General features: G+C 70.4%; 112 protein-coding genes and 2 pseudogenes (1 of these 114 cut by a window edge). 26 read left to right on the plus strand and 88 right to left on the minus strand.

From position 1 onward, the window contains the following. Positions 1-47 precede the first annotated feature (47 nt). From KSO97_RS18450 to KSO97_RS08025, 3 genes and pseudogenes are all read left to right on the plus strand, one after another. Positions 48-113 (plus strand): annotated as a pseudogene (locus KSO97_RS18450) (hypothetical protein); the annotation flags it as partial. Between the two features lie 469 nt (positions 114-582). Next, on the plus strand, positions 583-1,485 hold the full coding sequence (locus tag KSO97_RS18455; protein ID WP_374198484.1) for a PTS fructose transporter subunit IIC: 903 nt from the start codon (positions 583-585) through the stop codon (positions 1,483-1,485). A 51-nt stretch (positions 1,486-1,536) separates the two neighbouring features. Further along, positions 1,537-1,797, plus strand: a complete 261-nt coding sequence (locus tag KSO97_RS08025) for an HPr family phosphocarrier protein (protein WP_232677715.1) — start codon at positions 1,537-1,539, stop codon at positions 1,795-1,797. Positions 1,798-1,831: 34 nt separating this feature from the next. Here KSO97_RS08025 and KSO97_RS08030 read toward each other — a convergent pair whose 3' ends face one another. The 9 genes and pseudogenes from KSO97_RS08030 to rimP all read right to left on the minus strand — a co-directional run bounded on the left by KSO97_RS08030 (position 1,832) and on the right by rimP (position 10,135). Next, positions 1,832-2,893: a hypothetical protein gene (locus tag KSO97_RS08030; RefSeq protein WP_232677717.1), complete on the minus strand. Its 1,062-nt coding sequence runs from the start codon at positions 2,891-2,893 to the stop codon at positions 1,832-1,834. Next, entirely contained in the window at positions 2,886-3,821 is a 936-nt protein-coding gene (locus KSO97_RS08035) for a bifunctional riboflavin kinase/FAD synthetase (RefSeq protein WP_232677719.1), read from the minus strand. The genes KSO97_RS08030 and KSO97_RS08035 overlap by 8 nt, the downstream gene beginning before the upstream one ends. Before the next feature lie 84 nt (positions 3,822-3,905). Next, positions 3,906-4,784: a tRNA pseudouridine(55) synthase TruB gene (gene truB, locus KSO97_RS08040; RefSeq protein ID WP_269782192.1), complete on the minus strand. Its 879-nt coding sequence runs from the start codon at positions 4,782-4,784 to the stop codon at positions 3,906-3,908. Beyond that, positions 4,777-5,250, minus strand: a complete 474-nt coding sequence (rbfA, locus tag KSO97_RS08045; RefSeq protein WP_232677721.1) for a 30S ribosome-binding factor RbfA — start codon at positions 5,248-5,250, stop codon at positions 4,777-4,779. The genes truB and rbfA overlap by 8 nt, the downstream gene beginning before the upstream one ends. Positions 5,251-5,386: 136 nt before the next feature. Then, complete coding sequence (gene infB, locus KSO97_RS08050) at positions 5,387-7,204, minus strand: translation initiation factor IF-2 (RefSeq protein ID WP_232677723.1); 1,818 nt, start codon at positions 7,202-7,204, stop codon at positions 5,387-5,389. Between the two features lie 826 nt (positions 7,205-8,030). Next, positions 8,031-8,093, minus strand: a pseudogene (locus KSO97_RS18265) (translation initiation factor IF-2 N-terminal domain-containing protein); the annotation flags it as partial. Positions 8,094-8,221: 128 nt separating this feature from the next. Next, positions 8,222-8,533, minus strand: a complete 312-nt coding sequence (locus KSO97_RS17890) for a YlxR family protein (protein WP_308188269.1) — start codon at positions 8,531-8,533, stop codon at positions 8,222-8,224. Between the two features lie 64 nt (positions 8,534-8,597). Next, positions 8,598-9,563, minus strand: coding sequence for a transcription termination factor NusA (gene nusA / locus KSO97_RS08065; RefSeq protein WP_232677728.1), 966 nt, complete (start codon positions 9,561-9,563; stop codon positions 8,598-8,600). Beyond that, positions 9,563-10,135 (minus strand): ribosome maturation factor RimP, encoded by a 573-nt coding sequence (gene rimP, locus KSO97_RS08070; RefSeq protein ID WP_232677730.1) that lies wholly within the window; start codon positions 10,133-10,135, stop codon positions 9,563-9,565. Before rimP ends, nusA begins: the two co-directional genes overlap by 1 nt. Before the next feature lie 170 nt (positions 10,136-10,305). Between rimP and KSO97_RS08075 the strand changes: the two genes are divergently transcribed. Both KSO97_RS08075 and KSO97_RS08080 read left to right on the plus strand, forming a co-directional pair. Beyond that, the gene (locus KSO97_RS08075) at positions 10,306-10,830 is read left to right on the plus strand and encodes a hypothetical protein (protein WP_232677731.1); all 525 of its coding nucleotides are present in this window, start codon (positions 10,306-10,308) and stop codon (positions 10,828-10,830) included. Then, positions 10,827-11,261 (plus strand): ferritin-like domain-containing protein, encoded by a 435-nt coding sequence (locus KSO97_RS08080; protein WP_232677733.1) that lies wholly within the window; start codon positions 10,827-10,829, stop codon positions 11,259-11,261. The genes KSO97_RS08075 and KSO97_RS08080 overlap by 4 nt, the downstream gene beginning before the upstream one ends. Positions 11,262-11,627: 366 nt before the next feature. Here the strand turns inward: KSO97_RS08080 and KSO97_RS08085 are convergent, their stop codons facing one another. Both KSO97_RS08085 and KSO97_RS08090 read right to left on the minus strand, forming a co-directional pair. Continuing rightward, a complete protein-coding gene (locus KSO97_RS08085) occupies positions 11,628-12,341 on the minus strand; it encodes an HAD family hydrolase (RefSeq protein WP_232677734.1) in 714 nt (237 codons plus the stop codon). A 35-nt stretch (positions 12,342-12,376) separates the two neighbouring features. Beyond that, positions 12,377-14,149, minus strand: coding sequence for a proline--tRNA ligase (locus KSO97_RS08090; protein ID WP_232677735.1), 1,773 nt, complete (start codon positions 14,147-14,149; stop codon positions 12,377-12,379). 282 nt (positions 14,150-14,431) lie between these two features. Between KSO97_RS08090 and KSO97_RS08095 the strand changes: the two genes are divergently transcribed. Further along, complete coding sequence (locus KSO97_RS08095; protein ID WP_232677736.1) at positions 14,432-15,436, plus strand: hypothetical protein; 1,005 nt, start codon at positions 14,432-14,434, stop codon at positions 15,434-15,436. A 60-nt stretch (positions 15,437-15,496) separates the two neighbouring features. On the opposite strand, the gene KSO97_RS08100 is transcribed toward KSO97_RS08095, so the two are convergent. The 11 genes from KSO97_RS08100 to KSO97_RS08150 all read right to left on the minus strand — a co-directional run bounded on the left by KSO97_RS08100 (position 15,497) and on the right by KSO97_RS08150 (position 28,153). Then, on the minus strand, positions 15,497-15,850 hold the full coding sequence (locus KSO97_RS08100; protein WP_232678124.1) for a hypothetical protein: 354 nt from the start codon (positions 15,848-15,850) through the stop codon (positions 15,497-15,499). Positions 15,851-15,893: 43 nt separating this feature from the next. Next, the gene (locus KSO97_RS08105; protein WP_232677741.1) at positions 15,894-16,751 is read right to left on the minus strand and encodes a GNAT family N-acetyltransferase; all 858 of its coding nucleotides are present in this window, start codon (positions 16,749-16,751) and stop codon (positions 15,894-15,896) included. Beyond that, positions 16,748-17,899, minus strand: a complete 1,152-nt coding sequence (gene ispG / locus KSO97_RS08110; protein ID WP_232677743.1) for a flavodoxin-dependent (E)-4-hydroxy-3-methylbut-2-enyl-diphosphate synthase — start codon at positions 17,897-17,899, stop codon at positions 16,748-16,750. The genes KSO97_RS08105 and ispG overlap by 4 nt, the downstream gene beginning before the upstream one ends. A gap of 314 nt (positions 17,900-18,213) precedes the next feature. Beyond that, on the minus strand, positions 18,214-19,575 hold the full coding sequence (locus tag KSO97_RS08115) for a site-2 protease family protein (protein ID WP_308188270.1): 1,362 nt from the start codon (positions 19,573-19,575) through the stop codon (positions 18,214-18,216). After that, entirely contained in the window at positions 19,572-20,747 is a 1,176-nt protein-coding gene (locus tag KSO97_RS08120; protein ID WP_232677746.1) for a 1-deoxy-D-xylulose-5-phosphate reductoisomerase, read from the minus strand. Before KSO97_RS08120 ends, KSO97_RS08115 begins: the two co-directional genes overlap by 4 nt. Positions 20,748-20,872: 125 nt before the next feature. Beyond that, a complete protein-coding gene (locus tag KSO97_RS08125) occupies positions 20,873-22,324 on the minus strand; it encodes a M1 family metallopeptidase (protein WP_232677748.1) in 1,452 nt (483 codons plus the stop codon). Positions 22,325-22,375: 51 nt separating this feature from the next. Further along, the gene (locus KSO97_RS18270; protein WP_232677750.1) at positions 22,376-23,044 is read right to left on the minus strand and encodes a GntR family transcriptional regulator; all 669 of its coding nucleotides are present in this window, start codon (positions 23,042-23,044) and stop codon (positions 22,376-22,378) included. Further along, positions 23,025-23,945 (minus strand): DMT family transporter, encoded by a 921-nt coding sequence (locus tag KSO97_RS08135; RefSeq protein ID WP_232677751.1) that lies wholly within the window; start codon positions 23,943-23,945, stop codon positions 23,025-23,027. The genes KSO97_RS18270 and KSO97_RS08135 overlap by 20 nt, the downstream gene beginning before the upstream one ends. A 55-nt stretch (positions 23,946-24,000) precedes the next feature. Then, on the minus strand, positions 24,001-25,329 hold the full coding sequence (gene gabT, locus KSO97_RS08140) for a 4-aminobutyrate--2-oxoglutarate transaminase (protein ID WP_232677753.1): 1,329 nt from the start codon (positions 25,327-25,329) through the stop codon (positions 24,001-24,003). Next, a complete protein-coding gene (locus tag KSO97_RS08145) occupies positions 25,326-26,558 on the minus strand; it encodes a saccharopine dehydrogenase family protein (RefSeq protein ID WP_232677754.1) in 1,233 nt (410 codons plus the stop codon). Before KSO97_RS08145 ends, gabT begins: the two co-directional genes overlap by 4 nt. 161 nt (positions 26,559-26,719) lie before the next feature. After that, entirely contained in the window at positions 26,720-28,153 is a 1,434-nt protein-coding gene (locus KSO97_RS08150) for a gamma-aminobutyraldehyde dehydrogenase (protein WP_232677755.1), read from the minus strand. Positions 28,154-28,265: 112 nt separating this feature from the next. On the opposite strand from KSO97_RS08150, the gene KSO97_RS08155 reads away from it, so the two are divergent. Continuing rightward, a complete protein-coding gene (locus KSO97_RS08155; RefSeq protein ID WP_232677759.1) occupies positions 28,266-29,636 on the plus strand; it encodes an aspartate aminotransferase family protein in 1,371 nt (456 codons plus the stop codon). A 146-nt stretch (positions 29,637-29,782) separates the two neighbouring features. Next, positions 29,783-30,730, plus strand: coding sequence for a DMT family transporter (locus tag KSO97_RS08160; protein WP_232677760.1), 948 nt, complete (start codon positions 29,783-29,785; stop codon positions 30,728-30,730). A 237-nt stretch (positions 30,731-30,967) separates the two neighbouring features. Here the strand turns inward: KSO97_RS08160 and KSO97_RS08165 are convergent, their stop codons facing one another. The 5 genes from KSO97_RS08165 to KSO97_RS08185 are packed head-to-tail and all read right to left on the minus strand — an operon-like array spanning position 30,968 to position 36,442. Further along, on the minus strand, positions 30,968-32,380 hold the full coding sequence (locus KSO97_RS08165) for an FAD-binding oxidoreductase (protein ID WP_232677762.1): 1,413 nt from the start codon (positions 32,378-32,380) through the stop codon (positions 30,968-30,970). A gap of 7 nt (positions 32,381-32,387) precedes the next feature. Beyond that, positions 32,388-33,230 (minus strand): ABC transporter permease, encoded by an 843-nt coding sequence (locus KSO97_RS08170; protein WP_232677763.1) that lies wholly within the window; start codon positions 33,228-33,230, stop codon positions 32,388-32,390. Beyond that, on the minus strand, positions 33,230-34,081 hold the full coding sequence (locus KSO97_RS08175) for an ABC transporter permease (RefSeq protein ID WP_232677764.1): 852 nt from the start codon (positions 34,079-34,081) through the stop codon (positions 33,230-33,232). The genes KSO97_RS08170 and KSO97_RS08175 overlap by 1 nt, the downstream gene beginning before the upstream one ends. A 14-nt stretch (positions 34,082-34,095) precedes the next feature. Continuing rightward, a complete protein-coding gene (locus KSO97_RS08180) occupies positions 34,096-35,256 on the minus strand; it encodes an ABC transporter ATP-binding protein (protein ID WP_232677765.1) in 1,161 nt (386 codons plus the stop codon). Continuing rightward, a complete protein-coding gene (locus tag KSO97_RS08185; RefSeq protein WP_232677766.1) occupies positions 35,249-36,442 on the minus strand; it encodes a spermidine/putrescine ABC transporter substrate-binding protein in 1,194 nt (397 codons plus the stop codon). The genes KSO97_RS08180 and KSO97_RS08185 overlap by 8 nt, the downstream gene beginning before the upstream one ends. Before the next feature lie 163 nt (positions 36,443-36,605). Between KSO97_RS08185 and KSO97_RS08190 the strand changes: the two genes are divergently transcribed. The 6 genes from KSO97_RS08190 (at position 36,606) to KSO97_RS08215 (ending at position 42,370) form a co-directional block, all read left to right on the plus strand. Next, on the plus strand, positions 36,606-37,079 hold the full coding sequence (locus KSO97_RS08190) for an Lrp/AsnC family transcriptional regulator (RefSeq protein WP_232677770.1): 474 nt from the start codon (positions 36,606-36,608) through the stop codon (positions 37,077-37,079). Between the two features lie 110 nt (positions 37,080-37,189). Further along, positions 37,190-38,461, plus strand: coding sequence for an FAD-binding oxidoreductase (locus tag KSO97_RS08195; protein WP_232677772.1), 1,272 nt, complete (start codon positions 37,190-37,192; stop codon positions 38,459-38,461). Between the two features lie 95 nt (positions 38,462-38,556). Beyond that, positions 38,557-38,964, plus strand: a complete 408-nt coding sequence (locus tag KSO97_RS08200; protein WP_232677774.1) for a hypothetical protein — start codon at positions 38,557-38,559, stop codon at positions 38,962-38,964. A 249-nt stretch (positions 38,965-39,213) separates the two neighbouring features. Further along, positions 39,214-39,933 carry a rhodanese-like domain-containing protein gene (locus KSO97_RS08205; protein WP_232677776.1) on the plus strand — a complete coding sequence of 240 codons (720 nt, stop codon included), beginning with the start codon at positions 39,214-39,216 and terminating at the stop codon, positions 39,931-39,933. Between the two features lie 214 nt (positions 39,934-40,147). Next, the gene (locus KSO97_RS08210; protein ID WP_232677777.1) at positions 40,148-41,038 is read left to right on the plus strand and encodes a serine protein kinase RIO; all 891 of its coding nucleotides are present in this window, start codon (positions 40,148-40,150) and stop codon (positions 41,036-41,038) included. Between the two features lie 177 nt (positions 41,039-41,215). Beyond that, the gene (locus tag KSO97_RS08215) at positions 41,216-42,370 is read left to right on the plus strand and encodes an LOG family protein (protein WP_232677778.1); all 1,155 of its coding nucleotides are present in this window, start codon (positions 41,216-41,218) and stop codon (positions 42,368-42,370) included. Here KSO97_RS08215 and KSO97_RS08220 read toward each other — a convergent pair. Next, positions 42,318-43,508 carry a glycosyltransferase family 1 protein gene (locus KSO97_RS08220; RefSeq protein WP_232677779.1) on the minus strand — a complete coding sequence of 397 codons (1,191 nt, stop codon included), beginning with the start codon at positions 43,506-43,508 and terminating at the stop codon, positions 42,318-42,320. The two genes, KSO97_RS08215 and KSO97_RS08220, sit on opposite strands and share 53 nt — an antisense overlap. 88 nt (positions 43,509-43,596) lie before the next feature. Here KSO97_RS08220 and KSO97_RS08225 point away from each other — a divergent pair, with 88 nt between their 5' ends. Continuing rightward, on the plus strand, positions 43,597-45,306 hold the full coding sequence (locus KSO97_RS08225; RefSeq protein WP_232677785.1) for a TIGR03767 family metallophosphoesterase: 1,710 nt from the start codon (positions 43,597-43,599) through the stop codon (positions 45,304-45,306). Here KSO97_RS08225 and KSO97_RS08230 read toward each other — a convergent pair. Both KSO97_RS08230 and KSO97_RS08235 read right to left on the minus strand, forming a co-directional pair. Further along, on the minus strand, positions 45,281-46,102 hold the full coding sequence (locus KSO97_RS08230) for a GNAT family N-acetyltransferase (RefSeq protein WP_232677786.1): 822 nt from the start codon (positions 46,100-46,102) through the stop codon (positions 45,281-45,283). The genes KSO97_RS08225 and KSO97_RS08230 overlap by 26 nt on opposite strands. Before the next feature lie 94 nt (positions 46,103-46,196). Then, entirely contained in the window at positions 46,197-46,736 is a 540-nt protein-coding gene (locus KSO97_RS08235; RefSeq protein ID WP_232677788.1) for a DinB family protein, read from the minus strand. Positions 46,737-46,862: 126 nt separating this feature from the next. Between KSO97_RS08235 and KSO97_RS08240 the strand changes: the two genes are divergently transcribed. Together KSO97_RS08240 and KSO97_RS08245 are read left to right on the plus strand one after the other, a co-directional pair. Further along, complete coding sequence (locus tag KSO97_RS08240; protein ID WP_232677789.1) at positions 46,863-47,324, plus strand: hypothetical protein; 462 nt, start codon at positions 46,863-46,865, stop codon at positions 47,322-47,324. 13 nt (positions 47,325-47,337) lie between these two features. After that, entirely contained in the window at positions 47,338-47,982 is a 645-nt protein-coding gene (locus tag KSO97_RS08245) for a GyrI-like domain-containing protein (protein WP_232677794.1), read from the plus strand. Here the strand turns inward: KSO97_RS08245 and KSO97_RS08250 are convergent, their stop codons facing one another. Next, positions 47,983-48,540: a TetR/AcrR family transcriptional regulator gene (locus KSO97_RS08250; protein WP_232677795.1), complete on the minus strand. Its 558-nt coding sequence runs from the start codon at positions 48,538-48,540 to the stop codon at positions 47,983-47,985. Between the two features lie 104 nt (positions 48,541-48,644). On the opposite strand from KSO97_RS08250, the gene KSO97_RS08255 reads away from it, so the two are divergent. Beyond that, complete coding sequence (locus KSO97_RS08255; RefSeq protein ID WP_232677797.1) at positions 48,645-49,511, plus strand: SDR family oxidoreductase; 867 nt, start codon at positions 48,645-48,647, stop codon at positions 49,509-49,511. Continuing rightward, positions 49,508-50,758, plus strand: a complete 1,251-nt coding sequence (locus tag KSO97_RS08260) for an NADH:flavin oxidoreductase/NADH oxidase family protein (RefSeq protein ID WP_232677798.1) — start codon at positions 49,508-49,510, stop codon at positions 50,756-50,758. Before KSO97_RS08255 ends, KSO97_RS08260 begins: the two co-directional genes overlap by 4 nt. A 72-nt stretch (positions 50,759-50,830) precedes the next feature. Here the strand turns inward: KSO97_RS08260 and rlmN are convergent, their stop codons facing one another. The 8 genes from rlmN to rpsB all read right to left on the minus strand — a co-directional run bounded on the left by rlmN (position 50,831) and on the right by rpsB (position 58,024). Continuing rightward, positions 50,831-51,955 carry a 23S rRNA (adenine(2503)-C(2))-methyltransferase RlmN gene (rlmN, locus tag KSO97_RS08265; RefSeq protein ID WP_232677801.1) on the minus strand — a complete coding sequence of 375 codons (1,125 nt, stop codon included), beginning with the start codon at positions 51,953-51,955 and terminating at the stop codon, positions 50,831-50,833. A gap of 255 nt (positions 51,956-52,210) precedes the next feature. Next, a complete protein-coding gene (locus KSO97_RS08270; RefSeq protein WP_232677802.1) occupies positions 52,211-52,633 on the minus strand; it encodes a hypothetical protein in 423 nt (140 codons plus the stop codon). 118 nt (positions 52,634-52,751) lie between these two features. Further along, a complete protein-coding gene (locus tag KSO97_RS08275; protein WP_232677803.1) occupies positions 52,752-53,639 on the minus strand; it encodes a phosphatidate cytidylyltransferase in 888 nt (295 codons plus the stop codon). Positions 53,640-53,664: 25 nt separating this feature from the next. Next, complete coding sequence (frr, locus tag KSO97_RS08280; protein ID WP_232678127.1) at positions 53,665-54,219, minus strand: ribosome recycling factor; 555 nt, start codon at positions 54,217-54,219, stop codon at positions 53,665-53,667. Between the two features lie 63 nt (positions 54,220-54,282). Beyond that, the gene (gene pyrH / locus KSO97_RS08285; protein WP_232677805.1) at positions 54,283-54,996 is read right to left on the minus strand and encodes a UMP kinase; all 714 of its coding nucleotides are present in this window, start codon (positions 54,994-54,996) and stop codon (positions 54,283-54,285) included. A gap of 41 nt (positions 54,997-55,037) precedes the next feature. Beyond that, positions 55,038-56,024 (minus strand): phospholipase D-like domain-containing protein, encoded by a 987-nt coding sequence (locus KSO97_RS08290; protein WP_232677807.1) that lies wholly within the window; start codon positions 56,022-56,024, stop codon positions 55,038-55,040. Between the two features lie 194 nt (positions 56,025-56,218). Beyond that, positions 56,219-57,028 carry a translation elongation factor Ts gene (gene tsf, locus KSO97_RS08295; protein ID WP_232677812.1) on the minus strand — a complete coding sequence of 270 codons (810 nt, stop codon included), beginning with the start codon at positions 57,026-57,028 and terminating at the stop codon, positions 56,219-56,221. A 48-nt stretch (positions 57,029-57,076) separates the two neighbouring features. Next, positions 57,077-58,024: a 30S ribosomal protein S2 gene (gene rpsB, locus KSO97_RS08300; RefSeq protein ID WP_232677814.1), complete on the minus strand. Its 948-nt coding sequence runs from the start codon at positions 58,022-58,024 to the stop codon at positions 57,077-57,079. A 397-nt stretch (positions 58,025-58,421) separates the two neighbouring features. On the opposite strand from rpsB, the gene KSO97_RS08305 reads away from it, so the two are divergent. Next, on the plus strand, positions 58,422-59,021 hold the full coding sequence (locus KSO97_RS08305) for a M23 family metallopeptidase (RefSeq protein ID WP_232677818.1): 600 nt from the start codon (positions 58,422-58,424) through the stop codon (positions 59,019-59,021). Between the two features lie 19 nt (positions 59,022-59,040). Here KSO97_RS08305 and KSO97_RS08310 read toward each other — a convergent pair whose 3' ends face one another. The 14 genes from KSO97_RS08310 to rplS form a co-directional block, all read right to left on the minus strand. Further along, a complete protein-coding gene (locus KSO97_RS08310) occupies positions 59,041-59,979 on the minus strand; it encodes a tyrosine recombinase XerC (RefSeq protein ID WP_232677820.1) in 939 nt (312 codons plus the stop codon). Positions 59,980-60,017: 38 nt separating this feature from the next. Then, positions 60,018-61,181 carry a DNA-processing protein DprA gene (gene dprA, locus KSO97_RS08315; protein ID WP_232677821.1) on the minus strand — a complete coding sequence of 388 codons (1,164 nt, stop codon included), beginning with the start codon at positions 61,179-61,181 and terminating at the stop codon, positions 60,018-60,020. Then, a complete protein-coding gene (locus KSO97_RS08320; RefSeq protein ID WP_232677822.1) occupies positions 61,178-62,800 on the minus strand; it encodes a YifB family Mg chelatase-like AAA ATPase in 1,623 nt (540 codons plus the stop codon). The genes dprA and KSO97_RS08320 overlap by 4 nt, the downstream gene beginning before the upstream one ends. Position 62,801: 1 nt before the next feature. Further along, entirely contained in the window at positions 62,802-63,224 is a 423-nt protein-coding gene (locus tag KSO97_RS08325; protein ID WP_232677823.1) for a YraN family protein, read from the minus strand. Between the two features lie 136 nt (positions 63,225-63,360). Continuing rightward, complete coding sequence (locus KSO97_RS08330; RefSeq protein ID WP_232677824.1) at positions 63,361-65,001, minus strand: hypothetical protein; 1,641 nt, start codon at positions 64,999-65,001, stop codon at positions 63,361-63,363. After that, the gene (locus KSO97_RS08335) at positions 65,001-65,489 is read right to left on the minus strand and encodes a TadE/TadG family type IV pilus assembly protein (RefSeq protein WP_232677825.1); all 489 of its coding nucleotides are present in this window, start codon (positions 65,487-65,489) and stop codon (positions 65,001-65,003) included. Before KSO97_RS08335 ends, KSO97_RS08330 begins: the two co-directional genes overlap by 1 nt. A 127-nt stretch (positions 65,490-65,616) precedes the next feature. Beyond that, the gene (locus KSO97_RS08340) at positions 65,617-67,446 is read right to left on the minus strand and encodes a hypothetical protein (RefSeq protein ID WP_232677826.1); all 1,830 of its coding nucleotides are present in this window, start codon (positions 67,444-67,446) and stop codon (positions 65,617-65,619) included. Then, positions 67,443-67,904, minus strand: coding sequence for a TadE/TadG family type IV pilus assembly protein (locus tag KSO97_RS08345; RefSeq protein ID WP_232677827.1), 462 nt, complete (start codon positions 67,902-67,904; stop codon positions 67,443-67,445). The genes KSO97_RS08340 and KSO97_RS08345 overlap by 4 nt, the downstream gene beginning before the upstream one ends. A 132-nt stretch (positions 67,905-68,036) precedes the next feature. Then, the gene (locus KSO97_RS08350; protein ID WP_232677828.1) at positions 68,037-69,890 is read right to left on the minus strand and encodes a pilus assembly protein TadG-related protein; all 1,854 of its coding nucleotides are present in this window, start codon (positions 69,888-69,890) and stop codon (positions 68,037-68,039) included. Between the two features lie 8 nt (positions 69,891-69,898). Then, entirely contained in the window at positions 69,899-70,390 is a 492-nt protein-coding gene (locus tag KSO97_RS08355) for a TadE/TadG family type IV pilus assembly protein (protein ID WP_232677830.1), read from the minus strand. A 201-nt stretch (positions 70,391-70,591) separates the two neighbouring features. Further along, positions 70,592-70,900: a DUF2469 domain-containing protein gene (locus KSO97_RS08360; RefSeq protein WP_232677832.1), complete on the minus strand. Its 309-nt coding sequence runs from the start codon at positions 70,898-70,900 to the stop codon at positions 70,592-70,594. Continuing rightward, the gene (locus KSO97_RS08365) at positions 70,897-71,622 is read right to left on the minus strand and encodes a ribonuclease HII (RefSeq protein ID WP_232677834.1); all 726 of its coding nucleotides are present in this window, start codon (positions 71,620-71,622) and stop codon (positions 70,897-70,899) included. Before KSO97_RS08365 ends, KSO97_RS08360 begins: the two co-directional genes overlap by 4 nt. A gap of 68 nt (positions 71,623-71,690) precedes the next feature. Then, entirely contained in the window at positions 71,691-72,494 is an 804-nt protein-coding gene (lepB, locus tag KSO97_RS08370; RefSeq protein ID WP_232677835.1) for a signal peptidase I, read from the minus strand. A 79-nt stretch (positions 72,495-72,573) separates the two neighbouring features. Then, on the minus strand, positions 72,574-72,924 hold the full coding sequence (rplS, locus tag KSO97_RS08375) for a 50S ribosomal protein L19 (RefSeq protein WP_232677837.1): 351 nt from the start codon (positions 72,922-72,924) through the stop codon (positions 72,574-72,576). Positions 72,925-73,361: 437 nt separating this feature from the next. On the opposite strand from rplS, the gene KSO97_RS08380 reads away from it, so the two are divergent. Then, positions 73,362-74,645 carry a Fic family protein gene (locus KSO97_RS08380; protein ID WP_232677840.1) on the plus strand — a complete coding sequence of 428 codons (1,284 nt, stop codon included), beginning with the start codon at positions 73,362-73,364 and terminating at the stop codon, positions 74,643-74,645. A gap of 118 nt (positions 74,646-74,763) precedes the next feature. Here KSO97_RS08380 and KSO97_RS08385 read toward each other — a convergent pair whose 3' ends face one another. The 25 genes from KSO97_RS08385 to KSO97_RS08505 form a co-directional block, all read right to left on the minus strand. Further along, on the minus strand, positions 74,764-76,020 hold the full coding sequence (locus KSO97_RS08385; protein WP_232677842.1) for an ammonium transporter: 1,257 nt from the start codon (positions 76,018-76,020) through the stop codon (positions 74,764-74,766). Positions 76,021-76,159: 139 nt separating this feature from the next. Next, positions 76,160-76,870 carry a tRNA (guanosine(37)-N1)-methyltransferase TrmD gene (trmD, locus tag KSO97_RS08390; protein ID WP_232677844.1) on the minus strand — a complete coding sequence of 237 codons (711 nt, stop codon included), beginning with the start codon at positions 76,868-76,870 and terminating at the stop codon, positions 76,160-76,162. A gap of 12 nt (positions 76,871-76,882) precedes the next feature. Further along, positions 76,883-77,434 (minus strand): ribosome maturation factor RimM, encoded by a 552-nt coding sequence (gene rimM / locus KSO97_RS08395; protein ID WP_232677848.1) that lies wholly within the window; start codon positions 77,432-77,434, stop codon positions 76,883-76,885. A 91-nt stretch (positions 77,435-77,525) separates the two neighbouring features. Next, positions 77,526-77,777 carry an RNA-binding protein gene (locus KSO97_RS08400; RefSeq protein ID WP_232677850.1) on the minus strand — a complete coding sequence of 84 codons (252 nt, stop codon included), beginning with the start codon at positions 77,775-77,777 and terminating at the stop codon, positions 77,526-77,528. Continuing rightward, the gene (gene rpsP / locus KSO97_RS08405; RefSeq protein WP_232677852.1) at positions 77,777-78,286 is read right to left on the minus strand and encodes a 30S ribosomal protein S16; all 510 of its coding nucleotides are present in this window, start codon (positions 78,284-78,286) and stop codon (positions 77,777-77,779) included. Before rpsP ends, KSO97_RS08400 begins: the two co-directional genes overlap by 1 nt. A 169-nt stretch (positions 78,287-78,455) precedes the next feature. Then, complete coding sequence (locus tag KSO97_RS08410; RefSeq protein WP_232677854.1) at positions 78,456-79,532, minus strand: amidohydrolase family protein; 1,077 nt, start codon at positions 79,530-79,532, stop codon at positions 78,456-78,458. 10 nt (positions 79,533-79,542) lie between these two features. Beyond that, the gene (locus KSO97_RS08415; protein ID WP_232677856.1) at positions 79,543-79,920 is read right to left on the minus strand and encodes a hypothetical protein; all 378 of its coding nucleotides are present in this window, start codon (positions 79,918-79,920) and stop codon (positions 79,543-79,545) included. Positions 79,921-79,945: 25 nt separating this feature from the next. After that, a complete protein-coding gene (gene ffh, locus KSO97_RS08420; RefSeq protein ID WP_232677859.1) occupies positions 79,946-81,517 on the minus strand; it encodes a signal recognition particle protein in 1,572 nt (523 codons plus the stop codon). Between the two features lie 55 nt (positions 81,518-81,572). Further along, positions 81,573-83,816 (minus strand): [protein-PII] uridylyltransferase, encoded by a 2,244-nt coding sequence (locus KSO97_RS08425; protein WP_232677860.1) that lies wholly within the window; start codon positions 83,814-83,816, stop codon positions 81,573-81,575. 96 nt (positions 83,817-83,912) lie between these two features. Further along, a complete protein-coding gene (locus KSO97_RS08430) occupies positions 83,913-84,251 on the minus strand; it encodes a P-II family nitrogen regulator (protein WP_232677861.1) in 339 nt (112 codons plus the stop codon). A 2-nt stretch (positions 84,252-84,253) separates the two neighbouring features. Then, complete coding sequence (locus tag KSO97_RS08435) at positions 84,254-85,531, minus strand: ammonium transporter (protein WP_232677862.1); 1,278 nt, start codon at positions 85,529-85,531, stop codon at positions 84,254-84,256. 170 nt (positions 85,532-85,701) lie between these two features. Further along, positions 85,702-86,853 carry a signal recognition particle-docking protein FtsY gene (gene ftsY, locus KSO97_RS08440; protein WP_232677863.1) on the minus strand — a complete coding sequence of 384 codons (1,152 nt, stop codon included), beginning with the start codon at positions 86,851-86,853 and terminating at the stop codon, positions 85,702-85,704. A gap of 70 nt (positions 86,854-86,923) precedes the next feature. Then, on the minus strand, positions 86,924-87,100 hold the full coding sequence (locus KSO97_RS08445) for a hypothetical protein (RefSeq protein WP_232677864.1): 177 nt from the start codon (positions 87,098-87,100) through the stop codon (positions 86,924-86,926). Between the two features lie 87 nt (positions 87,101-87,187). Further along, a complete protein-coding gene (locus tag KSO97_RS08450; RefSeq protein WP_232677865.1) occupies positions 87,188-87,673 on the minus strand; it encodes a thioesterase family protein in 486 nt (161 codons plus the stop codon). Next, positions 87,670-91,227, minus strand: a complete 3,558-nt coding sequence (gene smc, locus KSO97_RS08455; RefSeq protein WP_232677866.1) for a chromosome segregation protein SMC — start codon at positions 91,225-91,227, stop codon at positions 87,670-87,672. The genes KSO97_RS08450 and smc overlap by 4 nt, the downstream gene beginning before the upstream one ends. A 105-nt stretch (positions 91,228-91,332) precedes the next feature. Further along, positions 91,333-92,655, minus strand: coding sequence for an MFS transporter (locus KSO97_RS08460; RefSeq protein ID WP_232677867.1), 1,323 nt, complete (start codon positions 92,653-92,655; stop codon positions 91,333-91,335). Positions 92,656-92,719: 64 nt separating this feature from the next. Further along, positions 92,720-92,917, minus strand: coding sequence for a hypothetical protein (locus tag KSO97_RS08465; RefSeq protein WP_232677868.1), 198 nt, complete (start codon positions 92,915-92,917; stop codon positions 92,720-92,722). Positions 92,918-93,028: 111 nt separating this feature from the next. Further along, a complete protein-coding gene (gene mutM / locus KSO97_RS08470) occupies positions 93,029-93,871 on the minus strand; it encodes a bifunctional DNA-formamidopyrimidine glycosylase/DNA-(apurinic or apyrimidinic site) lyase (RefSeq protein WP_232677870.1) in 843 nt (280 codons plus the stop codon). Between the two features lie 14 nt (positions 93,872-93,885). Beyond that, entirely contained in the window at positions 93,886-94,548 is a 663-nt protein-coding gene (gene rnc / locus KSO97_RS08475; RefSeq protein ID WP_232677872.1) for a ribonuclease III, read from the minus strand. A gap of 71 nt (positions 94,549-94,619) precedes the next feature. Continuing rightward, positions 94,620-94,805 carry a 50S ribosomal protein L32 gene (gene rpmF / locus KSO97_RS08480; protein ID WP_232677874.1) on the minus strand — a complete coding sequence of 62 codons (186 nt, stop codon included), beginning with the start codon at positions 94,803-94,805 and terminating at the stop codon, positions 94,620-94,622. A gap of 67 nt (positions 94,806-94,872) precedes the next feature. Continuing rightward, on the minus strand, positions 94,873-95,436 hold the full coding sequence (locus KSO97_RS08485) for a DUF177 domain-containing protein (RefSeq protein WP_232678128.1): 564 nt from the start codon (positions 95,434-95,436) through the stop codon (positions 94,873-94,875). 79 nt (positions 95,437-95,515) lie between these two features. After that, positions 95,516-95,995: a pantetheine-phosphate adenylyltransferase gene (gene coaD, locus KSO97_RS08490; protein ID WP_232677876.1), complete on the minus strand. Its 480-nt coding sequence runs from the start codon at positions 95,993-95,995 to the stop codon at positions 95,516-95,518. Positions 95,996-96,025: 30 nt separating this feature from the next. Next, positions 96,026-96,589, minus strand: a complete 564-nt coding sequence (gene rsmD, locus KSO97_RS08495) for a 16S rRNA (guanine(966)-N(2))-methyltransferase RsmD (RefSeq protein ID WP_232677878.1) — start codon at positions 96,587-96,589, stop codon at positions 96,026-96,028. Beyond that, entirely contained in the window at positions 96,586-98,841 is a 2,256-nt protein-coding gene (locus tag KSO97_RS08500; protein WP_232677879.1) for an ATP-dependent DNA helicase RecG, read from the minus strand. Before KSO97_RS08500 ends, rsmD begins: the two co-directional genes overlap by 4 nt. 25 nt (positions 98,842-98,866) lie before the next feature. Then, positions 98,867-100,597, minus strand: a complete 1,731-nt coding sequence (locus KSO97_RS08505; RefSeq protein ID WP_232677882.1) for a DAK2 domain-containing protein — start codon at positions 100,595-100,597, stop codon at positions 98,867-98,869. A 251-nt stretch (positions 100,598-100,848) separates the two neighbouring features. Here KSO97_RS08505 and rpmB point away from each other — a divergent pair, with 251 nt between their 5' ends. Next, a complete protein-coding gene (rpmB, locus tag KSO97_RS08510; RefSeq protein ID WP_232677884.1) occupies positions 100,849-101,034 on the plus strand; it encodes a 50S ribosomal protein L28 in 186 nt (61 codons plus the stop codon). A 110-nt stretch (positions 101,035-101,144) separates the two neighbouring features. Here the strand turns inward: rpmB and KSO97_RS08515 are convergent, their stop codons facing one another. Next, positions 101,145-102,131 carry a thiamine-phosphate kinase gene (locus KSO97_RS08515; RefSeq protein WP_232677886.1) on the minus strand — a complete coding sequence of 329 codons (987 nt, stop codon included), beginning with the start codon at positions 102,129-102,131 and terminating at the stop codon, positions 101,145-101,147. A gap of 153 nt (positions 102,132-102,284) precedes the next feature. Here KSO97_RS08515 and KSO97_RS08520 point away from each other — a divergent pair, with 153 nt between their 5' ends. Then, complete coding sequence (locus KSO97_RS08520; protein WP_232677888.1) at positions 102,285-102,782, plus strand: DUF3515 domain-containing protein; 498 nt, start codon at positions 102,285-102,287, stop codon at positions 102,780-102,782. Positions 102,783-102,812: 30 nt separating this feature from the next. Here the strand turns inward: KSO97_RS08520 and KSO97_RS08525 are convergent, their stop codons facing one another. Then, the gene (locus tag KSO97_RS08525; RefSeq protein ID WP_232678129.1) at positions 102,813-103,925 is read right to left on the minus strand and encodes a D-alanine--D-alanine ligase family protein; all 1,113 of its coding nucleotides are present in this window, start codon (positions 103,923-103,925) and stop codon (positions 102,813-102,815) included. Positions 103,926-104,011: 86 nt separating this feature from the next. Here KSO97_RS08525 and KSO97_RS08530 point away from each other — a divergent pair, with 86 nt between their 5' ends. After that, positions 104,012-105,082 carry a PLP-dependent transferase gene (locus KSO97_RS08530; RefSeq protein ID WP_232677890.1) on the plus strand — a complete coding sequence of 357 codons (1,071 nt, stop codon included), beginning with the start codon at positions 104,012-104,014 and terminating at the stop codon, positions 105,080-105,082. 89 nt (positions 105,083-105,171) lie between these two features. Here KSO97_RS08530 and KSO97_RS08535 read toward each other — a convergent pair whose 3' ends face one another. Together KSO97_RS08535 and KSO97_RS08540 are read right to left on the minus strand one after the other, a co-directional pair. After that, complete coding sequence (locus tag KSO97_RS08535; protein WP_232677891.1) at positions 105,172-106,188, minus strand: NAD(P)H-dependent glycerol-3-phosphate dehydrogenase; 1,017 nt, start codon at positions 106,186-106,188, stop codon at positions 105,172-105,174. A gap of 67 nt (positions 106,189-106,255) precedes the next feature. Next, a complete protein-coding gene (locus KSO97_RS08540) occupies positions 106,256-107,074 on the minus strand; it encodes a 1-acyl-sn-glycerol-3-phosphate acyltransferase (RefSeq protein WP_232677892.1) in 819 nt (272 codons plus the stop codon). A 62-nt stretch (positions 107,075-107,136) separates the two neighbouring features. Between KSO97_RS08540 and cofC the strand changes: the two genes are divergently transcribed. Next, on the plus strand, positions 107,137-107,793 hold the full coding sequence (gene cofC, locus KSO97_RS08545) for a 2-phospho-L-lactate guanylyltransferase (RefSeq protein WP_232677894.1): 657 nt from the start codon (positions 107,137-107,139) through the stop codon (positions 107,791-107,793). A gap of 120 nt (positions 107,794-107,913) precedes the next feature. On the opposite strand, the gene KSO97_RS08550 is transcribed toward cofC, so the two are convergent. The 4 genes from KSO97_RS08550 to leuC all read right to left on the minus strand — a co-directional run bounded on the left by KSO97_RS08550 (position 107,914) and on the right by leuC (position 111,727). Further along, complete coding sequence (locus KSO97_RS08550; RefSeq protein ID WP_232677896.1) at positions 107,914-108,555, minus strand: HU family DNA-binding protein; 642 nt, start codon at positions 108,553-108,555, stop codon at positions 107,914-107,916. 193 nt (positions 108,556-108,748) lie between these two features. After that, positions 108,749-109,567, minus strand: a complete 819-nt coding sequence (locus KSO97_RS08555) for an alpha/beta fold hydrolase (protein WP_232677899.1) — start codon at positions 109,565-109,567, stop codon at positions 108,749-108,751. Between the two features lie 129 nt (positions 109,568-109,696). Further along, on the minus strand, positions 109,697-110,302 hold the full coding sequence (leuD, locus tag KSO97_RS08560; RefSeq protein ID WP_232677901.1) for a 3-isopropylmalate dehydratase small subunit: 606 nt from the start codon (positions 110,300-110,302) through the stop codon (positions 109,697-109,699). 12 nt (positions 110,303-110,314) lie between these two features. Then, a complete protein-coding gene (gene leuC, locus KSO97_RS08565) occupies positions 110,315-111,727 on the minus strand; it encodes a 3-isopropylmalate dehydratase large subunit (RefSeq protein ID WP_232677904.1) in 1,413 nt (470 codons plus the stop codon). A gap of 142 nt (positions 111,728-111,869) precedes the next feature. Here leuC and KSO97_RS08570 point away from each other — a divergent pair, with 142 nt between their 5' ends. Further along, positions 111,870-112,589: an IclR family transcriptional regulator gene (locus tag KSO97_RS08570; protein WP_232677905.1), complete on the plus strand. Its 720-nt coding sequence runs from the start codon at positions 111,870-111,872 to the stop codon at positions 112,587-112,589. 208 nt (positions 112,590-112,797) lie between these two features. Here the strand turns inward: KSO97_RS08570 and KSO97_RS08575 are convergent, their stop codons facing one another. Both KSO97_RS08575 and KSO97_RS08580 read right to left on the minus strand, forming a co-directional pair. Then, the gene (locus KSO97_RS08575; protein ID WP_232677908.1) at positions 112,798-113,277 is read right to left on the minus strand and encodes a methylated-DNA--[protein]-cysteine S-methyltransferase; all 480 of its coding nucleotides are present in this window, start codon (positions 113,275-113,277) and stop codon (positions 112,798-112,800) included. Further along, positions 113,277-114,640 carry the 3' portion of an AlkA N-terminal domain-containing protein gene (locus KSO97_RS08580; RefSeq protein ID WP_232677909.1) on the minus strand. Its footprint extends 181 nt past the window's final position, so only the last 1,364 of its 1,545 coding nucleotides appear in the window; its start codon lies off the right edge, out of view; it ends in the stop codon at positions 113,277-113,279. Before KSO97_RS08580 ends, KSO97_RS08575 begins: the two co-directional genes overlap by 1 nt.

Raw genomic sequence — 114,640 nt, forward strand, 5'->3', positions numbered from 1 at the left:
CCGAGGCGCTCCAGGCGGCTGCCGAGCGTGCCGGCGTCGACCTGGCCGTGGAGACCCAGGGCTCCGCCGGTTCCACTCCCCTCGATCCGGCGGTCATCACCGCCGCCGACGCCGTCATCTTCTCCGTCGACGTCGGAGTGCGCGACCGGGGACGCTTCGCCGGTAAGGCCGTTCGTCTCCTCCGGCGTCAAGCGCCCCATCGACGAGGGCGACGCCCTGATCGCCGAGGCGCTGCGGGCGGCGGACGACCCCGGTGCAGCGCGCGTCGAGGGGTCGTCGGACGGACCCAACAGCACGGGCAACGCCGCCCTCAAGGAGTCATGGGGTGGCCGCACCCGCCGGGTGCTGATGACCGGCGTGTCCTACATGATCCCGTTCGTCGCGGCGGGCGGCCTCCTCATCGCGCTGAGCTTCCTCCTGGGCGGGTACGAGATCGTCGGCCCCTACGGCGACATCGCGGTGAACAACTCGCTGTTCGACCTGCCCAACCCGCAGGCGCTGGGCCTGGACCACGCACTCTTCGACTCCGGTCTCGCCGCCTACATCGGTGCGCTGTTCTTCATCATCGGCAAGACCGCCTTCATGTTCTTCATCCCTGCACTTGCGGGCTTCATCGCTTTCGCGATCGCCGACCGACCGGGAATCGCACCCGGCTTCGTCCTCGGTGGTCTCGCAGCGAACATCTTCGGCGTGGTGGACGCCGGCGGCGTCGCCCTCCCGGCGACGGGCTTCCTCGGCGCCATCATCGGCGGTGTGATCGCGGGTCTCGTCGCGCACTGGATCGGGTCCTGGAAGGTACCCACCTGGGCGCGCGGACTCATGCCCGTTCTCGTCATCCCGCTGCTGACCTCGATCGTCGCGGGGCTTCTGATGATCGTGGTACTCGGCAAGCCGATCAACTGGCTGATGACGCAGCTCACGGACGGCCTCAACGACCTGTCAGGCGGCAGCGCCGTGCTGCTCGGCGTCATCCTCGGCCTGATGATGGCCTTCGACATGGGCGGGCCGCTCAACAAGGTCGCCTACAGCTTCGCTGCCGTCGGCGTCGGTGGTGCGTCGCTCGCATCCGACGCGCCCGAGCTCAAGATCATGGCCGCGGTCATGCTCGCCGGGATGGTGCCACCGATCGCACTCGCGCTGGCGACCGTCGCGCGTCCCTCCCTCTTCACGCCTGCGGAGCGGGAGAACGGCAAGGCAGGCTGGCTGCTCGGCGCGTCGTTCATCACCGAGGGCGCCATCCCGTTCGCGGCGGCCGATCCCCTGCGCGTCATCCCGGCGATCATGCTGGGATCGGCCGTGACAGGTGGCTTGTCGGAGGCGCTCGGTGTCTCGGTCCGCGCACCCCACGGCGGGATCTTCGTCCTCTTCGCGGTCGATGGCGTGCTCGGCTTCGTGATCAGTCTCGCGGCCGGCGTGCTGGTCGGCGCCGTCGCCGTCATCGGCCTCAAGTCGCTGGCGCGCCGCCCCGAGCTCGCGTCCGTCTGAACCCCGCTCGCCCGCTGGAATCACCCATCTGACGCACCTTCTGGAGGAACCATGCACACCGTCACCGTCACCGTCGGCTCCGCCGTCGGCCTGCACGCCCGGCCGGCCGCGATCATCTCCGAGGCCGCCGCCGAGCTCGACTCCGAGGTCTACCTCTCCGTCTCGGGCGAGGAGCCGGTCGACGCCGGTTCATCGCTGCTGATCATGACGCTCGGCGCCGGCAACGGTGCCGAGGTGGTGGTCTCGGGTGAGGACCCCGCCGACGTGGAGGCGATCGCCGCCCTCGTCGCGCGCGATCTCGACGCCGAGTAGCGGCCATCGCCCCGGGCGGGCGGGGACGGTGCGACTACGCCGTCTCCGCCCGTCGCCGTTGCAGTTCCTGGTAGACCACGCGCATACCGACCGCGCGTGCCAGCTCCGCCATGATGTCGGTGAAGAACTCGCGTCGATACACCTCGTCGGTGATCGCGACGACCGTGAAGTGCAGGCCGGAGAAGGCCGCGAGGAACACCGCGACGTGCACCAGCTCGACGCTCACCCCCATCGCGGCGCTGAGCGAGTCCAACCCCCAGAGCGGATGCGGGGCTCCGGACTCGGCGCCGACCCAGCTGGTGATCACCGCGTCGTCGATCGCGACGGCACCGAACACCAGGAAGAACAGGAACACCGCGAGCGAGAGCAGCAGCACCTGGAGCGCCTGGGCGATCACGAGGACGCCGACGAGGTTGACCATCTGCAAGCCGGTGACCTGGGCCCGCTCGGGCAGGTCGATGCCCGCATCCACCACCTCGCGCGCGGCGTCCTCGAGCGGCGTCCCTGCCGCGCCCGCGAGCACGTCGTCGACGTCGACTCCGTCGTCGAAGCGATCGAGCTCCTGCGCCATCCGGGGCACCATGAAACCCAGCGCGGCAGCGGCGAAGAACATCACGGCGGCCCACAGCACACCTCCCTGCAGCGCCGAGGCGACCTGCCAGACCTCGGCGTTGATGAACAGGAACGTGATGAACAGCAGCAGCATCGGCAGGGCCCGGGTCGCCAACGGCAGCAGCAGGTCGAGGCTGGCGAAACCCCGACGCAGCGCCCACGCCGCGATGACCGAGGAGCGCAGAGCACGGAGCGCGTAGAGGCCGACGACGACGCCCGCCACGCTCGCGCCCGCAGGTAGGCCGTAGGACGGCTCGGTCAGCACGGCGAGCCCGACGCCGGCCACCGCGCCGAGGAGCACCGCGGTCGTGAGCACCGCCAGCACACGCGGCCGACTCAGCCGGGCGGCGACGAGCGCGCGCACGTCGTCGACGAAGTACGGCAGACCGTGGTGCACGAACCACGCTTCGGCGGCGCAGACCGCCTCGCGCGAGGAGCCCTCCGACGGAGGGTCACCAGCGACGCCGCCGACGGGCTCAGACACCGAGGAGCGTCCGTGTGCGGTCGACGTCGTCGGCCATCTGGACCAGCAGAGCCTCGACTCCGTCGAAGGCGACCATGCCACGCAACCGCTCGACGAACTCCACCTCGACCTCCACCCCGTAGAGATCCAGATCGACCCGGTCGAGCACATAGCTCTCCACGCGCCGCTCCCGCACCCCGCTGAACGTCGGGTTGGTGCCGACGCTGATCGCGGCCGGGAACACCTCTCCGGTGTCCAGTCGCTTCAGCCGCCCCGCGTACACACCGTCGGCGGGCGTGGCACTCGATCCCGCAGCCGGCACGTTGGCCGTCGGGTAGCCGATCTCGCGACCTCGCTGGTCACCCCGGACGACCACACCGCGCGTCACCACGGGACGCCCGAGCGCCTCGGCGGCACCCGCGACGTCTCCAGCCGCGAGACAGGTCCTCACGTACGTGGACGACCACACCTGGGGGCCACCGTCGAGAGCGACCCCCTCGGCGACGAAGCCCGACCGGGCTCCCGCCTCGGTCAGGAAGGCGACGTCCCCGGCTGCGCGGTTGCCGAACCGGAAGTTCGCACCGACCACCACCGCATCGGCCCTCAACGCCTGCACGAGCACGCGGTCGACGAACTCCTGGGGTGACCACGCGGCGACATCGAGATCGAACGGCAGCGCGAACACCTGGTCGACACCGGCCGCGCCGAGCAGCTCACCCCGGTCCTCGAGCGTGGTGAGCATCGACGGCGCGTGCTCGGGCCTCAGCACGGCCATCGGATGCGGGTCGAACGTGACGGCGACCAGAGGTGCCGCATGCTCGTCAGCCAGTTCGCGAGCGCGCGCGATCACCGCCCGGTGGCCGCGATGGACACCGTCGAAGTTTCCGATGACGACCACGCTGCGGGCCAGGTCGCGCGGGACGTCGTCCCAGGAGCGCCAGATCTGCACGGACGGAACACTATTCACCGAGGTGGCGATACGCGACGCAGGATCCGGGCACCGTGTCCCGCGCCACGGCGAGAACCGGTGGAATCAGGCCGTGACGAAGACCGCGACCGGGCGGGAGCCCGACTCGGCCGGCTCGTAGAGCGCCAGGAACTCCCCCGCGGGCGAGAACACCGCGCTGAGCGCCTCCAGGGGGCGCGTCAGCGCGCGTCCCACGCGGACCGCGGCAGCGTCCCCGTCATCGAGATCGACGGCCGGGAAGCTCACCCGCGCAGCGTCGGCGATCGGGAGGAGCGTGAACTCCTCGCCGAGCTCGTCGAGCGTGTGCGCGCCCGCCAGGTCGAATGCCCCGACGGCTGTGCGCCGCAGCGCCGTGAGGTGACCGCCCACGCCGAGAGCGGCGCCGAGATCGCGGGCGATCGCTCGAATGTAGGTGCCGCTGGAGCAGCGGACGGTGATGTCCACTTCGGGCAGCCTCAGGTCGGTGACCTGCAGGTCGTGCACGGTGACGCGGCGGGACTTCAGCTCCACCTCTTCGCCGTCGCGGACCCGTTGATAGGCCCGCTTGCCGTCGACCTTGATCGCGGACACCGCCGTCGGCACCTGGTCGATCTCGCCGACGAAAGCCGCAAGGGCAGTGTGGATCGCAGCGGCCTCCAGGTGCTCGGTCGTCGCACGGGAGACGACCTCGCCTTCGGCGTCGTCGGTGGTGGTGGACGCACCGAGCAGGATCGTGGCCTCGTACTGCTTCTCGGTCAGCATCAGGTGCCCGAGCAGACGGGTCGCCCGATCGACGCCGAGCACCAGCACGCCGGTGGCCATCGGGTCGAGCGTGCCGGCGTGCCCGACCTTGCGGGTGCCCGCCAGACGGCGAACGCGCGCGACCACGTCGTGCGAGGTCATCCCACCGGCCTTGTCGACGACGACCAGACCGGGGCGCGCCGGCGAGCGAGGTCGGTCAGTCAAGCTCGTCCTCGTCGTCGGCCTCCGCCTCGTCGAAGTCGCCGTCCTCGTCCTCGCGCGGCTTCTTGTAGGGGTCCTCGTCGCCGGCGTAGGTCTTGCCCTCGCGAGCCGCCGCCAGGTCGGCGTCGGCGCGGCGGGCACGTTCCAGGGCGTCGTCCAGGACCCGCGCCTCCTCAGGCAGGGCGTCGCGCACGAAGGTCAACGTCGGCGCGGTACGTGTACCGAGCTGTTTGGCGACCTCCGAACGCATCAATCCCTTGGCCGACTCCAACGCCACGGCGGTGCCCTCGGCCTGCGCCTCGTCGCCCAGCACGGTGTAGAAGAGCGTGGCGTGCTGGCCGTCGCCCGTGATCCGTACGTCGGTGATCGTCACGAAGCCCAGACGAGGATCCTTGATCCTGCGCTCGAGCATCTCCGCCACGATCACCTGGATACGGTCGGCGATCTTGCGCACTCGCGGGTTGGCCATAGTTCGACTTCCTGTCTTCACGGAATCTCGTGCCCCGGGCGGATGCCTCGCAAGTCGGAGGGCCGACGGCGACCTGGAGAGCGGAGCGGTCGTCGAGGCCCGACAACGCCGCGAGGCGCCGCCCGGGGTACGGGATTCAGCCGCGCGGGATCTCGCGCATCTCGAATGCCTCCACGACATCGCCTTCCTTGATGTCGCCGAAGTTGCGGAGCACCAGACCACACTCGAAGCCCTCGCGGACCTCGGAGGCGTCGTCCTTCTCCCGCTTGAGCGAGGCCAGGTCGAGGTTGTCGGCCACCACGGCGCCGTCGCGGATCACGCGGCACTTGGCGTTACGGCGGATGGTGCCGCTGGTGACCATGCAACCGGCGATGTTGCCGATCCGGCTGCTGCGGAAGATCGCGCGGATCTCCGCCTGGCCGAGCACCGACTCCTCGAACTCGGGCTTGAGCATGCCCTTGAGCGCGGCCTCGATCTCCTCGATCGCCTGGTAGATGACCGAGTAGTAGCGGATCTCGACGCCTTCCTTGTCCGCCATCTCGGTCGCCTTGCCCTGCGGGCGCACGTTGAAGCCGATGATGATGGCGTCGGAGGCCGCGGCCAGGTCGACGTTGGTCTCGGTGATCGCACCGACACCGCGGTCGATGACCCGGATGCCGACCTCGTCGCCGACGTCGATCTGCGACAGGGCGTCCTCGAGCGCCTCGACGGAACCGGACACGTCGCCCTTGAGGATGAGGTTGAGCTCCTGGCTCTCGCCCTTCTCCATCGACGCCATGAAGTCCTCGAGAGTGCGGCGCACGCGGCGCTTGGCCTGCATGGCGGCGCGCTCGCGGGACTCGCGCTTCTCGGCGATCTGGCGGGCCATCCGGTCGTCCTCGACGACGAGGAAGTTCTGGCCGGCGCCGGGGACCGAGCTCAGACCGAGCACCATCGCCGGGCGGCCCGGGTCGGCGTACGCGAGCTCGTTGCCGTGCTCGTCGAGCATGGCGCGGACGCGACCGTGCGCGGGACCCGCGACGATCGAGTCGCCCACACGGATGGTTCCGCGCTGCACCAGGATCGTGGCCACCGGACCGCGACCGCGGTCGAGGTGCGCCTCGACCACGAGGCCCTGGGCGTCCTGCGTGGGGTTGGCCCGCAGGTCGAGGGAGGCGTCGGCGGTGAGGACGACGGCCTCGAGCAGCTTGTCGAGGTTCAGCTCGGACTTCGCGGAGACGTCGACGAACATCGCGTCGCCGCCGTACTCCTCCGGGACCAGGCCGTACTCGGTCAGCTGACCGCGCACCTTGGTCGGGTCCGCGTCGGGCTTGTCGATCTTGTTGACCGCGACCACGATCGGGACGCCGGCGGCCTTGGCGTGGTTGAGCGCCTCGACCGTCTGCGGCATCACGCCGTCGTCGGCCGCGACCACCAGGATCGCGATGTCGGTCGCCTGCGCACCACGGGCACGCATGGCGGTGAAGGCCTCGTGACCGGGCGTGTCGATGAAGGTGATGCGACGGTCGTTGCCATCCACATCGGTGTGCACCTGGTAGGCACCGATGTGCTGGGTGATGCCACCGGCCTCCTTGTCGACGACGTTGGCGCCGCGCAGGGCGTCGAGGAGCTTGGTCTTTCCGTGGTCGACGTGACCCATCACGGTCACGACCGGCGGTCGGATGACCAGGTCGTCCTCGTCACCCTCGTCGGAGCCGAACTCGATGTCGAAGGACTCCAGCAGCTCGCGGTCCTCGTCCTCGGGCGAGACGACCTCGACGACGTAGTTGAGCTCCTCACCGAGCAGCTCCAGCGTGGCGTCGTTGACCGACTCGGTCGCCGTCACCATCTCGCCGAGGTGGAACAGCATCTGCACCAACGATGCCGGCTCGACGCCGATCTTCTCCGCGAAGTCGGTCAGCGAGGCGCCGCGCGCCAGGCGAACGGTCTCGCCGTTGCCCTTGCGGACCCTCATGCCGCCGATCGTCGGGGCCTCCATGGCCTCGAATTCCTGACGACGCGCGCGCTTCGACTTGCGGCCACGGCGCGACGGACCACCGGGGCGACCGAAGGCGCCCTGGGTCTGACCACGCTGGCCGGGGCGGCCACGACCACCGGGTCCGCTGAAGCCGCCGCCACCACCGGGACGGCCCGGAGCGCCGGCGCCCGCGCCGGCACCGGCCGGTCCACGGCCCGGGGCACCCGGACGACCGGGCGCGCCAGGTCGGCCGGGAGCACCGGGACGACCAGCCGGACCGCGACCGAACGCGGCCGGGGACTTCGGCATCATCGCCGGGTTCGGGCGAGGCATGCCCGGACGGGGCGCTGCACCGTCGCGGCCGGCCGGCGGACGCGGCGGACGCTCGGCATCGTTGCCGCCGGCAGCCGGCGGGGGCGTGGCGGGACGGCGTCCCATGCCCTGGCTGGGGGCGAACGGGATGCTTCCCCGGGGCCCCCAAGGGCGGGCCCGCGGCCGGCGGCTCGGCGGCCGGCGGCTCTACCGCGGCGGCCGGGGCCTGCGGCTCGGCAGAGACCTCCGCAACGGCCGCCTCGGCAGCAGGCGCCTCGGGCTCGACCGGCTCCGCCGGGGCCTTCGGAGCAGGCTTCGGGCCGGGCTTGGGGGCCGACTTCTTGGCCGCGGGCGCTGCCGTCTCGGCCGGGGCCGCGGCGGGTGCCGCCTCGGCACCTCCGGCGTTGGCCTTCAGAGACTCTCCGTACTCCTTGCGGAAACGCATCTCCGCGGGGAGCTCGACGGTCGAGCTCGCCGACTTGACGAACTCACCCATCTCCTTGAACTTCTCGAGAACGAACTTGCTCTCGACTCCGAACTCCTTGGCGAGTTCGTGGACGCGGGTCTTAGCCACAATTCTCCTTCTGGCTCGACCCGCATCGCAGGCGTGATCGAACCGTTAGTGGTGCCGGTGTTGCTGGCTCATCGGGAAGTACTCATCGAGTGCTCATGAGCTGGTGCTCCAGTCCCTGGGTTGTCAGATCACTTCGTCTCACGGGCCATCACGTAGTCGCCCACCGGTGCGCTGGAGAGTCCCGGCCCGGCTCCGGTCACCCGGAGCGCCCGGCCGAAGGCCCTACGACGCACCGCGAGGTCGTAACACTCGGTCGTGGGGTGCAGATGCGCCCCGCGGCCGGGTGCGGTGCCGTTGGGATCGGGGGCGACGACCGGCTGGCCGTGCGCATCCGAGCCGACGGTCACCCGCAACAACTCGCGTTTGGCAGCCTTCCCCCGGCATCCCACACATGTGCGGACAGGACCGTCCGCAGGTTGAGGGAGACGTGAGAGGACCACCGTCGGCCAGTCTAGCCACTCCGGCTCTGGACGCCGAACCGGCAGGAGAGGGCCGCGGGAACGCTCACTCCTCGTCGGAGCGGATGTCGATGCGCCAGCCCGTGAGCCGCGCTGCCAGACGGGCGTTCTGGCCCTCCTTGCCGATCGCGAGGGAGAGCTGGAAGTCGGGCACGATGACGCGCGCGGACTTCGCGGCCAGGTCGACGATCTCGACGCTCTTGACCTGCGCCGGAGAGAGGGCGTTGCCGACCAGGGACGCGGGATCGTCCGACCAGTCGACGATGTCGATCTTCTCGCCGTGCAGCTCGGCCATCACGTTGCGCACCCGCTGGCCCATCGGGCCGATGCAGGCGCCCTTGGGGTTGATGCCGGACGCACGACCGACGACGGCGATCTTCGTGCGGTGACCGGCCTCACGGGCGATGCCGGCGATCTCGACCTGACCGTTGGCGATCTCGGGGACCTCCAGCGCGAAGAGCTTCTTGACCAGACCCGGGTGCGAGCGGGTCAGCGTGATCTGCGGACCACGCATCCCCTTGCGTACCGAGAGGACCAGGCACTTGATGCGTTCGCCGTGCACGTAGGACTCCCCGGGCACACGCTCGCTCACCGGGAGCAGCGCCTCGACCTTGCCGAGGTCGACCATCACGTCGCCGGGGTTGCGACCCTGCTGGATCACTCCGGAGATCAGGTCGCCCTCCTTGCCCGAGAACTCGCCGAACTTGATCTCGTCCTCGGCGTCTCGGATGCGCTGCAGCATGATCTGCTTCGCCGTCATCGCGGCGATGCGGCCGAAGCCGTCGGGGGTGTCCTCGAACTCACCGATCGCGTTGTCGTCGTTGTCGAACTCGGTGGCCCACACGACGACGTGGCCGGTCTTGCGGTCGACGACGACACGCGCCTGGTCGTAGGCACCCGGGGTCTTGAGATAGGCGTTGAGCAGTGCCTGTTCGATGGCCTCCACCAGGACCTCGAACTTGATCTCCTTCTCGCGCTCCAACATGCGCAGGATGCTCAGGTCGATGTCCATCAGCGGTTCTCCTCGGTCTCGGTCGTCTCGGTGCCGTCGGCGTCCACGCTGTCGTCGTCGGTCTCGTGTTCCTCGTCGTCGAGGTCGCCGGAATCGTCGTCGGGCCCGGCCGCTCGCCGGTTGAACTCGATCTGCACGAGCGCCTTGGCCACGTCGGCGTAGGACACGTCGCTGGCGACGCCGTCGACGTCCAGCTCGACGCTCACCTCATCCGAGCTGCCGATGCGGCCGGTGAGCGCCCCGCCCTCGATCAGGGTCACCTTCACCAGACGCCCGGCGTTGCGCCGCCAGTGGCGCGGCAGGGTGAGCGGGCGGTCGACGCCGCGGGAGGTGACCTCCAGCGTGTAGGGCAGCTGGCCCATCACGTCGCTAGCGTCGAGGACGGCGTTCACGGCACGGGTCGCCTCGGCCACCTCGTCGAGCGTGATGCCGCCGTCGCGATCGACCGCGATACGCAGGACGCGGCGCTTCCCGGCGGGCGTGACCTCGACGGCCTCGATGTCGAAGCCCGCCTCGGCCAGGGGTCCGACCAACTCGCTCTCGATGCGCTGAGCCAGCGTCTCGGATGACATCGGACCTCCTGTGCTGTTGTGTGCCCCGCGGTGCCGTGGTGCGGAGTCCAGCCTAGTGGAGCGATGGCGACCCTCGACCCCGGAGGTCGCTGGGGACGTCGCGCCGGTTTCGGCCGCCTCGCCCCCACCACGTGGTCCAGATCCGCGCGACGCGCCGGTACTGTCGCGCCGTGCCTGCCGCCTCCCCACTCCGTCGCTCCGTGCCGCGCCGCACGGTCATGCGAGGTCTGGCCGCCACGGGGACGCTCGGCTCGGTCGCGGCCCTGGTGGGCTGCACATCGGAGAGCGGCGGGAGCCGGCCGGAGGCGGACTCGGCGACCCCTCCGCCGACGCCGACGTCGGCGCCGACCGCCGACGACACGGCCCTGGTCGAAGAGCTGCGCGGACGCGTCTCGGCCGCCCACGCGCACGTCCGCGCCGTCCGGAGGAGTCAACCTGAGCGGGCCGCCGCCCTCCGCGGTCTCGAGCGCACCCATGCCGAGCACGCCGAGGCACTCGGCGGGCTGATCGCCGTCGGTCCCCCGGGCGGGCAGAACGACGCACGACGAGCGCTCGCACAGCTGGCGCGGACCGAGACCCGTCTGATCGCAGCGCTCGCTCGGGGAGCCCGCAGCGCCGACAGCGGTGCTCTGGCACTGCTGTTGGCCAGCGCATCGGCCGGTCTGAGCCAACGGCTGGCGGCGATCGACGCATGAGCAGATCCGAGGAGTCGCCCGAGGTCAACGCCGTCCAGCAGACACTCGCGGCCGAGCATGCGGCGGTCTTCCTCTTCGGCTACCTGGGCGCCCAGACGTCCCAGTCGAGCGCGCCGGCGCTGTTCGCCGCCGTCTCCGCGGCCTTCGAGATCCATCGCGGTCGGCGCGACGAGCTGGTGGCCGCGGTGTCGGCGCTCGACGTCGTACCGGTGCCCGCCGCGCCGTCCTACGACCTTCCCACGGTGCGCCAGCGTCCCGTGGCGATCGCCACGGCTGCGCTCGCAGCGGAGGACGCCTGCGCGCGGGCCTACGGCGTGCTGGTGAGCATGTCGACCGGTGTGACACGCGCCTGGGCGATCCGAGCGCTGACCGACTCTGCCCTGCGGTCCTTGGACTTCGGCGGCGAGCCGACGGCGTTCCCGGGCTCCTGAGCCCCGCACTCGCCTCGCCGGGCCGAGGATCCGTCACGAGGTCAGTGCGCCTGCGGCAACGGCGAAGCCCGCGTCTTCCTCTCCTCGGGATCTCCCGAGATGGCCCCGAGAGGAGGAAGACGCGGGCTGCCAGCGAAGTCCGTGAGATCGGACTTCAGGTCGGTCGGGGGGACGACGACTCGTGCAGAAGTCTGCAACGACGCGACGGAGGGGTGCCACCCTCCGCCTCCCTCACAAAAGTGCAGTGCAGATACCTGCAACACCAGGCCGACGGCTGCTCCCGGGCGCTCCCGCGCCGCGGTTCCGCCTGGACCCGGACGTTCCTCGGTGCGCCGGAAAGGCGCCCGGGAACGAACGGATCTGGGCTCAGATCCAGTCGTCGACGATGGTGAGGACGTCGAGCAGACGCGTGGCGACGGCATCGGGCGTGCCGTCCGTATGGCCGCGCTGCTCGGCGGGGATCACGCTGTGCGGCACGTGGATCGCGCGCATGCCGGCATTCTGGGCGCCCCACACGTCGTCGAAGAGCCGATCGCCCACGTACACGCAGCGCGCCGGTTCCCGGACCCCGACGGCGTCCCTCGCAGCCGCGAACGCCTCCGGGGACGGCTTGGTGTGGGCGATCTCGCTGGTGTAGACGTCACCGTCGACCAGGTCGTAGACGGCGTCACGCTCGAAGAAGCCGACGTGCCAGGCACGGGGCCACAGGGTGTTGCTCAGCACCCCGACCCGGATGCCGCGGTCGCGCAGGCCTGCCCACAACGGGCGCACCTCGACGTCGGTGGCCGTGTGGGGCTCCCAGAAGTCGTAGTAGGCCCTCAGCAGCCCGGGGTCGTGCTCGAGCCCGGCCTCGGTGAAGAGATCGGCGATGGTGGCGCTGCGCTGGTGGTCGCGCGACCACCCCCACACGGTCGAGCCGGCGCTGTGCAGGCGGGCCGCGTGCGCATGATGGTCGTCATCGGGCGACGGCGTGCGCCGTACGGCCTCGGCGAGCGCCAGCGACTCCGCGTGGAAGTCGATGTCGTGCCACGCCGTCAGCGTGCCGCCCCAGTCGAAGATGACCGCGTCGATGCCCGCCACGTGTCGTCGTCCCTCGAAGGTGCCGGTGCCGGGGCTCAGGCTCGGACGAGCCGCACGAGCCGGTCGACCACGGCGTCCGCGGCGACGTCCTCGCGCTCGCCGGTGCGCCGGTCCTTGATCTCGACGGTGCCGGACTCGGCCAACGACCTGCCGACCACCACGATCGTGGGGACACCGATGAGCTCGGCGTCCTTGAACTTCACGCCGGGACTGATCTTGCCCGCGCGGTCGTCGTAGAGGACCGCGATGCCGGCGGCGTCGAGCTCGTGTGCGATCCGGTCGGCGGCGGCGAACACGGCGTCGTCCTTGCCGGCGGCGACGACGTGGACGTCGGCCGGGGAGACCTCGCGCGGCCAGCACAGGCCGGCGTCGTCCAGGGTTCCCTCGGCGATCGCGGCGACGGCGCGGGACGGGCCGATGCCGTAGGAGCCCATCGTGACGGTGACGAGCTTCCCGTTCTCGTCGAGCACCTTCAGGTCGAGCGCGTCGGCGTACTTGCGACCGAGCTGGAAGATGTGGCCCATCTCGATCCCGCGCGCGCTCTCGAGCACGCCGTCGGCGCAGTTCGGACAGCCGTCGCCGTCACGGACCTCGGCCGCCTCGATGGTGCCGTCGGGAGTGAAATCGCGGCCCGCCACCAAGTCGAGCACGTGGCTGCCGTCGACGTTCGCGCCGGTGACCCACCGGGTGCCCTCGACCACGCGCGGATCGACGAGGTAGCGGATACCGGAAGCCGACTGCTCGCCGAGCGCGGCGGGCCCGATGTAGCCCTTGACAAGGGCGGGGTACTTGCGCAGTTCCGCCTCGTCCATGGCCTCGACCTCGATGGGCTCGAGCTGGCCCTCGAGACGCTTCTGGTCGACCTCGCGGTCGCCGGGGAGACCGATCGCGAGGGGCTCGCGGGTGCCGTCGGGGTGCTTCAGCACCACGAGAACGTTCTTCAGGGTGTCGCCCGCGACCCAGCGCCGATCCTCCCGCGGGAACGCCTCGTTGAGGTGGTCGACGAGGGTCTCGATCGTCGGGGTGGCGGGGGTCGCCTCCGCGTGGGCGGCGGGAGCCTCGGCGAAGGAGACCGCGGCGGGCGGGCGCACCTGCACGGCCTCGACGTTCGCCGCGTAGTCGCAGTGCGTGCAGCGGACGTAGGTGTCCTCCCCGACCTCCGCGCGCGCCAGGAACTCCTCGGACCGCGAACCACCCATCGCACCTGAGGTGGCCTTGACGATCACGTACTCGAAGCCGAGCTTGTCGAAGATCCGGATGTAGGCGTCCCGGTGGGCCTGGTAGCTGGCGTCGAGGCCGGCATCGTCGACGTCGAAGGAGTAGGAGTCCTTCATCACGAACTCACGACCACGCAGGAGGCCGGCACGAGGACGCGCCTCGTCGCGGTACTTGGTCTGGATCTGGTAGATCGAGAGCGGCAGGTCCTTGTAGGAGGAGTAGAGGTCCTTCACCACCAGGGTGAACATCTCCTCGTGGGTGGGCCCGAGCAGATAGTCGGCGCCCTTGCGGTCCTGCAGACGGAAGATCCCGTCGCCGTACTCGGTCCAACGGTTCGTCGCCTCGTAGGGCTCCTTGGGCAGCAGGGCCGGGAAGCTGAGCTCCTGGGCGCCCATCGCGTCCATCTCGTCGCGGATGATCTGCTCGACGCGACGCAACACACGCAGACCCAGCGGCAGCCAGGTGTAGATACCCGGGGCCGCTCGTCGGATGTAGCCCGCGCGCACCAGGAGCTTGTGGCTGGGCACCTCGGCATCGGCCGGATCGTCTCGCAACGTGCGCACGAACAGGGACGACATCCGCAAGATCATGTGCGAACACTAGTGCCGCGATCTCGAAGGTCTTGAACGGTCGGCGCCGCCATGGCACGCACCTCGCCGCGTTGGCATCGCTGGAGATACACCCGGTAGCCCTGTGCGGCGCCGCCGTGCGATGCACGCACCCTGACGACGCGAACCAGCCAACTACCCCGCGCCCGCGACACAGGAGCTGGCGCACCGACTCCATGCGTTTCGGATGCAACCATCAGAGCTCCACCAGCGTCTCTTCGGTGACCAGGTAAGCAGTCGAGGCTCGAGGACTCAGGAGAAGACATGACCCACCGACCCCGTCGCCCGTCGTCCCTGCGCGTTGCGGCTCTCGCAGCGCTCTGCGCCATCACCACCGCGACGGCGATCGTGAACGGCGGCTCCGAAGCACGCGCACGCAGCGCCGCCGCTCCCGCGCAGTCCCTCCAGCCGACGGCGCTCGCACGCGGTGTCGACGTCCGGGTACCTCACCTGGAGGGCACCACGATCGTCGACGGCGACGTGCGGATCCCCCTCCGCGGGCGCGACGCGGTGCTGCTCGGCGAGTCGGGCGACGGCTACGTCGTGATGGTGCGCCAGGCGGGCGTCTGGAGCGCCCGCTACATCGCTGCCGGGAAGCAGGCTCGGGTACTGGCGGCTCGCACCAACGTCGACCGAGTGATGCTCTCCTCCGATGGGGGCCAGGTCGCCGTCATCACGCGCCAGAACCGCCGTGGCACCGCCATCGAGGTCCGCGACGTGGCGACGGGCGAGGTGGTCGGCGGCGAGCGCTTCGCCGGATATCCGCGCGTGCTCGACATGCTGGACGGCGTCGCGATCGTCGGCGGCTGGGAGAACGGCGCGATCCGGTGGGACGTCGCCGCGGACACGACCGAGGCGATCACCGCTCGTCCGTCCTACGCCGCCGACATCGCGGCGAACCGGCTCGCCTTCTTCACCAAGGACCCCTACCAGGGTGGGTGCTCGGTGGTCAGCCGGCTGACCAAGCCGGGCGTTGCACTATGGCGTTCATGCCGGGAGGCGGTGCGGGCCTTCTCCCCGAACGGACGTCGGGTGCTGACAGTGCACAAGCTCGCAGACGGCCTCGGCCCGAATCTGGTCCGGGCCCGCACCATCACCGGCGAGTTGGTCGGCACCTACACGGCGCCGTTCTACTTCGGCACGCTGGCGTGGGAGGACAACCAGCACGCGCTGCTCGAGGTGGCAGGACGCAAGAAGACCGCCACCGTGCGCTGCAGCGCCACAGCCTGCGAGCGGGCCTCGGACCTGCGGCCCACGCCGGCGATCTGAGCCCGGGGAACCGCCGATCTACCGATCGGGATCAGCGGTTCCCGAGGTGCGGTCGGCCCCTCAGCGGGTGGCGCGCCACGCGGCCTTGAGCATGGGCCACTGGAGCGGCAGCCTCCCGACGGCGGCCGCCTTCAGCGCCGTGTTGCCGCCGCCGAGGGCATCCTGCGCCATCTTCACGTTGGCGGGGTAGACGCCGAGCAGGAGCGCGATGCTCCCCCAGCCCGCCAGCCTGCGGGTGGCCGGAGCCACCAGGCCGGCGGCGAGAGCGATCTCGGCGATGCCGCTTCCCACGATGACCTCGCGGTGCGCAGGCACCCACGCGGGCATGATCGGCTCGTAGGCATCGGGCTTGGCCAGATGGATCGCGCCGGAGACGGCGAAGATTCCGGCCAGGATCTTGGTACCGCGGTGCATGCTCACGGCGCTCACGGTAGCGCTCTGGTCCAGCGACGCGGACTCAGAACATCACCGTCGAGAACCGCTCCGTCTCGATGAACCCCACGCGCGCGTAGGCGCGACGGGCCGCGGTGTTCCACTCGTTGACGTAGAGCGAGACCGTCGGAGCGATCTCGGTCCGCACGATCTCGGCGACGGCCGCCATCCCCGCGGTCGCCAGACCGCGCCCGCGGAACTCCGGGTCGACCCAGACGCCCTGGATCTGCGCGGCGTCGGAACTGGCGCACCCGACCTCGGCCTTGAACACGAGACGGTCGCCGTCGAACCTCGCGAAGGACCAGCCACGCGAGACCAGCTGCATCACACGGGCCCGGTACAGGTCCCCGGAGCCGCCTTCCTCAGGAGAGACCCCGACCTCCTCGGTGTACATCGAGACGCAGGCCGGATAGAGCACGTCCATGTCGCCGCGCTGGGTGCGTCGCACCTCGGGGTCCGGGACCACCGCCGGTCGACCGGTGAGCTCCAGGTGTGGTTGCCGCCAGCGCAGCTCACGCGGCGTACCCCACTGGTCGGCGACCTCGTTCCAGAACGCATGGACCGCCTCGTGCGGACCGACGATGGTGCTCGAGGTACGACGGCGCGCCAGCGCGCGCTCGGCGAACGCGCGGGCGTCGTCGGCGGTGCAGTTCACCGGCACCAGGTTCGCGCCGACGTGGCAGGCCGCGACCAGCTCGCCGTCAGAGAAGCGACCCCAGACCTCCCCGCCGAGCCAGCGCGGCTCCAGACTCGTCGTCCGGGCGCGATAGAGGGCGAAGACGTTGACGACCGGGTCCGCCGCGGCGAGCTCGCAGACCGCGTGCAGATCACCGACGCCGAGCGTGCGGACGCCCTGGCGGACGCCCGACCGCGCCTCGGTCACCCGACGGAGACCTCGGCGGAGGACCCGTCGACGGCCTCCATGCCCTCGGCGATGCGCATGGCCTCCTCGATGAGCGTCTCGACGATCTTCGACTCGGGCACGGTCTTGATGACCTCGCCCTTGACGAAGATCTGCCCCTTCCCGTTGCCCGAGGCGACGCCGAGGTCGGCCTCGCGGGCCTCGCCCGGACCGTTGACGACACAACCCATGACGGCGACGCGCAGGGGCACCTCGAGGCCGTCGAGACCAGCCGTGACCTGCTCGGCCAGGGTGTAGACGTCGACCTGGGCCCGACCGCAGCTGGGGCAGCTGACGATCTCCAGACGGCGGGGGCGCAGATTCAGCGACTCCAGGATCTGGAGCCCGACCTTGACCTCCTCGACGGGCGGAGCCGAGAGCGAGACCCGGATGGTGTCGCCGATGCCCTTGCTGAGCAAGGCACCGAAGGCGACGCCGGACTTGATCGTGCCCTGGAAGGCCGGGCCGGCCTCGGTGACACCGAGGTGCAGCGGCCAGTCGCCCTGCTCGGCGAGCAGCTCGTAGGCGCGCACCATCACCACGGGGTCGTTGTGCTTGACCGAGATCTTGAAGTCGTGGAAGTCGTGCTCCTCGAAGAGGCTCGCCTCCCAGACCGCGGACTCCACGAGCGCCTCCGGCGTCGCCTTGCCGTACTTGTCCAGGATCCGCTTGTCGAGGCTGCCCGCGTTCACGCCGATCCGGATGCTCGTACCGCGGTCCTTCGCCGCGCGCGCGATCTCCTTGATCTGGTCGTCGAACTTCTTGATGTTGCCGGGGTTGACCCGCACCGCGGCGCAACCCGCATCGATCGCGGCGAAGACGTACTTGGGCTGGAAGTGGATGTCGGCGATCACCGGGATCTGCGCCTTGCGCGCGATGTCGGGCAGCGCTTCGGCGTCGTCCTGGCTCGGGCACGCGACCCGGACGATGTCGCAGCCCGAGGCGGTCAGCTCGGCGATCTGCTGCAAGGTGCTGTTGACGTCGGCGGTCAGCGTGGTGCACATCGACTGGACCGAGATCGGGTGGTCGCTGCCGACCCCCACCTTGCCGACCTGGATCTGGCGGGTCGGGCGTCGAGGAGCGAGCACCGGCGGCGGCGCAGCCGGCATGCCCAGGCTGATCGAGGTCATGTCCGCAAGGCTACTGCCGCGACCCATCCGCGCCTCGCTCGGCCGACAGCCGGCTGCCCGACGTCTGCTCGACGTCTGCTCGGTCGTCGCGCGGTCGTCTGCCCGGTCGTCTGTTCCGCCGTCGCTCGGTCGGCGAGCACCGATCCGCCGTCGGGCCACTCACGATCCGATGCCGGGCCGACCGCCGGGTGCGACCCGATTCGCCGACGGGGCCGAGGCATGTTGGCGTACGAAACCGGACCTTGGCCGAAGAAGTCTCGCCCTCCAAGGTCCGGTTTTCTCGGCCGGCCGAGAAAACCCCCCGCAGCCTCGGCCTAGCCCTCGAGGCTCAGCGGGACCACGAGATCGCCCACGATCAGGACCACGCCCATCACCAGGAAGGCCGAAGCGACGACGTAGGCGAGCGGAAGCAGTCGGGCGGCATCGACGTAGCCAGGGTCGGGACGGCCGCGCAGACGAGCGAATCCTCGACGCAACGCCTCCCAGAGCGCGCTGGCGATGTGACCGCCGTCGAGCGGGAGGAGCGGCAGGAAGTTGAACATGCCGATGAAGAAGTTGAAGCCCGCGACGAGCATCAGGAGGAAGACGACCTTCTCGGTCACCGGGAACTCCTGGTGGGAGACGGTCTCCCCCGCGAGGCGTCCACCGCCCACGATGCTGACCGGACTGTCGGCCGCGCGCTCCTCGACGCCCACGATCGCCTCGGCGACGCCCCAGACCTTCACGGGCAGCGTGACGAGCGCCCGGAGCGTCTCGACCGTCATGTCGCCCATCTGGTCCAGGGTGTAGATCGGTCCACCGGTCTCGGTGACGACACGACTGGTCGGAGTCACGCCCAGGAACCCGACCTGACGCAGGGTCTCGTCGGTGACCGACGTCGGGCGGGCCTCGACGGTCGTCGAGGTCTCACCCGACATCGCGACACCGTCGCGGTCGTACCCGATCACGGCCCGACCGTCGTCGTTGTCCTGGATCAGCACCTTGAGCTGGGCCCAGTCGGTGACCGGCACGCCGTTGAACGAGGTGATCGTGTCGCCTGGACGCAGGCCGGCCTCGAACGCCGGGGCGGGCGGGTCGGACGGCGCGCAGGCACGGCCCTCCTCGGCGTAGGGCAGCACGCACTGGGAGATGGCCTGCAGCGTCGGAGGGCCGGGCTCGGGTTCGACCGACTTCTGGCCGTAGGTGGCGAAGACGCCCCAGAAGATGAAGAACGCGATCGCGATGTTGACCGACGGACCGCCGGCCATCACCACGACCTTCTTCCACCAGGGCAGCTTGTAGAAGAGCCGCTCGGCGTCGTCGGGGCCGACGAGCTCCCATTCGGCCGCCCGCGCGTCGGAGATCAACTGGGTGAACATGCCCGTGTTCGACTTCCGCACCCGGTGCACGGTGTTGCCGTCGGCGTCGGTCTCGGTGTCGTCGACGAGCTGCTCGGCACCGGGTGGGAGCATGCCGACGATCTTGACGAACCCCCCGAGCGGGATCGCCTTGACGCCGTACTCGGTCTCGCCGACCTGCTTGCTCCACACCGTCGGTCCGAACCCGATGAAGTACTGGGTGACCTTCCCGCCGAACCGCTTCGCCGGGATCATGTGGCCCAGCTCGTGCAGCCCGATCGATACCAGGATGGCGACGACGAAGATCAGCACGCCGAGCGCATAGAACACCGCGGTCACGACACTCCCCCTCCGGACGCTCCAGCCACCCTGGAGCCGCCTGCGATGAGCGCCTCGGTGCGCTCGCGGGCCCAGGCATCGGCGGCGAGCACGTCGTCCACGCCGAGGGTCCCCGACGAGACTACGTCGTGACTCCTGAGCACGTCTCCGACACGGTCGACGATCTCGGGGAAGCGGATGCGGCCGGCGTGGAACGCTGCGACACACACTTCGTTGGCCGCGTTGTAGACAGCCGGAGCCGTGCCTCCCAGGACGCCGGCCTCGCGCGCGAGCGCGATGGCCGGGAAGGCGACGTCGTCCACGGGCTCGAAGCGCCAGTCCGACGCCTGCGTCCAGTCGATGGCGGCCTCCACGTCGGGCACCCTGTCGGGCCACCCCAGACCGAGCGCGATGGGCACCATCATGGTCGGCAGTCCGAGCTGCGCCACGACCGCACCGTCGACGAACTCGACCATCGAGTGGATCAGCTGCTGGGGGTGCACGACGACGTCGATCGCGTCGTACGGGACGTCGAACAGCAGATGCGCCTCGATCACCTCCAGGCCCTTGTTGATCAAGGTGGCCGAGTTCGTGGTGATCACCGAGCCCATCGCGAAGTTGGGGTGGGCCAGAGCCTCGGCAGGCGTGACGTCGTGCAACTGCGCGCGGCTGCGCCCGCGGAAGGGACCGCCGCTGGCGGTGAGCACGAGACGGCGGACCTCGCCGCGGCTGCCCGCTCGCAGGCTCTGCGCGATCGCGCTGTGCTCGCTGTCGACCGGGACGATCTGACCCGGTCGCGCACGCCGTTTGACGACAGGCCCGCCGATGATGAGCGACTCCTTGTTCGCCAGCGCGAGGGTGGCGCCGGAGTCCAGGGCGGCCACGGTAGGACGCAGGCCCACGGCACCGGTGATGCCGTTGATGACGACGTCGCAGGGATGGGAGGCGGCGTCGATGGAGGCCCGCTCCCCCAGGCCGCTGACGGCGGGCGCGAACTCGGCGACCTGTCGCTCGAACAGGTCGCGGTTGCCGCCGCCGGCGGTCAGCCCGACGACGCGGAACCGGTCGGGATGGGCGCGGACGACGTCGAGCGCCTGAGTGCCGATCGATCCGGTCGAGCCCAGGACGACGATGTCGCGGCGGGCCGGCGGGGTGCTCGAACCGGTCGCGTCAGTGGAGGAACCCGTCGTCACGGCCTCAGTCTGTCAGCCCGGATCAGCGGGGAGTCAGGGATCACGCCGGTAGGGGCTGTCGCGGTGGGCGTCGTCCCGGTGCGGGGCCTGGCCGACATCGGCCCCGTCGGCGCGATCTCTCAGGCTCACCGCAGCCCGTTCGCACGCGTGCGTGCGGGCGGGCGCGGCGCGGAGAGCCAGGCCCGGAAGAAGGCGCCGAGCTGCACGCCGCTGATCCGCTCGGCCATCGCGCGGAACTGGGCCGTGCCGGCGTTCCCGCCGCGGTGGGTGGCCACCCAGGTACGCACCAGGCGCCAGAAGGCGCGCTCGCCGATCCGGTGCCGCAACGCCTGCAGCGCCATCGCTCCCCGCTGATAGACCGGTGTCGAGAAGATCTGGTCGCGGCCGGGATCGGCGATGTCGATCCGCCAGAACGCCGGCGCGTGGTTCGCGGCGGCGCCGTACGTGCTCGTGAGCCATTGCTGCGCCGGCGGCCCGCCGTGGGTCTCGCGGTAGTAGACCTCGAAGAACGACGCGAAGCCCTCGTTGAGCCAGATGTCGCGCCAGCGGTGCACGGCGACCGAGTCGCCGAACCACTGGTGCGCCAGTTCGTGGACGACGGTCGCGAGGGCGTCGCTGCCCATCAGCGGGTAGACCGGTCGGGTCTGGTTCTCCAGCGCGAAGCCCACCCCGAGGCTGGTGACCAGCCCGCCGGTCGACTCGAAGGGGTAGGGGCCGACGCGGTCGATGAGCCAGGAGGTGATCGCGGGCGTGCGGCGCATCAGCCGCATCGACGACTCCCGCGCGGCCGTCGGCAGCTCGCGCGAGACGGCGACGTACCACGGCAGGCCTCTGCGGATCCCTCGCGCGATCTCGTAGCGGCCGAGAGCGAAGAAGGCCAGGTAGGTCGCCATCGGGGACGTCGTGCGCCACTGCGTCGTGGCGCGCTCGCCGTCCACCGTGCGCGAGACGAGCAGCCCGTTGGAGACGGCCTGCACGTCGGCAGGACCCTCGATCTCGATGTCGAACGTCGCCTTGTCGGTGGGGTGATCGCTGCTGGCGAACCACCACGGAGCCATGTGGGGCTGGTTGATCGCCACGACCTCGCGACCATCGGCCAGCCAGTTGCTCTCGCCCGCATAGCTCAGCTCGGCCGGCGTCCATCGGCCGGCGACCCGCACCTGTGCCGACTCGCCGCGACGCAGCGGAGTCGCGGGCGTGATCACCACCTCGTGACCGGACTCGAAGCGGTACGCCGCGGGGACGCCGTCCACCTCGACGGAGTCGGGGGCCGCGAGCAGGTCGAGGTTGAAGCGCGAGAGGTCCTGCGTCGCACGCAGACGGAGCGTCGTCACGCTGGTGAGCTCGCCGGTGGCGAAGTCGTAGGCGACGTCGATGTCGTAGTGCTGGGCGTCGAAGCCGCCGTTGCCGTCGAGCGGCCAGTACGGGTCGCCCGCGCCGCTCGCCCCCGCCGACGGCGCCGTGATCTGCCCGGACGCGTCGACGTCGGTCGAGGCCCCGACGCTCGCCGGTACGCCCGCGAGCACCAGACCGCAGACCGTGGACAGGAGGACACCGCGAGCGGTCCGCTTCTTCACATCGACGACCGTAGACCAGGGGCCCGGCACGGCGGGCGGCCCACGCGGTGGTCAGTCGGCGGCGAGAGCACCCAGGATCAGCGCCGTCGCATGGTCCACGTGCGCTCGTACGGCATCCTCGCCCACGGACTGGATCAGGCGGAGGTATCCACGGTGCTCCGCGACCAGCGCCTCGGCTCGATACCGGGGCCGCAGATGGACCAGCACCAGCAGCATCTCGGTGTGCAGCGACCGGTACGTCTCGGTGAGCCGCGGGCTGCGTGCAGCTGCGACGATCTCGCTGTGCACCTCCGCGTGCGCCCTGGCCACCTCCGGCCAGTCATCGGGATCGGTCGCCGCCGCGCGCTCGAGCCGATCGAGCGCCTCGAGGATCTGGTGGACGACGTCCGGGGGCCAGGTCGTGCCGTGGCGGGCCCGGACGAGCCGTACGGCCTCGCACTCGAGAGCGGCGCGCAGTTGCTGCAGCGCCACGAGGCCGTCGGTGTCGAACTGAGCCACCCGCGCTCCCCGGTAGGGCTCGACCGTGACGAGCCGTTCGGCGGCGAGGAGCCTCAGGGCCGAGCGGACGGTGTGCCGCGAGAGGCCCGACATCGAGGCGATGTCCTCCTCACGGACCGGTGTACCCGGAGCGAGCTCGCCGTGAAGGATCTGGGCGCGCAGCGTGTCCGCGAGTCTCGCGACCGACGTCGGCCCGGGCGTCTCACGCGGCGACGGCGACACGTCGTCCCCTTCCCGGCGAGGCCAGCAGCACGAGGCCCGACGTCAGGACGAGCAGTCCCGAACCCGCCGTGGCGTCGAGCCGCTCGCCCAGGACGCCGATGCCGAGCAGGGTGGCGCACAGCGGCTCGGCGAGCGTCAGCGTCGCGACGGTGGACGCACGCAGCCTCGCCAGCCCCCACCCGAACAGCAGGTAGGCGGCGGCCGTGGTCACGACGCCGAGCCATACGGCGAGCGCGATGCCACCGCCGCTCGCGAGCCAGCGCAGGTCGGTCAGGACGAGCACGGGCAGCGCGCCCAGCGCAGCGCCGCCGAACAGCTCGCCCATGGCACGCGCCGGTGTGCGACCGCGGTCCAGCAGCTCCTTGCTGGCCACGGCGTAGACGGCGTAGGAGGCCCCGGCACCGAGCGACCACGCCACACCGGCGCCGGTGGCGGCACCGGCGCCGGTCAGACCGGCGATCATGCCCACCCCGACGAGCGCCAGGGCGGTTGCCACGCACCAGCGCGGCGTCGGCCGCTCGCCGCGCAGCCCGGCATCGAGCAGGCCGGTGAAGACGGGCGCTGAGCCGAGTGCCACGACGGTGCCGACGGCGACTCCCTCGCTGGACGTGCCGAGGAAGAACGTCGGCTGGTACGCGAGCACCCCCAGAGCGCCGACGACCACCACGGCGGCCAGGGGCACGCGGTCGATGACGCGCGGCCGCGTGGTGTCACCCGGCACGGGCGGCGGCGTCCCCGGAGCGACCCCGCGCCGCGTCGTCCACCAGGCGCAGAGGGCGAGCAACGCTCCCCCCAGCACGATCCGCGCCATCCCGACCGAGAGAGACGAGCCGTCGATGTCGGCCAGCTCGCGGCTGGTCCCCGTGGTGCCGAAGCACAACGCCGCCATCAGGACGGCCACGACCCTCACTCTCAGATTGTTACACAATCTGAGAGTGAGGGTCGCTGGAGGCCGTCTAGGCCGTCGCGGCGAAGGCCTCCGCGACCACGTCGAGAGCCTCCCCGAGGAGGTCGTCGGAGATCGACAACGGCGGCAGGAACCGGAAGACGTTGCCCCAGGTGCCGCACGTCAACGTCACGACCCCCTCCGCGTGACATCGGGCGGACACCGCGGCGGTACGTGCGGCGTCGGGGGTGACGGCGCCGCTGGCGTCGCGGGTTCCGAGCTCGATGGCCTGCATCGCCCCACGCCCGCGGACGTCGATGATCACGTCGTGCTCGGCGGCCATCGAGGTCAGTCGGTCACGCATCAGCGCGCCGATGGCCGCGGCCCGGGCGGCGAGGTCGCGCTCTCGCATCTCCTCGACGGCACCGAGCGCTGCGGCGCAGGCGATCGGGTTGCCGCCGTAGGTTCCGCCGAGACCGCCACCGTGCACGGCGTCCATCAGCTCGGCGCGGCCGGTCACGGCAGCCAGCGGGAGCCCGCCGGCGATGCCCTTGGCCGTGGTCACGAGGTCGGGCACGACGCCCTCGTCGTCGCAGGCGAACCAGTCGCCGGTGCGACAGAAGCCGGTCTGGATCTCGTCGGCCACGAAGAGCACCCCGTTGTCGCGGCACCACTGCGCGATCCGAGGAAGGAAACCGGGAGCGGGCACGATGAAGCCACCCTCGCCCTGGATCGGCTCGATCACCACGCACGCCAGATTGCCGGTACCGACCTGCTTGTCCAGGACGTCGATCGCCCGCGCGGCGGCCTGCTCGCCCGAGAGGCCGTCGTGGAGCGGGTAGGACATCGGCGCGCGGTACACCTCGGCGGCGAACGGCCCGAATCCGTTCTTGTACGGCTGGTTCTTGGCGGTCATCGCCATCGTCAGGTTGGTGCGGCCGTGGTAGGCGTGGTCGAACACCGCGACGGCGTCGCGGCCGGTGGCGACCCGAGCGATCTTGACGGCGTTCTCGACGGCTTCGGCGCCGGAGTTGAAGAGCGCGGACTTCTTGGCGTGCTCGCCCGGGGTCAGCTCGGCCAGGGCGGCACAGACGTCGATGTAGCCCTCGTACGGCGTGATCATGAAGCACGTATGGGTGAACGCCTCGGCCTGCTCCACGACGTTGCGCACCACCGCGGGCGCGGCGTTGCCGACGGTCGTCACGGCGATGCCCGACCCGAGATCGATGAGCCGGTTTCCGTCGACGTCCTCGAGGATCCCGCCGCCGGCACGGACGATCGAGACCGGCAGCATCGTGCCGACGCCGTCCGCGACGTACCGCTTCTTGCGCTCGAGTCGCTCGAGCGAGAGCGGACCGGGGATCCGGGTCAGCAGCCGGCGCTCCTGGGGCACGCTCACGATGTCATCTCCTTGATGCCCCACGGGCTTCCGTAGCTGGTCAGCAGGTCGAGGAACGGCACCGCGTCGAAGGCCTCGGGCCCGAGCACGCCGACTCCGCTCCACACCCCGGTCGCGACGAGCTCGAGTGCGACGACGGGATTGATCGCGGTCTGCCACACGACGCACTGATGGCCGTAGTCGGCCATCACGGTCTCGTTGTCGACCACGTGGTAGAGGTAGGTCGACCGGGGCTCGCCGTCCTTGCCGGTGCCGGTGACCCACAGGCCGGCGCACGTCTTGCCGGTCATCCGTGGCCCGACGCCTGCGGGGTCGGGCAGCACCGCGGCGACCACGTCGCGCGGGCTCACCTCGACGCCTTTCACGCGCACCTTCTCCGTGCGGTCCAACCCGAGGGTGTGGAGCACCTTGAGGATGGTGATGAACTCCTCGCCGAGGCCGTACTTGAACGTCGCGCGCTTGCAGTCGATCCAGCGCGGCATGAGGAGCACCTCCTCGTGCTCGACGTTGACGCACTCGACCGGTCCGATGCCCTCGGGGAAGTCGAAGATCTCCGGCTCGCTGAAGGGCGCCGTGGTGTGCCAGCCGCCTTCGCCGCCGTTGCGCGCGCCGTCCCAGATCACCGGCGGGTTGAGGCATTCCTCGATGGTCGTCCACATCGAGAACGACGGCGCGAAGATCTCGTGGCCGTGCTCGTCGGTGACCACCAGGTTGGCGCCGTCGCGGGTGCCGAGCTCGTCGATCTCGGAGAACAGGTGATCGGCGGCGTACCGGGCGAAGACGTCCGAGAGACCGGGCTCCACGCCCATGCCGACCAGCGCGAGCCGACCGGCCTCCTCCCAGGCAGCCGCCCGGGCGAACTGCTCGTCGCCCAGCTTGACGCCGCACTCGGAGTGCGGCTGTTGGGGATGGGGCACCGACAGCGACATCGCCATGTCCACGTAGTCGGCTCCGGCCGCGAACGCGCCCTCGAAGATCGCCATGTTGAAGACCGGGTCGACGGCGTTCATCACGTGGGTGATCGCGTGCTCGCGGCACAGCGACTCCACCGAGGCCTGGGATGAGGCGTCGATCTGGGCGGCGGTGAACCGGTGGTCGTCTGCCGCGGCGCGCTCTGCGCGCTCGAGCGTGTAGTCGGCGATCACGATCTGCTCGAAGAAGTCGCGGCGTGCGGCGATGGCCGCGAACGCGCCGCCGACGCCGCCGGCGCCGATCAGCAGGATCCTCATGACGTTCTCGTGCCTTTCATCTCGCTCGATCTCGACGCGCACAAGGCGAGTCAGCTGTCTCTCCGGATCTCGACGCGCGCAGCACGACCTCGTCCCTCGGTCGTGGCGCTTGCTCGATCCTCCTTCGCTACGCGGGCCACTCGTGCCTCGTGACCCGCTGCTCAGTCGCCGATGAAGGACATGACGTGCTTGATCCGGGTGTAGTCCTCCAGGCCGTACATGGAGAGGTCCTTGCCGTACCCGGAGTGCTTGAAGCCGCCGTGCGGCATCTCGGAGACGAAGGGGATGTGGGTGTTGATCCACACCGCGCCGAAGTCGAGCTTGCGCGACATCCGCAGAGCGCGGGCGTGGTCCTTGGTCCACACGCTGGAGGAGAGCCCGTAGGGAACGCCGTTGGCCCAGGTCAGGGCCTGCGCCTCGTCGGCGAAGCTCTGCACCGTCATCACCGGGCCGAAGATCTCGGTCTGGATCTGCTCGTCGTCCTGCTGCAGCCCCGCGAGCACCGTGGGCTCGTAGAAGTACCCGGCCTCGCCCTTGCGGGTGCCGCCCGTCTCGATGCGGGCGTGGTCGGGCAGACGGTCGACCATGCCGGACACGTGGCTGAGCTGCTGGGCGTTGTTGAGCGGGCCGTAGTAGGTCGACTCGTCGTCGGGCATCCCGGTCGGCATGCCCCGCGCGGCCTCGGCCAGGGCTGCCACGAACTCGTCGTGGATGCCCGCCTGCACCAGCACGCGGGTCGCCGCGGTGCAGTCCTGCCCGGCGTTGAAGAGGCCGGCCCCCGCGATGCCCTCGGCGGCCGCAGCGATGTCGGCGTCGTCGAAGACGACCACGGGGGCCTTGCCGCCGAGCTCGAGGTGGACCCGCTTGAGGTCGTGCGAGGCCGCCTCGGCCACCTGCATACCGGCGCGCACCGACCCGGTGATGGCCACCATCTGCGGCGTCGGGTGGGCCACCAGGGCACGGCCGGTGTCGCGGTCGCCGCAGACGACGTTGAGCACGCCGGGCGGTAGGAACTCCTGGCAGAGCTCGGCCAGGAGCGTCGAGCTGGCGGGTGTCGTGTCGCTCGGCTTGAGCACGACGGTGTTGCCGGCCGCCAACGCGGGCGCGATCTTCCAGATCATCATCAGCAGCGGGTAGTTCCACGGCGTGACCTGACCGACGACACCGACGGGCTCGCGCCGGACCCAGGACGTATGGTCCGCCATGTACTCACCAGCCGCCTTGCCCTCGAGCAGGCGCGCGGCGCCGGCGAAGAACTTGAAGTGGTCCGAGGCGTAGGGCATCTCCTCGTCCATCGTCAGGTGCAGCGGCTTGCCGGTGTCCCGGCACTCGACTGCGTTGAGCTCCTCGACGCGCTCCTCGATCGCAGCCGCGATCTTCAGCAGCGCGTTGGAGCGGTCCTGCGGTGTGGCGTAGGCCCAGCCCTCGAATGCGGAGTCGGCCGCGGCGTAGGCGCGGTCGACGTCCTCCGCGGCGGAGAGCGGGGCTCGCGCGTAGACCTCCCCCGTGGTCGGGTCGATCACCTCGTAGGTCTCGCCCGAGGCTGAGTCGACGAGCTCACCGTTGACGACATTGCGGAAGGTCAGATCGGCCATGACCGGAGCCTAGTCGCCGAAAGCAGCCTCCTGGCAACGGAATCCGTCGAGATTTCACTCAACCGCAACGGAATCATTTGCTTCTCCTGCGGCGCGGGTCGAAGATGGAGTCATGAGTGAGCACCTGCAGCAGGCAGCGAAGGATCATCTCTGGCTGCACTTCACCCGCCACGGTGGCTACGTCGGGCCCGACGCCGTCGACGTGCCGGTGATGGTGCGCGGCGAGGGCGCCTACCTCTACGACTCCGCCGGCAAGCGCTACCTCGACGGCCTCGCCGGACTCTTCGTCTCCCAACTGGGTCACGGCCGCACCGAGCTCGCCGACGCCGGAGCGGCCCAGGCACGCGAGCTCGCGTTCATGCCGCTGTGGTCCTACGCGCACCCGCCGGCGATCGAGCTCGCGGAGAAGGTGGCGGGATACGCCCCCGGCGATCTCAACCGGGTCTTCTTCACCAGCGGTGGCGGTGAGGCGGTCGAGAGTGCGTGGAAGCTGGCGAAGAACTACTTCAAGCTCACCGGCAAGCCGATGAAGCACAAGGTGATCAGCCGCACGATCGCCTACCACGGCACCACCCAGGGCGCGTTGTCGATCACCGGCCTCCCGCTGCTCAAGCAGCAGTTCGAGCCCCTGGTGCCGTCGACCTTCCGCGTGCCCAACACCAACATCTACCGCGCTCCCCTGCACGGGGACGACCCGGAGGCGTTCGGACGCTGGGCCGCCGACCAGATCGGCGTGGCCATCGAGCAGGAGGGCCCCGACACCGTCGCAGCCGTCTTCCTGGAGCCCGTGCAGAACGCCGGCGGCTGCTTCCCCCCGCCGCCCGGCTACTTCGACCGGGTGCGCGAGATCTGCGACGAGCACGACGTCCTCCTGGTCTCCGACGAGGTGATCTGCGCCTTCGGTCGCCTGGGCACGATGTTCGGCGCCGAGCGCTACGGCTACCAGCCCGACATCATCACGTGCGCCAAGGGCATCACGTCCGGCTACGCCCCGCTCGGCGCGATGATCGCCTCGGACCGCCTGATGGAGCCGTTCCTGGCCGAGGGTGCGATGTTCGCCCACGGCTACACCTTCGGCGGCCATCCGGTGTCCACTGCGGTCGGCCTGCGCAACCTGCAGCTCTTCGAGTCCGAGGGCGTCCTGGAGCACGTGCGCGCCAATGAAGGCGGCTTCCGCGCCACGCTGGAACGACTGCTCGACCTGCCGATCGTGGGTGACGTCCGCGGCGACGGCTACTTCTACGGAATCGAACTCGTCAAGGACAAGGCGACCAAGGAGTCCTTCACCGCCGAGGAGTCCGAGCGTCTCCTGTACGGCTTCGTCTCCAAGCAGCTCTTCGCCGAGGGGCTCTACTGCCGAGCCGACGACCGAGGCGACCCGGTCGTCCAGCTCGCACCGCCGCTGATCTGCGACCAGCAGCACTTCGACGAGATGGAGCAGATCCTGCGCACCGTGCTCGACAAGGCCTGGTCGCTGCTCTGACGGTCATCGAGCCTGTCGGTCATCGAGCCTGTCGGTCATCGAGCCTGTCGAGATGCCCGCGGTCTCGACAAGCTCGACCACCGGGCGGGAGCACGGCGTCCGATATCGACGAGCGTCGTCGGTCTCGGGAGCCGTAGCGTGAAGCTGTGACCTCACGGAGCCCGTCCGACCAGGAGGCGCGGCAGCGCTGGCTCTCGATCGGCGCCGTCGCGATCACCCTGGTGCTGTGGGCCTCGGCGTTCGTCGCGATCCGGCACCTCGGTCACGACTTCTCGCCGGGCGCGCTGTCGCTGGGGCGACTCGCGATCGGCGCGCTGGCACTGGCGTGCGTGGCCCTCCCACGCGGCCTACCGCGGCCCGACGGACGCGCCTGGTCGGGCATCGTCGTCATCGGCGTGCTCTGGTACGCGGTGTACATGGTGGCGCTGAACGAGGGCGAGCGGCGGGTGGACGCCGGAACCGCAGCGATGCTGATCCAGGTCTCCCCCGTGCTGGTCGCCGTGCTCGCCGCGATCTTCCTGCGCGAGAGGTTCACCCCTCGTCTCGGCATCGGGCTGGCCCTGGCGTTCGGCGGCGTCGCCGTGATCGGACTGGCCAGCTCCGACAGCGGTGGCCGCGACGCGCTCGGCGTGGCGCTCTGCCTGGTCTCCGCGGCGGCGTACTCGGTGGCGATGATCGTGCAGAAACCTCTGCTCGCGCGGGTCGCGCCGATCCACGTCACCTGGCTGGCCTGCACGATCGGCGCGATCGTCTGCCTTCCCTTCGCGCCAGCGCTGATGGGCGAGCTCGGTCGTGCGCCCGCGTCGTCGATCTGGTGGTTGATCTACCTCGGTGTCTTCCCGACCGCGCTCGCCTTCACCACCTACGCCTACGCCCTGCAGTTCATGACGGCGTCCAGCCTCGGGATCACCACCTATCTCGTACCGGTCATCACCATCGCGATGAGCGCGCTGCTGCTCGGCGAGGTGCCGCCCTCGTTGGCCTACGTCGGCGGGGCGCTCGCCCTCGTCGGCGTCGGTGTCGCGCGCAGCACGTCACGCGCGGGACGACGAGCCTCCCTCCCCGTCGTCGAGGAGCCGGCCACGGAGCGGTGAGCTCTCGCAACGGTCGCAGCGCGACCTCCTCGACCACCAGCACCCCCGGTGGTTGAGGAGCCCCGCGAGGAACGAGCGGGGCGTCACGAAACCCCCGCCGGCCAAGGCAGGCGCGCACCCTCACCAGGTCTCGTGACGGTCGCAGAGCGACCTCCTCGACCACCGGAGACCGGCAGAGCGACCTCCTCGACCACCGAAGACCGGCAGAGCGACTCCTCGACCGCCGTGCCGGCCGACTCAGGAGTCGAACCCCAGCCCGAGGCGGTCCAGGGTGCGCAACCAGAGGTCTCGGCGGCCGCCCTGCTCGTCGGCCCTGGCGATCGAGCGGCGCGTGAGGTTGATGCCGAGCGAGCGCACCGGCTCGGGCGGGAACGGAAGCGGGCGCTCGCGCACCATGCGCAGGGCCGTGCGCTCGGTCTCCTCGCCGTGCAGCAGGTCGAGCATCACATCGGCTCCGAAGCGCGTGGCGGCGACACCCAGACCGGTGTAGCCCAGTGCGTAGGCGACCCGGCCCTGCCAGGCCGTGCCGAAGAAGGCGGCGAACCGCGAGCAGGTGTCGATCACGCCACCCCAGCGATGGGAGAACCGCAGACCCTCGAGCTGGGGGAAGGTCTCGAAGAAGTGGGCGGCGAGCCGACCGTGCGTCTCCTCCGACTGCTCCAGCGAGCGAGCGATCCGCGACCCGGCGTAGTAGACGGCGTCGTAGCCGCCCCACAGGATCCGGTCATCTCGCGTGAGCCGGTAGTAGTGGAACTGGTTGGCGGCATCACCGATGCCCTCGCGCCCCGCCCACCCGACGGCGGCCCGCTGCTCCCGCGTGAGCGGCTCACTCATCAGCACGTAGTCGTAGACCGGCACGGTCATCGACCGCAGCCGGCGAAGCAGTGGTCGGAAGGCGTTGGTCGCGAGCACCACCTGACGCGCCCGCGCCGAGCCCGCGTCGGCTACGACCCTCACGCCGTCACCGGCGCGCACGACGTCGCGCACGTACGTGCCCTCCACGATGCGGACCCCGGAGTCCAGGCACGCCTGCCGGAGCCCCCACGCCAGGCGAGCCGGTTCGACCAGAGCGGTCCCCTGCGCCTCTCGGAGAGCCGCCCGATACGTGGGCGAGTGGACGGCGGAGCGCGTCGCCGTCTCATCGAGGAGGTCCACCTCGTGACCGTGGGCCCGCATCTGCTCGGCGAGCACGGCGAGCTCCGCGGCCTGCCACGGCTGCGTCGCGACGGTCAGCTCGCCGGTGCGCTCCCAGCGACAGTCGATGCCGTGTCGGCTGATCGTCTCCCCGATGGCGTCGAGATTCGCCGTGCCGAGCCGGTCCAGGACATCGAGCTCCTCGGGCCAGCGCTGGACGCCGTTGCCGAAGCCGTGGGTGAGCGACGCCGAGGCGAAGCCACCGTTGCGGCCGCTGGCCTCGTCGCCGCACCGCCCCGCCTCCAGCAGCACCACGCGCCGTCCGGGATCCCGTTCGACGGCACGCAGCGCCGTCCAGAGTCCGGTGTACCCGCCACCGACCACGGCGAGGTCGCACTCGAGGCCGCCGCGCAGCGGATCGAGCCGTTCCGGGGCGTCGGGCCACTCCTCGGTATCGAGCCAGTAGGGCCGTCGCCGGGCCCCGGTCAGCGCTTCGGCCGCCCAACTGCCGGCCATCAGGCGATCACGCCGGACGTCGGCGCCGGCTGCGCAGCTCGCCGATCAGCACGATCGTCACCGACAGCACGATCATGACCGTGCCGATGACGTTGATCTGCATGGGCACCGTCCGCCGGCTCACGCCCCACACGTACATCGGGAACGTCGTGGTGTTGCCCGAGTTCAGGTTCGTGATGATGAAGTCGTCGAAGGAGAGCGAGAAGCTCAACAGCGCGGCGCCGAGGATCCCGGGGAAGACCAGCGGGAAAGTGACCCGCCAGAAGGTCTGGGACGGCGTCGCGTAGAGGTCCATCGCCGCCTGCTCGAGGTTGTCGTCCATGCCGGCCAGCCGGGCCCGCACGGTGACCACGACGAACGACAGGCAGAACATGATGTGGGCGACCAGGATCGTCCAGAACCCGAGCTGCCCGCCGAGGCCCGCCGCCACGAACATCGCCAACAGCGAGGAGCCGAGCACGATCTCGGGTGCCGCCATCGGCATGAAGATCAGCAGGTTGGACGACGAGCGTCCGATGAAGTCGTGCCGCACGAGCGCGAAGGCGGCGAGCGTGCCGAGGATCGTGGAGACGACCGTGGCGAGGAGTCCGATCTCGATGCTGCGCAGCAGCGACTCGCACATCGCCGGATCTGCACAGGGGTTCTTCCAGTTGTCGAGGGTGAACCCGGAGAACTTGTAGATCTTCGACTGCTCGCTGACCGGCTTGTTGAAGCTCATCAGCACCACGACCGCGATCGGGACGAACGTGTAGGCGAGCACCACCAGGCCCAGGCCGAGCACGAGGCGCTCGCGCATCCACCGACCCAGGCGCGTGCCTGCCCCGCCCGACCTCGGTGTCATGACCGCCATCAGAGGAGCTCCTCGGTCCCGGCCCGACGCACGTAGACGAGCACGAGCGCGAGGATCATCGTCATCAGGATCACCGACAGGGCCGCGGCGGCCGGGTAGTCGTTGGCGTCGGTGAACAGGCTCTGGATGACGTTGCCGATCATCCGGGTGTTGGTGTTGCCGAGCAGCTCAGCGTTGATGTAGTCGCCGACGGCCGGGATGAACGTCAACAGCGTGCCGGAGACGACGCCGGGCAGGGAGAGCGGCCAGGTCACCTTGAAGAACGTGGTGATCGGATTGGCGTACAGGTCGCCGGAGGCCTCGATGAGGCGATAGTCCACCCGGTCGAGGCTGGCGAAGAGCGGCAGCACCATGAACGGCAGGAAGTTGTAGGTCAGACCCGCGATCACCGCGACGGGCGTGGCGAGCAGGCGCCCGTCGTCCCCGAGGATCTGGAGGAACTGGAGGGTGTTCACGATGAATCCGTCGTCGGCGAGGAGCAGCTTCCACGACAGCGTGCGCACCAGGAAGCTGGTGAAGAACGGCGCGATCACCAGTACCAGCATCAAGATCTTCCACCGGCCGGCCTTGAAGGCGATGGCGTAGGCCAGCACGTACCCCAGCACCAGGCACAGCACCGTCGCGACGCCGCCGTAGGCCAGCGAGCGCAACAGCGGCTGCCAGTAGTCGGTGATCGCGTCGACGAAGTTGCCGAACGCGTACGTCATCTCGTAGCCGCGGAAATCCGAGCCGGACGGGTCGTACAGGCTGGTGGCGATGAGGGAGTAGAACGGCAGGGCGAAGAAGGCGAGCAGGTAGAGGGCACCCGGGATGACGAGCAGGTACCCGGTCTTCCCGCGCTTGCGGGTCATCTCGCTCGCCACGGCTACAGCGCCGCGCCGGCGCTGGCGTCCTGCGCGTGGTCGAGGAGGAAGGCGTACTCGGGCCGCCACGAGAGCTCGACGGCGTCGCCGACGGCGAAGATGCGCACGCGGCCGGTGTTCTGGGAGAACACCTGCAGCTCCTGACCCCACGGCATCCGCACCAGGTAGGCGGTGGAGACGCCGACGAAGCTCACGTCGCTGACGACGCCGCCCGGGATGGTGTTGCCAGGGGCGTCGAGTTGCTCCCCGACCTCCCCGATCAGCACCTTCTCCGGCCGGATCCCGACCCAGCCACGATCGCTGTCGGTGTGCGTCCGGTTCGCGGGCACCGAGACTGCGATGCCGTGCATGTCGACCGTGGTGATGTCGGCGCTGCGGGAGACGACACTGCCGGCGATCAGATTCGACTGGCCGAGGAAGTTGGCGACGAAGGTCGAGCGCGGGTTCTCATACAGTTCCGCCGGCGCGCCCATCTGCTCGATCACACCGCCGTTCATCACCGCGACCGTGTCGGCCATCGTCATGGCCTCCTCCTGATCGTGGGTGACGTGGATGAACGTCAGTCCGACCTCGGTCTGGATCCGCTTGAGCTCGATCTGCATGGCGCGCCGCAACTTCAGGTCGAGCGCGCCGAGGGGCTCGTCGAGGAGCAGCACCTCGGGCTTGTTGATCAGCGCCCGCGCGAGCGCGACGCGCTGCTGCTGCCCGCCCGAGAGCTGCGCGGGCTTCTTGCGGGACTGGCTGGAGAGTTCGACCAGGTCGAGCATCTGGCGCACCTGCTCGTCGACGTCCTTCTGCCGACGGCGCCGCAGCCCGAAGGCCACGTTCTCGGCGATGTCGAGATGCGGGAAGAGCGCGTAGGACTGGAAGACGGTGTTGACGGGCCGCTGGTAGGGCTTGGCGTGGGTGATGTCGCGCCCAGCCAGCTCGATCGTGCCGGACGTCGGTGACTCCAGGCCGGCGATCATCCGCAACGTCGTCGTCTTGCCGCACCCCGAGGGCCCCAACAGAGCGAAGAACGAGCCACTCGGCACCTCCAGGTCCAGCGAACGGACGGCGGTGAAGGTCGCGAACTCCTTCGTCAGAGCGCGCAGCCGCAGACCGGATCCACCCCCCGCCCCCGCTGCGTCCTCGGACGCACGCTGCTGGTTCGGCTCAGCCACCTGTGACATCGGCCCAGTCCCTCTCGTAGGTCAGACTCGCCCGGTCGTCGAGGGCCATGAAGCCGTACGTGGCGGCGAGGGCGTCGTCGTCGGGGAAGATCAGCGGGTTGTCCACCAAGGAGGGATCGATGCCCTCCATCGCCTCGCGCGCTCCCTGCACCGGGCAGATGTAGTTCACCCAGGCCGCCAGTCGGGCGGCGACCTCCGGCTCGTAGAAGTAGTCGATCCAGGCCTCGGCGTTCGCGCCGTGCGTGGCGAGGTTCGGCACCATCATGTTGTCGCTCCACAGCATCAACCCCTCTTCGGGGACGACCCAGCGGATGTCGGGATTGTCGAGGGTCGCCTGGATGACGTCGCCCGACCATGCCTCGCACGCCAGCACGTTGCCGGAGGCCAGGTCGTTGAGGTAGTCGTTGCCCGAGAACGCCCGGATCTGCCCGTCGGCGACGACGCGGCGCAGCTCGTCGATGGCGTCGGCCCACTCGTCGGGAGTGAAGTCTCCGGGGTCGGCTCCCCGGGTGAGCAGCAAGAAGCCCATCGTGTCGCGCATCTCGGTCAGCAGGGTGACCCGGCCCTTGAGGTCCGCGCGAGTGAGCAGCTCGCTGAACGAGCGCACCTCCCCGACCTCCGCGGCGTTGTAGGCGATACCGGTCAGACCGCTCTGCCACGGCGCGTGATACGTCAGATCCGGGTCCCACGGCCGGTTGCGGAGCGGCTCGATGAGATTGGCGTGCAGGTTCGGCACCCGCTCGGCGTCGAGCGGCTGGATCCACCCGAGAGAGATCATCCGCGCCGCCATCCAGTCGGTGAGCATGATCATGTCGCGGCCGATGGGCTGGCAGTCGCCGAGCTGGTTGCGCACCTTGGCGTAGAACTCGGCGTTGTCGTTGATGTCGTCGGTGTACTCGACGGCGATGCCGGTGCGGCGCTGGAACTCCTGCAACGTGGAGGTCTTCTTGCGTCGCGGATCGATGTAGCCCGTCCAGTTCGAGACCACCAGCCGCTTGTCGGTGGAGGACAGGTCGCCCGCCATGCAGTCCATCGGATCCTGCTGCGCGCCGTCGGCACTGAAGAACGGCAGCTTCAAGCCGGCCGCGCCGAGGCCGACCGCGGCCAGGCCTCCGCCCGCTCGCAGCAGCCGGCGGCGGGTCACCCCACCGCTCCCCGTCGACGCCGTCGCCGTCATCGAACCCCTCTCGCCGTGCCCTGCGAAGTGTCGGGATCGTGGCATGCGGCACCGGCCCACCACAAGGGAAACCGTTGATCGGAAACATGAACGCAACGGAATCCGAAGCAGAGACGCCGAGATCACGCGTCGACGATCAACGGCCGCGGCTATCGTGCGAGTCATGCCAGCCACACCCGGGAGGCGACTCCCCGCCCTCGACGAGGTTTCCAAGGCGATCGTCGAACAGCTCCAGCAGGACGGACGTCGCTCCTACGCCGCCATCGGCAAGGTGGTCGGGCTCTCCGAGGCCGCCGTGCGTCAGCGCGTGCAGAAGCTCATCGACACCGGCGTGATGCAAGTGGTGGCGGTGACCGATCCGCTCCAGCTCGGCTTCGCCCGCCAGGCCATGGTGGGGGTCAAGGTGTCGGGTCCGCTGGAGCCCGTCGCCGACGCGCTCGCGGCGCTGGACGAGGTGTCCTACGTCGTCATCACCGCTGGCGCCCACGACCTCCTCGCGGAGGTGGTCTGCGAGAGTGACGACCACCTGCTCGAGCTGCTCTCCGGGCGTATCCGTGCGATCCCCGGCGTCGTCGCGACGGAGACCCACACCTACCTCCAGCTGCGCAAGCAGCCCTACTCCTGGGGCGTGCGCTGAGCCCGGACGACGCGCGGTGGCGCGGGCTCCCCCTGTGGCACGAGACGGCGGACGACACCTGGACGGCGCGCCCGCCGCTCGTCGGCGACGTCGAAGCCGACGTCGCGATCGTGGGAGCCGGCTACACGGGGCTGTGGACGGCCTACTACCTCCTGCTGGCCGACCCCTCGCTGCGCGTCGTGGTCCTGGAGGCCGAGACCGCCGGGTTCGGTGCCTCTGGACGCAACGGCGGATGGTGTTCGGCCCTCTTCCCGGCGTCTCTCGACACCCTCGCCGAACACTCGAGCCGCGGCGAGGCCCTCGGGCTGCACGCCGCCATGCGCGGGTGCCTGACCGAGATCACCCGGGTCTGCGAGGCCGAGGGGATCGATGCCGACATCGCACACGGCGGCACCGTGATCGCCGCCCGCAACCGGGCGCAATGGAGCCGGGCACGTGCCGAGGTCGCCCACGCCCGTTCGTGGGGACGCGGCGAGGACGATCTGCGTCTCCTCGATGCCGCGGCCACCACCGAACGCCTGCGAGCGACCGGAGTCCGGGGCGGGACCTTCACTCCCGACTGCGCCGCGCTGCATCCGGCCAAACTCGCCCGCGGTCTCGCCAGAGCCGTCGAACGGCGCGGCGCCACGATCCACGAGGTCAGCCGCGTGACCCGCATCGAACCGAGACGCGTCACGACCCGCCGCGGCGCCGTACGGGCGCGTCACGTCGTCCGGGCCACCGAGGGCTTCACCTCCGACCTTCCCGGGCTCCGTCGCGCCGTGGTCCCGGTGTACTCCCTCATCGTCGCAACCGAGCCACTCCCGACGTCGACCTGGGACGCGATCGGGCTCGGCGCCCGCGAGACCTTCGGCGACCACCGGCATCTGATCGTCTACGGCCAGCGCACCGCCGACGACCGCCTGGTGTTCGGCGGACGCGGTGCGCCCTACCACTGGGGATCGCGGGTCCGGCCCGAGTTCGACCGCGACGAGGCGACCTTCGCTCACATCTGGGCGACCGCGGTGCAGATGCTGCCCGCGCTGCGCGATCACCATGTGACGCACGCCTGGGGAGGTCCACTCGCGATCCCGCGCGACTGGACGGCGTCGGTCGGTCTCGATCGCGCGACCGGAATGGCCTGGGCGGGCGGCTATGTCGGTGACGGCGTCGCCACCACGAACCTTGCTGGCCGCACCCTCGCCGACCTCATCACCGGGCACGACAGCCCGCTGACCCGCCTGCCGTGGGTCGGCCATCTCTCACCCGTCTGGGAGCCCGAGCCGCTGCGCTGGCTCGGCATCAACGCGGGCGTGCGGGCGATGGCCGCTGCCGACCGCGAGGAGACTGCCACCGGCAGGGCCTCGCTGATCGCCCGTCTCGCCGCTCCCCTGCTGGGCTGAACTGCTCCGCGACACGCTCGCTCACAACCCAGAGACGCGGGGGGTCATCGACGTGTGCTAATTTCGAGTAATTCGCTCGACTTTAAGGAGTATTGATGGCGGTCGTCACGGTCGAGGTGCCCAGTCTGGGCAATCGGTGTCATCTGGTCCACGACGGCCGCGTGGGGATCGTCGTCGATCCGCCCCGCGACATCGAGGACGTCGAGCGCGCGGCCGAGGCTGCCGGCGTCGAGATCGCCGCCGTCGCCGACACCCACGTGCACAACGACTGCGTCTCGGGCGCGCTGCTCCTGGCACGTCGACACGGTGCCGACTACCTGCTCTCGGCCGCCGAGACGGTGGGCTTCGAGCGAGTCGGAGTGCGCGGCGGCGACCGGATCGAGGTCGGCCGACTCACCGTCGAGGTGCTCGACACTCCAGGCCATACCCGGCACCACCAGTCGTTCCTGGTGCACGCTCCCGGCGCTCCGGCAGCGCTGATGAGCGGAGGCAGCCTGCTCTAAGGCGCTGTCGGCCGCACCGACCTGATCGACCCCGCGCTGACCGCGCACCTGGCCGGCCTGCAGTGGGACTCCGCTCGCAGCCTGGCCGCGCTCGCCGAGCGCACACCCTCCACCCTGCTGCTTCCCACGCACGGATTCGGCAGTTTCTGCGCGAGCAGCCCCACCACTCCGGTGGATCCCGGTCACCCGCCCACGCTCGGCGACCAGATCGCCACCCACCCCGCCGTCCTCACCGACAGGAGCAGCTTCGTGTCCGACCTCATCGCGGGCTTCGGTCCGATCCCGAACCACTACTCCCGGATGGACCCCCTGAATCGCCGGGGCGCCGGAGCGGCGGCACCACGAGCGCCGCGGCCGGCGACCGCCGACGACGTGGCGGACGCGGTCCTCTCAGGATCCTGGGTCGTGGACCTCCGCACTCGAGCGGCCTACGCCGACGGCCACCTCCCTGGAACCGTCGGGATCGAGTACGGCACGCAGTTCGCCACCTACGTGGGCTGGCTGGTGCCCTGGGACGACGATCTGGTGCTCCTGACCGACACCCCCGACGACCTCGACGACGCCGTCCGCGACCTGGCCCGCATCGGCATCGACGGAGTCCGGGCCCACCTCGTCCACGACGACGCCGCGCTCACGGCCACGTTCCGTCGCGCGACCTGGTCGGACTTCCACGCCGCGCTCGACGAACGCCGGGAGTCGCCCGAGCCGATGATCGTGGTCGACGTCCGCCAACGCGACGAATGGGCCGCCGGTCATCTGCGAGGCGCCGTCCACGTGCCGGTCCAGGACATCGACCGCGCCGCGGGCTCGCTGCCGCCCGGCGAGCTCTGGGTGCACTGCAAGTCCGGCTACCGCGCCGGCATCGCAGCCAGCGTGCTGCACCGCGAGGGCCGCACCGTCGTCCATATCGACGACGCGTGGGAGCACCGCGGCGACGTACCCCTGGAGCGCACCGCCACCGCCGCCTGATCCGGACGAACCTCTGCTGAGGTAATTCGGTTGCCGTCGGGGCCGCCCCCCCCCCGGGCCGGGGGGGGGGGGGCGCCGGCCCCGCGCCCACCCCCGGGCGGGGGGGCCCCCCCCCACCTCTCGGCGCCGCCCTCGACCGCGAAGGAGCGTGACATGTCCATGACTGTCCTCGGCCTGCCCGCCGACCACCTTCGTCACGAATCGAGTTCCTGCGTTGACCACACGCGACCCCGAGCAGTTCCCGCACGACCCTGATCTGAATCTCGCCACCAGCGGCGCCACCGAGATCGACGGCGATCTGCCGTTCGACTGGACCGTCTACGACGACCTCGACGACGGTCAGCGCTGGACGACGTGGCACGACGTCGAGCCGCTGTGTCGCGGCCCGCAGCCCCTCCCCGAGTGGGTGGTGACCTCCCGCGGCGCCATCGACACCGATCTCGGCATCCTCAAGACCGGCAAGGAGGCCGACGTCTTCCTGCTCGAGCGGGCCGATCCGCACGACCCGAGCCAACAGGTCGTGATGGCCGCCAAGCGATACCGCTCGCCGGAGCACCGCTCCTTCCACCGATCCGCGGCCTACACCGAGGGCCGGTCGATGAAGCGGTCGCGCGACGAGCGCGCCGTCCAGCGCAAGAGCACCTTCGGTCGGCTGCTGGCGGCCGGTGAATGGGCAGGCTCGGAGTGGGATGCCCTCAAGCGCTGGTGGGGCCTGGGCCTGCCGGTGCCGTACCCGGTACAGATCGACGGCACCGAGATCCTGATGGAGTGGATCTGCGTGGACGGCGAGACCGCACCGCGTCTCGCGCAGACCCGCCCCGACGCCGCGCGCCTGGCCGACTACTTCGAGCAGCTTCGCGCGGCGCTGGTCACCCTGGCCCAGGCCGGACTGGTGCACGGTGACCTCTCGCCGTACAACATCTTGGCGGCGGGAGACCGCCTGGTGATCATCGACCTGCCTCAGGTGGTCGACCTGGCTGGGAACCTCGCCGGGATGGACTTCCTGATGCGCGACTGCACCAACATCGCCACCTGGTTCACCCGTCGTGGTCTGGAGGTCGACGAGCACGCCCTGTTCGGCGACCTGGTGGCCCACGCCCTCTGAGCCGCCCGCTGCTTGCGGCGTCTGCGTGGACAGAAATCTCGGCCGGCCGAGAAAGCTGGACCTTGGCCGACGAAATTTCGCACGCCAACGNTCCCCCCCCCCGTGCCCGTCTCCCGGCCCCCCCCGAGAAAACCGGACACCGACCGCGACGCAGGGCGGCGTCGCTACGGTGACGCCGTGAGGCGCACCCGCGGCAGCACTGTCCAGATCGAGTCCGAGGCCGAGCTCGCGCGGCGCCTGGCGTTGCGGCCTACCTCGTTGGACGGCTGGCGGATCCGTGGCGTCGATCTGGCCGGCCACATCGAGGCGCTCGACGTCTGCCGACTGGACGGAGCGACCTTCATCGGGTGCACCGCGCCCGACGACGCTGCGGTCGGTCTTCGCGCTCGTGGCGCACTGGTCGTACCCGAGCAGCGCGACCTGCCGCTCGATCCCGACCGCGCCGCGCTGTACACCGCGGCCGAGCTCTACGACACCGTGATCGACGGCGGCAGCTACGCCGCCAGTCTCGATGCCCGCGGCTACGCCTGGACCCAGCGGCTGGAGGAGCGCGACGTCGCGCGGATCGCGGCACTGCACGACCACGCGATCGACGCCGCGCTCCGGGCCTGGGTGGATGCCCAGGCGATGCCCGTGGTCGGTGTGATGGGAGGTCACGCACTCGCCCGGGGAACCGTCGAGTACGCGGACGCCGTCACGCTGGGTCGGCTGCTCGGCGGTGGGCACGTGGTCGCCACCGGCGGCGGTCCGGGCGCGATGGAGGCGTCCAACCTCGGCGCGCGACTGGCACACCTGAGCGACGACGTCACCGACTACGCGTTGGAGCGGCTCGCGCAGGCGTCCTCGTTCCGGCCCTCGGTCGACGCGTGGGTGCTCCCCGCGCTGCAGATCGCCGCCGAGGCCGCTCAGCTCTCCCCTGTCCCAGCACACACGCTCGGCGTACCGACCTGGCACTACGGCCACGAGCCGCCGAACGCGTTCGCGACCGCGATCGCCAAGTACGTCGGCAACGCCGTGCGGGAGGCCGTGCTGCTGGAGATCTGCGGCGCCGGCATCGTCGTGCTCCCCGGCGCCGCGGGGACGGTGCAGGAGATCTTCCAGGACGCCTGCGAGAACTACTACGCGGACGAGTCGTCGGTGGCACCGATGGTGCTGGTCGGGCGGAAGCACTGGACCGAGACGCTGCCCGCGTGGCCCCTGCTCCAGTCGCTGGCTCGCGGCCGTGCGATGGAGGCGCACGTCCACCTGGTGGACGACGTCCACCAGGCTGCGGAGCTGATCAGATCGCAGCCACCGCGAGCGACGGCTGACGACCTCCACGCTCCGCGATGACCTCGCGGTAGTGCGCGACCAACGCATCGTTGACCTGGGACCAGGAGCGACCGGTGACGACCTCGCGCGCCACCACACCCATCGTGCGTCGGCGTTCCTCGTCGTCGGCGAGGCCGCGCACGAGGGCGACCATCTCGACCGCGTCACCGGGGGCGTAGAGGTGGCCCGTCATCCCGTCGTCGACGACGTCGATCGGCCCGCCCGAACGGGGTGCCACCACCGGAACTCCGGAGGCGAGCGCCTCCTGGGCCGACTGGCAGTAGGTCTCGTGACGGCCGGTGTGCACGAACACGTCGAGCGAGGCGTAGACGGCGCCGAGGTCGGCACCGTGGAGCACTCCGGTGAACGTCGCCCCGGGGAGCACGGTGCGCAACCGCTGCTCCTCGGGGCCGCCGCCCACGACCACCAGCGCGTAGCGTGGATCGGCGTCCACCGCGGCCAGGAGGTCGAGCTCCTTCTCCGGTGCCAGCCGTCCGACGTAGCCGACGAGAGTGCGGGTCGCGTCGCCGTCGCAGAGCCCTAGCCGGAGGTCCTCGTCGCGGTGCCCGGGGTCGAACTGCACCAGGTCGACGCCACGTGGCCAGAGCGCGGTGCCGGGCACTTCGAGCTCGGCGAGCTGCTGCAGACTGGCGGTGGACGGCGCGAGCGTGCGATCGACCTTGGTGTGGATGCGGCGCGTGAGCGAGGCCATCGCCCGCGCGCCACCGGGCAGCTCGTAGCGATCGGCGAAGCCCACGAGATCGGTCTGGTAGATCGCGACCACCGGGATGCCCAGCTCGCCGGCCGCCTTGATGGCCTGGTACCCGAGGGTCGCGGGTGAGGCGACGTGCACGACGTCCGGGCGGAAGCGCAGCATCACGGTGCGCAACCGGCGCCGCGTCTCCAGCCCGATCTTGAAGTCCCTGTAGAACGGCAGAGCCGCGCCGCGGGCATGCCGCACCCGGAAGCCCGCATAGATCTCCGGCCCGGTCGGCGCGACGAGCTCGGCACGATGCCCCTGGGCGGCGAGGTGCTCGAGCACGCGGCGCACCGAGTTGGTGACGCCGTTGATCTGCGGCAGGAAGGACTCGGCGACGACCAACACGCGCAGCGAATCACCATCGGCAGCGTCGTGGGCCCGGACCGTCATGGACTCCATGTCTGCGACGCTAGGAATCATCCCGCAACCATGCGCCTCGCTCGCGTGGACGACACGTGAACAACCGCGGAACCCCTACAGTGCGCTGATGCGGATCAGTCGACGACGACTTCTCGGTTCGGGTGCGCTCGGTGGAGCCCTCTCGGGTGTCGGTGCCGCCGGTGCGACCGACGACCCTCGACGCCGCGGCACGCTGGAGCGCGTGATCCGCCGCGGCCGTCGTGGATCAGGCGGTTACGCCCGGCTGACCACCGGCCCCGGCGAGCGACACGTCGTCCGCACCGATCTCGGTGTGCCGGCCGGGGCCGGGCGGGGCCGGCGGCGTCGCGGTCTGCTGGCGTTCGTCCAACTCTCCGACGTCCACATCATCGACGCCCAGTCACCCCTGCGGGTCGAGTGGACCGACCGTTTCGACGACCCGGGCCCGCTGCCCGGTGTCGGGCTCTTCGCCTCGGCCTACCGACCGCAGGAGATGCTGTCGGCGCAGATCGCGGAGTCGATGGTGCGCGCCATCAACGCGATCCGGCGCGGCCCGGTCACCGGGATGCGCCTGGCGCTGGCGATCCAGACCGGAGACAACTCCGACAACTCCCAGTACAACGAGGTCCGCTGGAACATCGACCTCCTCGACGGCGAGCGAGTGCGGCCCGATTCGGGCGACCTGCGCCGCTACGAGGGTGTCAGCGACGTCGACCCGTTGAGCTACGACCCCGCCTACTGGCACCCCGACCGCCCGCCGTTGGGGCGGCGACCCGACATCGCCAAGCGGCGCTACGGGTTCCCGACGGTGCCCGGCCTGCTCGACGCCGCGCGCCGCCCGTTCCGAGCACAGGGTCTGCGGATGCCCTGGTACACCGCCTTCGGCAACCACGACGGTCTGATCCAGGGCAACTTCCCCGCCTCGACACTGCGCCTGGACGCCGTCGCGACCGGCCCGCTCAAGGTCATCTCGCCGCCGCTCGGACTCTCTCCCCAGGAGCTGCTCAACTCCCTCGCCGACGGCAGCCTGGGCGACCTGCTCGGCTCGATCGGCCTGGTGCCCGGCGTCCGGCTGGTGACGCCCGATCGCGACCGTCGACTGATCGCGCGGGCCCAGATCGTGCGCGAGCACTTCCGCACCAGCGGGCTCCCCCGTGGTCATGGCTTCACCGAGCAGAACCGCGCCGCCGGCACGGCGTATTACTCCTTCGACCGCGGCGCGTGCCGGTTCGTCGTCCTCGACACCGTCAACCCCAACGGTTACGCCGACGGGTCGCTGGATCGCACGCAGTTCCGATGGCTCCAGCGGCTGCTCGGCGCCTCGGCCGGGAAGATCGTGATGGTCTTCAGCCACCACACGTCGTCCTCGATGGGCAATCCCCTGATCGGCACCGGAGCGGATCTCGAGCCACGGGTGCTCGGGCCCGACGTGTTGGCGTTGTTGCTCCGTCACGAGGAGGTCGTCGCGTGGGTCAACGGACACACCCACCGCAACGAGGTCACCGCGCATCGTCGCCGTGGCGCGGGCGCCAAGCCCGGCGGGCTGTGGGAGATCAACACGGCCTCGCACATCGACTGGCCCCAGCAGTCGCGCATCATCGAGCTGGCCGACAACCGCGACGGCACGCTGTCGATCTTCACCACCATGGTCGACCACGCGGCACCGACCGGCAGGACCGGCCTCGGGTCCCCGCTCGCACTGGCCGCGCTGGCGCGCGAGCTCGCGGCCAACGACTGGCACGACCGCACCGACGCCGGCCTGGGCACGCGCCGCGACCGCAACGTCGAGCTGGTCACCCGGATGCCGCAGGCCCGCTGATCGGGTCAGACGACAGCGGCACCTGGTAGGAGCGCTCCTCCCCGACCATCTCGAAGCCCGCGCGGAGGAGGATCGGCGCAGAGCTCTCGACGCGTCCCTTGACCAAGGCGAGCGTCCCGCCGTGTGCGACTCCGTAGCGAAGTCGCTCCCGGAGAAGCGCCCGGTAGACACCCCGACGTCGTGCCCGCGGCAGCACCGCGCCACCCCACAATCGGACGTCGCCCCGCTCGACGGTGACGCCGGCGGTGCCGACCGGGCGACCCTCCCGGTAGGCCACGACCGAGCCGCCGCCACCGGACGCCGCTTTGACCCGCTCGCGCTCGAACTCCGCGGCCAGGGTGGTCTCGTCCGGCATCGCGCCACCGAAGACCTCGGTGCCCAGCCACATCGCGTCCCTCAGCGTCGCGGCATCGAGCGCCCAGCGCAGCTCGACGTCGTCGGCCGGGGCGAGATCGGGGAGGTCACGCGCATCGAGTGCCCTCCCGAGGACGGCGAGCGTCTCGGCAAGCACCCCGCCCCGCGCGAGAAGCAGGTCCTCCCACCCGGTCGGCGCTTCGAGGCGTACCCAGCAGAGCAGATGCGGCCGCCCGGTGGGCACACACCCGGCCACTACCTCGTCGAGCACGACGTCCATCGCACGCGTCGGCGTGAACGACCGCAGCTCCAGCGGCTCGTCCCACCACGACGGCAGCCCGAGCACCAGGTACTCCGGGGACTCGACGCGGACGGCGTCGTGGGGGATGAAGCTCCACCGCGCGACGGCAGCGACGATCTCGTCGTGGAGTGTGAGGCCCATCGTCATCTCCGATCTCGGACGGCTCGGATCGAGAGCGCGCGCGGATCGGGCTGATGCCGGCTCGCTCTCGACGACTCCTAGGGGCCGAAGGACATCACGACGACATCGACTTCTGGCCGTCGACCGCCTCGCGGATGATGTCGGCGTGACCGGCGTGCTGTGAGACCTCGGCGATCAGGTGCAGGAACGTGCGCCGCGCCGTCCAACGTTCGCCGGGCGCGAACCAGGGCGCCTCCGGCAACGGCTGGGTGGCGTCGAGGTCGACCGTGGCGATGAGTCGCTCGGTCTCCTCGGCCACCCGGTGGTGCTCGGCGACCACGTCGGCGAGGGTCTCGCCCTCGAGCAACCGGAACTGGTTCTGGTAGGCGAGGACCGCCTCGGGCGGGTTGTTCCAGTCGATGTCGGCCCAGTCGATATCGGGCTGGCCGGCAGGCCCGTCGACGATGAATCGCTGCCATTCGGACTCGGTGGCGGTGACGTGCTTGACGAGGCCGCCGAGGCTCAGCGTGCTGACCGTGGGCGTGAGGCGGGCCTGATCGTCGCTGAGGTCGCGGACGGTGCCGAGGAAGAGCTCGCGATGCTTGCGCAGAGTGCCGACCAAGTCGGCGCGTTCGGGGCTGGGTGAGGGGGTCATGAAGCCAGCATCGACCCTGGCGCCGACATTCCTCCGCAGGCGCGATGAACCCCCGCGCGCATCCGACACGGACCCGGTCGCTCGCGCGGGCCGTCCGCGGCTCGCGCGATCTGGGACCATCGTCGCGTGGTCCTGGCCGTCGTCACCCTCCCCCGCGTCACCGCGCCGGTCGCCATCGACTACTCGTTCTGGCGCGGTTATCGGTTCTCGGTGGCCGACAGGGTCGTGAAGCCTCATGGCTTCCCGCGCAACCGACTCAGCCTGCCGGGTACGGCCGGGACCGTAGAGGCGACGTTCAAGGCGGGCGTCCTCCGTGCGTATCCCGTGATCTCGGTCGACGGCGTCGACCACCCCACCGGCCCGACGACCCCGCGCGCGGTCCAGGTCATCGGGTTGCTCCCGCTGATCTCGCTGATGCTGGTCACCGGGGCCATCGGCGCGCTACTGACCTTCGGAGCCATCGCCGGAAACGTCAGCATCATCCGCGAGGACCTGTCCGATCGCGTCAAGATCCTGCTGATGCTGACGGTGCTCGCCGCTGTCGTCGCGGCCGATCTTTTCATCGTCTCTCTCGCCACCGCCGCCTGAACGAGCCGCCTCGATGAGCCCCGACGTCTCCCCGGCGGGCAAGGTGGATCTGCGGAGGTCGATCGACGGCTACCGCGCCCGCGCCGGCCAGTTCCGGATCCTCGACATGCCGCGGGTGGCCTACCTCATGGTCGACGGGCGCGGCGACCCCAACACGGCGCCGCGCTACGCCGACGCACTCGCGAGCCTGTACCCCGTCGCCTACACGCTGAAGTTCGCGAGCAAGGGGCTCGGCCGCGACTACGTCGTCCCGCCCCTGGAGGCGCTGTGGTGGGCCGAGGACATGACGGCGTTCACCTCAGCACGCGACAAGTCGGCCTGGAGCTGGACGGTGATGCTGCTCTGCCCGGAGTGGATCACCTCGGCGATGGTCGACGACGCCGTCGGCTCCTGCCGGGCGAAGCGGGACGTCCCACCGCTGCTGGACGACGTCCGGTTCGCGAGCCTCGACGAGGGAACCTGCGTTCAGACCCTCCACCTCGGGCCCTACGACGACGAAGGCCCGGTGCTCGCGGAACTGCACGGCCGGTTCATCCCCCAGCACGGTCTGGCCATGTCCGGCCGCCACCATGAGATCTACCTCAACGACGCGCGCCGCACCGACCCGGCGAAGTTGCGCACGATCCTGCGCCAACCCGTCGTCCGCACCGACGACTGATCACTCCAGGCACTCGAGCAGGTAGGCACGCACCACGGGCCACGACGGATGGGCATCCGTAGCGCCCTCGATCCCCGTCATCACGGCCGTGCCGCGTGCGGTCGCCATCGCGAGCTGGACGAAGTCGGCGAACCTCGGGTCGGCACCGAAGCCGGGGAGCGCCTGGGCGGCGAAGGAGGTGATGGTCGCCATCCCGCCGTTCATCATCGACGCCGTCGAGCGCCCGAGCGCCGGGTCGGTGCGGGCCGCGACGAGCAGTTCGATCACCGCAGCGGCGATCGGGAGCTGATGGATGTCGAGGATCAGATCGAGGAGCGACTCCGCGCGGGTGCGCTCGTCGGGGACGTCGACGATCCGTTGCGCCGCCTCCGCGAGGAGCTGCTGGGTCAGGCGGGTCAGAGCCGCCTCGACGAGAGCGCCCTTGGTCGGGAAATAGTGCTGCAAGGCGCCCTGACTCAGGCCGGCGATCTCGGCGACCTTGCGCGTCGTCGTCGCGGCGTAGCCGTGCTCGGCCAGGCAGTCGATCGTCGCATCGAGAAGGCGTTCGGCGGCGGACATGGACCGACGGTGACGGATCCGACACCAGCAGGCAAGTCAGATGACTTGCAAGTCAAACGACGTGGGCCGTACGTTCGTCCGACCACCGACACAGGAGGACCGTCGTGAAGAGTTTCGCGGGCAGGGTCGCCGTCATCACCGGCGCAGGATCGGGCATCGGTCAAGCACTGGCACTCCAGCTGACGCGGGCCGGTGCCCGCGTCGCGGTGTCCGACTGGAGCGAGGCCGGACTCGCCGAGACCGTGGCCCTGTGTGCCGAGGTCGGCGACGCACCGCACTCGCAGGTGCTCGACGTCCGTGATCGCGCGGCCTTCGAGGTCTACGCGTCGGCCGTCGTGGCGCGGTTCGGCCAGGTGAACCTGGTGATCAACAACGCCGGGATCACCATCTTCGGCACCGTCGAGGAGTCGCCGTACGCCGACATCGAGAAGGTGATGGACGTCGACTTCTGGGGCGTCGTGCACGGCACCAAGTCGTTCCTGCCGCACCTCATCGCGTCCGGCGACGGACACATCGTGAACATCTCCAGCATCTTCGGGCTCTTCGGCGTGCCGACGCAGAGCTCCTACAACGCCGCGAAGTTCGCCGTTCGCGGCTTCACCGAGTCGCTGCGCCAGGAGATGCTCATCGCCGGCCACTCCGTCGGCGTGACGTGCGTGCACCCCGGCGGGATCCGCACCAACATCGTCAACAACGCACGAGCGAGCAACACGGCCGATCTCGGTGCGATCCAGCAGCTCTTCGACCGCACCTTGACCCGCACGACCGCCGATCAGGCGGCATCCACGATCCTGCGTGGCGTACGGGCCGACCGACCGAAGGTGCTCATCGGCCTCGACGCCCATCTGGTCGACGTCGTCGTCCGCACGCTGGGCGCGACCTACCAGCGGCCCTTCGCACTCGTGGCGAAGTCCTTGACCCGTTCGATCACCAGCGCCGCCCCCGTCCGTGCGAAGGTGCCGACGTCGTGACCACCCACCTCTCGCGGCCGCTCACCCTCCCGAGCGGCCAGGCGATCCCGAACCGCTTCATGAAGTCGGCGCTGAGCGAGTCCCTCGGAGATCGTGACTGCGGCCCCACCGCAAAGCTCGAACGGCTCTACCGCCGATGGGCGGACGGCGGCTTCGGCCTCGTCGTCACCGGCAACGTGATGGTCGACCGACGGCACCGCGGCGAGCCCGGCAACGTCGTCGTCGAGGACGAACGACACCTCGACGGTCTGAGGGGTTGGACGGCGACGTTCGCCGAGAGCGACGCCAGACTCTGGATGCAGGTCAACCACCCCGGCCGTCAGGCCAACGCCCTGGTCAGCGGCCGGCAGCCGGTGGCACCCAGTGCGATCAAGGTGCGGATCCCGGGAGCCGCCAAGCCCCGAGCGCTCACCGACACCGAGATCCACCAGCTCGTCGAGCGGTACGCGACCACCGCGCGGATCGCGCAGTCGGCAGGCTTCGACGGCGTCCAGCTGCACGGCGCCCACGGTTACCTCATCACCCAGTTCCTCTCCCCCCTCAGCAACCAGCGCACCGATGCCTGGGGCGGCGACGCCGAGCGACGACGCCGGTTCGTCCTGGAGGTGCTCCGCGCCACGCGCGCGGCGACCGGTCCGGAGTTCGCGATCGGGATCAAACTCAACTCCGCGGACTTCCAGCGCGGCGGCTTCAGCGAGGAGGAGTCGCGCGACGTCGTCAGCGCGCTGGTCGCCGAGGGCATCGACCTGATCGAGGTCAGCGGCGGCACCTACGAGGCGCCGGCGATGATGGGAACGGTCACGAAGTCCTCCAGCACGATCGCCCGCGAGGCCTACTTCCTGGAGTACGCCGCTGCGCTGCGCGAGCTCGCACCCCACACCCCGATCGCCGTCACGGGCGGCTTCCGCTCGGCCGAGGCCATGGAGGGCGCGGTCGCGGACGGCCACTGCGACGTGGTCGGCCTGGGCCGCCCCGCCGCCGTCGTACCAGACAGCGCCGACGCCGTGCTGAGCGGAGCGGCCGACCGCCTGCCGAGCCACGGCGTCCAGATGGGTGCCCGGGCAGTCACCGGCAGATTCATGGACCTGCGCACCGCCGACGGCGGCCTCGACCTCGCCTGGCACACCGACCAACTGCATCGCATCGGAGCCGGCAAGGAACCCGACCCGCGACGCGGCTGGAAGCGCACGACGGCCGCGATGGTGATCCGCAACGGCCCCCAGGCCTTCCGCGCCAAGCGCGGCTGAGGCCGCCCTCGGGCACGCGACCCATCACGGCGGACCGTCCGCCGACGCGCGCAGCCAGGCCGAGCGCCGCTCCTACTCCGAGGCTGCCAGCTGGCCGCAGGCGGCGTCGATCTCGTCGCCGCGGGTGTCGCGGATCGTGGTGCTGATCCCCTTGGCCTCGAGCCGTCGCACGAACTCGTCGGTGTCGGCGTCGCGGGAACGGGTGAACTGCGAGCCCGGCACCTCGTTGAGCGGGATCAGGTTGACGTGCCCCCATCCCCAGTCGGCGCCGACTCCGTGCAGGACGTCGGCGAGCAGGTCGGCGCGCCAGGCCTGGTCGTTGATGTCGCGCATCATCGCGTACTCGATCGAGACGCGGCGCTTCGTCGTCCGGGCGTAGTTCCAGGCTGCATCAACGGTCTCGGCGACCGAGAACCGGGTGTTGATCGGCACGAGCTCGTTGCGCAGTTCGTCGTCAGGGGCGTGCAGGCTGAGGGCGAGGGTGACTGGGATGCCCTCCTCGGCGAGCTGCAGCATCCGCGGCACGAGCCCGACCGTGGAGACGGTGATGCCCCGCGCGGACATGCCGTAGCCGTCGGGCGCAGGGTCGGTCAGGCGACGGACGGCGCCGACGACGGCCCTGTAGTTGGCCAGCGGTTCGCCCATGCCCATGAACACGATGTTGTTGACGCGGCCTGGTCCGCCGGGCACCTCGCCCCGATCCAGCGCCCGTGCCCCCGCGATCACCTGCTCGACGATCTCGCCGGTGCTCATGTTGCGCTGCAGGCCACCCTGACCGGTCGCGCAGAACGGGCACGCCATGCCGCACCCGGCCTGGCTGGACACGCACATCGTGGTGCGGTCGGAGTAGCGCATCAGGACCGACTCGACGAGGGCGCCGTCGAACAGCTTCCACAGCGTCTTGCGGGTCGTGCCACGATCGGCCGACTGCGTGCGCAGCGGCGTCATCAGCTCGGGCAGCAGCGCGCCGACGAGGTCCGCGCGCTGGGCGGCCGGGAGGTCGGTCATCTGCTCGGGGTCGTCCACGAGGCGGCCGAAGTAATGGGCCGCGATCTGCTTCGCGCGGAATCCCGGAAGCCCCTGCTCCTCCAGCAGCGACTTGCGCTCGGCGGGATCGAGGTCGGCGAGGTGGCGCGGCGGCTTCGCGCGGCCGCGCGGGGGCTCCATCACCAGGGGCAGGGTCTTGATCTCCGACATGACCCGACCAGTGTCCCACCTGGTGGGGCTCCGCGCCGACTCGCGGCGCAGACGGGAGCGGTGAGTCTGGGACGGAACCGGCAGCACGAACCGTGCCGCACCCACCACTGCCCGTAGCCGGCCGTCGTCAGCGGTGAGCCTGGGACGAAACCCGAGACACGAACCGTCCTAGACTCACCGCTCCCTCCACCGCGACCAGATGACCGGCCGCCGAGCGCGGGGCGCGGGCGGACGACGGCGCAGACGAGGTCGCGGTCAGCCGTCGCGGTTCAGCAGCACCCAGAGCGTCGCGACGCCGACGACGAGCACGACCACCGCGGTGATCACCATGCCGACGAGCATGTAGATGCCGAATCGGCGCGTCCGCGGCAGAGCGGCGAGCAGGATCGGCAGAGCGAAGACCACCAGGACGTAGCGGAAGAGCCGCTCCGCGGTCTCCTGGTCGAACAGGGCACTGAGGAGGCCGCCGTACGCCCCGGGCACCACCGTCACGCACAGCAGACCGGCGAAGAACGCGCTGAGCGGTGTGAACACCGGGTGGTCGCGGTGCCACCAGTCCGGGCGATCGGCGCGACGGCGACCGCGCGGCGACGCCGTCGAGCGCGCGGCCGTGTCGGCGTCGTCGTGGTGACGTGGACGCCGCGGGGCGACCGTCCGTCCGCCATCGTCTGTGTTCATCGGGTCGATCGTAGAGGTGAGGACCCCACGCCGTGGGCCAGACCACAGAACCGGTCGATGACCACCCCCACGATCCGAACCCGGCTCCGACGACGAGGTGGGTCGGCACGGATGCGACTCAGGTGAAGACGGCGTAGTGCAGCAACAGCCAGACCGGGGCGATCGTCGCGAGCAGCGAGTCGAGCCGATCCATCAGTCCACCGTGACCCGGGATCACCTGGCTCATGTCCTTGATGCCCAGATCGCGCTTCATCACCGACTCGCACAGGTCGCCGAGCGTCGCCATCACCACCGCGATCACGCCGAGGCAGAGACCGACCCACCAGTCGCCCTCGAGCAGGAACTCCACGAGCGCCCATCCGGCCGCCATCGTGAAGACCATCGAGCCGGCGAAGCCCTCCCAGGACTTCTTCGGCGAGATCACCGGAGCCATCGGGTGCTTGCCGAACAGCACGCCCGCGATGTACCCGCCGATATCGGAGGCGATGGTGACCAGGATGAAGGTGATGATCCCCTTCACGCCGGCGTCGTCGAGGCCGCCGCCGTCTCGCCCGCCCTCGGCGAGCATCAGGGCGACGAACGAGCCGAGGAACGGGATGTAGATGAGCGTGAAGACCGACGCCGTCGCGTTCTTCACGTACCCGTCGATACCGCGCCGCAGCAGCCACAGCATCACCACGAGCGCGGTCACCGCCGTGGCCGTGACCAGCGCCGCCGTGCCGGACAGGTAGGCGACGACGACCATCACCGAGCCGCCGATCATCAACGGCTGCTCGGGCAGGTCGATGTCCTTGGCGAGCAGGCCCCGGCGCAGCTCCCAGACCGCCACGACGACCGCCACGACGACGATCACCATGAACGCCGGCTTCCAGAACGCCAGCGAGGCCGCGATCGCCGAGAGCAGCACGAAGGCCGAGGCCACCGCGGCCTTCAGGTCGCGGCCGGCACGCCCGTGGTCCTTGGCTGCGGGGGTCGGGGACGCCGTCGTCCCAGGGGTCTCGGTCATCGACGGAGTGCGAGCACGGGAGGTCTCAGACCTCCAGCAGCTCGGCCTCCTTGCCCTTGAGCATCTCGTCGATCGCGTCGGTGTGCTTCTTGGTGATGCCGTCGAGCCGCTTCTCGGCACCGGTGAGATCGTCCTTGCCGATCTCACCGTCCTTCTCCAGCTTCTCCACGGCCTGCTTGGCATTGCGGCGCAGGTTGCGCACGGCGACGCGGCCGTCCTCGGCCTTGCTCTTGGCGAGCTTGATGTACTCCTTGCGGCGCTCCTCGGTCAGCTCGGGGAAGACGCAGCGCAGCACCTTGCCGTCGTTCGAGGGGTTCACGCCGAGGTCGGAGTCGCGGATCGCCTTCTCGACGGCGTTCATCGCACCCTGGTCGTAGGGCTGGACCAGGATGATGCGCGCCTCCTGCGAGGTGAAGGAGGCCAGCTGCTGCAACGGCGTCGCGCTGCCGTAGTAGTCGACCATCACCTTGTTGAACATGCTCGGGTTCGCGCGGCCGGCCCGGATGGTCGCGAACTCCTCACGGGTCGCCTCCACCGACTTCGCCATCTTGGCGTCGGCCTCGTTGAGGGTCTCGTTGATCACGCTGGCACCTTTCCGGGTTCGATCTGACGCTGGCGGCGCGCGGCCGCCGTCTGTGCTCGCTCAGCCGGCGCTGACGAGCGTGCCGATCCTCTCACCCTGCACGGCGCGCAGGATGTTGCCCTCGGGCTCCATGCCGAAGACGATCATGGGCATCTTGTTCTCCCCGCACAACGCGAAGGCCGTCTGGTCCATGATGCGCAAGCCGCGCGAGATCGCCTCCTCGTAGCTGAGGGTCTCGTACTTGGTGGCGGTCGGGTCGATCTTGGGGTCGGCGCTGTAGACGCCGTCGACGCCGCTCTTGGCCACCAGGACGACGTCGCACTTGCTCTCCAGGGCCCGCTGCACCGCGACGGTGTCGGTGGAGAAGAACGGCATCCCCATCCCGGCACCGAAGATGACCACGCGCCCCTTCTCCATGTGCCGGATGGCGCGACGCGGGATGTAGGGCTCAGCGACCTGGCCCATCGTGATGGCGGTCTGCACCCGGGTCTCCACGCCGAGCTTCTCCAGGAAGTCCTGCAGGGCCAGACAGTTCATGACGATGCCGAGCATGCCCATGTAGTCGGCCCGGACGCGGTCCATGCCGCGCTGCTGCAGCTCTGCGCCACGGAAGAAGTTGCCGCCGCCAGTCACCACGGCGATCTGGACGCCGGCCCGGGCCACTGCGGCGACCTCGCCGGCGATCTTCTGGACGACGTCGGGGTCGACGCCGACGTTGCCGCCGCCGAACACCTCACCGGAGAGCTTGAGGAGCACGCGCTTGTAGCCGGTCACAGTGATCCTTCGCAGGTCGTCAGCAGGTCCGGAACAAGAGGCTACCGCGCCCGCTGCCCTTCACGGACCGCCCTCCGGACAAGTGCGTCGAGCAGACCCTGATACCGCCGGAACACCGCGTGGCCGTCGAGGCCGACGAGCACCTCGGGCCGCTCCAGCGACTTGCTGGTGTAGTTGTCCGATCCGGTGAGGACACGCCACCTGCGCCCGCGGGGCGCCGTCGGATCCGGCCAAGTGAGGGTCGTGAGCTTGAGATGGATGTCCTGACCGTTCTCGAACACCGCGTCGTAGACCTCGACGCGCGACTCCTCGAGGATCTGCCGCGGACGCGCGCCGACACTCGGGCCGAGGAACACCTCCACCTCGGCACCTGCCGCAGCCTTGGCCGCGAGCAGTCGCGCCAGGTCGATCCCGCGGCCGTCCAGCCAGGCGTACATCGCGATCCGGATCCGCGCGCCTGACGCCGGGACGTCCTCCAGCGCCACGCGCACCGGATCGGAGTCCTGGTCGAAGCCGGGGTAGAACCACAGCATGAGCCCGGGCAGTCGCGCGCTCGACATCGTGCCGACGTCGGGCAGCTCGCGGCGCAGCTGCTCGAATCGACGGTCGAGGACGCGGAGCAGGTCCGGACGCCGAGTGAAGAGCGCGACGTCGGTGTACTGGCGCGCCGACTGGTAGGTCAGGTTCATCGAGCCGAGTGCGACGACGTCGTCGACGTCGGCGGTGCGCGAGAACGACCAGACCTTCTGGTGGAGTCCTCCCCGAGTCGCCCGGACGAACGACGACGAGGTCGGATCCGCTCCGAGCCCTCCACGGAGGACCTCGTAGGCACTCCACTGCTTCGAGACGCGGTGCAGCAGCACCTGGACGTCGACCCCACGTCGATGTGCCGCCACGAGGGCGTCCGCTGCCGGCAGGAAGGTGAAGGAGTTCCCGGTGATGCGGATCCGCTCCCCCGGCGGCGTGGCGTCGATCAGCGAGACCAACGTGGCGAAGGTCGTGTTCTGCGCCTCCTTCCCCTCGTCCATGGGCCCGCTCAGGAGGAGCCGGGACCGCAACGGACCAGGATCGCTCCCGGTCGCTGCCGACGACGAGGGGTCGGACTCGGCTGACGTCGTCGAGCAGCCCGCGAGCGCCAGAGCGACCACCACGGCCACAGCCGCGGGAAATGCCGAGAGCCGGCCGCACCTCGCGGTGCGACCGGCTCTGGAGAGGCGTGGGCTCAGGCCCCGACCTCGAAGCGTGCGAACCGCGACACCGTGGTGCCGGCGGCGTCGAGCACCTGCTTGACCGACTTCTTCGCCTCGAAGACCGACTCCTGGTCGAGCAGGACGATCTCCTTGAAGAAGGCGCCGATGCGACCCTCGACGATCTTGGCGACGGCAGCCTCGGGCTTGCCCTCCTCGAGCGTCTTCTTGGTGAGCACGCTGCGCTCGGCCTCGACGACGTCCGCGGGAACCTGGTCGCTGGTCAGGAACTGCGCCTTGAGGGCGGCAGCCTGCTGCGCGGCCTGCTTGGCGGCAGCCTCGTCACCCTCGAACTCGACGAGAACGCCGAGGGTCGGGGGCAGGTCGGAGGCCTTCTTGTGCAGGTACACCGTCGTGGTGCCCTCGAAGTAGGCGACCTCACCCAGCTCGATCTTCTCGCCGATGGTGCGGGCGAGCTCCTCCACGGTCTCACCGACGGTGGAGTCACCGAGCGGAACGGCCTTGAGGGCCTCGGCGTCGCCGACCTTGTGGGTGTTGGCGGCCTCGGCGATCTGCTGGGCAGCGCTGATGAAGGCCTCGTTCTTGGCCACGAAGTCCGTCTCGGCCTTGAGGCTGATCAGGGCGTTGCCGGAGGCGGCGACCAGGCCTGCGGAGGCCTCGCGCTCGGCGGCACGGGCGGCGGCCTTGGCCGCACCCTTGACGCGGAGCAGCTCGACGGCCTTGTCGAAGTCGCCGTCGGTCTCGTCGAGCGCCTTCTTGCAGTCCATCATCCCGGCGCTGGTCGCCTCGCGGAGGCGCTTGACGTCAGCAGCAGTGAATGCCATGGGTACTCCCTCGTACTCGAAAGGTAGGTGTCGATCCGCGGGGATCGATCAGGACTCGGCCGGGACCTCGGCAGCGGGCGCAGCCTCAGCCTCGGTGGCCTCGGGAGCAGCGGCCTCGGGAGCTGCCGCAGCCTCGGTGGCCCCAGCACCCTCCGACGTCGCCCCCGTCGCCTCGGCGGCCGGGGTGTCGCCCTCGGCGGCCGTGGCCGTCTCGGCGGCGGTCGCCGCGTCACCGCTGAGCAGCTCGCGCTCCCACTCGGCCAGCGGCTCCTCGGCGCCGGGCGCCGTCTCACCGGTCTTGGCGCCCGAGCGGGCGATCAGGCCCTCCGCGACGGCGTCGGCGATGACCCGGGTGAGCAGGCCGACGGCGCGGATCGCGTCGTCGTTGCCGGGGATCGGGAAGTCGACCTCGTCGGGGTCACAGTTGGTGTCGAGGATGCCGATGATCGGAATGCGCAGCTTGCGCGCCTCCTCGATCGCCAGGTGCTCCTTCTTGGTGTCGACCACCCAGACGGCGGAGGGGGTGCGGCTCATCTCGCGAATGCCACCGAGGGTCTTCTCGAGCTTGTCGCGCTCCCGCTTCATCTGCAGGAGCTCCTTCTTCGTGCGACCCGAGCCGGCGACGTTGTCGAAGTCGACCTCGTCGAGCTCCTTGAGACGGTTGATCCGCTGGTGCACGGTGGTGAAGTTGGTGAGCATGCCGCCGAGCCAGCGCTGGTTGACGTACGGCATGCCGACGCGCGTGGCCTGCTCGGCGATGGCCTCCTGGGCCTGCTTCTTGGTGCCGACGAACATGATCGTCCCGCCCTTGGCCACGGTCTCCTTGATGAAGGCGTAGCTGCGGTCGATGTAAGCCAGCGACTGCTGCAGGTCGATGATGTAGATGCCGTTGCGCTCGGTCATGATGAAACGCTTCATCTTCGGGTTCCAGCGACGCGTCTGGTGACCGAAGTGGACGCCGCTCTCGAGGAGCTGGCGCATAGTGACGACTGCCATGGTTCTTCTCTTCTCCTGTGCAGGAGACGACACCGTTCGCGCGCGTCCTTGATCCAGGACGCACCGGCACCGTCTCCGGTCGGTTTCTGGTTGTTGCCTCCGACGACGTCGGCGACCCTGACACCTACGAGGAGCCCCGCCGCCCACCGGTGTGGACGGACCAGGAGCACCTCCCGCGGGCGATCGGACTCTGAAGGAGGTCCCAGGGTCCGTCGCGGTCTGCAGGCGTGCGAATTTCACGTCGCGAGACGTGATGCGCCCAGGGTAGTCGAGCGCGGCCGACCTCACGAATCCGCGCTCGTGCACTCCACGTCCCCAACCGCCTCCCGCTCGCTGCCGTCCACACGCGGTCGCTCCCGTGGCGGCGCTCGGGCGATCGCCGCGTGACAGTCGTGCGATGCGCACGATCCTGGTCGCCCTGATCCTGACCCTCCTCGCGGCGTCCGATGCCGCGGCTGACCCACCAGGTTCGCCCCGCCCCACGCCCACGCCTGTCGGCGTGTGGCCCCTCGAGCCGGAGCCCCGGGTGGTGGAGCACTTCGACCCGCCGTCCGACCCGTACGCCAGTGGGCACCGCGGCGTCGACCTCCTCGCCACTCCCGGTGCGTCCGTGAGAGCCGCGATGGCCGGCACCGTGACCTTCGCCGCCCAGCTCGCGGGGCGGGGGGTGGTCGTGGTCGACCACGGCGACACCCGGACCACCTACGAGCCGGTCTCGGCGTCGGTGAGCCGAGGCGACGTCGTCGCTGCCGGCGACCGGATCGGCGCGCTCGCGCTTCCCGGATCGCACTGCTTCCCGCGCGCCTGCCTCCACTGGGGGTGGCGTGCTGGCGAGCTGTACCTCGATCCGCTCGAACTCGTCGGGGCCGGGCCGATCCGGCTCCTGCCACTGTGGCGCGACCTTCCGGCGGCGTCGACCGCGCCGGCGGTCGCAGCGGCGCGGGCCGCGCCACGCGCGGGGCTGTCGCATCCCTACGCCGTCCTCGAGCTGTGGTGACCCTCCCGCGCCAGGACGTCTAGGCGCGGGGATGCGCCTGTTGGAAGGCCCGGCGCAGGCGATCGGTCGAGACGTGGGTGTAGCGCTGAGTGGTGGCCAGCGAGGCGTGGCCGAGCAGCTCCTGAACCGACCGGAGGTCCGCGCCGCCCTCGAGCAGATGCGTCGCCGCCGAGTGACGTAGGCCGTGCGGCCCGAGGTCGGGTGCCCCCGGCACGTCGGCGATCCGACGATGCACCAGCGTGCGCACCGCACGCTGGTCGATCCGCTTGCCCCGGGCACCGAGGAAGAGCGCCGCCCCCGAGCCCGGGACCGCGAGCTGCGGCCGCGCTTGACGTACCCACATCTCGACGGCTCGGGCCGCGGGGCGTCCGAACGGGACGCTGCGCTCCTTGCGCCCCTTGCCGAGCACCCGCACCACATGGCGGTCGCGGTCGACGTCGTCGACGTCGAGTCCGCACAACTCGCCCACCCGCACGCCGGTCGCGTAGAGAAGCTCGAGGATCGCGACGTCGCGCATCCCGAGCGGATCGGTGCCGTCAGCATGGTCCACCGCCGCCGCGATCAGGTCGCGTGCCTCGTCCACGCGGAGCACCGCGGGCAGCGTCTGATGCGGCCGAGGAGATCCGAGTGAGGCTCCGACGTCGATCGGGATCCGTCCGGTACGCGTCAACCAGGCCGTGAAGACCCGCACCGCGGTGGCTCGTCGCGCGATCGTGGTGCGCGAGCGGCCGAGTGTCTGCTGCTTGGCGAGCCAGCTGCGCAGGGCGCGCAGATCGAGGCCGGCAGCCTCGGTGATGCCGAGGCGGCCCGCGTGGTCCAGAGCGCTGGCGACGTCTCCGATGTAGGCCCTGATCGTGTGCTCGGAGAGATCGCGTTCGGCACTCAGATGGCGTTCGTAGGCGGCGAGATCGGCGGCGAACGACTCCGAGATCGCGTCGACCTCGGGAACGTCAGCCACCTCTCGATGCTAGCCGCGGGGCGCGCCTCGTCGTCGGATCACGCGCGCGCGAGCCCACTGAGCCGCCACCCACCGCCCTCCTGCTGCACCAACCCGGCGCGAGCGAGTCTGGTGAGGCTCGCTTGGACCTCGAGCAGGCCCAATCCCGCGACCCGCGCGACCGAGTCGACCGGCACTGCGCCGGCGACAGGAACGGCGTCGAGCACCTGTCGTTGACGGGGCGCCAGCCGATCACGGACGTCGCGACGTCGGGGTCGCTGCGGCGCCAGCTCCTCGCCGCTGCGCCCGAGCAGTTCGCGAACGTCGTGCGCACCGGTGACGAGCTGCATGACGCCAGCCTGGAGCTGCTCGTGGACGCCTGCCGACGTCTCACTGGTGACCGGGCCCGGAACGCCCATGACGACGCGATTGAGCCGCGTCGCCCAGTTCGCGGTGTTGAGCGCGCCGCTGCGCGACGCGGCTTCGACCACGACCGTGCCCGCGGTGAGCGCCGCGATCAGGCGATTGCGAGCCAGGAAGCGGACGCGCTGCGGCGCACAGCCCGGAGCCGCCTCGGACACGAGCGCTCCCACCTCGGCGATGCGTCGCAGGAGGTCGGCGTTGGACTGCGGGTAGTACCGATCGACGCCGCACGCCAGGACGCCGACCGTGAGACCGCCGACCGCGAGGGCCGCGCGGTGGGCGGCGATGTCGACGCCGAACGCGCCTCCCGACACGACGGCCATCCGATGGGTGGCGCACTCCCCCGCGATCTCCCCCGCGATCGCACCCCCGTAGCTGGTGGCAGCACGCGAGCCGACGACCGCCACGGCCGACGTCACCTCGCTCAGGCGCGCTGGTCCACGGACCCACAGTCCCACCGGCACACCGCCTCGTTCGTGCAGTGCTCCGGCTCCCGACAGGTCGTCGAGCCCGGTCGGCCACTCGACGTCTCCGGGGATGATGAACCGGATGCCCTGCCGGTGCGCGATCTCGAGCTCGCGCGCCGGATCGAGGCTGACCAGCCGCGTCGCGACATCGTCGGCGAGGCCCTGGTCGTCTCGACGATCGCCCTGCGCTGCCGGACCAGGGCCGGCGACGAGCAGGTCGTGGACCCGCGTCGCTCCCAACTGCTCGACGAGGGACGTCAACCGGACATCGCCTGGTTCAGCGAGCCTGCTCAAGGCGGCACGCGTCAGGCGCTCGACGTCGGTCGCGATCATGCCGACGCCTCGTGAGCCACAGCGTCATCGCCCGAACCGAGCTGGCGGAGTGGAAGCGGATCGCCGGTGCGCAGGCGAAGGGCGAGGTCGACCTCGTCGACGCCCGGCACGACGTCGGAACCCTCGCGGACAGCGCGGAGGTCGGCGAGGGTCCAGGCCAGTCGATGCACCCGGACGGCGCCTCGACCGCTCAGTGCGCCCGAGTACTGGGCGGTGTCGAGCACTCTCGCTGCGTCGTCGGGCAACGGCCACCGCTCGCGCAGTGCCGGCGCCGCGACGTGGGCGTTGAGACGCCAGCCGCAGTCGCGATACCGCGCGGTCTGGCGCTCTCGAGCCGCGTGGACACGCGCACGCACCTGGGCCGAGGTCTCGCTCCGATCGACCTCACGTTCGTGTGGTCGCAGCGGGAGGAGTGCCCGGGTGATGTCGATGCGGTCGACGAGCGGGCCGGCCAGCTTCGCCCGATAGGCACGCACCTGCTGCACGCGACAGCTGCACTGACTGCGCCCGCCACGGACGCCGTAGTTGCCGCACGGGCACGGGTTCGAGGCGAGCACGAGCAGCGTTCGGGCGGGAAGGGTGACCGACTCGTCCCGGCGCGCGATCGTGACGTCGCCGCTCTCCAGCGGCTGACGCAGGGCCTCGATGATGTCGTGCCGGAAGAGTGCGAACTCGTCGAGGAAGAGGACTCCCGCGTGGCAGCGGCTGACCTCTCCCGGGCGAACCTGACCCGAGCCGCCACCGATGATGCTGGTCTTGCTGGCGTCGTGGTGCGGAGCCGCGTACGGCGGGCGACGGATGAGACCTTCACCGGGATCGAGGTCGCCGGCCAACGAGCAGAGCGCGGTGATCTCCAGCGACTCCTCGGGCGTGAGTTCGGGGAGCAGGGTGGGGATGCGCTCGGCCAGGCTGGTCTTGCCGGCCCCCTTCGGCCCGGTGAGGAGGAGGTGATGTCCGCCGGCAGCTGCCACCTCGACGGCGAACTTCGCGTCCGGCATGCCGTGCAGGTCCGCGAGATCGACCTCGCCCAGTCGGGCGTCACCGCGCCACCCCAGGAACCGCCCACCCGACACCGGCGCGACCGCGGCGGCAACAGGGACCTCGTCGCCGTTCAGCTCCGCGACGACCTGACCCAGCGATCTCATGCCGAAGACCGCCATCCCCGGCACCATGGCCGCCTCGGCGGCCTGCGGCTCCGGGACGAAGACATGCCGGACGCCCCGGTCGGCGGCGGAGAGCACCATCGGCAACACCCCCGGGACGCATCGCAAACCGCCCTCGAGCGTGAGCTCGCCGATGAACGCCGTCGCCGCCAGCGCCTCGGGTGCGATCTGCCCGTCGGCGGCGAGGATCGCCACCGCGATCGACAGGTCGAAGTGGGGACCGCGCTTGGTCAGGTCGGCCGGCGAGAGCAGCACGGTGACCCGTTTGGTGGCCGGCCAGCCGAAGTGGCTGTTGATCACCGCCGACTTGCAGCGGTCGAACGCCTCCCGCAGCGACTGGTCGGGCCGCCCGACCATGGTGAATCCCGGCGCACCTGCCGCGACGTCGGCCTGGACGTCGATCACGTGCCCCAGCGCACCGTACAGGCTGATCGTCGTCGCCGTCGCGATCCCCATCTCAGCCGATCCCACGGACGTGGTCGACGACCGCCGGCCCCTTGACCGGACGCAGGATCGCGACCAGGTCGATGCGGATCTCCGGCGGAGACACCGATCGCGATTGAGTCCACCGCTCGGCCAGTCGTCGAAGCCGCTCCAGCTTCTCCGCGGTGATCGCCTCGTGCGGGGCGCCGCAGATCGTGCTGGTGCGCGTCTTCACCTCGCACACGACCAGCACGTCTCCCTCGCGCAGCACAAGGTCGATCTCGCCCTCGTCGCAGCGCCAGTTGCGCTCCAACACCGCCATGCCCTGCATCTCGAGCTCGCGCGCTGCGAGTCGTTCGCCGTAGGCGCCGAGGGCCTGCCTCGCCTCCGCCGTCGACTCGATGAGCACCGGTCGCTCCGGTCGCGCTGCTGTCTGCTCGTTGGTCTCTGTCGTCATGTCGCCGACCTCCTTGGGAGGTCAGCGTTCTCTCACCTGCAGACGCGCGCAGCCACGGTCGAGGAACCTGTGGAGATCACGACGTTCCGCGCACTGTGGATGCCTATCGAACGAGCACCCGGCTATCCGTGGGGGGCTAGCCGCGCAGGATGGGGCCGGAGCACTCCGGGCTCGCCACGCCGTAGACGTCCGCGCCCGCGACGTTGAGGCCGAGCAGGCCCGTGAGAGGACCGAGCAGAAGGCGGTCGACACCCTGCACGAGCGGATTGACGATCGTGTTCAGTACCGGGCCGACGATGCTCCCGATCGGTACCGGGAGCGCGACGGGAACCCCGAGCAACGTCGCCTTGACCACCGGCGTCGACGCCACGGCGAGGCCGTTCAGTCCCACCTGGCCAGAACCGGACGGCACGGGGCGCGAGGTGATCGCTCCCGGGGTGTTCGACGTGTAGGACAAGGGCGGCACCCGCACCTGTGCCGTGCTCGACAACCTCGACTCCGTCGTCGTCGCCGACACCGGGATCACGATCTCGACCTTGACCAGGCCCAGGTTGCCCACCAGGCGAACGTTCAGCCCGAGGGCGACCTCGGTCAGCGCGTTCTGCACACGCACGTCGACGCCCTCGGCCGCCCCGTCCACCGCGCAGTGGATGCCGGTCAGCGTGCCGCGGCCGGACGCGAGATCTGCGGACAGACTCAGCGAGACGCTTGCCGAGAGGCCGAGGATCGACGGCACGTTCACGACATCGCCCCCGAGCGTGAGCGAGGTCTGCGAGGTCCTCCGCTGGGTGCTGTTCACCCGGCCGCAGGCACGTTTCGGGGCCTCGACCAGCTTGAGACCGCCGCGGATCGCCGTCAGCCCGAGGCTGAGCCCGAGATCGTTGACCCCGATCAGGTTCTCGCCGTTGGCGATGAACGCGCTCGTCGCGAGAAGATCGAGGACGTTGACGCTGGCGTCGAGTGCCGAGGCACCGCCCGGGGCGAGGCCCACCAGTTCACCGACCGTCACGTTGGGAAGAGGACCCGCGCCCAGCGGGATGTTCCGCAGCAGTGTCACGTCGGCGGTGTCGCCGCCCTGGTTCTGCAGCACGGTGCCGGACGCCACCATGAGCTCGCCGACCGAGACGGCCGAGATGTCGGCCAACTCGTCGACGCTGCCCGCGCCCAACTCAGCCGCCAGACCGGCCAGCGAGATGCTCGCGTCGGCGAGTCCGGCATAGCTGATGACACCGAGCCCGAGCGCATCGCCGATCAGGCCGTTGAGCAACGCCGAGTTCCCCGAGTTCACCGCGAGTGCGTACGAGCCGATCTGGAAACAGGCGAGCTCGTCCTGCGTCGCGACAGCCGACCTGGTCGCGCCTCCTGAGGACGCGAGACCGAACGCGAAATCGACGGAGGTGTGGGCGGCGACGCGGACAGCCGTCGGAATGGCCGTACCGCTCAGAGCGACGAACTTGCCCGCCCCGTCGAGCTCACCCCACTCGATGTCGGAGGCAGTGATGGACGCCGGGTCGCCGATGGTGCCCGCGTTGCGTGCGATCGACTCCCGCGCCAGGGAGACCTCGACGGCCGACAGCTGAGTGACGGTCCGGGCGCCGAGCTCGCGCGAGAGGTCGAGGGCGACGATGTCGGCGAGCGCCTGCATGTCGCGCCGGGCGACGCGCTGCATGCCGATGTCGACCGTGATCGCGGCGATGGCGACCAGACCGAACGCGAGCGCCGCCGCGATGATCGCGATGGCACCACGATCGTTGCGGCGTCGACCTCGGAGGAACATCAGCTGACCCTTGCCTGGGCCTCGTAGGTCACCGTGTCGGGCATCAGGATGCCGAGACCCGGGAACTGCGGCCCGGCCGGCGCGTTCTTGTAGTCGTAGACGAGGCGAACCGTCACGCAGCGGACCGTGGCATCGGCTGGAGTGGGGGTACAGGGGCCGGGCGCCGAGACGGCACAGGTGCCGGCCGCCTTGCCGTCCCTGGTGAGATTGCCGCTGGCGCACCTGATGCCCGCCGAGCTCAGGGCCTCGGTCACGGCGTCGTAGCCGGCCTGCTGCTTGCTCGACGTCGTCATGGTGACGGCAGCCGCACGAGCCCCCTCGGCAGCGGCCTGGCTGAGCGACTGACGCAGGGAGAGGAGCAGGCCGTAGCTGATGATGCCCATCACGATGAGGATGAAGGGGATCATCACCAGGGCGAACTCGACCGCGGCAGCGCCGCGGTCGGACTCACGCCGTCTGGACGTGCTGACGTAGAGACGAGCGCTCACCGTCTCCCCCTCCTGAGTTGCCCACCACCGTGGTGGTAGCCCACCCCGGCTTCACATTATGGACGCAGGAGAGCCTCGGGAGGCCTTCTCCAACCAAATTGGCCCGCCGCACAGGTTCCTGCCGGCCTCACCCGCGGAGCCCCGGCGTGCCGCACGAGACCGGCGGGGAGCTGTCGAGCATGACGTTGGACCCACCGACACGTGCTCCGATCAGACCGAGCAGGGGGTCGAAGACGGTGGTGGAGAGGCTTCGGGGGTCGGTCGGGCTCAGCAACTGGGTCAGCCCGGTGCCGAGGATGGCGTCGATCAGCTGGTTCTGCTGGGGGGTCGTGAGGTTGATCCAGGCGCCGAGCGCGCCCCCGAGCAGCTCGACGTTCGCCGAGATGTTGGCGTAGCTCTTCGACCAGGAGAGGATCGAGACACTCCCGCTACTGGTCACGTAGGGCGTGTCGTAGGCCTGCGGCGGCACCGTGACGGTCATCGACGGGTTGCTCGAGGGGGTCAGTCTCGCCACGAGCGTGACGGCGGCATTCACCGAGATGACGGCCTCGGCGATGTTGAGGCCGAGAGCACCCAGACCCAGGAGCCGGGCTCGCACCTCCGCCCGCAGCGGCGTACTGATCGTGACCGTCGCCAGGCCGTTGCGCACGTCGAGGCTGATGCCCTTCGCACCCGCCCCGCAGGCGAGGCCGGTCAGGATCGACTCGGTCCCCGCCGCGCTGAGGTCGAGCGAGACGTGGTTCTCGGCCGTGATCCGTGCCAGCTTGATGTTGGTCAACAGGTTGGTGATCGGCTGGAGCGGGAAGTCGACGATCGTCGGGTTGAGCGTGCCGTCGATGTGGATGTTGAGCTGCTCGGTGTCGGAACGCACCCCGATCGTCGACGTGCTCCCCGGAGCACCGCAGTACTGATGAGCTCCCTGCGACAGACGCACCGCGAGATTGACGTTCGTCATGCTGGACAGCTGAGCCCCGAGGTAGATGTTGGCGACGTTGGTGCCGTTCAGTGCGGCGATCGAGCCCCCGACGATGTCCAGAACATTCGCCGACGCCGCGGCCAAGGCGCCCGCGCCGGACTTGAGCCCGAGGATCTTGCCCATCTGCACCGTCGTCGTGGTCTTGGTGACGGCCTGGAGGGTGTTCAACAGGTTCACCGTCGTGGTGTTCGACGGCGAGGCCAGCGCCGCCAGGTGGACGTAGAGGTTCTTCGCCAGAACGGTCGCGGATGCGAGCTGCTCGACCGTCCCCACGTTGAGACGCGTGGCGAGCTGCAGCAGGTCGACGTTCGCCGACGCCAGCGACATGTAGTCGAGGGCCGAGACCGTGCCGCCGTTGGTGAAGGCTCCGGACTGCTCAGCCATCTTGCGAAGGACGGGGTTGATCAGCTGTGACCGGTTGGTGTTGACCTGAGCAGCCCACGATCCCAGCTTGTAGCAGGCCGACGAGGCCACGCCCGCGATCGCCGTCCTGCTGGCGCCTCCGTCGCCGGGGCGGAAGGAGAAGGCAACCGACCCCGAGGCGCGCACCCAGACCGCGTCCGGGATGTCGCTCGCAGCCGTGAGCGAGACCACCTCCCCGGTCGTCGGGTTGCGGACCGGCTTCCCGGTCGAGTCCAGGTCGACCAGGCGCACGTCGAGCGATGGCGTGGCGTCCACCCCCGTGCTGTTGCGCGCCACGCTCCGGTCGCGCGCGGTCGCCAACGAGGGATGCGAGGAGTCGCCCGCGATGATCACGGCGGCATTGCGACCGTCGACCAGCTGGGAGAGGTCCAGCGCCACCATGTCGGCGACCGCCTGCATGTCGCTTCGCACCGCGCGCTGCATTCCGATGTCCACCGCGAAGGCCGCGACGCTCATCAGCAGCGCGGACCCGAGGATGCCGACGAGGACGGCGATCGCCCCTCGCTCACTGCGATGCCGCGCGGGGAGTCTGCGGCACACGACTTCGAGCCGGATCACTGCGGCACCTTCCCCGATGCGGTGTAGCTCAACGTGTCGGGCAGGATCGCCCCGATCCCCGGCACCGGCAACAGCGGGTGCGCGCCGTAGTCGTAGGTGACGGTGACGAAGACGCACTGACCGAGGTCGCCGTCACCGCAGGCCCGCGTGGTGGTCGAGCAGGTGCCGACGGTCGCTCCGGCCCGTCGCAGTGACCCCTGGGAGCAGGTCACGTCGTAGCTCTTCAGCGCCGCGGACACGCTGTCGTAGGCCGCGGTCGTCGAACTGGCCGACGTGACATAGACGCGAGCGGCCTGGGCGGCCGACACGCTGACGGCCTGGCGGAAGGAGAGCATGTAGCCGTACGCGAGGATCCCGAAGAGCAGCCAGGCGAGCAGGGGCGCGACGAGGGCGAGCTCCAGTGCGGCCGCACCGTTGTCCCGACGTCGACCGGCACCGCGATCCTCGCGCCTACGCATAGCTCGCCTCCTGCGAACACGAACGGGGACCCCGAAATCCCTGCCCGTTCTGATCGACCGGCGGCGCGACCACCTGAGAGATGTCCAGCACTTTGTCGCAGGTGCGGTGGAGACACCCGCGCGATCGATCGGTCAGCCAGCGAGGGCGGGAGTGCCGCAGGACGGCGTCGGCAACGCCGTGAAGGTCGACCCGGCGATGGTGAGCCCGAGCTGGGCGCGCACCGCGTTCGTCACCGCGGTCAGCAGCGGGTTCACGATCGTGGTGGTCAGCGGGCCCAGCAGGTTGGTCTGCACCGCGTTCACCACCGAGTTCAGTGACGACAGCATCTGGTTGACGAGCGGACGCCCGTTGGAGAACTGCCCGTCGGTCTGCATCGTGGTGTTGATCTGGACGTTGCCGACGGAGAGATCGCCGTTCGGCCCCTGCTTGACCTTGCCGTAGTCGCCGGGGACGAGCAGCGTGGCGGCGGTCGTCTTCTCGGTGCTCGGCACGGTGGTCAGGGCGATGGTCAGGGTCGACGTCACTGTCTCGTGCTGGCGCCCGATCCCCAGGAATCCGCCGTAGTTCCGCGTCTCACGGATGATCAGCGGGATCCGCACCGTGGCCGGCGCGAGCGAGGCTCCCTGAGTGACCGACATGCTCGTCGGCGTGCGTCCGTTGCAGCTCAGCGAGTTGACCGTGCCCGACGCCGAGCCGAGCGAGATCGTCGCAGACACCTTGCCGAGTGAGACCTGGGGCAGGTCGTAGGTGTCGGTGCCGAGCAGCGTGCCGAGCAACCCGAGTACGCCGCTCAACAGGCCGTTGAGCGCGTTCACCAGGTTCGTCAGACCGCTGGTGAGTGTTCCGGGCGCGTTGATGTCGGCCGTGGCCGTGACCGCGATCTGCTCCATGGTCCGCTTGCCGTCGCCCAGGCAGACCCGGGTCGGTTTGCTGCCCACCGTGACGCCGAGCGAGAGCCCGGTGAGGTTCTGGCCGGTGGCCGCGATCGTGATCGGTCGCGTGCCGTTCGCCAACTGCACGGCCGCGGTCGCCAGGTCGAGCGCGTTGACCGTCGTGCCGAGCGCCGCCTGGCCCCCCTGGGAGATGCCGAGCAGCGTGCCGACGGTGAACCTGTCGAGGAGCGGACCGACATGGGCTCCGATCTGCGACGTCAGCACGTTGGCCTGCGCGGCACCCGTCGTGCCGCTCCGCGTCAACGCCTCGACCTGTGCGGCGATGACCTGAGCTGCGGTGACCTGGGTGGTCAGGAGCTGGTCGACGGTACCGACGTTGAGCTGGGTCTTGAGGATGTTGAGGAAGTTCAGCACGTCGAGATCGGCGCTGAGGATCCCGGAGCTGCTCAACGCGGTGAGATCGATGTTGGTGCCGAGGATCCTCGTGATCGGCCCCAGCACCGCACCCTCGCCGCTGGCGAGCCGGGCGGCGTAGGAGTCCATCATCATGCAGGCCGTCTTGTAGGCGCGCGCGATCGCCGAGCGGCACACCGAGCCGCCGCCGCTGACGAGGCTGAAGTCGACGCGATTGGAGATCGTGACGAGCACAGCGGTCGGCGTGGCGCCGACCGGAGCCGCCGTGAAGTAGGCGTTGTAGGGCGATGCGCCACAGCCGAGCGACTGGTCGCCGACGAACGTGTTCGAGAGGTTGCCGGTGTGCACCACGACGGTCGGTGCGTCCGAGCCGACCATGCCACGTGAGGCGTTCACGGTCGCCTGGGCGATCGCGGTGAGCGCCGAGACCGACGTCGTGCCCGTGCCGAGGGCGCGCGCGGCGTCCTGCGCGGCGGCGTCGGCGAGGGTCTGCGCGTCACCTCGAGCCATCCGCTGCATGCCGATGTCCACCGCGTAGCTCGCCACCGGCAGCACCACGAAGCACGTCACCAGGGCCATGAAGACGGCGACGGCGCCGCGCTCGGTGCGACGTCGGCGCGACAGCGCGAGACGACGTGCGAGCGGAACACGATCACCGGAGCGGGACGCGCCATTCATCAGGATCCTCATGTGAGTTGCACCACCGAGGTGAAGGTCAGGTCTTGGGGAAGCACGAAGCCGTAGCCCGGGAGCGAAGGCAGCAACGAGTGGGCCCGGTAGGGATAGGTGACCGTCACCGAGATGCAGGTGTGGCCCGTCGCGCAACCGGTGACCGTCGGGGTCGCGCCGACCCGGATCGTGCAGGTGAGGTACTTGGTCCCACAGGTCATGCCGTAGGTGTTGACGGCGTTCGCGACAGCTGTCGCCGCTGCCGCCTGGGCCGGGCACGTGGTCGCTGTGTACGGCCCCGTGGCGGCACACGTTCCGTCCGTGGGGTTGTAGGCCCCGACAGCGCCGCGAGCTCCCTCTGCCGCCGACTGCGAGAGGGCCTGGCGGAAGCTGAACATGTAGCCGTAGCCGATCGCGCCGAAGACCAGGTACAGCATCGGCACCATCACCAGTGCGAACTCGACCGCGGCCGCACCGCGGCTGGTCCGTCGTCGACCTGCGCTCCCCATCGCGCCTCCCCCCATGGCTGCGGACGGGGCGAGACGGCCCGTCCTCCGCTCATCGAGCGTAGGGAGAGATCCCCGCGACCAGCCAGTGACTAGACGCAGGTCTGACCGATCGGACACTCGCCCCGGGCAGGCGCCTGCCACCCCCTCGGGCGGCTCAGAGGTCGCGTCGATAGGGGCTGACCTCTCAGGGAGCCGACGGAATCAGGGCTTCGGGGGCTCGAAGGCCGACTCGGCGAGCTCCTCGACGTTGACGTCCTTGAACGTCAGCACCTTCACGGTCTTGGCGAACCGCGCCGGTCGGTACATGTCCCACACCCAGGCATCGCTCATCGAGACCTCGAAGAAGACGTCGCCGTCCTCGCCCCGCGACTTCACGTCGACCTGGTTGCACAGGTAGAAGCGTCGATCGGTCTCGACCACGTACTTGAAGATGCCCACGACGTCGCGGTACTCGCGATAGAGGGTGAGCTCCTGCTCGGCCTCGTACTTCTCGAGCTCCTCGGCACTCATGCTGGCGACTCTAATGCCCGCGCAGAGGCGACCGCGTGCGTGTCGGCGACGGAGTCCGCGCCCCCGAGAGGTGGCGCCAGGCCCGGCAGGCGCCACGACGTCCGGTGGTGGGGGGTCGGCCCGAGACGAGCCAACGCATCGATGTGCTCCGGCGCGGCATAGCCCTTGTTCTCCGCCCACCCGTACTCGGGGTGGTCGGCGGCGAGTTCCACCATGATCTCGTCGCGCGCGGTCTTGGCCAGAATGCTGGCCGCCGCCACGGCCGCGCAACGCAGATCGGCCTTGATCATGGTGACGACGCGCGGAAGTGCCCACGGCGCGGCGCCGACGGCGTGCGTCGTCTCGGGCAGACCGCCGAAGAGGACGTCCTGGTCGGGAGGACTGAGATAGTCGTGGTTGCCGTCGAGCAGGACGGCGTCGGCCTGGACGGCGAGCGCGCGCAGCGCGCGCTCCCCCGCCAGCCTCATCGCCGTCATGATGCCGAACGTGTCGATCTCGGCCGGGCTGGCGTGCCCGACGGCGTGCGCGGCGGCCCAGCGCTCGATCCGCGGGGCCAGACGTCGACGCGCGTCGGGCGTGAGCAACTTGCTGTCGCGCACGCCCTGCGGCGCGGTCCGGGTCGCCGCGGTGACGAGGACCGCGCCGATGGTCACGGGACCGCTCAGGGCGCCGCGTCCGACCTCGTCGCAACACGCCAGGGCGGCGACGCCGTCGCGCAGCATGCGCCGCTCCACTCGCAGGGAGGGCGGCGTACCGGCGCGGGCGCGAGCTGCTCGCGGCGCGCCCGCCATCACTCGCCGTCCGCTGCGGGGATGTCGGCGTAGACGTCGGGGCGTCCCAGAAGGGTCCAGTGCCGTTGGGGCCAGATGACCCCGAAGACCTTCCCGACCACCAGGTCGACGTCCACGTACGGGTTGTCGGTGCAGTCGGTCTCGCCCTCGGGGTCGCACAGGTGGTAGGAGGAGTCCGCGGAGCGGGCGCGGTGGTCACCGAGCACGAAGATGGTGCCCTCGGGCACGGGCCCGGCCGTCCAGTCGCAGGTCGGGGTCATCGGGCCGTTGCACTGCACGTTCTCCGCGCGAGGGGCGATGACGTCGTCCTCGTCGAGCGGCTCGCCGTTGACCAGGATGCGTCCCTCGTCGTCACAGCACTCGATGACGTCGCCCTCGACGCCGATCACCCGCTTGACCAGATGACCGCCCTCTGGGTACAGCCCGATCTTCGCGAGCACGGACTGCACACCCGTCGGGGACTCGTCCTCCCCCGCCCCGAGCCAACCGCCCGGATCCTCGAAGACGACGACGTCTCCGCGCGAGGGTGATCCGCCGAACCAGTAGGAGACCTTCTGCACCAGGATCCGGTCGTCCTTGGCCAGGGTGGGCTCCATGGAGTCGGAGGGGATGTAGAACGCCTGGACGAACAGCGACTTGACGATCAGTGCGACGACGAGCGCCGCACCGGTGAGCACGAGCAGCTCCTGCCACAGCGCCAGTCGCCGCGGCGCGGCCTGGTCACCGCCGTGCGCCCCGGACTCGACCTCGCTCTCCGCCGTCGCGTCGTCGATGGTCTCCGGCGATCGGTCGTCGGTGCTCACCCCGAGAGTGTAGGAAGCAGCCGAAAACGAACGATCCGCGCCCCAGAGGGACGCGGATCGTGTGAGCGAGTGGAGCTGATCAGAGCTCGCGACGCTCCTTGATCTTGGCGGCCTTGCCGCGCAGGTTGCGCAGGTAGTACAGCTTCGCGCGGCGCACGTCACCACGGGTCACGACCTCGATCTGCTCGAAGATCGGGGAGTGCAGCGGGAAGGTGCGCTCGACGCCGACGCCGAAGGAGACCTTGCGGACGGTGAAGGTGCGGCCGATGCCCGAGCCGTGCATCCGGATCACCACGCCCTGGAAGATCTGGACACGCGAGCGGCTGCCCTCGATGACCTTGACGTGGACCTTGACGGTGTCGCCGGCGCGGAAGGCCGGGATGTCGTCGCGCTTGCTGGTGTTGCCGATCTCGGCGAGCACGTTGCTCATGGTGTTCTCCTCGCTACTGCCACAGGTCAGCCGCGGTATTCAGGCGGGGTCGTCGCCCCTGATCGCTACGGACGGCACGGTCTTCGGGCCGGACGCTCCGACACCCCCTGCGGCGGGAACCGGTGCAGGCCCCCCGCGTGCGTTCCTCGGAGCGACCCATCGGCCCGACCGGGCCAACGGGTGAGTCTGCCACAACGGCGCGACCAACTTGAAATCCCGCGCACCCCGCTCAGCGTCGCGCGTGGGCGGACGCACTAGTGGCACGTCCGGGAAGTTCTGATGCGCTTCGCGCACCCCCGGCACGCACCCCGCGGCGTTGCCGACGCTTGCGAGACAACCTGGTATGGCTGCGCGCCGGCGCCTTGCGCTGCACGCACCGGGAGCACGCCAACCGCTTCGGAACTTCTCGGACGCACTCGGTGTACGAGAATGAACCCGTGACCGGCCGAGCGCGATCTCAGACCCGGACCGACGGTACGCCCGGAGAAGCCGGGTCGGGGGTGCTCGAACCGACGTCGGACTGGCCGGCGCATGCCGAGGAGCGTCGTCCCTGGCAGCAGTCGAGCCCCCGAGGCCCTCGCGCCGACCGTCTGCTCCGCGAGATCGTGGTCACCCTTCCGCCGTTCATCCGAGACGTCGACTACGTGACGGACCGCCCCCTGGCCGCGATGACGACGGCCAGCGCCGGCGGACTGCACCATCTCGACCTGGTGCACGGGCGCACGCTGCAGTCGCTCAACCACCTGCTGCTGCGCACCGAGTCGGTGGACTCGTCGAAGATCGAGGACGTCGAGGCCAGCCTGGCCGACTACGGCCGCGCGCTCCTCGGCGAGGGAGCGTCCTCCTCGGCCCGCTCGATGGCGTCAGCGACCGCTGCGATGACGCGGATCATCGGCGACGCCGGGCGCACTCGCACCGTGAGCGCCGAGTCGATCCTGCGCGGCCACCGCGACCTCTTCGCCCGCGACCCCAGCCAGCAGCACAATGCCGGGCGGTTCCGCACACGGCAGAACTGGGTCGGCGGCAGCGACTACGCCCCACGCGACACCCTGCACGTGCCCCCTCCGCCCGAGACGGTGCCCGCCTACATCGAGGATCTCTTCGCCTTCGCCAACCGCAAGGACGTTCCGCTGGTCGTCCAGGCGGCGATCGTGCATGCGCAGTTCGAGTCGATCCATCCGTTCATCGACGGCAACGGACGGATCGGTCGTGCGCTCATCCACGCCGTGCTGCGACGTGGTCGGGGAACCCAGCACCTCACCGTGCCGATCGCCTCCGCTCTCGTGGCCCATCGCGAGCGGTACTTCGGCGCGCTCAACGACTACCGCGACGGGTACGCCTACACGCTGATCGCGATGCTGGCCCGCGCCATCACCACCGCCACGACCGAGTCGTGGAGCACGGCCGGTCGGCTGCACGAGATCCGAGAGGAGTGGCACGACCGGCTCGGCGGCACCCGACCGGGCACTCCGCTGCACCGACTGCTCGACCTGCTCACCGAGGAGCCGATCCTCAACATCGACCTGGTCCTCGCGCGCACCGGGGCGACCGACGTCGAGGCACGCGCCGACATCGGTCGACTGACCCAGGCGGGGATCCTGACCCGCGTCCCCCGGACGCGGCGAGCACCGGTGTGGTCGTCGCGCGAGGTGCTGGGCGAGATCGAGGACCTGAGCACTCGCATCAGGGCATCGAGCATGCGGATCGCCGAGACCCGCTGAACGGGGGGGGGGCGGGCCCCCCCTGACGGCGGGGCCGGCCCGCCCCGCGTGCGCGGGACGGGCCGAACGGTTCCAGGTGTCAGCGGTCTGGCCGGACTGACCCGACCGACCGGGAACCTCAGTCGAGGGCGTAGCCGCCGCCGTGGAGCACCAGGTCGATGCCGGCCACCTCGTCCTCCTCCTTGGCCCGGAAGCCGATCGTCTTCTCGATCGCCGTGGCGAAGATGAAGGAGACGGTGAAGGAGAACGCGATGACGGTGATCGAGGAGAAGAGCTGAGCCAGGAACAGCTTGCCCTCCCCGCCGAAGACCAGGCTGCCACCGGTGAGCGTCTCCGAACCGAAGATGCCGACGTAGAGGCAGCCGATGAAACCGGCCACGAGGTGGATGCCGACCACGTCGAGGGTGTCGTCGAAGCCGAGCTTGAACTTCAGGTCGACAGCGAACGCGCAGATGGCGCCGGAGATGAGGCCGAGCACGAGGGCCCAGACCGGAGTGACGAAGGCGCACGCCGGAGTGATGGCGACCAGGCCGGTGACGATGCCCGAGGCGGCGCCGACCGCGGTGGCCTTGCCGTCCTTGAACGTCTCCACGACGATCCAGCCGAGCAGAGCCGCGGCGGGGGCCAGGAGGGTGTTGAAGAAGATCAGCGAGGTCTGGCCCGCGTCGCCACCCTGGACGCCGGTGTTGAAGCCGAACCAGCCGAACCACAGGATCGCCGCGCCGATGAGCACCAGCGGAACGTTGTGGGCGACCGACTCCTCCTTGGAGAAGCCGACCTTGCGACGGCCGAGGACCAGAGCCAGAGCCAGCGCGGCCGCACCGGCCGACTGGTGGATCACGGTGCCGCCGGCCCAGTCGAGCGCGCCGATGCCGAGACCCCAGACGTCGTTGGCGAGCCACCCGTAGAAGGTGCCCTCCTCGTCGAATGCCCAGATCCACTTGAAGGTCGGGAACACCACGAAGGTGGCGAACAGTGCCGCGAACAGCATCCAGGGCCAGAAGCGGGCGCGGTCGGCGACGGCGCCGGAGACCAGCGCGACGGTGATGATGCAGAACGCCACCAGGAAGGCGTGGCCGGCGAAGAGCGCCGCGTCAGTGCCAGTACCGGCGGTCGACACCAGGTTCGACATGCCGAAGTCCTCGAACGGGTTGCCGAAGAACTTCGAGCCGCCGCTGTTGCCCTGGCTCGTGATACCCACGCCGCCGTAGAGGACGTAGAGGATCGTGACGATGGCGATCGAGCCGAAACTCAGCATCATCATCGAGACGACGGACTTCTGCTTGACCAGACCGCCGTAGAAGAAGGCGAGGCCGGGGGTCATGAAGATGACCAAGGCCGCGCAGAGAAGTGTCCATTCAAGTCCAACAGACATGCAGTTCCTCGCTGAGTCTCGGGAGTGGGAGCGCCGGCGGCGACCTTGCCGCGCCGCACTTCGTCCGAGATGGTGGCGAGTGGATGTTTAGGAAGGACGCCGGTTGTGTTTCGACCACGTAACCGACACAGCAGGCGTGTTACGGCTGCGCATCGTCGTCGAGCGTCGTGGGTGCGGGCAGCAGATCAGGGCGTCGCTCGGCTGTGCGACGCAGCGCCTCCTCGTGTCGCCAGGACGCGACCCGGCCGTGGTCGCCCGACAACAGCACGGGCGGGACGTCGTGCCCACGCCACGTCGACGGCTTGGTGTACACGGGGTACTCCAAGAGCCCGTCCTCGTGCGACTCCTCGACCAGTGACTCCGCGTTTCCCATGAATCCGGGCAGCAGGCGCACCACCGCCTCGGTGATCGCCAGGGCCGCCACCTCGCCGCCGTTGAGCACGTAGTCACCGAGCGACAGCTCCACGACCTCGGCGCGTGACGCGGCGTGGTCGAACACCCGCTGATCGATCCCCTCGTAGCGACCGCAGGCGAACATCATCTGCGAGCGGGTGGCGAGGTCGCGGGCGATGGCCTGGCTGAACGGGATGCCGGACGGCGTCGGAACCACCAGCGTGCCCCCGTCCGGGAGTAGCTCGTCGAGCGCCTCTCCCCACGGTTCGGGCTTCATCACCATGCCGGCGCCACCGCCGTAGGGGGTGTCGTCGACCGTGCGATGCCGGTCGTGGGTCCACGAGCGCAGGTCGTGGACGTGGATGTCGAGGAGGCCGCTGGCTCGCGCCCTCCCGGCCAGGGACAACTCGAGCGGAGCGAACCAGTCGGGGAAGATCGTGACGAAGTCCAGACGCACTGCGGAGCTCGCTCAGGACTCGTCGTCGAGCGGGGCGACCAGACCCGGCCGGTCGGCGACGACCACCCGTCCTCCAGCGACGTCGACCTCGGGGACGAGGGCGACGACGAAGGGCACGAGGGTCTCGCGGCCGTCGAGAGCGGTGATCTCGAGGAGGTCCTGCGCTCCCCCGTGCACGAGGCCGCGCACCGTGCCGAGCGGGGCGCCGTCGAGGTCCACCACGGCCAGCCCGATCAACTGGTGGTCGTAGAACTCCTCGGGGTCGTCCGGCGTGGCGTCGGCGGGCACACTGACCCGCAGCAGGACGTCGCGCGCGGCCTCCGCCGCGGTCCGGTCGCCGAGCTCCTCGAAGGTGGCCAACAGCACCGACTGGTGCCACCGCGTGCGGGTCACGGTCACGGTGCGATGCCTGAAGGCGGAGCCGCGCGGCGCCTCGACGTCCAGGACGGCGCCTGCGACGAACCTCCGCTCCGGCTCGTCGGTCCGTACATCGACGGTGACCTCACCGCGGACGCCGTGCGGCTTGCCGATCCGTCCGACCACGACCTCGACGGTCTCCACCATGCCTCCTGGCTCGACGATGACTCATGAAAATGACGCTGACCCGTCTCCAGATGAAGACGGGTCAGCGTAGAACGCCTGTGCGGCGACGAGGTCAGCGACCACGTCCAGGGCGGTCGACGTCGACGAAGTCGATACGAGCGCCGTCGCTGCCGGCAAGCGCGGAGATGACCGTGCGGAAGGCCGAGGCGGTACGGCCACCGCGACCGATCACCTTGCCCAGGTCGTCGGGGTGCACGCGCACCTCGAGGACCGAGCCACGGCGAAGCTGCTTGTCGCGCACGACGACATCGTCCGGGTGGTCGACGACCCCGCGGACGAGGTGGTCGAGAGCGTCGGCCAGCATCAGGCCTCGGTCCCGGCCTCAGCCTCGGCCGCAGGCGCCTCGGCGGCGGGCGCCTCCTCGGCAGCAGGCTTCTCCTCGGCCGGAGCCTCGGCAGCCGGCGTCTCCTCGGCGGGCTTCTCGGTCTTCTTCGCCGCCTTCTTGGTCACCGCCGCGCCCTTGGGCTCGTTGGCGACCTCCTTGAGGGCCTGGTTGAAGATCTCGAGCTTGTCGGTCTTGGGCTCGGCGACCTTGAGGGTGCCCTCAGTGCCGGCGATGCCCTTGTAGGTCTGCCAGTCGCCGGTGATCTTGAGGATCTTCTCGACAGCCTCGGTCGGCTGCGCGCCGACGCCGAGCCAGTACTGCGCCCGGTCGGAGGCGACCCGGATGTAGGACGGGTCCTCCTTCGGGTGGTACAGGCCGATCTCCTCGATGACCTTGCCGTCGCGCTTCTTGCGCGAGTCGACGATGACGATGCGGTACTGCGGCACCCGGACCTTGCCCAGGCGCTTCAAGCGGATCTTGACGGCCACGTTTGTGGTGTCTCCTTGAGAATCGTGTTCGGGTGGAGAGCGGGACACGCGTGGGGCACGCGCTCGAACTCCGTGGGGCCACATCGGGCACGGTGAGAGGGGCCGTGCACGCGGGACTCGACGCGGAAGTCTGCCAGAGCGGACGTGCCGCCGGAAATCAACGAACCGATCAACTCCGATAGACCGCACCGCGCAGCACCACGCAGGCCGGCCGGGTCAGGGTCGAGAGGTCCGCACGCGGATCGGCGTCGTAGACGACGAAGTCGGCCGGATCCCCCTCGCCGAGCCCGGCGGGATGCCCCAACCAGGTGCGCCCGTCCCACGACGCGGCCGCGATGACGGTCTCGGCGGGGAGCCCGAGTTCGACCATCGCGTGGATCTCCTCGTGGAGTGTGCCGTGGCGACCGCTCCCACCACCGTCGGTGCCCACGTAGAGCGCGACGCCGGCTTCGTGGGCGGCCATCAGGACGTCGCGCCGACTGGCGAAGAGCGACTCCATGGTCTCGGCGTAGCGCGGGAACTTGTCGCGACCGGCCTCGGCGAATCCGGGGAACTTGCGGGTCTGCAGCACAGTCGGAACGAGAGCGACGCCATGCTCGGCCATGTGCTCCACGTGCTGCTCCCCGAGCCCGGTGCCGTGCTCGATGCAGTCGATCCCTGCCTCGAGGAGCCCGTCGAGCACATCGACGCCGAAGCAGTGCGCGGTGACCTTGGCTCCCTCGGCGTGCGCGGCCTCGATGGCTGCGGCGAAGTCGGCAGCGGGGAAGGACGGGGCGAGGTCGCCGGCCTCACGGGAGATCCAGTCGCCGACCAGCTTCACCCACCCGTCGCCGTCACGAGCCTGCTCGACCACCGTCGCGACCAGATCCGCGGGCTCGACCTCGACCCCGTAGTCACGGAGGTAGCGACGGGTGCGCGCGACGTGCTTGCCGGCGCGGATCAACCGCGGAAGGTCGTCGCGCTCGTGCACCCAGCGCGTGTCGGCCGGCGAACCGCAGTCGCGCAGCAGCAATGCACCGCTGTCACGGTCCAGTACAGCCTGGCGCTCGATCTCAGCAGCGTCGACGGCGCCGCCGTCCTCGAGACCGAGATGGTTGTGGGCATCGACGAGCCCGGGCACGAGCCAGCCACTCGCGACGGTCTCGGCACCGGCCTGCGGCTCGTAGGTGATGCACCCGTCGACGACGAAGACGTCGCGCGCCTCGCCGTCCGGCAGGGCCGGACCATGGAACTTCGCTGCCACCACCCGTCCGACGCTACAGCCGGTCCAGGAGCCAGGTCGGACCCAGCACGTCGGCGAACGCGGCGAGGTTCGCCGCGAGCGCGCGGTCGGCGGTGACCACGCGAACCTGATGCCCACGCTCGGCAGCGGCCCGCGCACGGCGCACGATCTCGCTGTCACCGTCGCGCGCCGCGTGCACGACGAGCACGTGCGCGTCCTTGCCGGCCCGCACGCCCGCCTTCGCGCCGCCCTCCAGCACGAGCACGATCTGCTCGAACCCGACGTCGGCCACCAGCAGTTCCTCGTGGAGTCGGCGGGCGGCGCCGGCGCGGTCCTTCCACCACCCGTCTGCCCGAGCGCCGACGACGTTGGCGGCGTCGACGACGAGCACCGGGGGTCGTGGCCTGCTCATCGGACTGCCCTCGTGACGGGGTGGGTCACTTGAGGAAGTTCGAGAAGTCCTTCGGCAGGTTCAGGTTGGCCGCCGCGGTCTCGTAGTCGATGTCCTCGGTCGGAGCGCCGAACGGGTTCGCGCCCGCGGCGGCTGCCTTCTGCTTCTCAGCGTCCACCTCTGCCTGCTGTGCCGCCTTGGCCGGGTTGCCCGAGCGGCGGGCGCCCTTGCCCTTCTTCTGCTGCTTCGGCTGCTGGTTGCGCTTGCCGGCTCCGGGCATTCCCGGCATTCCCGGCATACCCGGCATGCCCCCGCCGCGTGCGAACTGCATCATCATCTTCCGCGCCTCGAAGAAGCGGTCGACGAGCTGGTTGACGTCGGTGACGGTGCGGCCCGCTCCCTTGGCGATGCGAGCCCTGCGGGAGCCGTCGATGATCTTGGGGTTGTCACGCTCGGCCGGCGTCATCGACTGGATGATCGCCTGGATCCGGTCGATCTCGCGCTCGTCGAAGTTCTCCAGCTGCTCGCGCATCTGGCCCATGCCCGGGAGCATCCCGAGGATCTTCGACATCGAACCGAGCTTGCGCACCTGCTGCATCTGCTGCAGGAAGTCGTCGAGGGTGAACTCCCCGCCCTTGCCGGTGAGCTTCTCCGCCGCCTTGAGTGCCTGCTCGGCATCGAAGGTCTTCTCGGCCTGCTCGATCAGGGTGAGCATGTCGCCCATGTCAAGGATGCGCGAGGCCATCCGGTCGGGGTGGAAGACGTCGAAGTCGGTGAGCTTCTCCCCCGACGACGCGAACATGACCGGGCGTCCGGTGACCTGACGGATCGAGAGCGCCGCGCCTCCCCGCGCGTCGCCGTCCAGCTTGGTGAGGACGACACCGTCGTAGCCGACGCCGTCGAGGAACGCCTGCGCCGTGACCACGGCGTCCTGGCCGATCATCGCGTCGACGACGAAGAGCACCTCGTCGGGCTGTACGGCCTCGCGGATGTCGGAGGCCTGCTGCATCAGCTCGGCGTCGACGCCGAGGCGGCCGGCGGTGTCGACGATGACGACGTCGTAGAGCGAGCGCTTGGCCTCCTCCAGGGAGGCGCGCGCCACCGACACAGGATCGCCGACGCCGTTGCCAGGCTCGGGCGCGAACACCGGCACTCCGACCCGTTCGCCGTTGACCTGCAGCTGGTTGACGGCGTTGGGACGCTGCAGGTCGCAGGCCACCAGCAGCGGCGTCTTGCCCTGCTCCTTGAGCCAGAGCGCGAGCTTGGCCGCCAGGGTCGTCTTACCGGCGCCCTGGAGGCCGGCGAGCATGATGACGGTCGGGCCGTGCTTGGCGAATCGCATCCGGCGGGTCTCGCCACCCAGGATCGTGACGAGCTCCTCGTGCACGATCTTGACGATCTGCTGAGCCGGGTTCAGCGCCTGGCTGACCTCGTCGGCGCGTGCACGGTCCTTGACCGCGGCCACGAAGTCCTTGACCACCGGAAGCGCGACATCGGCCTCGAGTAGCGCGATGCGGATCTCGCGCGCGGTCGCGTCGATGTCGGCCTCGGAGAGCCGACCCTTCCCCCGGAGGTTCTTGAAGGTATCGGCGAGGCGGTCGGAGAGCGTGGCGAACACGAAGCCAGCCTAACGATCCGCGGTGACGCTCACGGCAACGAGGCTGGGGGGCTCGCTAGGCCGAGGCGGTCTCGCCACTGAGCGCCGCCCGGACGGCGTGCGCCGCGGCAGCCGCGCGGGTGTCGGAGAGGGCCCCGGCCGAAGGCTCCTGCAGGTAGAAGACGTCGACGGCCTGTGGGCCGAGGGTGTCGACGTGGGCCGAGCGGACGGCCACGTCGTGCTCGGCCAGGGCGCGGCACACCAGGTGGACGACGCCGGGCCGATCGGCGGTGCGCACCTCCAGCACCGTCGCCAGGTCGCTGGCCTCGGGCCGCACCACCACCGACGGGGCGAGATCGCCGCGCGCCGGTGCGAACCGGCGGGCCGGATCGATCCGCCCCGCCACGATGGCCTCGTACTTGGTGCGCACCAGGCCGGGCTCGGCACCGTCGGAGGCGACGTCCCAGACCGAGAACCCGACCGCCGGGCCGACGCCGTCGTCGTCCTGCGACCAGACGCGCGCCGCGCGCACGCCCAGGCGCAGCACCGCGAGGGTGGCCGCGACGTCGGCGAGCAGCCCGACCCGATCAGGCGCGATCAGGGTCAGCCGGGCACCGTCCGGCAGCGGTTCGACGGTGACCGAGACGCTGCCAGGCTCCAGCCCAGGCGGCACCGGGGCGACGTCGGTGGTGATCGGCGGCAGCGTCACGCCCGAGTCCAACGACGCCTGAGCACGGCGAGCCAGGTCGAGGATCAGGCCGGCGCGCCACGACGACCACGCCTTGGGCGACGTCGCCTTGGCGTCGGCCTCGGTCAAGGCACGCAACAGGGAGAGATTCTCGCTCGTCCGGACGCGCGAGGTGATCAGCTCGACGGTCGCGGGGTCGTCGGGGTCCCGGGTGGTGGCGGTCTCGGCGAGCAGCAGGTGCCAGCGCACCAGCAGCGCGATCAGCTCGACGGCGTCGGCGTCGAAGCCGCACCGCTGAGCCACCCGGCGCGCGAGCGGCTCACCGGCCTGGCTGTGATCGGTGAGGCCGCCCTTGCCGATGTCGTGGAGCAGCGCGGCCACCATCAAGACGTCGGGGCGCGCGACGCTGCGGATCAGGCCGGCGGCCTCGACGCAGGTCTCGACGACGTGCCGGTCGACGGTGAACCGGTGGATCACCGAGGCGTGCGGAAGCAGCCTGATCCGCTCCCACTCCGGCAGGATCCCGGCGAGCGCACCCGTCTCGTCCAGGGTCTCCCACACATCGAGCAGACCCGGGCCCGAGGCCAGCAGACGCACCAGCAGGTGCCGCGCCTCCTCCGGCCAGGGGTCGGGCAGGGGCGCGCACTCGCGCACGAGGCGGGCCGCGGTGGCGGGCGCCAGCAGGACGCCGCGCTCGGCGGCGGCGGTGGCCGCGCGCAGCAGCAGCGCCGGATCGCGACCGGGGTCGGCCCTGCGATCGAGCACGACCTCCCCCGCCGAGAGCGCGACCCCGGCGGCCAGCGGTTCGAGCACCGGGCGACGTGCCACCTGGGGCGAGGACGGCCGCGAGAGGACGCCGTCCACGCGGCGCCAGGCGAGCCGGGTGACGTGGGTGATGCGGCGCCCGATCTGGCGCACGTGCATCTGCGCGGCGCGCTCGTCGGGCAGACCCAACCGGACGGCGAGCTCGGCCCAGGTCTCCGGTGTGACGCGGTCGGTCGCGCGACCGGCCATGTCGTGCACGTGGTCGCGCACGTCGAGCAGTGCCTGCCGCGACGTCTCCAGCGGCCCGTGCGGCACGTCGACCAGCCAGGTGGCGACGATCCCGCGCAGCGTGGTGGCATCGCGCAGGCCGCCCTCGGACTCCTTGAGGTCGGGCACCGACAGGTGGGCTAGCTCGCCCATCAGCTGGTGGCGCGACTGCGCGGACTCCCGGATGAGCGGCAGTCGGCCGCGGGCACCCTTGCGCCACTCGGCGAGCATCGTGGTGCGCAGCCGGAGGCTCAGGCTGGTGTCGCCCGCGACGTGGCGGACGTCGAGCAGGCCCGAGGCGACGCGGTAGTCGGCGTCGGCGGCGGCGAGCATCTCGGGCAGGGAACGCACCGAGTGGTCGAGTCGCGCCCCGCTGTCCCACAGCGGGTACCAGATCTGCTCGGCCGCCGCGCTCGGGTCGAGGTCGGGGTGGTGCACCAGGACGACGTCGAGATCGGAGAAGGGCGCGAGCTCTGCACGGCCGTAGCCGCCGACGGCCACCAGGGCCATGCCCGAGTCGGGAGCGCAGGAGCCGGCGAAGGCGTCGACGCACCGGGCGTCGGCCTCGGCCGTACGGAAGGCGCGCTCTGCTGCGGTCATCGCCGTCGGATCTCCTCGTGGTGGTGGACGTTCCGGACTGCCGGACCCCGGGCAGACAGCAGGGCCCGGCCGCCACCGGCCGGGCCCCACCGGACGTCAGAGCGCCGCTTCGTCCTTGTCGCCGGTGCGGACGCGGACGACGGTGTCGATCGCGGAGACCCATACCTTCCCGTCGCCGATCCGGCCGGTCTGGGCGGTCTTGACGATGATGCCGACGATGTCCTCGACGTCGTCGCCGTCGACCACGATCTCGATGCGGATCTTGGGGACCAGCGCGATGTCGTACTCCGCGCCGCGGTAGACCTCGGTGTGGCCCTTCTGGCGGCCGTAGCCGCTGACCTCGCTGACGGTCATGCCCGTCACACCGAAGGTCTCGAGCGCCTCGCGGACGTCCTCCCACTTGTGCGGCTTGATGACCGCGGTCACGAGCTTCATTCTCAGAATCCTTCCGACGCGGGCTTGGTGTTCAGGACGCCGGTCTTGGGACCGCCGCTCATCGAGGTGTGCAGGTCGTAGGCGCTCTCTCCGTGCTCCACGAAGTCGATGCCCTCGACCTCGTCCTCCTCGGCCAGACGCAGGCCGATCGTGTACTTGATGGCGAGGCCGATGATCGTGGTGAGCACCGCGGAGTAGCCGATCGCCACCAGTGCGCCGAGCACCTGGTCGCCGAGGGAACCGAGGCCGCCGCCGTAGAAGAGGCCGTCGATGCCGCCCGCTCCCTCGGAGGTGGAGAAGAGGCCGATCAGCACGGTTCCGATGATGCCACCGACGAGGTGCACGCCGACGACGTCGAGGGAGTCGTCGAAGCCGAACTTGAACTTCCACGAGACCGCCCAGGCGCAGACCGCTCCGGCGATGAAGCCGATCGCGACGGCACCGGAGAGGTCGACCGCGCCGGCCGCCGGCGTGATGGCCACCAGGCCCGCGACGATGCCGGATGCGGCACCGAGCGAGGTCGCCTTGCCGTGCATGATCCGCTCGAGCAGCAGCCAACCGAGGATCGCGGCCATGGTGGCCAGCGTGGTGTTGGCGAACGTGCGACTCATCTCAGCCACCGGGTCCTGATCGCCGAGGACGATCGAGCCGACGTTGAAGCCGTACCAGCCGAACCAGAGCAGACCTGCGCCGAGCATGGTCAGGGTGAGGTTGTGCGGACGCATCTTGTCCTTGGGCCAGCCCACGCGCTTGCCGAGCAGCAGCACCAGCACGAAGGCAGCGACACCGGCGTTGATGTGGACGGCGGTGCCGCCGGCGTAGTCCTGGGCACCGATCTGGCCGCAGATCAGCGAGTCGTCGGTGCAGCTGAAGACCATGTGGGCCATCGGGAAGTAGACGACGATCGCCCAGATCGGGACGAACAGCACCCAGGCGGAGAACTTCATCCGGTCGGCCACGGCGCCGCTGATGAGGGCGCAGGTGATGATCGCGAACGTCATCTGGAACATGACGCCGATGTAGGCGTCGGTCGGGACGCCGTCGAGCCAGAAGAGCTCGAACGGGTTGGCGAACAGCACGCCGTCACCGCTGAAGCTCATCGACCAGCCGATCGCGACGTAGACGATGCCGACGATCGCCGCGGCGACGTAGGACATCATCATCATGTTGAGCACCGACTTGGCGCGGGACATGCCGCCGTAGAACAGGGCGAGCGCGGGGATCGTCATCATCAGCACGAGTGCCGTGGCCACGAGCATGAAGGCGAAATAGCCGTCCACAGAACCTCCAGGAGTCCGAACAGGGAGTCGGAGGTGCAGCCCGGGCCTTCCGGCCGACCACCCGACTGCGAGGACTCTGCGCCGCGGAGGTTTCAACGCCACCCGTCGCGTGTTTCGGAGACGAAACAGGTTTCCGCTCTGTGTTACGCGGACGTTTCGGCCTCCGGCCGTCAGCCGAGGAGTGCGTCGACGAAGGCCGCGGGATCGAACGGCGCCAGATCGTCGGGGCCCTCGCCGAGGCCGACGAGCTTGACCGGCACGCCGAGCTCACGCTGCACGGCCATCACGATGCCGCCCTTGGCCGAGCCGTCGAGCTTGGTCAGCACGATGCCCGTGACATCGACGACCTCGCTGAAGACCCTGGCCTGAACCATGCCGTTCTGACCGGTGGTGGCATCGAGCACCAGGAGCACCTCGGTGACCGGAGCCTGCTTCTCGATCACCCGCTTGACCTTGCCGAGCTCGTCCATCAGGCCGGCCTTGTTCTGGAGCCGCCCGGCAGTGTCGACGATGACGGTGTCGACGCCCTGCTCGACCCCCTGTCTGACCGCCTCGAAGGCGACGCTCGCGGGGTCGGAGCCCTCGGCGCCCCGCACGACGTCGACGCCGACGCGCTCGCCCCAGGTCGCCAGCTGGTCGACGGCGGCGGCGCGGAAGGTGTCGGCGGCCCCCAGTGTCACGCTGCGGTCCTCGGCGACCAGGATCCTGGCGATCTTGCCGACGGTCGTGGTCTTGCCGGCGCCGTTGACGCCGACCACGAGCACCACGCCGGGCTGCCCCTCTGCTCCGCTGACCTGCAGACGTCGATCCAGGCTCGGGTCGACCAGCGCGATGAGCTCATCGCGCAGCACCGACCGCGGGTCGCCCGCCTCGGCGCCGTCCACGCGCAGCCGGGTGCGGAGGTTCTCCACGACCTTCTGGGTCGGGGCGACCCCGACGTCGGCGGTGAGCAGGACGTCCTCGATGGCCTCCCAGGTGTCCTCGTCGAGGCGGTCGCGTGAGAGCAACGCGAGCAGACCGCGACCGAAGCCACCCTGGGAGCCGGCGAGCCGCTGGCGCAGCCGAGCCAGGCGGGATCGGGTGTCCTCGGGGCGGTCCAGGACCGGCGCGGCCGGAGGCGCCTCCGTCGGCTCGACGAGACCGCCCGGCGCCGCATCGACGTCGCCGACCGAGGGGGCCGGCCCGGTCCCGGGAGTCTCGACCGGCGGCATCGCCGGCGGGACCTTGCCCGTGCCCTGTCGTCGCGTGACGAGACCGACGATCAGGCCGATCCCGACGAGGAGGATCAGGACGCCAAGGCCGATGAGCACGGAGATCTCCATGTCGCTCATCCAATCAGGCAGCGAGCGGATTCGTTCGACGGCCCGAAGTCACTGCGGCGACCGGCCCGGTTCAGGAGCGGCGGGACGGCTCCGGCAGCGTCGGGACGGCGTCGGCGGCCTTCTCCATCGCGTCGCCGAGCCACGGGACGACGGGCACCTGCTCGCCCCGGTCGGTGTAGGCGGCGTAGACCGCCACCAGCGCTGCGAAGACCAGCGAGACGATCAGGGCGACGGCGACGACGAGCATGGAAGACCCCTCCGAGATGACGACGTCTTCATTCTGCGCGATCACACGACCCCGGAAACCACCTGGTGGCGGCAGGGGTGGTTCAGATCACGCCTCGTCACCGGATGTCGAGACGACCAGCGGCTCCAGCACCGCGCGGATCTGGTCGGGGATCGGCGTCGGTGGCCGTGCCGGGTCGTTGTCGTCGACGTAGACGTGCACGAACCGGCCCTCCGCGTTCGCCGGCTGCTCAGGCCCGGCGTCCTCGCCCTGGAAGAGGCCGACCCGGTAGACCACCGACGTGCGGCCGAGACGTTCGACCAGCACCCCCATCTCGATGGGGCGCGGGTAGCCCATCTCGGCGAAGTAGCGGCAGCTGACCTCGGCGACCACTCCGATGGCAGGCAGCTTGCGGATGTCGGTGCCGGTCGCCTCCGCGAGATGTGCGTTCACGGCCGTGTCGATGAGGTCGAAGTACCGGGCGTTGTTCAGGTGCCCGTACACGTCGTCGTCGGACCACCGCGTCGTCGCGGTGCGCCAGGTTCGGTAGTCGCCACGCACCGGGCGCGGAGCACGGCCGGTCGAGGCGCTCATGCCGACTCGGTCTCGCGCAGGCGCTGGCTGATGACGGCGCTGACGCCGTCGCCGCGCATCGTGACGCCGTAGAGGGCGTCGCCGACCTCCATCGTGCGCTTCTGGTGGGTGATGACGAGGAGCTGGGAGTTCTCGCGCAGTTCCTCGTAGATCTCCAGCAGGCGCCCCAGATTGGTGTCGTCCAGCGCGGCCTCGACCTCGTCGAGGATGTAGAAGGGCGAGGGACGGGCCTTGAACAGGGCCACGAGGAAGGCGACGGCGACCAGGGACCGCTCGCCGCCCGACAGCAGCGAGAGCCGCTTGACCTTCTTGCCCGGCGGACGAGCCTCGACCTCGACACCGGTGGCGAGCATGTCGTGGGGGTTGGTGAGCACCAGGCGGCCCTCGCCCCCGGGGAAGAGTCGCGAGAAGGTCTGGTCGAAGGCCTTCTCGACGTCGGCATAGGCCTCGGTGAACACCTGCTCCACCCGGACGTCGACGTCGCGCACGATGTCGAGGAGGTCCTTGCGGGTCTGCTTGAGGTCCTCCAGCTGCTCGGTGAGGAACTTGTGCCGTTCCTCCATCGCCGAGAACTCCTCGAGAGCCAGCGGGTTGACCCTGCCGAGCATCGCGAGCTGGCGCTCGGCAGCGCGCAGCCGCTTCTGCTGCTCCTCGCGGACGAACGGGGTCGGCTGCAGTTCCTCGCCGTCGGGGGCGGGATCGGCCGTCGCCGAGGGCGGCACCAGCTGGTCGGGACCGAACTCGCCGACCAGTCCGGCGGGCTCGAGACCGAGCTCTTCGAGCGCGCGCTCCTCGATCTGCTCGATCCGCATGCGCTGCTGGGCGCGGGCCATCTCGTCGCGGTGCACCGAGTTCACCAGCTCGTCGTGCTCCTTGCCGAGGTCGCGCAGCGCCGCCCGGACGTCGAGCAGCTCGCGCTCGCGGCCCGTGCGCGACTGCTCGACCCGCAGCCGATCCTGGGTGGCGGCATGCAACGAGGTCTCCAGCCGGGCCAGCACGTACTCCGCGGCGACGGCGACCGCCTCGGCGGCGCGTCCCTCGGCGACGAGCCGCTCACGACGCTCGGCGGCGCGCGCCCGGGTCTCGCGCTCGGCCGCCGCCTGGCGCAGCATCGCGTCGACGCGGCCGTGCAGGGCACGCGCCCGCTCCTCCGCGGTGCGCAGGGCGAGCCGCGCGTCCACCGCGGCCCGCCCCGCCGCGGTCGCCGCGGCGGCGAGCCGCTCGCGGTCGGCGGTGTCGGGCTCCTCCTCCGGAGCATCCTCGGCGGCGGCCAGGCGCTGCTCGAGCTCCGCGAGGCCGGCCAGGTCGTTCGTGCGCGCCTCCTCGGCCTTCTCCATGGCCTGGGTGAGACGCTCGGCCTCGCCGCGGGCGGCACGGGCCTGCGAGCCGTACTGCCCCAGTTCCTCGGCGACCGCCGCGAGCGTCGCGTCGGACTCGTGCAGCTTCGCCAGGGCGACGTCGACCCGCTTCTGCGCCTCCAATCGCTCCGCCTCGAGCCCGGAGAGCTCGAACGCGAGGCGCTCGCCCGCGGCGGTCACCTCGGCGAGCTGGCTCGCGGCGTCGTCGACCGCGCCCTGGATCTCGATCAGGCTCTGCTGGGCCGAGGAGCCGCCGGCGGCGCGATGTGCGCCGAGCAGGTCGCCCGCGGGCGTCACGAAGAGCACGTCGGGCAGGTCGGCGACGAGACGGCGCGCGACGTCGAGGTCCTCGACGACGGCGACCTTGCGCAGGAGTCGAACCAGCGCCGGACGCAGCGCGTCGGGCGCCTCGACGACGTCGAGTGCGTAGACCGCGTCGCCCGGCAGCCCCGGCCAGTCCTCGTCGTCCACTGGCGCACCGCCGAGCACGAACCCGGCTCGCCCGAGATCCTCGGACTTCAGCAACCTGAGTGCCGTGACGGCGGAGTCGGCATCGGCGACCGCGACGGCGTCGGCAGCGCTCCCCAGAGCACTCGCGACGGCCGCTTCGTAGCCGGGCCGCACGGTGAGGAGCGCCGCCACCGATCCGAGCAGCCCGGAGACGGGCTCGGACGCCGCGAGCAGGGCACCCGCGCCGTCCTTGCGCGCCAGGCCGATCTCGAGTGCGTCCTTCCGGGCTGCGAGAGCGGTGCGATCACGATCCGCCTGCTGCGCCTGGGCCTGGGCGGCTTCCAGCCGCTCCTCGATCGCCTCCAGGGCGGTGTGCGCGGCCTCGTGCTCGGCGTCCAGCCCCTCCTCGCCGGCGTCCAGACCGGCGACCTGCGTCTCCAACGCGGTGAAGTCGCGCTGTGCGCGCTCGGCTCGCGCCTGAGCGTCTTCGCGGGCCAGACGCAGTCGACCGATCTCGTCGTCGGCGGCCGCGGCACGCGAGCGCAGCGCGTTGACCTGGCCGTGCAGCCGGGCCAGGCCCTCACGTCGGTCGGCCGCTGCCCGCTGCAGGCCGGCGATGCGGCGGTCCTCCTCCGCTGCGGCGTCCTCGGCGGCGCGACGAGCCGCCACGGCGTCCTCGAGCGTGGTGCGGTGGGCTTCGACCTGCGTGGTGATGGCCTCCTCCTCCGCGCGCACCCGCGCGGCCTCGGCCTCGATCTCCTCCGGGTCTCGGCCACCACCCGACTCGGACTCGGTCACGCCGGCGGCGTTGCGGATGCGCTCGGCCGCCAGTCCCTGCGTCCCGCGGATCCGCTCACGCAGACCGCCCAAGGCGTACTGCACCTCCTGGGCACGGCTGAGCGCGGGCAGGTCCTCGCGCAGCGCTGCCTCCAGGGCTGCCTCGGCCTCGCGGGCCTGCGCGATGGCCGCCTCCACCTCCTCACGACGCTCCACGAGGATCGACTCGTCAGCGAGCTCTTGTTCGAGGGCGGTCCGCGCGATCACCAGGTCGTCGGCGAGCAGCCTGGCCTTGGCGTCGCGCGCGTCGGCCTGGACGCCGGCCGCCTTGCGGGCGACCTCGGCCTGACGCCCCAGCGGCTTGAGCTGACGACGGATCTCGCTGAGCAGGTCGTTCAACCGGTGCAGGTTGCCCTCGGTGGCATCGAGCTTCCGCAGCGCCTTCTCCTTGCGCTTGCGGTGCTTCAGAACGCCTGCCGCCTCCTCGATGAAGCCCCGACGGTCCTCCGGCGTCGCGTGCAGGATCGTGTCCAGCTGGCCCTGCCCGACGATGACGTGCATCTCCCGGCCGATGCCGGAGTCGCTCAGCAGCTCCTGGACGTCGAGCAGCCGGCAGGAGTTGCCGTTGATCGCGTACTCCGAGCCGCCGCTGCGGAACATCGTGCGGCTGATCGTCACCTCGGAGTACTCGATCGGCAGCGCGCCGTCGGAGTTGTCGATCGTGAGCACGACCTCGGCACGACCCAGCGGCGCACGCCCCGACGTCCCGGCGAAGATGACGTCGTCCATCTTGCCGCCGCGCAGGGACTTCGCACTGGCCTCGCCCATCACCCACGCGAGTGCATCGACGACGTTGGACTTGCCCGAGCCGTTGGGTCCCACGATGCAGGTGATCCCGGGCTCGAGCTGCAGCGTCGTCGCCGAGGCGAAGGACTTGAAGCCCTTGAGCGTCAGGCTCTTCAGGTACACGCAGGACTCCCCGGGGGCAGCAGGCCCGCGGTTGCGGGCCGAGCGGTTCAGGAACGTGCTGTCACGCAGGCGCAAGCGCTCGCCGGGGGAAGCAGCCCGCCCACCCTAACGCTCGTCGTCCACGGCACCGTGCACCTGCTGCCCGGCGTCAGGCACGAAGGCGGCAGCCTCGGCTGTGGGCTGGTCGTCGGCATGGGCGATGTGGTGCAGCTGCGGCCAGATCGCGCAGACCAGGACGGCCGACCCTGCGAACGCGAACCAGAATGGTGCGGTCAGCCCCCCGTGCTCGGCGATGACGCCGCCGAGCATCGAGCCGAGTGCCATGCCTCCGAAGACACCGAGCACATTGACGCTGCCCACGCGGCCCTGGAGCGCCTCCGGCACCGCCCGCTGCCGGATCGTGATCGAGGTCGTGCCCCAGATGAACGCGTGGGCACCGAAGACGAAGAAGATCGCCATCGCGACCCACGGCGAGTGCGTGAGCGCGAGGCCGAGATGCACGAACGTCTCGACGACCAGCCCGATGCGCATCAGGCCCGCCAGGCTGATCCGGCGAGTGAGCCAGCCGTAGGAGAGCGTGCCGGCGATGCCGCCCAGGGCTCCTACGGTGGTGACCAGGCCGAAGCCGACCTCCCCCAGACCCAGGTGCTCGGTGGAGTAGAGGACGAGCACCGACCACGCCGCGCCGAAGGTGGTGTTGAAGACGAAGATCGTGACCACCAACGTGCGTACCGCTGCGTGGTGCCACGTCCACCGCACCCCCTCGACGACCTCGCGCCACACGTGGCCAGGGGTGTCCGCGTCGCGCACCCGCGGCGTCGTCGCGACCCGCGTCACCAGGATCGCGCTCAGCGCGACGAGGACGGCGTAGGCGACGAAGGGTACGACCGAGCCGAGGGCGAACAGCAGCGCACCGAGGGGCGGTCCGGCGAGCTGGTTCATCGTCAGGAATCCCGCCTGCAGGCGGGTATTCGCCGTAGCGAGGTCGTCACGGTGGACGAGCATCGGCAGCAGCGCCGCCGAGGCGCTGTCACCGAACGTCTCGGCGACGCCGAGCAGGAACAACGCCGCCAGCACGACCGCGATCGACACGGCGTCCGCGACGATCGCCGCCGCCAGCACCCCCAGCACCGCACAGCGCGCGATGTTGACCGCGACCACGATCTTGCGGCGATCGACACGATCGGTGACGACACCAGCGAGCAGCCCGACCAAGAACGGCGGCAGATAGATCATCGTGGCCGCGAGGGCGACCAGACCGGGCGAATCGGTCTGGCTCGCCACGAGCAGCGGCCCCGCCGCGACCGCGATACCGTCGCCGATGTTCGACACCCACGACGACGCCAGGAGCCATCGGAAGGACGTCCCCAGCCGTTCGGGGACGGCTACGGCGAGCGCGCGACGTCCCAGGTGGATATCGGTGCTCACAAGGTGCGGACGCTACTCGCAGCGTCCGCGGAGGGCACCTGGATTACCAGCTGCCCGGCCGGTCTCAGACCGGCTGCAGCTCCTGTTGGGGCGAGGGGTCGAGCAGCTCGGCGGCGCGAGCCACCAGGCGGTCGTTCTCCTCGCTCAGACGCAGGACGAGGGACTCCAGCTCGGCCACCCGGTTGCGCAGTCGAGCATTCTCGACGGCGAGCCGGGGGTCGCGCAGGTCGCTGCTCAGGTGTCCGATCAGCGCCTTGGCCATGGGACGGTGTGCCTTCCAGTTCAGCGGTGACCCGGGATCAGGGCCGTCTCCAAGAGTCTCACCGAGTGGGACGAGGGTCAATCTGACGGCATCGCGCGAAGGGCGCGCCGTTCACCGGCCCCGCGGCGCCTTCTGGCAGGTGGGGCAGAAGTAGGAACTGCGATTCATGAACGCGACCCTGCGGATGGGCGTGCCGCACCGCGAGCACGGTCGATCCTCCTGGCCGTAGGCCGAGAGAGACCGGTCGAAGTAGCCCGACTGGCCGTTCACGTTGACGTAGAGCGCGTCGAAGCTCGTCCCGCCTTGCGCGAGCGCCTCGGCCATGACGTCCTGGACGTGGCCCAGGAGCCCGAGCACCGTCGTCCTGCTGAGCTGGCGACCGGCACGCTCCCCGTGGACGCCCGCTCTCCAGAGGCTCTCGTCGGCATAGATGTTCCCCACGCCGCTCACCACGGTCTGGGTGAGGAGCAGTCGCTTGATGCCGGAGGCGCTGCGTCGGATGCGGGCGGCGACGGCGTGGGGGTCGAAGGCCGCCTCCATGGGGTCGGGCGCGATGTGGACGATCTCCGAGGGGAGCTCCGCCCCCCCGGAGCTGAGCGACAGACCGCCGAACATGCGTTGGTCGACGAAGCGGAGCTCGTCGTCGCCGAGGCCGAACCGGACCCGTAGGTGTCGCTCGTCGACCTGTCCGACCGGCTGCACCAGCATCTGCCCACTCATCCCGAGGTGGGCCATCAGGGCGTCACCGTTGTCCAGCGGGAGCCATAGGTACTTGCCACGACGGCGCGCGCCGACGAGCACGCGCCCGGTCAGGTCCGCCGCGAACGCCGCCGCGCCCGCGACATGGGCTCGCACCGGACGCGGGTGGAGTACCTCGACCGCAGCGATCCGACGCCCGACGACGTGTCGTTCGAGGCCGGCGCGGACGACCTCGACCTCGGGCAACTCGGGCACGAGAGGTCGCCGGCTCAGCCGGCGGAGGCCGACGGCGCGGGCGCGGCCGCGATCTCGCGGTAGGCGGTCTCGGCGGCAGCCTGCTCGGCTTCCTTCTTCGAGCGGCCCGTTCCGTTGCCGTAGAGCTGCTCCCCCACCCGCACCTGGGCGAAGAAGGTCTTCATGTGGTCGGGGCCCTCGTCGCGGATGACGTACTCGGGGACGCCGAGCGTCCGCTCGGCGGTCAACTCCTGCAGCGACGTCTTCCAGTCCAGGCCCGCACCGAGCGCCGAGGCCTCCTCGATGAGCGGGTCGAAGAGGAGGTGCACCACCGCCGCGGAGGTGTCGATACCGCCGCTGAGGTGCACGGCGCCGATCACGGCCTCGACGGTGTCGGAGAGGATCGACGCCTTCTCGCGACCACCGGTGCTCTCCTCACCGCGACCGAGCTTGATGTGCGCGCCCAAGCCGATGGTCTGCGCGACGCCAGCCAACGCACGGGCGTTGACGACTGCGGCGCGGAGCTTGGCCAGCCGTCCCTCGGAGAGGTCGGGGTGGCGGGTGTAGAGGGTCTCGGTGACGACGACGCCGAGCACCGAGTCGCCGAGGAACTCCAACCGCTCGTTGTGCGGCAGACCACCGTTCTCGTAGGCGAACGACCGGTGCGTCAGCGCACGCTCGAGCAGCTCGGGATCCAAGGTGGGATTCCCGAGCTGCGTGCGCAGCGCTTCGTAGGTGCCGATGGCCGCGGTCGAGCGCTGGGTGCGCGTCAGAGAACCTGACGGCGGGCGTTGCGCGCGCCGTACTGGCCGCACTCACCGCAGGCACGGTGGGGCAGGTGCTGGGAACCGCAGGCCGGGTTCGCGCACGTGACGAGCTGCGGCGCGGTCGCCTTCCACTGCGAACGGCGGTGGCGCGTGTTGCTGCGCGACATCTTCCGCTTCGGGACAGCCACGGTGATCTCCTTGTTCGAGCCGGCCGCCGCGAGGCGACCGGTGCTGGGTGGTTCGGATGCTGCTACGTCAGGGGGTGTGGCCCGAGGGCCGCTCATCGATCTCGGTCAACGCTGCCCATCGCGGGTCGATCGGCGCCTCATGTGCGTGGTCGGGATCCTCGATGAGCCGCGCTCCACACTCGGGGCACAACCCAGGACAGTCGTCCTCGCACAACGGCTGGAACGGTAGTGCGAGCACCACCGCATCCCGCAACACGGGCTCCAGGTCGAGAAGATCGTCCTGGAGTGTGCTGACGTCGTCGTCCTCGTCGTCGGGGTTGTGGTCACGCAGATCGTCGTAGACGTACAGCTCCTGGAACCGCACCGCGAGCTCGTCGCGGATCGGTTCCAGGCACCGCACGCACTCGCCGTCCAGGTCGGCTGACGCCGTCCCGGTGACCAGCACCCCCTCCATGACCGCCTCCAGCCGCAGGTCGAGTTCGACCGGCGCACCTTCGGGGACAGCGAGGACTTCGATGCCCAGATCTGCTGGAGCCGGCACCGTCCGCGACACCTCACGCTGGGACCCCGGGCGGCGGCCGAGCTCGCGAGTATCGAGCACGAGCGGCGCTCTCGGGTCCAGGCTGGTCAGGAGATCACTTCCGGTTCCGGGCACAACAGATCAGCGAGAAGCGTACTGCTGGGGCAGGGCCGGACCCAAACCGAGCGGGTCACCGCTCGGCGAGACGCGCGAGCAGCCGCTCGTGCACGAAGTCCGGCACGAACTCGCGCACGTCGCCACCGAACGCGGCGACCTCCTTGACCAGGCTGGAGGAGACGAACGACTGCCCCGTCGAGGTGGGCAGGAACACCGTCTCGACCCCGGTGAGCGCGAAGTTCATCTGCGCCATCGGAAGCTCGTAGTCGAAGTCGCTCGAGGCGCGCAGGCCCTTGACGATCGCGCGGGCGCCCTGGTTGGCACAGAACTCGGTGACGAGACCGGTGAAGCCCTCGACGCGCACGTTGCGCCATCCCGCGCACGCCCGGCCGAGCATGTCGAGCCGCTCCTCCGCCTCGAACAGTCGACGCTTCGACGGGTTGACGCCGACCGCGACGATGACCTCGTCGAACAGCGCGCTGGCGCGGGCGATGATGTCGAGATGCCCGTGGGTGACAGGGTCGAAGGATCCTGGACAGACGGCGCGGCTCACGGCATCGGAACGTATCTCACCGCGCCCGGCTCATCCAGCGTGGGCGTACCAGAGCGTCGTCTCGCCGTAGCGCTTCGACCGCGTGCCCTCGAGCCGCGGTCCGGGCCAGCGCGGCTCCGGACTGCGCCGTGCACGCTCGACGATGACGAGCGCGTCGTCGGCCAGCCACGGCGCCAGCAGCCGCAGGTCCTCGGCGAGCTCGTCGTCGGTGAGCGGGTAGGGGGGGTCGCTGACGACGACGTCGAACCGCTGGTCGTCCGGGGGCGGCACCGCGAGGAAGGTCTGGACGGCGAGCGGGCGCACCGTGGCCGCGCGGCAGCCGAGTGCGTGTGCGTTGGACTCGATCAGGCGCGCCGTGCGCCGATCGGACTCCACGAGGGTGACGGCGGCCGCGCCTCGGCTCCACGCCTCCAGGCCGATCGCGCCGCTACCCGCGTAGAGGTCGAGGACGCGCAGCCCCTGCATCGACCCGCACCACGCCTCGATCGAGGAGAACATCGCCTCCCGCACCCGGTCGCTCGTCGGGCGGGTCCGATCTCCCGGAGGTGTCTGGAGGCGACGGCCGCCCACCGCTCCCCCGATGATCCGGGTCACGAGCGCTCCAGGAAGTCGGCCTCGGCCCGTCGCTCCAGCTCGGCGACGGCGTCACGCAGCTCGGGCCAGGCGACCAGCTCGGCGTCGACGGCGAGCAGCGACTCGGCCGCCTCGCGGGCCTCCACGATCGTCTTCTCGTCGCGCAGCACCCTCAGATTCTCCAGCGAGGAGCGCCACCCCGACTGCGAGCGCCCCAGCACGTCGCCCTCGCGGCGCTGCTCGAGATCTACCCGGCTCAGTTCGAAGCCGTCGGTCGTGCCGGCGACGGCGTCGAGGCGCTCGCGCGACGGATGCTCGCCGCCGATCGGGGTGACCAGCAGACACAGCCCCGGAAGCCCTCCTCGCCCGACGCGACCGCGCAGCTGGTGGAGCTGGGAGATGCCGAACCGGTCGGCGTCCATGATCACCATCATCGTCGCGTTGGGGACGTCGACGCCGACCTCGATCACCGTCGTCGCGACGAGGACATCGACCTCGCCGGCGGCGAAGGCCCGCATCGTCGTGTCCTTGTCCTCGGAGGTCATCCGGCCGTGCAGCGTGCGCAGCCGCAGCGCGCTGAGCGGCCCGGCGCTCAACTCCTCGGCGAGGGCGTCCACGGCGACCAGCGGCGGTCGCGTGCCCGGCTCCGGTGGGTCCTGGCCCTCGACGCCGACGGCGGGCGGCTCGGCGTCGGACTCGCCCTCCTCGGTGACGTCGCCGCTGATCCGCGGGCAGACGACATAGACCTGGTGGCCGCGCGCGACCTCCTCGCGCACGCGCTCCCAGACCCGCTCGTACCACGCCGGGTGGTCGGCGACGTCGACGACGTTCGTCTGGATCGCCGCGCGGCCGGCGGGCAGCTCACGCAGCACCGAGGTCTCCAAGTCGCCGAAGACGGTCATCGCGACCGTGCGCGGGATGGGCGTCGCCGTCATCACCAGCACGTGCGGAGGCACCGCCCCCTTGCCGGTGAGGGCGGCGCGCTGCTCGACGCCGAACCGGTGCTGCTCGTCGACGACGACCAGCCCGAGGTCGGCGAACATCACGGTGTCCTCGAGGAGCGCGTGGGTGCCCACCACGATGCCCGACTCGCCGGTGACCAGCCGGGAGAGCGGGGCGGTTCGCTGGCTCTTGGTCATCGAGCCGGTGAGCAGCTCGACGCGGGTCGCCTCCGCGGCAGCGCCGAGCATGCCGGCCTCGGCGAGGTCGCCGAGCATGGCGGTGATCGAGCGATGGTGCTGCTGCGCGAGCACCTCGGTGGGGGCGAGCAACGCGGCCTGGCCTCCGGAGTCGACGACCCGCAGCATCGCCCGCAACGCCACCAGCGTCTTGCCCGAGCCGACCTCGCCCTGGAGCAGGCGGTTCATCGGGTGCCCACTCGCGAGATCGGCGTCGATCTCCTCCCCGACGGCGCTCTGCCCCGCCGTCAGCTCGAACGGCAGCCGGGCGTCGAAGGCCGCGAGGAGGCCGCCGTCGCCGCCCGTGCGGGCGACCGCGCCGACGCTGCGCTGGACCGCCCGACGACGCGCGAGCACCACCTGGGTGACCAGCGCCTCGGCGAATCGGAATCTCCGCTGCGCCCTCGTCACCTGGGCGAAGTCGTCGGGGGCGTGCACCCACTCCAGGGCGGTGGGGAGGTCGAGGACGGCGTAGCGCTCGGCCAGCTCGTCCGGCACGACGTCGGGCATGTCGTCGACCACGCTGCGCGCGAAGGCGACAGCGCGCTGGACGTCGTCGACCGCGAGGCCCTTGGTGAGCGGGTACAGCGGGAACAGGCCGCGACCGGCGAGTGCCGCGCCGACGGCGCCGTCGACCTCGGCCGGCGACTCCGTGCCGTCGGGGAACATGATCGCCGTCGGATTGGTCAGCTGCCACTGGTCGCGGAACTGCCCGGCCTGTCCCATGAAGACCCCCCGCGCGCCGGCGTTGTACTGCCGGTGATGGAACTCGGCGATGTGCCGCTTCTGGGAGAAGAAGGTCATCGTGAGCGGCCGGCCGTCGGTGCGCAGGGTGGTCTCGACGCGGAAGGCGAGGCGCCGCGTGCCGGGGTGGGTGTACTCGCGGATCTTGGACGAGACGATCTCCCCGACCACGGCCAGGTACTGCCCGACCTTGAGCTCGTCCACCTTGGTGAGCGAACCGGTCTCCAGGTAGCGCCGTGGGAAGTGGTGCAGCAGGTCGCCGACGGTGCGCAGACCGAGCCCCTGGCTGAACTGGGTGGTCTTGCCGGAACCGCCCAGCACCGCCTCGATCGGTGAGTCGAGGGAGATCACGGGGTCGCGCCGTACGACATCGGGGCTACTCCACCGACATCAGGAGCGGGTACCGCTCCTGACCGCCGTCGTAGACGACCACGTCGACGTGCGGGTGCGACTCCGCGAGCACGCCCCCGACCCGCTCGGCCAGGGCGTGGTCGCCGGCGCCGCCGACCAGCGTGATGAGCTCGCCGCCACCGGCAAGCAGGCGCTCGGCCACGCCGACGGCGACGTCGTCGAGGTCGTGGCCGACCACGGCGAAGTCGCCGGCGATGACGCCGAGCACGTCGCCCGGTTCACACCATCCGGCCATCGTGAGCGCCTTGCGGGCGGCGATGGTGATCGCGCCGTGCCGGACGTGGCGAGCGGTCGCCGTCATCTCCAGGACGTCGTGGTCGAAGCCGCGCCCGGGCTCGTGCACGGCCATCGCGGCCAGCCCCTGCACCTGGGCCTGCGTGGGGATGACAGCCACCCGCAGGCCCAGATCCGCCTCCGCGGTCCGGGCCGCCAGCTCCGCGACGCGCACCGAGTCGCCGTCGTTGGGCAGGACGATGACCTCGCGTGCGCCGCACGCCGAGATCGCCTCGAGCATGACGCCCGCCGAGGGTCGGTCTCCGGGCCCACCACGCACGACGGCAGCGCCGGCGTCCTCGAAGAGCGATGCCAGGCCCGGTCCGGCGGCGACGACGACGACGCGACGGCCGGTGGCCGCGGTGGCCGCGTTCCCCGCGGCCGCCTGGTCGGCGAGCTGCTGGCTGATCTGCTGGGCGAAGTGCGTCACGCGGATCCGGTGCGGGCGGCCCGCCTCGATGCCCGCCTCGATCGCGGCGCCGACGTCGTCGACGTGCACGTGGACGTTCCACAGCCCCTCGCCGCCGACGACGACCAGGGAGTCGCCGAGAGGCGCGAGAGCCGCGCGCAGGGCCGCGACCCGATCGTCGGCGGCCTCGAGCAGGTACATGACCTCGTAGGCCGGGCCGCCGGCCTCGAGGTCTCCTCCCCCATGGGCGGCGTCGTGGCCGATGGCCGACACGGGTGCGGTGCGACGCACCGGGATCGCGTGCTGACCGAGCACCGTCGGCATCGACACCGGACGACGACCCGTCACGGCCGTCTCGGCGGCGTCGAGGATGACGCAGAGCCCGCGTCCACCGGCGTCGACGACGCCGGCGTCGCGCAGCACCGCGAGTTGCTCGGGTGTGCGGGCCAGGGCCGCACGGGCTGCCGCGGCACTGACGACGAACACGTCGCGAGCACGCGCGGCCGGGTCCTGCTCGACGTGCTCCGCCGCGGCCTCCGCAGCGGCACGGGCGACGCTGAGGATGGTTCCCTCCACAGGCGTCCCGACGGCGCGATAGCTCGCCTCGGTGGCCTCGGTCAGCGCCTGAGCCATCACGACCGCGTTGCGCTCGACGTCACTCGAGCGGGCGACGCGACGAGCGATCGCGCCGAGCATCTCGCTGAGGATGACCCCGGAGTTGCCCCGGGCCCCGAGCAGCGCACCGCGGGTGAAGGCGGCCAGCGCCGTCGCTCGCGGATCGGCCTCGGGCGATCCGGCGGCGCCGTCGAGCCCGCCGCGCACTGCCTCGTGCACGGCTTCGCGCGCCGCCGAGAAGGTCAGGTACATGTTCGTGCCGGTGTCGCCGTCGGGCACCGGGTAGACGTTGAGGGCGTCGATCTCCTCGCGGGCCGCCGCCAGCGCGTCGGCAGCCAGATCGACGAACCGCAGCACGACGTCCAGCGAGATGCCGGTGCCGGTCGGTTCGGGTTCCATCGCCTACCTGGGTGTCGCTGGGTCAGAGAGTGAGGTGGCACACGGTAGTGCTCATCGGCCTGTTCAGCCGAGCGGCCCGCGTTCACGCGTCGCACACGATTTCGGCGTGACGCCGCGCTCGGATACATTGGTGCGGTTGCCTGCTCGGCCCTCGTGGTTCACGCCTGTGATCCACGCCTGGCGTCGCGGGCCCTCGAACTCAGCACCATTCTCGTCGTACCCATCATCAGTTCAGAACTCAGGAGTGCCCCGTGGCTGCCGTCTGCGACATCTGCGCCAAGAAGCCGACGTTCGGCAACAACCGCCCGTGGTCGCGCAAGATCACCAAGCGTCGGTTCGACCCGAACATCCAGCGTGTGCGCGCCAAGGTCAACGGCACGCCGACCCGCCTCAACGTCTGCACCGGCTGCCTCAAGGCCGGCAAGGTCACGCGCTGATCCCGACCGCCCGGGGCTGATCGCTCCGAGCACCCGGCTTCGTCATCAGGCCGTCGTCCCTCGGGACGACGGCCTGTGCGCGTTGAGCGGCCCCTCGATCGCACACCGACTCAGAAGTGCGTCCAGCCTCCGGGGCCGTCGTAGGCGAGTCCGTCGACGGTGACCCGGGGAGTCGCTGCGTCGGGGTCGGGCGACGTCACGACCGGGCGCACCTCCCCCACCACGCGCCACCCGACGGGTACCTCCCCCGCCGTCGGGAACGTCGCCACCAGGGCGTGGTCGTCGCCGCCGGTGAGCACCAGCCTCACCGGATCGGTGTTGAGAGCCGCTGCGACGGTCTCCAACGGCTCGGGGATCTCGAAGGCCTCCGAGCGGACGTCGATCCACACACCCGAGTCGACGGCGATGTGCCCCAGATCGGCCAGGAAGCCGTCGGAGACGTCGATCATCGCGCTCGCCCCCGCTTCGGCGGCCTCCCGCCCGGCGTCGTAGGGCGGCGCCGGACGTCGGTAGGCCTCCACCAGGGCCCGCGGCGAGCCGAAGCCGCGGCCGAGCACAGCGAGGCCACCGGCCGCCCACCCCTGCCGCCCGGTCAGGGCGACGACGTCGCCGGGTCGGGCTCCGGAGCGCAGGACGGGGGTCTGGGTACAGGCGCCGATCACCGTGACGGCGATGACGATCTCCTCGGCCCGGGTCAGGTCGCCGCCGACCACGCTCGCCCCCACCGCCTCGCACTCCTCGGCGAACCCGGCGGCGAATTCCATCGCCCACGCGAGCGGCAGATCGGCCGGCGTGGCCAACCCGATGGTCAGCGAGTGGGCCCGCCCGCCCATGGCATTGATGTCGGAGAGATTCTGGGCGGCCGCTCGGTGACCGACGTCGCGCGCCGTGGCCCAGTCGCGCCGGAAGTGCCGGCCCTCGACCACGAGATCGGTGGAGACCACCACGTGTCCCGTGCGCACTCGGAGCACGGCTGCATCATCGCCCGGGCCGACGAGCACGTGGTCACCTTGGGGGAAGAGGCCCTGGAGGCGGGAGATCAGGCCGAACTCTCCGACGTCGGCGACGGTGACCTCACGAGGCGGCTCCGATGACATGCCGCCATCCCATCAGACGACGCGGCCGCGCAGCACCGTGGATGAGCGATTTCCGCGAATCCCTAGACTCGCCACGCGGTTGCCGCACCGCACGAGCAGGAGGTTGAGGCGTTGTCGACCACGCACCCACCGCAGCGCCGACCATCGAGCGGGATGAGCCGCGGCGTGTCGGCGCTCCTGGCGTCCACCGCCTTCGCGCTGACCGCGTGCGGTGCCTCCGACGTCGCGCTGCGCCCAGCGGACCTGTCGGACGCGGACCGTCGGACATGCGAGGCGTTCGTCGAGGCCCTGCCGGACGAGCTTGCCGGCATGGGGCGCCGCGAGGTGCCGACGTCCGACGAGACGGAGGGCTCCGCACCGGTCGGGGCCGCCTACGGCGACCCGGCGATCACGGTGCAGTGCGGGGTGCCGGTCCCCGAGGAGTTCGATCGCACCCAGACCTGCGAGCTCGCCAACGACGTCGGCTGGTACGTGCCGACGACGGTCTTCGACGACCAGGGAGCCGACGTCACGATGACGACGGCCGGGTACCGCCCTGTCGTCGAACTGCGGCTGCCGGCGCAGTATCGGCCCGACGGTCCCGCCGCCGCGACCGCCGAGCTCGCCGCGGCGGTCAAGACCCACACCGAACTCGTCGAGCCCTGCGACTGAGGGATCGCGCGAGAAGGCGACCTGCCGACCTCAGCGCAGGCCGGTGTCGCGTGCGAGCGCGAGCTGGAGCAGCCGGTCGACCAGCGCCGGATAGTCGACGCCGGACGCCGCCCACATCTGCGGATACATCGAGAGCGGCGTGAAGCCGGGCATCGTGTTGATCTCGTTGACCACGATGCCGCCGTCGGGCAGCACGAAGAAGTCGACCCGTGCCAGGCCCTCGCAACCGACCGCCTCGAACGCGGAGACCGAGAGCTCCCGCAATCGGGCGGTGAGCTCGTCGGAAAGGTGCGCGGGGATGTCCAGCTCGGTGGCCTCCTCGGGCAGGTACTTGGCCCGGAAGTCGTAGAAGTCGTGATCGCCGGTGATCCGGATCTCCGCCGGGACGCTGGTCTCCGGCGTGCCGTCGAGGGCCTGCAGGACGCCGCACTCGATCTCGCGCGCGCCCTCGGCCGAGACCTCGACCAACACCTTCGGGTCGTACCGCAACGCCTCCTCGATGGCGCCGGCGAGCTCTCCGGCGCTGCGCACCTTCGAGATGCCGATGCTCGAGCCACCACGAGCGGGCTTGACGAAGACCGGGTAGCCCAGCGTGTCGACACGCTCGGTCGCCGCGCGGGCGCTCTCGCGCCACTGTCGCGCCGTCACCACGACACTCGGCATCACCGGAAGCCCAGCGGCCGCGAGCACGATCTTCATGTAGGCCTTGTCCATGCTGACGGCCGAGGCCAGCACCCCCGCGCCGACGTACCGCACGTCGGTCATCTCCAGCAGGCCCTGCAGCGTGCCGTCCTCGCCCCAGGGGCCGTGCAGTACGGGGAACACCACGTCGACCTCGCCCAGCGCCCGCGGGGGCCGCCCTGCCTCCGAGACCACCAGCTCGGTGCCCGACTCGGCCCGCGCGAGCGCGACCGGCGTGGCGTCCGCGTCGACACTCGGCAGGGTCTCGGCGCTGGTGAGCCGGAGACGCTCGACGTCGCCGGACTCCAGCACCCATCGACCGTCGGCCGCGATGCCGAGCGGAACGACGTCGTAGCGGTCCCGGTCGATCGCGGCGAGGACGCTGCCCGCCGTCACGCACGAGATCGCGTGCTCGCTGGACCGGCCGCCGAACACGACGGCCACGCGCGGCTTGCGCGCCACGGCGTCGGCACCCGCGGGGTCGCCTGGGGAGCCGCCGGAGGTGGTGCCTGGGGAGCCGGTCACGGGCAGAACCCTATCCTCGTGAGGTGGCCGATCTGACACCTGCAACCGTGGCCGTGACGGCGGGGCGCCCCGCGCACGAGCCCGACCAGCCGCTCAACGTGCCGATCACGATGGCCTCGACCTACGTCGCAGGTGGCGACGTCGAGTACGGGCGGTACGGCAATCCCACCTGGACGGCGTTCGAGGACGCCCTCGGCCAGCTCGAGGGCGGGCGATGCCTGGCCTTCGCGTCCGGCATGGCGGCCGCGAGCGCGCTGCTCGACCTGGTGGGTCAGGGAGCGAACGTCGTGATGCCACGCCACGGCTACAACGGCTCGGTGATGGCACTGGCCGACCTCGAGGCGCGCGGCCGGCTAAGCGGCACCCTGGTCGACGTCACCGACACCGCGGCGCTGCACGCGGCCTGCGCCGATGCCGCTCTCGTGTGGATCGAGTCGCCGACCAATCCCGCCCTGGAGCTGGTCGACATCGCCGGCGTGGTCGAGGTCGCTCACGCCGCGGGCGCCTACGTCGTGGTCGACAACACCTTCGCGACGCCGTTGCTGCAGCAGCCGCTCTCCCTCGGCGCAGACCTCGTGCTCCACTCGGCCACCAAGTACCTCTCGGGCCATAGCGACGTGCTGATGGGCGCCGTCGTCACCGCCGACGACGAGCTGTACGAGGTCGTGAAGAATCGTCGCTCTCTGACCGGCGCATCCCCCGGCGCCTTCGAGACCTGGCTCGCGCTCCGCGGTCTGCGCACGTTGCACCTCCGGGTCGAACGCGCCCAGGCGAATGCGCAGGTGCTCGTCGAGCGTCTCCGCGATCATGCGGCGATCGAGGAGGTGCGCTACCCAGGCTTCGGGGGCATCATCGGCGCCGTCGTGGCCGCAGGCCCGGACGCCGCGGACCTGCTGGTGCGCACGACGTCGCTGTGGGTGCACGCGACGTCGCTCGGCGGGGTGGAGTCGACCTTCGAACGACGCCGTCGGTGGAAGGCCGAGCCGGTCACCATCCCCGAGGGCCTGGTGCGACTCTCCGTCGGCATCGAGGACGTGGAGGATCTCTGGCGCGACCTCGCCGGGGCACTCGACCGACTGCCGACCACACGCTGAGTCGACCCGTCTCTACCTCGAGACGGGTCGACGTGCTGGCCGGGGTTGACCCGTCTTCAGGTAAAGACGGGTCAACGTGAGTTCGAGCGCTACTCGGTCTCGGCCTTGGTCTCGCGGGAGAGCATCGCGTCCATCATCTCCTGGGCCGTCATCCGGCCGGCGACGACTTCGTCGACGCACACCGCGACCGGGACGTCGACCCCGGACTGCTCGGCCAGTGCACGCAGCGACGAGCAGGACTTGGCTCCCTCGGCCACCTGACGGGTGGAGGCGTAGATCTCCTCGGTGGTCTGTCCACGTCCCAGGCGCTCGCCGAAGGTGCGGTTGCGCGAGAGCGGCGAGGAGCATGTCGCGACCAGGTCGCCCAAGCCCGCGAGGCCCATCAGCGTGAGTGGGTTCGCGCCGAGCTTCATCGCCAGTCGAGCCGTCTCGGCCAGCCCTCGGGTGATCACCGACGCGGTGGTGTTGTCACCGAATCCCAGCCCGACGGCCATGCCGACGGAGAGGGCGACCACGTTCTTGTAGGCGCCTCCGAGCTCGCAGCCCAGTACGTCGTTGCTGGTGTAGGGGCGGAAGGCCGGCGAGTGACACCGCAGCTGCAGTCGACGCGCGACGTCCTCGTCGGCGCAGGCGACGACCGAGGCGGCGGGCTCGCGACGCGCGATCTCCTTCGCGAGGTTCGGTCCGCTCACCACCGCGATCCGCTCCGGGCCCGCCCCGGTCACCTGATGGATCACCTCGCTCATCCGGTTCAGCGTGCCGAGCTCGACACCCTTCATCAGCGAGACCATCACCGCGTCTGAGGGGATCGACGGCGCCCAATCCTCAAGGTTGGCGCGCAACGTCTGCGAGGGCGTCGCCAGCACCACGACGTCGGCGCCCTCCAGCGCCTGCTCGACGTCGTGCGTCGCGCCGACCGCGGGTGGGAGCTGGATCCCGTGGAGATAGTCGGAGTTCTCTCTCTCGGCGTTGATCCGGGCCGCGACCTCCTCACGCCGTGCCCAGATGGTGACGTCGTTGCCGGCGTCGGCCAGCACGATGGAGAACGCCGTCCCCCAGGATCCGGCTCCGAGGACGGCGACCTTGCCGTGTGTCGGCGTGCTCATGACGGGGTCCTTCCAGCCTTGTCCGCGGACCGACGAACAGAGGGACATGAAGACAACGACGGGATCGTCATGACTGGCCTCCCCTGCGCTCGCTGCCCTCGGTGCCGCCCGGATCGCCCAGGCCGTCCGGCTCGGCCGACGATCGAGGTGCACCGGGGCGATACGGGTCTCCGGAGATGCGCATGTCGTATCTCGTCGCGGGTGCCTCCGCGCCTCGGATGTCTTCGACGAGGCCGGTGATCGCGGCCATGATGCGTTCGGTGGCCTCGTTGACGACCTCCATCGACCGCGGCTGGTCGACCAGATCGGAGAGATCGACCGGGTCGCCCACCTTCATCGCGATCGAGGTGCGGGGCATGAGGTGCGGCCGTTTGCTGTAGGCCGGCAGCAGCTCTTGGGCTCCCCATTGCCCCACCGGGTAGACCGGGCACCCGGTCTCGAGAGCGATGCGCGCAGCGCCGGACTTGCCCACCATCGGCCACCCGTCCGGGTCACGGGTGATCGTGCCCTCCGGGTAGACCACGACGCAGTTCCCGTCGCGGACCGCCTGGACGGCGGCGACATAGGCACCCGCCGCGTTCGACGTCGCGCGCTCGACCGGGATCTGCCCGGCCGCCCGGAGGAAGTAGCCGAGCACCTTGTTGGAGAACAGTCCGGCCTTGGCCAGGTAACGCGGCAGTCGGCCGTGGTCGTAGAGCAGGTGAGCAGCCGTCAGCGGGTCGACGTGCGAGAGGTGGTTCATCGCGACGACGAAGCCGCCGACGGCCGGGAGCTTCTCGCCGTCCACCCACCGCTGCTTCGTGGTCGCGAGGAGCAGCGGCTTGATGATCGCCGGCCCCACGTACCAGGCCCATCCGCGGGGCTCCTGCAACTTGCGCACCTTCACAGCGGGCAGGCTACTCGGAACCGTCGACGGCATCGCCGGGGCGCCGTGCTTGGATCGAGCACGTGTCGCTCGACCCTCCCCGCTCCGTCATCGTCGTGCCGGCCAAGCCTGCGACCGTGGCGAAGACCCGCCTGGCTGACGTGCCGATCCCGGTGCGCATCGAGCTTGCGGTCGCCTTCGCAACGGACACGGTCTCGGCCTGCCTGGCCGCTGAGCTCGTCGACGGCGTCGTCGTGATCACCGAGGAGCAGCGCCTGCGACACCTGCACGACGACGCGCGCTGCATCGTCGCACCCGACGGGCCTGTGGCGGGGCTGAACCCTGCCTTGCGACACGGCGCCGACATCGCCGGCGAGCGCTGGCCGGGCCGACGCGTCGTCGCTCTGCTCGCCGACCTTCCGTCCCTCCGAGCTGCCGATCTCGACGCCGTACTGGCTCGCGGTCTCGACGGCTCGTGGTTCGTGCCCGACGCAGACGGAGTCGGCACGACGGCGCTGAGCGCCGCCTTCGGATCGTTCGATCCGCACTTCGGCGTGGAGTCCGCGCGGGCCCATGCATCCTCAGGGGCGCAGCGACTGAGCGACGCGCCCCCACGACTGAGACACGACGTCGACGATCTGGACGCGTTGCACGGCGCCATGGCCTTCGGCGTCGGCGCCGCCACGGCCGCGGTACTTCATCTCATGGAGGGCGAGATCGGGAGCCACGGATCCACCTGAGGTGATGCACCTGATCCCAGCCTCCGACCGTCACCCGCCATCGGCCCGACTCCGGGGAGGCGCCAGGCCCCCCTCCCCGGTCACGGAGAGGCGGCCCTGTCGTCGTTCACATGAGGACGTTCAGGCCTTCTTCGCTGCAGTCTTCTTGGCGGGTGCCTTCTTGGCGGCCGGGGCAGCCTTCTTCGCCGGTGCCTTCTTGGCCGGTGCCTTCTTGGCAGCCGGGGCAGCCTTCTTCGCCGGCGCCTTCTTGGCAGCCGGAGCGGCCTTCTTCGCCGGCGCCTTCTTCGCCGCGGGTGCGGCCTTCTTCGCGGGTGCAGCCTTCTTGGCAGCCGGGGCAGCCTTCTTCGCGGGTGCAGCCTTCTTGGCCGGGGCGGCCTTCTTCGCGGGTGCGGCCTTCTTGGCGACGGCCGCGGCCTTCTTCGCCGGCGCGGCTGCCTTCTTGGCGGCCGGGGCGGCGGCAGCAGCCGTGATCTTCGGCAGCTTCTTCGCGCCGGAGACGACGTTCTTCAGGTCCGCGCCGGCGGTGAACTTCGGAACACTCGTCTTCTTGGCCTTGATACGTGCGCCGGTCTGCGGGTTGCGGACCCAGCGGGCCTCACGGACGCGCTTCTCGAAGGAGCCGAAGCCGGTGATGGCGACCTTCTCGCCCTTGGCGACCTCGCGGGTGATGGTGTCGAGCACGGACTCGAGTGCGTGAGCGGCGGCCTTGCGGTTCCCCTCGAACCGCCCTGCCAGCGCATCGATGAGCTGAGACTTGTTCACTAGCTTCCCTTTCCCAATGAACGTTGGGTTCTTGCCGAGCCCACGCTCGACTTCAGAAAGCACGCTAGGTACTCGGCAAGCAGGTCACAATCGGCACGCCGACAATTGCGCGATCTTTTTTGTCGTCGCAATCGGCCGAAATCGCCCGCCGCTGAGCCGGATTCGACTCAACGGCGAGCGTGGCAATGCGATCTCAGTCGGCGATGAACTGAAGCAACGCGTTGTTGAACTCCTCGCGGTGACTCACGTTGAGTCCGTGCGGAGCCGATTCCACGACCACGAGTCGAGAGGACGCAATCGCCTCAGCTGAGCGCTTTCCGGACACTTCGAAAGGCACCGTGGCATCGGAATCGCCGTGGATCACCAGCGTGGGAACGCTGATGGCGGCGACGTCCGCGCGGAAGTCGGTCGTAGCAAAGGCGCGAACGCATCCTGTCAGTGCCTCGTCTCGCGCGGGCCTCTGGAGCGCGAGCGCCTCGGCCCGCTCGTCGGCCGAGACCGCGAGTTCGCCGTCGACGGAGAAGAACTCGGTGGTGAAGTCGTCGAGGAAGCTCTCGCGGTCCTCGTTCAGTCCGTCGAGGAACTCCTGGACGTCGTCCTGGGTCAGACCACCCTCCGGGTTGTCGTCAGACTTCAGCAAGAACGGGGGAACGGCGGCGGCGAGCACGGCGGAGCGGACACGCGTTGCACCATGCGCATGCAGGTAGCGCACGACTTCGCCGCCTCCCATCGAGAATCCGACGAGCGTGACGTCGTCGAGTTCGAGACCGTCGATGATCCCGGCGAGGTCGTCGCTGAAGGTGTCGTAGTCATAGCCGTCGGCGGGCTTGTCGGACTCGCCGAATCCTCTGCGGTCGTAGGCGATCACGCGATAGCCGGCGTCGACCAGAGCGCTCGTCTGTCCCGACCACGATCTCCCGTTGAGCGGCCACCCGTGGATCAGCACGACGGGACGCCCCTGACCCTCGTCGGTGTAGTGGAGCGTGACGCCGTTCGTCTCGATCTCAGGCATGAGCGGTCCCTTCGTTGGGTGAGCGGTATCTCGACCCTGCCCGCTCTGGGCTGCTCCATCACGCACGAAGGGGTGGGATCCGGTCGGATCCCACCCCTTCGTCACCTGCGTTGCGCGTGTGGCCTTGCCTCAGGCGGTGATGGTCTGCGGCTTCCAGGACGGTCGCGTCGCCTCGTAGGTGCTGATGTCGGTCTCGTGCCCCAAGGTGATGCCGATGTCGTCGAGTCCCTCCAACAGTCGCCACCGGGTGTAGTCGTCGATGTCGAAGGAGTCCTCGATCGCGCCCTCCCCGTCACCGGCACGCACGGTGCGCGACTCCAGGTCGACCGTGATCGAGGCGCCCGGGTTGTCGTCCAGGTAGTCCCACAGACGCTGGACGACCTTCTCGTCGACCTGGGCCGCGAGGAGCCCGGCCTTGCCGGAGTTGCCCCGGAAGATGTCGGCGAACCGCGCGGAGATCACGACCTTGAAGCCGTAGTTCTGCAGCGCCCACACGGCATGCTCACGCGAGCTGCCGGTGCCGAAGTCGGGCCCTGCGACCAGCACCGAGCCAGCGGCGTAGGCCGGGTTGTTGAGCACGAACGCCTCGTCGTTGCGCCAGGCCGCGAAGAGACCGTCCTCGAACCCGTCGCGCGTGACGCGCTTGAGGTACACCGCCGGGATGATCTGGTCGGTGTCGACGTTGCTGCGTCGCAGCGGGACGCCGACACCGGTGTGGGTGGTGAACTTGTCCATGTCTCCTCCTGCTCAGACGGCCGCGGGGGCCAGGTCGGCGGGCGACGAGAGGGTGCCTCGGATGGCGGTGGCCGCGGCGACCGGGATCGACACCAGGTGCGTGCGACCGCCCTTGCCCTGTCGGCCCTCGAAGTTGCGGTTCGACGTCGAGGCGCTGCGCTCGCCCGGCTCGAGGGTGTCGGGGTTCATGCCCAGACACATCGAGCAGCCGGCGCCGCGCCATTCCGCGCCCGCTTCCTTGAAGATGACGTCGAGCCCCTCGTCCTGGGCCTGCATCCGCACCCGGACCGAGCCGGGGACGACGAGCAGACGCGTGTTCGGGTCGACCTTGTGACCCTTGATGATGTCCGCGGCGAGACGCAGGTCCTCGATACGGCCGTTGGTGCAGGAACCGACGAACACGGTGTCGACCTTGATCTCGCGCATCGGCGTGCCAGGGGTCAGGCCCATGTACTCGCAGGCCTTCTCAGCGGCGATGCGGTCCTGCTCGTCATCGAAGTCGGCGGGCTGGGGAACGGTCGCGCCCAGAGGAACGCCCTGACCGGGGTTGGTGCCCCAGGTGACGAACGGCGTCATCTCCGAGGCGTCGAGCACGATCTCCTTGTCGAAGACGGCGTCCTCGTCGGTGACCAGCGTCTTCCAGTGGGCCACGGCGGCGTCCCAGTCGGCACCGCGCGGCGCCTCGGGCTTGCCCTCGATGTAGTCGAAGGTGGTCTGGTCGGGAGCGATCATCCCGGCCTTGGCACCCCACTCGATGCTCATGTTGCACACCGTCATGCGGCCCTCCATCGAGAGCTCCTCGATGGCCTGACCGCGGTACTCCACGATGTAGCCCTGGCCGCCGCCCGTGCCCGTGTGGGCGATCAGGGTGAGCACGAGGTCCTTGGCGGTGACGCCGGCCGGCAGGCTCCCGTTCACAGTGACGGCCATCGTCTTCGGCTTGGCCTGGGTCAGCGTCTGCGTGGCGAGCACGTGTTCGACCTCGGAGGTTCCGATACCGAAGGCGATCGCGCCGAAGGCGCCGTGCGTGCTGGTGTGGCTGTCGCCGCAGACGATCGTCATGCCCGGCTGGGTCAGGCCCAACTGCGGGCCGACGACGTGCACGATGCCCTGCTCGACGTCACCGAGCGGGTGCAAACGCACGCCGAACTCCGCGGCGTTCTTGCGCAGGGTGTCGACCTGGGTGCGCGAGACGGGGTCCGCGATCGGCTTGTCCCAGTCCAGCGTCGGGACGTTGTGGTCCTCGGTCGCCAGGGTCAGGTCCGGGCGACGTACGGATCGGCCGCTGAGCCGCAGGCCGTCGAAGGCCTGCGGGCTGGTGACCTCGTGGATGAGGTGGAGGTCGATGTAGAGGAGGTCCGGCTCCCCCGCGGTCGAACGGACGACGTGCTCGTCCCACACCTTCTCCGACAGTGTCCTGCCCATCACTGAACTCCTCGTTCTTCGGCCTGTGCTGCGGCGAGGTCTCCGGCCGGATCCGGTCCGAGACCTCTGCATGCCGCCCGGGTCGGGCGTCGTATTGCACCGTACTCTTGCATCCCACGGAATGAGACGGCAGTATTGCTATATGGACAACTCTAGTGGCGTCGGTGTTCTCGACAAGGCAGCCCTCGTGCTGACGGCACTGGAGTCCGGACCGGCAACGCTGGCCGGCCTGGTCGCAGCAACGGGCCTCGCCCGACCGACGGCACACCGGCTCGCCGTCGCCCTCGAGCACCACCGCCTGGTAGCGCGCGACATGCAGGGGCGCTTCGTCCTCGGTCCTCGTCTGGCCGAGCTCTCCGCCGCCGCCGGCGAGGACCGTCTGCTCGCGACGGCTGGTCCGGTCCTCGCCCGTCTGCGCGACATCACGGGCGAGTCCGCCCAGCTGTGGCGCCGGCAGGGTGAGCACCGCGTGTGCGTCGCCGCCGCCGAGCGCCCCTCCGGCCTTCGCGACACCATCCCGGTCGGGTCGCAGCTGACGATGCGCGCCGGCTCGGCCGCCCAGGTGCTGCTGGCCTGGGAGGACCCGGAGCGCCTGCACCGCGGACTGCAGAACGCCGCGTTCTCCGCCGCCGCCCTCTCCGGCATCCGCCGGCGCGGCTGGGCGCAGTCGATCGGCGAGCGCGAGCAGGGCGTCGCGTCGGTCTCGGCTCCGGTCCGGTCGCCGGGCGGCAAGGTGATCGCCGCCGTGTCGGTCTCAGGTCCGCTGGAGCGGCTGAGCCGCCAGCCCGGCAAGATGCACGCGCCCGCCGTCCTGGCCGCAGCCGAGCGACTCAGCGAGTCGTTGCGGCGAGCAAGCGAGTAGGCCCGGCGCATCTCGCTCGCTGCCGACGGTGGTCGCGGTGCGCCAGCGACAGCCCGACGGTGGTTGAGGAGCCCCGCGAGGGACGAGCGGGGCGTCACGAAACCCCCGTCGGCCAACGTCGCCGCTCAACTCACGAGGTCTCGAGACGGTCGCAGAGCGACCTCCTCGACCACCGGTGGCGGTGACGAGCCCGAGCGTCAGCCCGACGTCAGAAGAGCGCCTCCTGCTCCAGCGAGAGCAGGGTCTGCTTGCGTTCGAGGCCGCCGGCATACCCGGTCAAGGTGCCGTTGGCGCCGATCACCCGGTGACATGGGATGACGATCGGGATCGGGTTGGACCCGTTGGCCAGACCCACCGCGCGCGAGGCGGCATTGGACTTTCCGATGCGATGGGCGATCTGTCCGTAGGAGGCCGTCTCTCCGTACCCGATACGGCCCAACTCCTGCCAGACGCGCTGTTGGAACTCCGATCCTGCCGGCGCGAGCGGCAGATCGAACTCGCGGAGTTCACGCGAGAAGTAGGCGTCGAGCTGCCGCACGGCCTCGACCAGCACCGGGTGGGCGTCACCGCGATCGCCACGTACCCGCCCGTCGGCCGCGGCGAACGGCGAGAACTCGATCGCGGTGATCGCGTCGTGCTGCTCGACCACACGCAGGGGGCCGATCGGGGATTCGACGACGGTCCACATCAGGACGTCTCCTTCGACTGTTCGACGAACTCATCAGGGCGATGGACAGGGTTCTCGGGGACGACGAAGCGCGGGATCACCGTGTGCCACAGGTGCATCAGCGCGTACGAACGCCACGGACTCCAGCCCTCGGACACCGCGGGGAGCGATGCCATGTCACGGCCCAGCGCGAGCCAGGCATTGCGCACGCCGACGTCGCCGAGGAGCAGTACGTCAGGATCGGCCAGCGCCCGCATCGCGACGTAGTCGGCGGTCCACGACCCGATGCCGCGCAGTGCCATCAGCGAAGCGTGCACCCCTGCCCGATCGGCGGCGCGGTCGAGGCGGACGGCGCCCGTCGCCAGTGCATGTGCGAGGCCGATCAGAGCGTTGCCGCGGGAACGGGGCATCGGCAGGTCCTCGGCACGCATCTGGGCGATGGCCGCGCTGGAGGGGAAGAGGTGCGTGAGGCCGGCGACGTCGGTGGCGACCGGTACGCCGCGCTCGCGCACGAGCCGTGCCGTGACGGTCCGCGCCCCGGCGACGCTGACCTGCTGGCCGATCACCGTGCGCAGCGCCGTCTCCTCGCCGTCGACCTGCCCGGGGACCCGCAGACCCGGAGTCGCAGCCACGAGCGGTCCGAGCGTGTGGTCCTCACCCAGCGCAGCGTCGACCGCGACCGGGTCGCAGTCCGCGTCCAGCAGTCGACGGACCCGCTCGAGCGCGGCCGAGGTGTCGCGCAGGTCGCTGAGTCGTAGGCGCACCGGCACGAAGGCGATCGACCCCACTGTCGGCGCGTCCGCGAGCTCGACGTGGATCGTGCCGTGGCCGTGTGGGAGCGAGACGGTGCGCGCGTACCAGCCCGAGCCGACGCACTCCACCCCCTCGACGGCGTGCCCCGCGAGGAAGTTCCACAGGGCCTCGCCCGCGAACGGGGTCCGCACCGGAACCCTCAGCCGGACGCCTCCGGCCGTGCTCTCGGACGACGAGCGCGTGGAAGCCCGGGCGCGCAGCATCGACGGTGTCGCGTCGTAGACCTCGCGCACCGTGTCGTTGAACTGCCGCACGCTGGAGAAGCCGGCGGCGAACGCGACGTCGGCGAAGCCGAGGTCGGAGGTCTCGATGAGCACCCGCGCGATCTGCACCCGTCGGGCGCGAGCCAGCGCAGCGGGGCCGGCACCCAGCTCCGAGACGAGCACCCGGTTGAGGTGGCGCGAGGTGTAGCCGAGCCGCTGCGCCAGCCCGTCCACACCCTCGCGATCGACGACGCCGTCGGCGATCAGACGCATCGAGCGGCCCGCGAGATCGGCGGCGACGTCCCATGCCGGGCTCCCGGGAACGGCGTCCGGGAGGCACCGCTTGCACGCACGGAAGCCCGCGGTCT

The sequence above is a fragment of the Nocardioides sp. R-C-SC26 genome, from assembly GCF_021246465.1.
Classification (GTDB): Bacteria; Actinomycetota; Actinomycetes; order Propionibacteriales; family Nocardioidaceae; genus Nocardioides.

Coding starts and splice junctions, on each gene's coding strand:
- KSO97_RS08465 (WP_232677868.1), bottom strand. CDS start 92,917: ATGGCCAAGGCGCTGATCGGACACCTGAGCAGCGACCTGCGCGACCCC.
- KSO97_RS08250 (WP_232677795.1), bottom strand. CDS start 48,540: ATGTCCGCCGCCGAACGCCTTCTCGATGCGACGATCGACTGCCTGGCC.
- KSO97_RS08095 (WP_232677736.1), top strand. CDS start 14,432: ATGACCCACCGACCCCGTCGCCCGTCGTCCCTGCGCGTTGCGGCTCTC.
- tsf (WP_232677812.1), bottom strand. CDS start 57,028: ATGGCATTCACTGCTGCTGACGTCAAGCGCCTCCGCGAGGCGACCAGC.
- ispG (WP_232677743.1), bottom strand. CDS start 17,899: ATGACCTCGATCAGCCTGGGCATGCCGGCTGCGCCGCCGCCGGTGCTC.
- KSO97_RS08360 (WP_232677832.1), bottom strand. CDS start 70,900: ATGAGTGCCGAGGAGCTCGAGAAGTACGAGGCCGAGCAGGAGCTCACC.
- KSO97_RS08175 (WP_232677764.1), bottom strand. CDS start 34,081: ATGACCCGCAAGCGCGGGAAGACCGGGTACCTGCTCGTCATCCCGGGT.
- KSO97_RS08225 (WP_232677785.1), top strand. CDS start 43,597: ATGCGGATCAGTCGACGACGACTTCTCGGTTCGGGTGCGCTCGGTGGA.
- KSO97_RS08325 (WP_232677823.1), bottom strand. CDS start 63,224: ATGACGACAGAGACCAACGAGCAGACAGCAGCGCGACCGGAGCGACCG.
- leuC (WP_232677904.1), bottom strand. CDS start 111,727: ATGGGCAGGACACTGTCGGAGAAGGTGTGGGACGAGCACGTCGTCCGT.
- KSO97_RS08145 (WP_232677754.1), bottom strand. CDS start 26,558: ATGAGGATCCTGCTGATCGGCGCCGGCGGCGTCGGCGGCGCGTTCGCG.
- KSO97_RS08235 (WP_232677788.1), bottom strand. CDS start 46,736: ATGACCCCCTCACCCAGCCCCGAACGCGCCGACTTGGTCGGCACTCTG.
- KSO97_RS08575 (WP_232677908.1), bottom strand. CDS start 113,277: ATGTGGACCGTCGTCGAATCCCCGATCGGCCCCCTGCGTGTGGTCGAG.
- rimM (WP_232677848.1), bottom strand. CDS start 77,434: ATGGTGGAGACCGTCGAGGTCGTGGTCGGACGGATCGGCAAGCCGCAC.
- KSO97_RS08365 (WP_232677834.1), bottom strand. CDS start 71,622: ATGCTGCGCGACGGCGTCGCCGCCCTGGCGTGTTGCGACGAGGTCGGA.
- KSO97_RS08080 (WP_232677733.1), top strand. CDS start 10,827: ATGAGCAGATCCGAGGAGTCGCCCGAGGTCAACGCCGTCCAGCAGACA.
- KSO97_RS08275 (WP_232677803.1), bottom strand. CDS start 53,639: ATGACCGAGACCCCTGGGACGACGGCGTCCCCGACCCCCGCAGCCAAG.
- KSO97_RS08320 (WP_232677822.1), bottom strand. CDS start 62,800: ATGGGGATCGCGACGGCGACGACGATCAGCCTGTACGGTGCGCTGGGG.
- KSO97_RS08505 (WP_232677882.1), bottom strand. CDS start 100,597: ATGGAACCCGAACCGACCGGCACCGGCATCTCGCTGGACGTCGTGCTG.
- infB (WP_232677723.1), bottom strand. CDS start 7,204: ATGAGGGTCCGCAAGGGCAACGGCGAGACCGTTCGCCTGGCGCGCGGC.
- KSO97_RS08025 (WP_232677715.1), top strand. CDS start 1,537: ATGCACACCGTCACCGTCACCGTCGGCTCCGCCGTCGGCCTGCACGCC.
- KSO97_RS18455 (WP_374198484.1), top strand. CDS start 583: ATGTTCTTCATCCCTGCACTTGCGGGCTTCATCGCTTTCGCGATCGCC.
- rbfA (WP_232677721.1), bottom strand. CDS start 5,250: ATGGCCAACCCGCGAGTGCGCAAGATCGCCGACCGTATCCAGGTGATC.
- KSO97_RS08415 (WP_232677856.1), bottom strand. CDS start 79,920: ATGAGCAGGCCACGACCCCCGGTGCTCGTCGTCGACGCCGCCAACGTC.
- KSO97_RS08270 (WP_232677802.1), bottom strand. CDS start 52,633: ATGAACACAGACGATGGCGGACGGACGGTCGCCCCGCGGCGTCCACGT.
- rlmN (WP_232677801.1), bottom strand. CDS start 51,955: ATGTCGGAGATCAAGACCCTGCCCCTGGTGATGGAGCCCCCGCGCGGC.
- KSO97_RS08170 (WP_232677763.1), bottom strand. CDS start 33,230: ATGGCGGTCATGACACCGAGGTCGGGCGGGGCAGGCACGCGCCTGGGT.
- KSO97_RS08185 (WP_232677766.1), bottom strand. CDS start 36,442: ATGACGGCGACGGCGTCGACGGGGAGCGGTGGGGTGACCCGCCGCCGG.
- KSO97_RS08430 (WP_232677861.1), bottom strand. CDS start 84,251: ATGAAGCTCGTGACCGCGGTCATCAAGCCGCACAAGTGGGAGGACGTC.
- KSO97_RS08445 (WP_232677864.1), bottom strand. CDS start 87,100: ATGCTCGTCGTCGCCGTCGCCCTGATCGTCTCGCTGGTCTTCGCAGCG.
- KSO97_RS08535 (WP_232677891.1), bottom strand. CDS start 106,188: ATGAGCACGCCGACACACGGCAAGGTCGCCGTCCTCGGAGCCGGATCC.
- dprA (WP_232677821.1), bottom strand. CDS start 61,181: ATGATCGCGACCGACGTCGAGCGCCTGACGCGTGCCGCCTTGAGCAGG.
- KSO97_RS08245 (WP_232677794.1), top strand. CDS start 47,338: ATGAGCCCCGACGTCTCCCCGGCGGGCAAGGTGGATCTGCGGAGGTCG.
- KSO97_RS08330 (WP_232677824.1), bottom strand. CDS start 65,001: ATGTTCCTCCGAGGTCGACGCCGCAACGATCGTGGTGCCATCGCGATC.
- ftsY (WP_232677863.1), bottom strand. CDS start 86,853: ATGGAGATCTCCGTGCTCATCGGCCTTGGCGTCCTGATCCTCCTCGTC.
- KSO97_RS08570 (WP_232677905.1), top strand. CDS start 111,870: ATGGACAACTCTAGTGGCGTCGGTGTTCTCGACAAGGCAGCCCTCGTG.
- KSO97_RS08345 (WP_232677827.1), bottom strand. CDS start 67,904: ATGCGTAGGCGCGAGGATCGCGGTGCCGGTCGACGTCGGGACAACGGT.
- KSO97_RS08200 (WP_232677774.1), top strand. CDS start 38,557: ATGGCGGTCGTCACGGTCGAGGTGCCCAGTCTGGGCAATCGGTGTCAT.
- rpsB (WP_232677814.1), bottom strand. CDS start 58,024: ATGGCAGTCGTCACTATGCGCCAGCTCCTCGAGAGCGGCGTCCACTTC.
- KSO97_RS08350 (WP_232677828.1), bottom strand. CDS start 69,890: ATGAATGGCGCGTCCCGCTCCGGTGATCGTGTTCCGCTCGCACGTCGT.
- KSO97_RS08150 (WP_232677755.1), bottom strand. CDS start 28,153: ATGGCCGATCTGACCTTCCGCAATGTCGTCAACGGTGAGCTCGTCGAC.
- KSO97_RS08290 (WP_232677807.1), bottom strand. CDS start 56,024: ATGGACGAGGGGAAGGAGGCGCAGAACACGACCTTCGCCACGTTGGTC.
- KSO97_RS08305 (WP_232677818.1), top strand. CDS start 58,422: ATGCGCACGATCCTGGTCGCCCTGATCCTGACCCTCCTCGCGGCGTCC.
- rplS (WP_232677837.1), bottom strand. CDS start 72,924: ATGAGCAACGTGCTCGCCGAGATCGGCAACACCAGCAAGCGCGACGAC.
- KSO97_RS08165 (WP_232677762.1), bottom strand. CDS start 32,380: ATGGCCGGCAGTTGGGCGGCCGAAGCGCTGACCGGGGCCCGGCGACGG.
- KSO97_RS08355 (WP_232677830.1), bottom strand. CDS start 70,390: ATGGGGAGCGCAGGTCGACGACGGACCAGCCGCGGTGCGGCCGCGGTC.
- KSO97_RS08220 (WP_232677779.1), bottom strand. CDS start 43,508: ATGGAGTCCATGACGGTCCGGGCCCACGACGCTGCCGATGGTGATTCG.
- KSO97_RS08555 (WP_232677899.1), bottom strand. CDS start 109,567: ATGCCTGAGATCGAGACGAACGGCGTCACGCTCCACTACACCGACGAG.
- KSO97_RS08090 (WP_232677735.1), bottom strand. CDS start 14,149: ATGATCTTGCGGATGTCGTCCCTGTTCGTGCGCACGTTGCGAGACGAT.
- rimP (WP_232677730.1), bottom strand. CDS start 10,135: ATGTCATCCGAGACGCTGGCTCAGCGCATCGAGAGCGAGTTGGTCGGA.
- KSO97_RS08400 (WP_232677850.1), bottom strand. CDS start 77,777: ATGCTGGCCGACGCTCTCGACCACCTCGTCCGCGGGGTCGTCGACCAC.
- KSO97_RS08230 (WP_232677786.1), bottom strand. CDS start 46,102: ATGGGCCTCACACTCCACGACGAGATCGTCGCTGCCGTCGCGCGGTGG.
- KSO97_RS08155 (WP_232677759.1), top strand. CDS start 28,266: ATGAGTGAGCACCTGCAGCAGGCAGCGAAGGATCATCTCTGGCTGCAC.
- KSO97_RS08190 (WP_232677770.1), top strand. CDS start 36,606: ATGCCAGCCACACCCGGGAGGCGACTCCCCGCCCTCGACGAGGTTTCC.
- KSO97_RS08520 (WP_232677888.1), top strand. CDS start 102,285: ATGAGCCGCGGCGTGTCGGCGCTCCTGGCGTCCACCGCCTTCGCGCTG.
- KSO97_RS08100 (WP_232678124.1), bottom strand. CDS start 15,850: ATGCACCGCGGTACCAAGATCCTGGCCGGAATCTTCGCCGTCTCCGGC.
- KSO97_RS08515 (WP_232677886.1), bottom strand. CDS start 102,131: ATGTCATCGGAGCCGCCTCGTGAGGTCACCGTCGCCGACGTCGGAGAG.
- KSO97_RS08450 (WP_232677865.1), bottom strand. CDS start 87,673: ATGAGCGCCTCGACCGGCCGTGCTCCGCGCCCGGTGCGTGGCGACTAC.
- nusA (WP_232677728.1), bottom strand. CDS start 9,563: ATGGACATCGACCTGAGCATCCTGCGCATGTTGGAGCGCGAGAAGGAG.
- KSO97_RS08385 (WP_232677842.1), bottom strand. CDS start 76,020: ATGTCTGTTGGACTTGAATGGACACTTCTCTGCGCGGCCTTGGTCATC.
- leuD (WP_232677901.1), bottom strand. CDS start 110,302: ATGGACAAGTTCACCACCCACACCGGTGTCGGCGTCCCGCTGCGACGC.
- KSO97_RS08425 (WP_232677860.1), bottom strand. CDS start 83,816: ATGACCGCAGCAGAGCGCGCCTTCCGTACGGCCGAGGCCGACGCCCGG.